Here is a 115,343-nt window from a genome sequence, read left to right on the forward strand (position 1 = left end):
CCATGGCGTCCAGCCTGGTCGACGGCGACCCCGGCAGCTATGCCCAGTTTCGGTCAATTTTGGTCGAGCCGGTGCGCGATGGCCGCCCGCGACCGGACGCCGAGCTTGCGCATCGACGTCGTGATGTGGCGGGCGACGGTGTTGACCGAGAGGTACAGCTCGGCGGCGATCTCCTTGTTCGTCCGGCCCTTGGCGGCCAGCTCGGCCACCTCCCGTTCCCGCGGCGAGAGCTGTGACCCGTAGCCGCGCCGGCCGCCGCGGTGGCGGGCGGGGACGGGCAGGCCGTGCCGTCGCGCGGTCGCCGTCGCGCGGCCGGCGTCCCATTCGGCGCCCAGCTCGCGGTAGGCGGCGAGGGCGGCGAGCAGCTCGGCGCCGGCGTCCGGCGCCGGCGGTGAGGAGGTGAGCCGTGCGGTCGCCGCGAGCTCGCGGGCCTGCGCCGCCTCGTACGGCGCCCGCAGCGGTGCGTAGAGCCGCGCTGCCGCCGCGAACCGGGCGGCCGCGGCGTCGGGATCCCCGGCGCCCAGACGGACGAAGCCGTCCGCGTGCGCGAGCACGGCCGGCGCCAGCGGTGCGTCCAGCCCGTCGAGGCGAGCGGCGAAGGAGCGCACCGTCTGCTCCGCGTCGTCGGGACGTCCCGCCGTGACCAGCGCCTCGGCGACGGCCGGCAGCGCCCGGACGGACGGGGCGAGGACGCCCTTCGGCTCGGCCGTGGCGAGCAGCCGGTCGGCGCGGCCGAGCACCGATTCGGCCTCGCCACGGGCGACCGCCAGCCGGAACAGCGCCGCGGCGGGGATCGGCAGCACGTCGAACCCGCTCAGCTCGTCGACCAGGCCGACAGCTGCCGTCAGGGCGGCGGCCGCGCCGTCGAGGTCGCCGCGGGCCAGCGCCAGGCATGCCGCGGCCGCCTCGCCGTCGACCCGGGCGCGGGGGTTGCCGGCCAGCTCGTCCATGAGGACGGCGGCGTCGTCGGCCAGTCCGTCCCACGATCCCTGGCAGTAGCGCAGCAGCACCAGGCCGGCGCGCAGGCTGCGCTCCATGCGCGTGTCGGCGCGGGTGCCGTCACCGCCCGCCGCGGCGGTCAATCCGGCGGTGAGCAGCCGCTCGGCCAGTGCGTGGTGCCCGGCGTAGGTCGCCTGCGTGCCGATGGACCAGTAGGCGTTGAGCTCGCGGCGGTGCCGCGGGTCGCCGCCGGTCTGGCGCTCGACCCGCTCCGCCGTCGCCCGCCACGCGGGGTCGCCGGTCGGCAGCTGGACCATGGCGATCTTGCCGAGCAGGAACGCCTGGAACATGCGGTCGGGGATCTCCGGCACCACTGTCAGGGCCCGCTGCAGCCAGGCGCGGTGCTCGGCGAGGTCGCCGTCGCCGGCCATCGGGATGCCGAGCACCACCATGGCCCACGCCTTGAGGTCGGGCCGGTGGTCCAGGTCGGCGACGGCGTCGGCGAACAGCCGGTGGGCGCGGAGCACGTCGGTGCCGGCGTGGTAGAGCAGCGCGCCGAGGCGGAACCGCAGCTCGCCGCGGACCGGCGCCGGTAGCTCCTCCGCAAGCACGGCGCCGAGCAGGTCGGCGGCGTCCAGCGCCCGGCCGGCCTCGACGGCGGCCTCGCCGAGCAGGACGGCCAGCCGGCCGCGCCGTTCCGGCGTCGCCGGACCGTGGCGCAGGACGTCCTCGAGGATGCGGACCGCCTCGGCGTCGTTGCTCAGCTCGAAGGCCTGCTCGGCGGCCCGTTCGGCGGCGGCCACCCACTCGTGCGGCCGATCGGCGTGGCGCAGGTGGTGGGCCAGCTGCCCGGCCGGCGCCCGCGCGGAGGCCGCGAGCACCGTCGCCGCGCGGTCGTGCAGCAGCAGCCGCCGCGGGCCGGCGAGGTTCTCGTACACGGCCTGTGCCGCGAGCGGATGCCGGAACCCGATGTCGTCGCCGTGCTCGGCCAGCACCCCGGAGTCGAGCGCCTCGCCGACCGCCGGCAGTGCGGCGGCGCGATCCAGCGGCGCCGTCGCGACCAGCAGCGAGAGCGGCACGGGCACCTGCAGGACGGCGGCGGCCTCGACCACCTGGCGTGCCGGGCCGCCGAGGCGCGCCACCCGTTCGAGCACGGAGTCGCGGATGCGGGTGGGCACGTCCAGCTCGTCCAGGGCGCGCCGTGCCCACCCGCCGCCGCGGCGCTGCACCAGCGTGCCGCGTTCCTGCAGCAGTGCCACCAGCTCCTCGACCGCGAACGGCAGCCCGGACGTGCGTTCGCTCAGGTAGGAGGCGAACTCCTCGGACACCGCGTCGACGCCGATGATCGAGGCCGCCAGCGCGCCGACCTCGGGCGGGCCGAGCGGCGTCAGCGCGACGTCGGCCAGCGCGGTGCCGGACGGCAGCCCGGCGGCGAGCGCCCGCACCCGCGGATCGGCCGACTCCGGCCGGTAGGTGACGACGACCGACAGCTCCGGCAGCGCCTCGGCCAGGAGGTACCCGGCGAAGTCGCCGGTCTGCGCCTCGGCCCAGTGCAGGTCCTCGAGGATCAGCACGGCCGGTCCGAGCGCGGCGAACACCTCGACGAAGCCGCGGAACACCCGGTGCCGTTCGGCGGCGCGGTCGCCGAGTGCGTCCGGCGCCGGCGGCAGCACGTGCGCCAGCTCGGGGAGGAACGGCCGCAGCGCGCCGGCCACCGGCGACAGCTCCAGCTCGCCGAGACTGTCACCGAGCCCGCGCACCGCCTCGATGACCGGGCCGAGCGGGAACGGCTCGCGCAGCGCGTGGCAGCGGCCCAGCAACGGCCGCCGCCCGGACCGGGCCGCGGCGGCGGCCAGCTCGCCGACCAGCCGGGTCTTGCCGATGCCGGCCTCGCCGGCGACGACCACCAGCGCCGGCGCGGCCGTGACGGCATCGACGGCCAGGCGCAGCTCGCCGTCGCGTCCGACGATGGCGGGCGCGACCAGCCGGTGCGGGGCGTCGCTCGGGTCAGCCATGCCGTCCAGGGCTCTCGGGTGGGGACTGCCGGGAGCATAGCGTGCCCGTTCCGGACGCGGCCGGGAGCCGCACCCCTGGGTGGGGCGCGGCTCCCGGCTGGTCAGGACGCTGGTCAGCTCCGGTCCGGTCCCCGGATCTCGCCCCGCGGGAACACCGTCACCGGCGCGGAGCAGGTCTCCGTCCCGGCCGCGCAGACCCGGTAGGTGAACGACTCGCCCTTCCGCGGCCGGCCGATCTGGTCGACGTGCGTCCCGGTGTTCGCGACGGTCGCGACGACCAGGCCGTCGCGCTCGACGTCGACCCGGTCGGCGTCGACGCCGGTCCACGTGAGCCGGCCGTACCAGATGCCGCGCTGGTCGGACGTCTCGACCGACAGGTCCGGCTCGCCCGCCTCGCCGACCGTGAGGCGCACCGGCACCGCCGTCACCGGCGCCGCCGGGTCGTCGCCGGCCACGCAGAGGTGGGTGGCGTGCTCGCCCGCGGTCAGGCCGGCCGAGTCGAGCGTGACCATCGCCGTCGCCTGCTCGCCCGGCGCGACGGTGCCCGACGCGGGGTCCACCGCCAGCCAGTCGGGCAGCGCGCACGAGACCGGCTCGCGCGGCGTCCCGTCGACGGCCATCACCAGGTGCGCGTCGGGGAACCCGAGGCTCTCCATGGTGACCGGGTCCGGCGCGCCGCAGTCGTCGGCGGAGATGTAGGACGGCCCGGTCTGGCCGGCCGTGTTGGCGCCCGGCACGACGGCGCCGACGCCCAGCAGGTCCGGCGCGGAGACCTCCAGCACCAGGGTCGCGCCGGCCGGGACCTGTGCGGACACCGGCACGCTGAGCACCGTCGCGGCGGCGTCCTCGACGCTGATCGTCTCGGACGCGAGCCGGGTGAGGTTCACGTACTCGAACGGACCGTCCAGCGTGTAGAGGTTCACCGTGAGGTCGGCCGACGGCGTCACGAGCTGCAGACCGAAGCTGACCTCGGAGACGTCGAACGCGCCGTCGATGCCGAAGTCGGTCAGCGTGAACGTGCGCAGGAACCGGTTCGCGCGGGTGGTGCCGGTCTGCGTGCTCGAGCACACCGGGACGGCGGTCTCGACGACGTCCATCGAGGCCGAGTGGGTGAGCCGGACGGCGTCGACGGCGGGCGCCTCGGCGTCCTGGGTCGCCGCGTCCGGCGCGGGGTCCGGCGCCGCGGTGGTCCAGGCGCCGTCCGCGTCGGCCGGTGCGGCGACGGCCGGGCCCGACTCGACGACAGTGCCGGTGCCGGCCGGGCGCAGCGGGCCGGACAGCGTGCTGGTGGTGTCGATGGCCCAGTTCAGGTCGCGGCCGCCGGCGTTGCCGATGCTCAGCTCGAGCTGCGCGGCGTCGCCGGGCGCCACGTCGGCGGCCAGCTCACCCGGCTCGACGGTGATCGACGGCGGCGCCGGTGCGTCCGCGCCCGGCACGAACACGTAGGCCGCTCCCTGGTCGGCGACGTCGCCGACGTGGGCGTTCGGCGCGCCCACCAGGACGTCGTCGCCCGACACGGCGACCGCGGTGCCCAGGTGGTCTCCCTGCGCGGTGTCGGACGCGAGCAGCGTGCGCTGCTGCGTCCACCCCCGGCCGTCGCGGACGAACACGACGGCGGCGCCCTTGTCGAGGTCGACGCCGGCGGTGTGGCCGCGGTACGGCGCGCCGGCCACGACGGTGTCGCCGTCGACGCCGACCGACCAGCCGAACCGGTCGTTGACGTGCGCGCCGGTCGAGGTCAGCTTGGCCTGCTCGGACCACGCGTCGTCGTGGCCCTCGTAGACGTAGACCGCGCCGTCGCTCGAGACAGAGTCCAGGTTCGGCCCGCCCGCACCGACCACCGCCGTGCCGCGGTCGACGTCCACCGAGGTGCCGAACGCCAGTTCCGGCGCGGCGTCGGACGGCAGCAGCGTCGCCCGCTGCGTCCAGCCGTCCGCGTCGCCGGTGAACACGTACGCCGCGCCTTGCCGGAAGACGCCGCGGGCGGACGTGTTCGGCGCGCCGGCCACCAGCGTGGCGCCGTCGAGGGCCACCGACGACCCGAAGTTGCCGAACGTCGTGACGTCCGAGCCGGCCAGCCGGTGCCCGGCCGACCACGTGTCGCCGTCGCGGTCGAAGACGTAGACCACGCCGGCCGCGTTGTTCTCACCCACGTGCTCGCCGGGCGCGCCGGCCGCGACGGTGTCGCCGTCGACGGCCACCGAGTAGCCCAGCTCGGCGCCCCAGCGGACGTCGGCCGTGCTGAGCCTGGCCTGCTGCGTCCAGCCGTCGCCGTCACGGACGAACACGTAGGCCGCTCCCGGCCGCGAGTCGCCCAGCCGTGCCCCGGTGGCGCCGACCACGATCGTGTCGCCGTCGACCGCCACGGACCGCCCGAACACCAGGCCCCAGTCGCGCTCGCCGTCCGGCAGCAGCGTCGCCGTCCGCTCCCACCCGTCGCCGGAGCGGGTGTAGACGTAGGCCGCGCCCGAGGCGCCGAACCCGTCGACCGTCGCCTGGGCGGCGCCCACCACGGCGGTGTCGCCGTCGATCGCGACGGCGTTGCCCAGCCGGTCGTCGGGCCCGCCGTCGGCGGTCAGCCGGGTCTGCTCGGCGTCGCCGGTCAGGCCGCTGTCGCCGACGACGGTGACCGCCAGCGGCACCGTGGTCAAGGTGTTGCGCGGGTCGTTGGTGCGCAGGCAGAGCAGCCCGCTCAGCTGGTCCGGCGCAAGGCCGGCGGTGTCGACGGTCAGCTCGATCCGGCCGGTCGCGTCCGGCGCGACGGTGCCCGCGGCCGGCGCGACGCCGAGCCAGGGCAGCTCGCCCGGCGCCGTGCAGGCCGGCGCCTCGGTGGTGCCGACGACGTTCAGCACGAGGTGCACGTACGGGAAGCCGAGCGTGGCGAGGTCGGCCGGTTCGGCGAGGTCGCAGCCGGGCGCCGTCAGGTAGGTCGGCGCGCTCTGGCCGGCCCGGTTGCTGCCCGGCCAGAAGCCGCCGACGCCGCTCAGGTCCGGCGCGGACACCTCCGCCACCAGCGTCGCGCCGGCCGGGATCGTCCCGGTGACCGGCACCGTCGCGAGCGTCTGCCGCTGCGGCTGCAGAGTCTGCGTCGCGCTGCCGACCGGGGTCAGGTTGGCCCGGGTCAGCGGCGCGGCCGGGTCGGTCAGCGTGTAGAGGGCGACGGTGAGGTCCTGCGCGACGGTCAGGCTCTCGACGCCGAACTCCACCTGGGTGACGTCGAACGCGTCGTCGACGCCGAAGTCGGCCAGCGTGAACGTGCGCAGGTACGAGTTCGCGCTCGTGGTGGCGCCGTCGTCGGCGGAGCACGCGATGGCGTTGCCGGCCACGATCGCCTGCGACGCCGAGTGCGTCAGCGTCTGGGTCACGGCGTCGTCCGGCTCGCGCTCGGGGACGACGGCCGCGGCGGTCGTCGCGGCGGGGCCGGACGTCGTCAGCCCGCCACCCGCGGTCGCCGGCGCCGTCTCGACCGGGGTCACCGGGCCGCGCGGCCGGCGCAGCTCCTCGTCCGCGTACACCTCCCACCGCAGGTCGGTGTTGCCACCGTTGCCGAGCGTGAGCGTGTGCGTGGCCGTCTCGTCCGGCCGCTGCGTCGCGGCGATGCTGCCCGGCGTGACGCTCAGCGACGGCGGGACCTCCTCGCGCGGCGTGACGACGACGGGGTAGTGCGACGGCGCGACGGCACGGCCGTTCGCGTGCGTCGCGTCGGTGGTGAACCGGACGTCGGCGAACGACGGGCGGCCCAGCGGAACCGCGGCGAGGTCGGCCGTGACGGTGACCTCGACCTGCTGGGTGGCGCCCGGCGCCAGGGCGAACTCGGCCGGCTCGACGGTGACGGCGAACCCGTCGGGCGCGGTCGTGCTCGCGGTGTAGGTGGCGGCGACGTCGGCGACGTTGCGCACGGTCCGGGTCCAGGAGCAGGTGCCCACACAGGTGCCGTCGACGAACGCCGGCAGGTTGAGCGTGGCGGGGTCGCCGCCGGCGGCGGGATCGGCGGCGCGGAAGTCCTCGTACGACTCGTCCATGACGAGGCCGGCCCGCCCGGCGGCGTCGAGGTCGATGCGGCCGGAACCGACGTCGAGCGGGTCGGCCGGCGTGGCGCCGTTCTCCTTCAGGATCGCGGTGTCCGCGGTCGCGGCCAGCGCGGAGCGGATCTCGGCCGGCGACCACTCGGGGTGCAGCGCGGTCAGCAGCGCGCCGGCGCCCGCGACGTGCGGCGAGGCCATCGAGGTGCCGCTGTTGACCATGTACTGGTCCGCGTCGCCGTCGCGTTCCGCGCCCGCGGCGAGGATGTCGACGCCCGGCGCGGCGAAGCTCGGCGCCAGCAGGTCGAGCCGGCTCGGCCCGCGGGAGCTGAACCCGGCGACCAGGTCCTGCCAGTCGTGGTTCTCGATCAGGGTGGTGGCGGCGTTGACGCGGGCGGTGAGCACGGTGCCGGCGGCGCGCAGTGCGGCGGCGGAGCGCTGCTCGACCATCAGCGCCGGGATCGTGGTGTCCTCCAGCGCGCCCATGGCGGTCGGCGGGCCCGCGACGTTGTTGGCGACCAGCACCGCGACGGCCCCCGCCGCGGCCGCGTTCGTGACCTTGACGGAGAAGTCGCAGTCGCCGCGGTCGACCAGCGCCAGCGCGCCGTCGAACGTCCCCGCCGCGAACGACGCGCAACCGGCCGCGTTGCCCGGCGCGACGACGGCGGCGTCGCGCAGTTCCGCCTCCAGGTCCGCCGCGGGCGCCGGGCCGCTGCCCGGAACGGCGGGCAGGCCGGTCAACCCGTCCGGGACCGGCGCCGGCCCGACGACGTCGACGGTGTTCGCGAACGCCCGGTAGGTGGTGGTCGCGGCGACGGCGGCGTTCCAGGGGCCGGTGTGCGCGACGGTGCTCTCGCCGGGGCCGTCGTTGCCGGCCGACGCCGCGACGAAGACGCCGGCGTTGAACGCCTCCAGGAACGCGAGGTCGACGATGTCGTTCCACGGGTCGTCGGACCCGCTGATGCTGTAGTTGAGCACGTCGACGCCGTCCGCGATGGCCTGCTCGACGGCGGCGACGCTGCTGGTGCCGGGGCACGACGGCGAACAGACGAGGTAGGAGATGACGTTCGCGTGCGGCGCGACGCCCTGCACCGTCCGCGTGAAGGTGCCGTTGCCGATGGTGGCGGTCGCCTCGTGCACGTTGCCGGCCGCGGTGCTCGCCGTGTGGCTGCCGTGACCGTCGTCGTCGCGGGCATCGGGCGCGCTGGGGTGGAAGTTCCAGGCGCCGACCAGCTTGTCGTTGCAGATGTCCTCGTGGTCGGGGTGCTCCGGCGCGCAGACGCCCACGTAGTTCCCCGTGCCGAACGGGTTGGCCGGCGCGTAGCCGTCGCCGCCCGTGGCCGCGAACGACGGGTGCCCGGGGTTGATGCCGCTGTCGATGACGCCGACCAGGACGCCCTCGCCGCGGGTGCCGGCGTCGCTGCCGGTCGCGCCGTCCCAGACGCTCGGGGTGTTGATGAGCTCGTGGCTGACGTCGGTGAGCGGCTCGCGCTCGACGTCGCGGTACACCGCCGCGACGCCGGGCAGCTCGGTCAGCCGCTCCGCCTCGTCGTCGTCGATGCGCACCGCCAGGCCGTTGACCACGGTGCGGTACTCGAACGCCACCTCGACCTCGCGGCCGAGCGCGTCGTCGATGCCGGCGCGCAGGTCGTCCTGGCGGTCCTCCAGGTGAGCGAGGTACGCACGGCTGGCCGGCGCGTCGACGTCCAGCCGCGGCGCGCCGGTGACCTGCGGGCTGGTCGGCGCCAGCCCGGTGGCGTCGCCGGTGTACGTCGCCAGCGACGGCTCGGCGAGCTCGACCACCCACAGCCCGGTCCCCTCGCCCTCGGTGGCGACGAGCGCGGCGGGCCGCTCCCCGGCCGTGGCGTCAGCGGGTGGCGGTCCGGCGGTCTGTGACTGGGCGGCAGCCGCCGCGGGCAGCAACGCTGCCACGGTGAACGCGCCGAGCAGGGCGGCCGTGACTCTGCGTGCGATCAACGGGGACTCCTCGCATCGGGAACCGGTTCAGGCAGCCTGCCGTCCGGCGAGTGTCGTCACCATTGCGAATTGTGGTGAATTTTGCTCGGCGACCGAGGTCGTTCGTGTCCGGGGTGCGGAGTAGCGTCGCGTCATGGCGGGCGCGCGGCTGCGGCGACGAACGGTGCTGGCGGGTGCGCCGGCGCTGCTGGTCGGGTGTTCGGACGGCGGCTCCGACCGGCCCGCCGCGGCCAGCTCGCAGCCGTCGCTGGACGAGCTCGACCTCACCGACTGGGAGGTCGTGCGCGCCCAGTTCGCGCTCGACCCCGAGCTGGCCCACTTCGCCGCGTACGTGCTGGCCAGCCATCCGGTGCCGGTGCGGGCCGCCGTCGAGCGGTGGCGCGACGCGTTCGAGGCCGACCCGGCGGCGGCCGTCGCGGGCGAGCTGGAGCACGACGACGAGGTGCGGGCGGCCGCCGCCGGGTACCTCGGGGTCGACGCCGCGGAGATCGCGCTGACCGGCAGTACGACGATGGGGCTCGGCCTCGTCTACCACGGGCTCGCGCTGCGCCCCGGCGACCACGTCCTCACCACCACCCACGACTTCTACTCCACGCACGAGGCGCTGCGGCTGGCGGCCGCCCGCGGCGGCGCCGAGGTCGAGCAGGTCGCGCTGTACGACGACCCCGCCACGGCGTCGGCCGACGAGGTGACCGGACGGCTGGCGGCGGCGATCCGGCCGGCGACCCGGGTCGTCGCGCTGACGTGGGTGCACTCCAACACCGGGGTGAAGCTGCCGGTGCGCGCCATGGCCGACGCCGTCGCCGCGGCCAACGCCGGGCGGGCCGACGCCGACCGCGCGATCCTGGTGCTCGACGCCGTCCACGGGCTGGGCGCCGACGCCGCGCGACCCCGCGACCTCGGCTGCGACGTGTTCGTGTCGGGCACGCACAAGTGGCTGTTCGGCCCGCGCGGCACCGGCCTGGTCTGGGCCGCGGCCGGCGCGGGCGTCGTGGTCGCGCCGACCATCCCGTCGTTCACCGCGCCCAGCTTCGTCAACTGGCTCACCGGCGACGACCAGCCCAGCCCGTTCGGCGTCGGCAACACCCCGGGCGGCTACCAGGCCTTCGAGCACCGCTGGGCCGCCACCGAGGCGTTCGCGTTCCACCAGGCCATCGGGCCCGACCGCGTCGCCGCGCGCACGCAGGAACTGGCGACCCGGCTCAAGGACGGCCTGGCCGACGTCGGCGGCGTGCGGCTGGTCACGCCGCGCGACCCCGGGCTGTCGGCCGGCCTGGTCTGCGTCGAGGTCGCCCGCGGCGACCCGTCCGAGCTGGTCCGGCAGCTGCGCGACGCCCGCATCGTCGCCTCCCTGACGCCGTACCGCGAGACCTACGTCCGGTTCGGCACCAGCATCGTCACGACCCCTGACCAGGTCGACGCCGCCGTCGAGGCGGTCGCCGAGCTCACCCGGTAGCCCGTCCGCGCGCCGCCGGACGACCGCGATGCGGCCGTTCCGGTTGACATGGCGCGCCCCTGGTCTGAGAATTCGAACCGACCGTTGCATCTGCTGAAACAGGGGACGAGTGGACGAGGGTCGGCTGGCCGGACGGGTGGCGCTGGTGACGGGCGCGTCCCGCGGCATCGGCGCGGCGGTGGCCCGAGCGTACGCCGCCGAGGGCGCGTCCGTAGCGCTGGGCTACGAGCCGCGCCCCGGCATGGCGGCGCGGGCCGAGGACCTCGCGGCCGAGCTGCGCGCGGCCGGTACGAAGGCGGTCGCGCTGGCGGCCGACCTCGCCGACCCCGGCGCCGTCCAGGACCTCGTCGACGGCGCCCGGGCCCACCTCGGCCCGCTCGACATCGTCGTCGCCAACGCCGCGCTGTCGGCGCAGTCGCCGTGGCGCGACATCAGCGTCGCCGACTGGGACCGCGTCTTCGCCGTCAACCTGCGCGGCAGCTGGCTGCTGGCCCGCGCCGCGTACCCCGACCTCGTCGCCGGCGGCCGCGGCTCGATCATCACCGTCAGCAGCGTCATGGCCCGCACCGGGCAGGCCGGCGCGCTGCACTACACCGCCAGCAAGGCCGGCATCATCGGGCTCACCCGGGCGCTGGCCCGCGAGGCCGGCCCCGACGGCGTCCGCGTCAACGCCGTCATGCCCGGCGCCATCCGCACCGAGCACGAGGAGGCGCTCGAGCCCGACCCCGACGCGGTGTTCGAGCAGATCACCGCCGTGCAGGCGCTGAAGCGACGGGGCACCGCGGCCGACCTCGCCGGCGCCTTCGTCTACCTCGCCGGCGACGAGAGCGCGTTCGTCACCGGCCAGGTCCTCACCGTCGACGGAGGCTGGGTGTTCGGCTGACGTAGGCTGGCTGGCCGTGTTCACACCGGACCAGCGCTCGGCGCTCCGCGACGCCCTCATCTCCGCGGCCCGCGCCGACGACCGCATCGACGGCGCCGCGCTCACCGGGTCGGCGGCGAGCGGCGCCGAGGACGACTGGTCCGACATCGACCTCGCGTTCGGCCTGGCCGACGGCGCCGACCAAGTCGCGGTGATGGCCGACTGGACCGCCGCCATGTACGAGCACCACGGCGCGGTCGCGCACCTCGACTCCCCGCGCGGCGGCACCATTTACCGGGTGTTCCTGCTGGCCAGCACGTTGCAGGTGGACATCGCCTTCGCGCCGGCCGCGGAGTTCGGCGCCATCGCCCCGACCTTCCGGCTGCTGTTCGGCGCCGCCCGCGACGTCCCGGCCGCGACGCCGCCGGAGCCCGGCGGGCTGGTCGGCATGGGCTGGCTGTACGCGCTGCACGCGCGGTCCAGCATCGAGCGGGGCCGGGCCTGGCAGGCGCTGTACATGATCAACGGCCTGCGCGATCAGGTCGTCGCGCTGGCCTGCCTGCGCCACGACCTCCCCGCCCATCAGGGGCGCGGCGTCGACGCCCTGCCCGAGTCCGTGACGGCGGCGCTGGCAGGCTCGCTCGTCGGCGCCCTCGACGACCCCACGCTGCGCCGCGCCTTCGCCGTCGCGACCGAGGCGCTGCTGGCCGAGGCTCGCCACGTCGACCCCGGCCTGGCCGACCGGCTGACGGTGCCGCTGCGGGCGCTGGCCCGCGGCTCAGTCGTGGCCGGCGACGAACCGCAGTAGCGCGGGGTCGGCCGACGTGAAGCGGTCGACCTCTTCGCCGCCGTCGCAGCGGCACAGAGCGACGGTGACGCCCGCCGCCGTGCGGGCGACGACGCGCCACTCGCCGCCCGCGTTCTCCCAGCGTGTCACCACACCGACCGGGTCGTCGCTCATGCCCTCATGTTAGGCGCGGACCCGCTCGAACAGGTTGATCAGGACGCCCTCGCCGACGGTGCGCGACTCGGTGAGCCGCCACCGCGTGCGGTCGGTGGTCTCGCCGAACAGCCGGCGGCCGCGGCCGAGCAGCACCGGGTACGTCATGAGGTGCAGCTCGTCGACGAGGTCGTGCTCGAACAGCTCCTGCGCCAGCCGGATGCTGCCGGCCACCTGCAGCTCGCCGTCGACCTCGTCCTTGAGCTTCGCCACCTCGGTGGCGATGTCGCCCCTGATGACCTGCGTGTTGTTCCACGTCGGGTCGGTCAGCGTCGACGAGACGACGTACTTGCGCATGCCGTTGTACTTGTCGGCGAGCTCGCCCTCCTCCTGCGGCCAGGCGGCGGCGAATCCGTCGTAGGTGACGCGGCCGAGCAGCAGCGCCTCGGCGCCGAGCGCCTCGTCGACCTTGAACTGCTCGCCCTCCTCGCCGCTGTCGAAGTCGAAGCTCCATGCCTCGTACTCGAAGCCCTCGCCGCCGCCCGGCGACTGCACGACGCCGTCGAGGCTGCTGAACTCCGTCACGACGATGCGTCCCATGTCAGGCCCCCTCGACGAACGCGCGCATGGCCGGCGCCAGCACCTCGGGGGTGGTGGCGTGGTTCTCGCCCGGCACCGGCTGCAGCGTGGCAGTCGGCAGCAGCTCGGCCAGGGCCCGCGGGCCGGGGATCAGTGCCGGCCAGGTGTCGATGCCGTGCATGACCAGCACGGGGACGTCGATGGACGCCCACCGGTCCACCGGCAGCGGGTTGCCGGACATCGTCGTGCCCATGATGCGGCCGTCGTAGGCGATGGTCGGCGCGATGCCCAGCATGACCGGCCAGAAGTCGCTGTGCCGCATGCCCTCGACGGCCTCGGGCGGCATGCCGGCGGCGGCCGTCATGAACAGCGCGACGGCGTCGCCCGGGCGCCCCTCCGCGTTGGCGGCGTCCAGCTGCTCGACGTAGTCCGACGGCAGCGGCGGGCGGACGTCGTCGACGACGAACGGCGGCTCGAACGTGACGACGTGGCTGACCGGGACCAGCCCGGACGCGGCGGCGTCGAGCGCCAGCACACCCCCGGACGACCAGCCGAACAGCACGGCCGGGCCGCCGCCGGCGGCGTCGACCAGCGCGGCGAGGTCCTCGATCTCGCGCTCGATGGCGTACGGGGCGGTGTCGGTGCTGTTGCCGCGGCCGCGGCGGTCGTAGGCGACGGTGCGGAACCCGTCGGCCAGCAGCGTGCCCGTCTCGGCGTTCAGCGGGTTGATCGCGGGGTAGCCGGTGGCGCCGTCGATCATGATCAGCGTCCGGCCCTCGCCGTAGGTGTCGAACGCGATGGTGGTGCCGTCCTTGGAGGTGACCGTGCTCATGTCGTGCTCCCGAATCTCGGTGGTGGCTTGGAACTAGACGGTACAGTACTCACGGGAGTACGGAACTGTCTAGTACTCTCTGATGCGGGAGTGAGGAGAAGGCATGGTTCTCGAGGACGTTGAGGAAGGCCGCACGGCGCGCAAGCGGCGGGCCATCGTCGAGGCGGCCACGGAGGTGTTCCTCCAGCACGGCTACATCGGCGCCAGCATGGACCAGGTGGCGGCGAAGGCCGCGGTCTCCAAGCAGACCGTCTACAAGCAGTTCGCCGACAAAGAGCACCTGTTCGCCGAGATCATCGCCGGGCGCACCGACACCCTCGGTGACCGGCTGGCCGTCGTGTACGCGACGCTCGACGACGCCACCGATGTGCGTGCCGCCGTGCGCGACGTCGGGCGGCAGCTGCTGCAGAGCCTGAGCCGGCCCGAGGTGCTGCAGCTGCGCCGGCTGGTCATCGCCGAGGCCGACCGCTTTCCCGACGTCTCCGGCTTGTGGTGGGAGCGCGCCTTCCATCCGTCGCTGGTGCTGCTCGGCGAGGCGCTGGAGCGCATGGCCGAGCGCGGCCTGCTGCGCGAGCTGGACGATCCCACGCTGGCGGCGTACCACCTCGCCGGGCTGGTCATGTACAAGCCGATGAACCGGATGATGTTCGCCGGCACCGCCGCCGTGTCGCCGCCCGACGAGCTGGACGTGCTGGCCGAGCGCGCGGCCGACGTGTTCGTCGCCGCGTACGGACGGTGACGCCGCGGCTGGTCGTGCTCAACGGCCCGCCGGCCGTCGGCAAGTCGACGCTGGCCCAGCGCTACGCCGCCGACCACGCTTTGACCCTGAACCTCGACGTCGACCGGGTCCGCGACCTCATCGGCGGCTGGCGCGACGACCCCGGCGCCGCGGGGCTGCTGGCCCGCGCGGTCGCCGTCGCCGCGGCGCGCGCCCACCTGCGCGCCGGCCACGACGTCGTCGTGCCACAGCTGGTGGCCCGGCCCGGGTTCCTGGAGGAGCTCGAGGCGGTGGCGGCGCAGGCCGGTGCGGCGTTCCACGAACTGGTGCTGACCGACGACCGGCCGGCTGTACTACGACGGTTCGCCGACCGTGCTGGCACGGTTCCAGGCGCGCCACAGGCCGGGCCGGACGAGGTCGCGGCGCTGTACGACCGGCTGGCGGCCTACGTGGAGCGGCGGCCCCGCGCCGTCGCCGTCCCGGCTCCCGCGGGCGCCGTCGACGAGACGTACCGCCGGGTGCTCGCCCAACTCGGCGCCGAGGCGTGACCAGGTGCGCCGGCCCGGGCTGCGGTCCCGGGCCGGCGCACCTCGCTGCGGACGGGCTGGTCGGCCCGCGGCGGGCGGCGTCAGCCGGCCCGCAGGTCCTTCTGCGCCTGAGCGGCGGCGAGGAGGACGTTCTGGCGCTCGCGGCGGGTGAACCGGCCGGCCGCCTGCCACTCGGACGCGACCTGCTCGACGCGGGCGACGAACGCGCCGTGGCCCTGGAACGGCGCGGCCGCCCACACCTTGTCGAGGAAGCTGTCGCCGTCGTCGTCGCGAGCCTCGTTCGAGACGCCGGAGTCGATGGAGCCGAACACCACCTTCGGCTCCACCCGCTTGTAGTACACGTGGTGCGCGTCGTTGATGCCGACGTACAGCGGGCGCAGCGTGTGCTCGTGCGTGGCGAAGAAGTTCGGCTCGTCCAGCGCCTCGACGGCCGCCGCGAGGTCGCCGTCGAGCTTGAGCGACGGGTAGAAGGTGAACTGCCGCCAGTCCCGCGACCGGTTCAGCGCCGGCAGCACCAGCGGACCGTGGAAGAGGCTCTCGACCTCCGGGTCGTCCAGCGCGCGCTCGGTGCGCAGATCGAACGGCATCGCGACGTCGATGCGGTCGCCCGGCGCCCACGTCCGGTCCAGCGTCAGGTACGTCCCCGGCTCGGCCGCGGCGTCGACGGCGGCGCCGTTGACCGTCACCGTGAAGCCGCGCCGGGCCCAGTACGGCACCCGCAGCTTGACGGCGAGCGGGCCGGCGCCGTCGACCGTGATCGAGGTGGACTCCTGCCGCGGGAAGTCCGTCACCTGCGTGACGGTGAACCCCTTCTCCGCCCAGTCCAGCGTCGAGGCGATGTACAGGTTCACGTACAGCGTCGAGCCGTCGGCGGACTGCGCGTAGATCGTCTCCTGGTACTTCGTGTGGTTCTCCATGCCGGTGCCGCCGCAGCAGGTGCCGTTGTTGCCGAAGCCGCGGGTGGCGCCCGGGTGGGCCGGCAGGAAGTACGTCACCTGCGGATCGCTGGCGCTGTCGTTGTCGCGACGCGAGCCGAGGATGTGGTTCGTCAGGCCGCGCTCGTAGTAGTCCATGTACGCCGGGTCGGGGTTGTGGAAGTACAGGTTCCGGGTCAGCTTCAGCAGGTTGTACGACGAGCACGTCTCGCCACCGCCGCTGCTCGTCCCCGAGGTCGCGGCCTGGTAGTGCAGCGACTCGGAGATGTCGCCGCGCGGCTGGAACAGCTCCGGGTTGGTGTTCTCCGGCCGCCCCGGCGCCGCGCCGTACTGGCCGCCGGCCGAGCCGTGGCTGAACATCCGGTGCGGGATGATCATGTGCCAGAAGTTGTCCGCCGCGGTGAAGTACTCGGCGTTGGCCTCAGTGTCCTGCTCGTAGATGCGCAGGTAGCCGGTGAACTGCGGCACGTGCTGGTTGACGTGGATGCCGGTGAGCACGTCGCGGTCCTCGACGGCCGCCGGGAACACCGTCCGCCGGTTGTCGAACGCCTTCGCCGCGGCCAGGTGGTTGGCGCTGCGCTCCGGGTCGGTGTCGATGGCGGCCAGGTGGGCGAGGTTCTCGTTCGAGCCGCCGAACTCGCCGGCGATGTGCAGCGACCACATGCGGTTGAGGTTCTCGCGCGGCACCCGCGACAGGCGGCTGTGCACCCAGTCGCCCATCTTCGTGACGATCTCCAGCGCCCGCTCGCTGCCGGCCAGGTGGTACGCGTCGATGAGCCCGCGCATGATCTTGTGCAGTGTGTAGTACGGCGCCCAGATGCCGGTGCCGCTGTAGGTGGTGAACTCCTCGAGCCTGATGAACTGCGCCTCGGTGTACGCCGACAGGAAGCCCGGGTGCCGCCGTCCGTCCGTCGCGCCGAGGAACTCGCCGTGGCGGCCATGTCCGGACGAGTCGGTGATCACCGGGCCGGGCGACTCGTCGAAGCGGTACCAGGCGACGTCGGCGCTCGCCGACGCCGGGTCGGCGGCGACGGCGGCCACCTCGGCGGCGTCGAGGCCGCGGCCGAAGATCTGGAACTCGTCCATGAGGCCGTTCAGGAACTTGATGTTGACCTGCGGGAACTGGGCACGCCCGAGCCAGTTGGCCGGTGTGCTGCCCAGGTCGGACGGCGACAGCGTCAGCTCGCCGCTGCCCGCCGCGACCCCGTTGACGTAGATGGTGCCGGTGCTGCCGGACTTGACGATCGCGACGTGCGCCCACTGGCCGGCCGTCAGCGCCGTCGTCGCCTGGACGCGCTGCTCCGCCGCCGCGCCGCCGGTGGTGATGGCGAACCGCGGGCCGGTCTCGTTGTGCACCGTCAGGTACATCCGCGACAGCGAGTCCGACGCGGCGTCGCCCGGGTGGCCGAAGTCGAACACGCGCGCGTTGTCGTCGCGCACGGCCGGGTTCACCCACGCGGCGACGGTGAAGTCCGTCAGGCCGCTGACGATCCCCTCCGGCAGCCGGATGACGTCGGCGTCGCCGGTGATGTGGCCGTTCGGGGTGCCGGTGAACCGGATCGCCGTCCCGTGCCGCCCCTCGACCCTGGGCGTGGGCCGGGCGGCCTGCGCCGCGAGCGCGTCCTGGCACTCGCCCAGCGCCTCGACCATGTAGTCGAGCTTGTCCTTGAAGATCTGCTCACCCGTCGACGCCCACGACTGCGCCAGCAGCGTCAGGAAGTGCCCGCTGAAGTGGCCGCGCAGGTTGCCGTCGGGCGACTCCCAGCTGCCGATCGGGTTCACGCCCTTGTGGTCCAGCCCGGCCGTGACCCGGAAGCTGCGCAGCATGCGGTCCGGCCCCCGCTGGTCGTCGCGCACGCCGTTGACGACGCTCGGGCCGTACTCGCGGGCGTAGTGGAGCAGCCGGTTCCGCTTCTCCTTGAAGACGCTGTCGCCGAGGGTCACCTGGCTCAGCGTGAACGGGCGCACCTGCCAGCTGTCCGCGATCGGGAGGTTCGGCTGACTGGCCGCCGCTCTGGCGGTGGCCGCCGCGGAGGCGCTGCCGGGCGCGGCGCCGGCGCTGCCGGCCGCCATGGTGCCGACGGCCGGTGCCGCGGCCGCCAGGGCCCCCAGGCGGAGGACGGTGCGCCGGGAGAGGTCCTTCTTCATGTGGTTCTCCTTGTCCGGGGAGATGCGGAGTCCGACGGGGTTCGGAGTCATGCCGTGCGTGCGTGGCGTCACGCTGTTAGCGGTAACAGCGAGGAAAGATGTGACATGGTACTGACGGACGAAACGGGCGTCAAGGGTGGCCGACGAGGGCGCGGCCGTGGGGATTTCGGGCGCGGGTGGCGCGCCGGCGGACGGGGCGGGATGCCGGCCGGGGCCGCTGCGGTGGGCAGTGAGCGGCGGCGCGGCGCGGGTGGCCGCCCGCGAGGCGGTGGCGGCGGGCGGCGCGAGGTGGCGCGCGCGGGTGGCGCGCCGGACGCAGCGCGAGGCCTGAGCCGCGGCCGAAGGGGGAGTCGTCCGGTGGCTCGAGGCCTCGTGCTCCGGGAGGGCCCGGGCTCCGGCGGGTTCGTCGGCACCGCCGGTGCGGCAGCGAGCCTCTCGCCGCTGTCTGAGCTGCCGATGAGCCCTGGATGAGAGCCCTCTCATCCAGGCCCGCGGCCGCGAAGCAGGCGCTAGCCCTCGCGGCCCGCCCACTCGCGCCGGATGTGGCCGATGTGGGTGCGCATGAGCTCCTGCAACTGCTCCGCCTCACCGGCCTCGATGAGGTCGCACATCTGCAGGTGCTCGCGCGCGCTCGCCACCAGCCGCCCGGAGGAGGCGAGCGACGACAGGCCGTAGAGGCGGGTCTGGGCGCGCAGCTCCTGCACGATGCGGACGAGGCGCTGGTTGCCGCTGGCGGAGAGCAGCCGGACGTGGAACTCGACGTCGGCGCCGATGTAGCTGATGAGGTCGCCCGCGGCGGCGGCGTCGACGATGGCCGAGGCGAGGTTGCGCAGGTGCGCCAGCTCTTGCGCGGAGATCGCCGAGACGGCCTGGGCGGCGATGGGGGGCTCGAGCAGCTCGCGGATCTGGGTGATCTGGTCGAGGTCGGTCTCCGACATGTCGGTGACCTTGAACCCCTTGTTGCGCACGACCTCGACGAGGCCCTGCTTGACGAGGTCGAGCATCGCCTCGCGGACGGGGGTGGCGGAGATGCCGAAGCGCTCGGCGAGTCCGGGGGCGGAGTACAGCTCGCCGGGCTTCATCTCCCCGGACACGATGGCGCCACGCAAGGCGTCGGCGACCTCTTCCCTGACACTCATCCGCCGTGCGAAGGACGGCAGAGCCAACTGCCGCAGTTCAGCCATCTGTGGTCCCTCCGGTGTTGCACGGCGGCCGAATGTCACCGCGACGTCGCGTTGTAGCGAGATATCCCACCTCTTCAACCCTAAAGGAGAAAGCCCTCGGGAAAGGGATCTGCCGGGTCGAGGAAGTATTGTGCCGTTCCAGTCAGCCAAGCGCGCCCGGTGACTGTAGGTATCACCGCGGGAAGGTTCCCGACGCTCGACTCGCCGACGAGACGGCCGACGAATCGGCTGCCGATCAAGGATTCGTTGACGAAGTCGGTGTCGAGCGGCAGTTCACCGCGGGTGAAGAGCTGGGCCATACGCGCCGACGTGCCGGTGCCGCAGGGTGAGCGGTCGAACCAGCCGGGGTGGATCGCCATGGCGTGCCGGGAGTGGCGGGCGTCCGAGCCGGGGTCGACCAGCTGGACGTGGTGGCAGACGTTGATCTCCGGGTTCTCCGGGTGCACGGGGGCGTCGGCGGCGTTGATGGCGTCCATGACGGCCAGCCCGGCGGCGAGCAGCTGGTCCTTCTGGGCGACGTCGACGCGCAGGCCGAGCTGGCCGGCGTCGAGGATGGCGTAGAAGTTGCCGCCGTAGGCGAGGTCGTAGGTGACCGCGCCCCAGCCGGGGACGTCGACCTTCGCGTCGAGGCGGTCGGTGTAGGCCGGGACGTTGCGGATGGTGACGGCCTCGGCGGCGCCGTCGCGGACGGCGACCTCGCAGATCACGAGCCCGGCCGGGGTGTCCAGCCGGATCGTCGTGACGGGCTCGGTCACCTCGACCATGCCGGTCTCGACCAGCACGGTGGCGACACCGATGGTGCCGTGCCCGCACATCGGCAGGCACCCGGACACCTCGATGTAGACGACTCCCCAGTCGGCGTCGGGGCGGATGGGGGGCTGGAGGATCGCGCCGCTCATGGCGGAGTGCCCGCGCGGTTCGAACATCAGCAGCCGCCGCAGGTGGTCGGAGTGCGCGATGAACCACTGGCGCCGCTCCTCCATGGTGGCGCCCGGGAAGGTGCCGACGCCGCCCGTCACGACGCGCGTCGGCATTCCCTCGGTATGCGATTCCACGGTGTGGAAGATGCGCTTGGATCGCATCGGCGAGCTCCCTCGACCGTCAGGAGTACTTCTCGGCGGCCTTGGCTGTCAGCTCGCGCACGGTCGCCGCGTCCTCGGCCAGCATAGGCTGGCGCGGGGGCCGCACCGGACCGCCGTTGCGGCCGATGACGTCCATCGACAGCTTGATCGCCTGGATGAACTCGGTGTTGAAGTCCCAGCGCAGCAGGGCGTGCAGGTCGCGGTACATCGGCAGCGCGGTGTCGAGGTCGTGCGCCAGCACCGCGTGGTAGATCTGGGCGCAGGCGCGCGGGAAGACGCTCGGGTAGCCCGAGATCCAGCCCTTGGCGCCGGCCAGGCCGACCTCGACGATGGAGTCGTCGGTACCGATGAGGATGTCGAGGCCGGGTGCCAGTTCGGCGATCTGGTACGAACGACGCGACTCGCCCGTGAACTCCTTGACACCGACGATGAGACCCTCGTTGTACAACTCGGCCAGGATCGCCGGCTTCAGGTCGATCTTGGTGTCGATGGGATTGTTGTACGCCGACACCGGAATGCCGACCTTCGCGATCTCGCGGAAATGATCGATGACCGAACGGTCGTCGCCACGGTAGGCATTCGGCGGCAGCGCCATGACCACCTGGGCGCCGGCCTCGGCGGCCTGCTCGGCCCAGCCCCGTGCCTCACGGGAGCCGTAGGCGCCGACGCCGGGCATCACCGTGAAGCCCTCGGGCGCGTTCTCGATGGCGACCTTCACCATGGTGGCCCGCTCTTCCGGGGTCAGCACCTGGTACTCGCCGAGCGAGCCGTTCGGGCACACACCGTCGATGCCGTTCTCGGCCAGCCAGCGGACGTGCTCGGCGTAGCGGTCGAAGTCGACCGAAAGGTCGTCACGGAAGAACGTGGGGGTGGCAACCAGAACGCCGTGCCAAGGCTTTTCACGACCGTTCATGTGAGGCTCCATTTCTATACTATATAACATTTCACTCATGTGTGGAGAACGGGACGAACGGGACTGAGCGCGAATTTCTAGGTCTGCAGAATGCCGTCCACTCGCCGCGGAATGCCCGGACCGGCCTCGCGGAGCTCCTCGGGCAGCACGTGCTCGGGCGCGTTCTGGTACGAGATCGGACGCAGCCACCGGCGGATCGACGTGGGGCCGACGGAGGTGTGCGTGCTGAGGCTGGCCGACGGGTACGGCCCGCCGTGCTGCATGGCCCACGTGACGGCGACGCCGGTCGGGAAGCCGCCGAACAGCAGCCGGCCGGCCCGTTGCCGCAGTGCGGTGTGCAGCTGGCCGACCAGCGCGGTCTCGCCGTCGCCGGCGTGGATGGTCGCGGTCAGCTGGCCCTCGAGGCGGTCCAGCGCGGCCAGCAGCTCGTCGGTGTCGCGGTACTCGATGACCAGCGCGGTCGGGCCGAAGCACTCCTCGAGCAGCTCGGCGTCGAGGTCGGCGGCGGCGACGGAGAACAGCGCCGGACGGCCGAGCGCGGGGTCGTCGCCCTGGCCGTCGCCGAGCGTGCGCAGCCGGTCGTCGGCGCGCCGCCGCTCGGTCTCGGCCCGGTAGGCGTCGCGGATGGAGTCGTTGAGCATGCGCCCGGCCGGCACCTCGGCCAGCTTCGCGCCCAGCGCGGCCCGCAGTTCGTCGGCGCCCGCGGGCGCGAACAGCAGCCCTGGCTTGGTGCAGAACTGGCCGACGCCCATGGTGATCGAGCCGACGTACCCGGCGGCGAACTCCTGTGCCTGGCCTTGTGCCACCTCGGGCGTGACGACCAGCGGGTTCAGGCTGCCGAGCTCGCCGTAGAACGGGATCGGCTGCGGCCGCGCGGCGGCGAGGTCGGCCAGCGCCCGGCCGCCCCGGGTGGAACCGGTGAAGCCGACGGCGCGGACGTCGGGGTGCTGGACCAGAGCGGTGCCGGCCTCCAGGCCCTCGACCAGGCCGAGCGTGCCCTCGGGCAGTTTGGCCTCGGCCAGCCCGGCCCGCATGGCGGCGAAGGTGCGCCGGCTGGTCTCGGGGTGCGACGGGTGTGCCTTGACGACGACGGGGCAGCCGGCCGCGAGCGCGGACGCGGTGTCGCCGCCGGGCACGCTGAACGCGAGCGGGAAGTTGGACGCGCCGAAGACGCCCACGACGCCGACCGGCACGAGCATGCGCCGCAGGTCGGGCTTCGGGCCCATCGGGGTGTCGCCGGCGTGGTCGATGGTGGCCTCGACGTACGAGCCCTCGCGCAGCACCTCGCCGAACAGCCGCAGCTGGTACGTGGTGCGGGTGAGCTCGCCGTTCAGGCGGGTGGCGCCCAATCCGGTCTCGGTGTCGGCGGTGGAGACGATGGCGTCGCGGTCGTCCTCGAGCGCGGCGGCGACGGCGTCGAGAGCGTCGGCCCGGCGGACGCGGCCGGCCTGCTCGAACGGCGCTGCGGCCTCGGCCGCGGCGCCGACGGCGTGATCGACGTCAGACATGCATGAGCCTTCCAGGTTCGGTGCGGGGTGGGTCGTCGACGAGCGGTCCGCCGGGCGCCGGACGCCGTCGTCGTGTGCTTCCTGCAGAATATCTTAGTGACATGTGAAATGTCACTGTTGTCCAGTGTGACCGGCATCGCCCGCCGGAGGCGTTCATCCGACGCCCCCGAGCCGGTCGAGCGAGATCGGAACGGCGATCGGCCGTTCGCTCACCCCCTGTAGGTCGAGCGCCGACACGGTGTCTGAACCAGCGGCCGACGCGGTGAGGCAGGTGGTGGCGTACCCACACACCCGTCCCTGACACCATCCCATGCCGGCCCGGCTCAGCAGTTTCGCGGTCCGCGGATCGGTCGCGCCGAGGTCGTCGACCGCGGCGCGCACCTCGCCCGCGGTCACCTCCTCGCACCGGCAGACCAGCGTGTCGTCGTCGAGCCAGCACTGCCAGCCGTCGCGCACCGGGTGGACGGCGTGCATGGCGGCGGCGAACCGGCGCAGCGCCCGCCGCCGGCGGCGCAGCCGGGACGGCACGGGGGCCACGCCGGACCCGGTCGCGGCCGCGACGGCCGCCGTCCCGGCGATCTCGCCCTCGACGACGGCCAGCGGCGCCCCGCCGACGCCGCAGGCCTCGCCGGCGACGTAGACGCCGGGCACCGACGTGCGCTGGTGCTCGTCGACCTCGACGACGAGCGAGCCGTCGGCGTCGACGCGGGTGGCGACGCCCAGAGCGAGCGGCAGCTCCAGCTGCGGCGTGAACCCCCAACCGACCGCGACGGCGTCGCACTCGACGACCCGCTCCGAGCCGGGCACGATGCGCCACTCGCGGTCCAGCTTCGCGACGGTGACGGCCTCGACGACGTCGGCGCCGTGCGCCGCGACGACGGCCCGGCGCGCGTGGAACGGCACCCGGCGCCGGGCCAGCGCTGCGGCGTACCCCGCGCCCTCCGTCAGTTTGGCCGCGACCGGCAGCACCGCGCCGGTGTGCCGGGTCCAGCCGGCCGGGCCGTTGGCCTCGTACACGCCGACGACCCGTGCGCCGCGGGCGGCCAGCCCGGCCGCCACCGGCAGCAGGAACGGCCCGGTGCCGCCGACGACGACGCGCCGTCCGACGAGCACCTCGTTGCCCTTGAGCAGGGCCTGGGCGCCCCCGGCGGTGTAGACGCCCGGCAGGTCCCAGCTGCGGAACGGGACCTGCCGGTCGTACGCGCCGGGGGCGAGCACCAGGCTCCTGGCGGCCAGCTCGTGCTCGGCGTCGCCGGCCAGTGACCGGACGACGAACCCGTCGGCGGCCGAGCCGGACACCGTCCACACCTGGTGGCCGAAATGGCGGACGGCGCCGGACGCGCCGGCGACCAGCCCGCGGAACGTGCCCAGGTCGTGGTGGAGGTCGGCGACCGCCCCCAGGTCGCCGGGCCGGTGCCGCCAGTACTGGCCGCCGGGCTGCCGACCGGCGTCGATCAGCGCGACGCGGGCACCGCCCGCGAGCGCCGCCACGGCGGCGGCCAGCCCGGCCGGGCCGGCCCCCACGACCGCGACGTCATACGGCGAGGTGGCCACGGCCGTCTCCCTCCTGGCTGCGGACGATCGAGCCCGCGGCCGCCGGCGTCAGGCAGGCCCGCTGGTTGGGGACGTCGTCGACGGTCACCAGGCAGTCGAAGCAGACGCCGATGCCGCAGAACAGGCCGCGCGGGCGGCCCTCGCGCCGGGTCGTCCGCCAGGACCGCACCCCGGCGTCGATCAGCGCTGCGCCGACGGTCTGCCCCTCGGTGAACGCGATGGCGCGCCCGTCGAACTCGAACTCAGTCATCGGCGCCTCCTCGGCTCTGCGGTGAGGATGCGGGGACTTTGCAATGAGCACCGATACGCATCACCTGCGGCTCGTGATGGATGAGGGTGTGGTGGCGCTCTGGCGCCACCACACCCTCACCCATCGAGGCGTGCGTATCGGTGCTCATTGCAAAGCGGCGCCACACCGTGCGGCGACGTGGGGCGGACGGCATGGTCACGCGGCCTCCGCAGGGTCGAACCGCTCCGGGCGGAACGGCGTCATGTCGAGGTCGGGCCGGTCGCCGCCGACGAGCTGGGCGATCAGCCGCCCGGTGGCGGCGGCGAGGCCGATGCCCGCGCCCTCGTGCCCGCACGCGTGGAAGAGGCCGGGTGCGCGCGGGTCCGGGCCGATCACCGGCAGGTGGTCGGGGCAGTACGGGCGGAAGCCGCGGTAGGTGCGGATGACCTGCACGCCGGCCAGCACGGGGAACAGCGCGACCGCCTGCGCGGCCAGCGCCCGCAGCACGCGCACGGACAGCGTGCGGTCGTAGCCGACCCGCTCGCGGCTGGCGCCGATGAGGATGGTCCCGGCCTCGGTGCCCTCGACGACGGGCGACGTCTGGAGGTCGGCGTCGTCGCTGGCGACGTCGGCGACGTACTCGGCCGCGTAGACCTTGTGCCGGACGAGGCGCGGCAGCGGCTCGGTGACCAGGATGAAACCGCGCCGCGGCAGCACCGGCACGTCGACGCCGGCCAGCGAGGCGATGTCGCCGCCCCACGTCCCGGCGGCGTTGACGACGGCGCCCGCGGGCAGGTCGCCGGCCGTCGTCCGCACACCGGTCACGCGGTCGCCGGAGCGCAGGAACCCCGTCACCTCGACGCCGGTGCGCACCGTCGCGCCCTTGGCCCGGGCCGCGCGCAGCAGCCGGGCGGCCGCCAGCATCGGCTGCACCTGCGCGTCGCCCGGGTACAGCACGCCACCGGCCAGCGACGGCGTCAGGTGCGGCTCGTGCTCGGCCAGCTCGCCGGACGGCACCACGACCGTCTCGACCCCGGCGTCGGCCTGGGCGGAAGCCAGCGCCACCAGCGCGTCGAACCCGGCCGGCGTCGACGCGACCACCAGGCCGCCCTTGCTGTCGTACTCGAACCCGCCGACCTCGACGGCCAGCTCCCGCCACAGCCCGGACGACAGCAGCGCGAGGTCCAGCTCGGCGCCCGGCGGCTTGTCCGAGACCAGGATGTTGCCCTCGCCGGCGCCGGTGGTGCCGCCGGCCACCGAGCCGCGGTCGACGACGGTGACGGAGCGCCCGGACCGCGCCGCGTACCAGGCGGTGGCCGCGCCGACGACGCCGGCGCCGATCACCAGGACGTCGGCGGCGTCAGTGGGCACCGGGCGGTCCTCCGGGGGTGAGCCCGCCGGCGACGTGCGCCCCAGTAGCGTCGACGGCGGTCTCGGTTCCGCTGGTGTCGTCGGCGGCGGGTGTCAGCGCGACGTCCTCGGGCTTCACCTCGTGCGGCGCGAGCTTCCCGGACAGGATGTCCTCGGCGTAGTGGCAGGCCACCTTGTGCCCGGGCGCCACCAGCGGCAGCTCGCGCAGCGCCGGACGCTCGGTGTCGCACTTCGCCGCCTGCTTCCACGGGCACCGGGTGTGGAACCGGCAGCCGGCCGGCGGGTTCGCCGGCGACGGCAGGTCGCCCTGCAGCAGGATGCGGTTGCGCGATTCCTCGACGTTCGGGTCGGGCACCGGCACCGCGCTCATCAGCGCCCGCGTGTACGGGTGCAGCGGCTGGCGGTAGAGGTCGGCGGCCGGCGCCTGCTCGACGATGCCGCCCAGGTACATGACGGCGACCGTCTTGCTGATGTGCCGGACGACGGCGAGGTCGTGCGCGATGACGACGTAGGTGAGCGAGAACCGCTCCTGCAACTCCTTGAGCAGGTTGATCACCTGCGCCTGGATCGACACGTCCAGCGCGGACACCGGCTCGTCGGCGATGATCAGCGACGGGTTCAGGGCCAGCGCGCGGGCGATGCCGAGGCGCTGGCGCTGCCCGCCGGAGAACTCGTGCGGGTACCGGTTCACCACCGACTCGGGCAGCCCGACGACGTCGAGCAGCTCGCGGACGCGCTTGGCGTGCGCGGCCGAGCCGCCGGGGAACTTGTGCGCCCGCAGCGGCTCGGTGAGCATCGACTCCACGCTCTGCCGCGGGTCGAGGCTGGCCATCGGGTCCTGGAAGACCATCTGGAACTGGCGGCGAACGGCGCGCATCTTCCGCTCGCTGAGCGCCAGGATGTCCTGGCCGTCCAGCGTGACGGAGCCCTTCGTCGGCTCGGTCAGCCGCATGATCGCGCGGCCGAGCGTCGACTTGCCGCAGCCGGACTCGCCGACCAGCCCGAACGTCGTGCCGGCCTCGATGTCGAGGTCGACGCCGTCGACGGCCTTGACGGCGCCGACGGTGCGCTGGAACAGCGTCCCCGCCTTGATCGGGAAGTGGACCTCGAGGTCACGGACTTGGAGCAGGCTCACCGGGCCACGTTCCCTTCGTGCAGGCTCACGTCCTGGCCGACCGGCCGCACGCAGCGGACCGGGTGCGGCACGATCGGCGTGCCGAGCTCGGCCACCGGCGGCGGACCGGACAGGCACTCGGCCACCGCCCGCTCGCAGCGCGGCTGGAAGGCACACCCACGCTCCCATGCGACGGTGTCGCGGGCGGAACCGGGGATGGTGTGCAGCAGGTCGGCCGGATCGTCGTCGTCGATGCGCGGGATCGACTGCAGCAGGCCGTCGGTGTACGGGTGCGACGGCCGTGCGAACAGGTCCTTCGTCCCCGCCGACTCCACGATGCGGCCGGAGTACATGACGTGGACGTCGTCGCACAGGCCGGCGACGACGCCGAGGTCATGCGTGATCATGATCATCCCGCAGCCGCTCTCGGCCACCAGCGTGCGCAGCAGGTCGAGGATCTGCGCCTGGATGGTGACGTCGAGCGCCGTCGTCGGCTCGTCCGCGATCAGCAGCTTCGGCCGGCAGGCGATCGCGATGGCGATCATCACCCGCTGACGCATGCCGCCGGAGAGCTGGTGCGGGTACTCGCCGAGGCGGCGCACCGGGTCGGGGATGCCGACGCGGCGCAGCAACTGCTCCGCCTCGGCCTTCGCCTCGCCCTTGGTCAGCCCGGCGTGCCGGGTGAGCACCTCGACCAGCTGCTTGCCATTGGTGACCACCGGGTTCAGCGACGTCATCGGGTCCTGGAAGATCATCGCGACGTCGCGGCCGCGGACGTCGCGCAGGGCGCGCTGGTCCATGTCCGTCAGCTCGTTGCCGTCGAGGGTGACGGTGCCGCCCACCTCGACGCCGCGCGACGGCAGCAGCCCCATGACGGCCAGCGACGTCACCGACTTCCCGGACCCGGACTCGCCGACGATGCCGACGGACTGGCCCGCGGCGACGTCGAACGTGACGCCGTCGACGGCGCGCACCGGATCGCTGCCGGACCGGGTGAACGTGACGGACAGGTCGCGCACTTCGAGCAGGCTCATGCCGTCACCGCCGGAACTTCGGGTCGAGGGCCTCGCGCAACGACTCGCCCACCAGGGTGAAGCCGAGCGCGGCGAGGACGATGGCCAGGCCGGGGTAGATCGCCAGCATCGGCGCCGACGTCAGCGTCTCCTGCGCGTCGGTGAGCATGCGGCCCCACTCGGGCGCCGACGGGTCGCTGCCGGACAGCCCGAGGAAGGCCAGCCCGGCCGCCTCGACGATGGCCAGCGCCAGCGTCAGCGTGCCCTGCACGATGACCGGGGTGAACGAGTTCGGCAGCACGTGCCGGAACACGATCGCCGAGCGCGAGATGCCCAGCGACCGCGCCGCCAGCACGTAGTCGGCGCCGCGCTGCCCGAGCATCTCGCCGCGCAACAGCCTGGCGAAGATCGGCACGTTCACCACGGCGATCGCGATCATCACCGAGGTGAGGCTCTGGCCGAGCATCGCGGCGACGGCGATGGCGAAGAGCAGGCCGGGCACCGACAGCATGATGTCGACGAAGCGCATGACGACGGTGTCGACCCAGCCACCGAACGCGCCGGCCAGCACGCCCAGCGCGATGCCGGCGACGGCGCCCAGCGCCAGCGCGACGACGCCGATCAGCAGCGACTGCCGGGCGCCGTAGATGATCCGGGAGAACACGTCGCGGCCGAGCGGGTCGATGCCCAGCCAGTGCTCGGCGGACGGGCCCGGGTACTGGCCCGGGCGGACCTGGTCCAGCCAGGAGTTGTCCGTGGGGGAGTACGGCGCGATCAGCGGCGCGAAGATCGCGACCAGGACGAAGACGGCGATGAGCGCCATGCCCACGACCGCCATCGGGTTGCGCACCAGCCGGCGCAGGGCCTCGCGGCCCAGGCTGGACGGCGGCCGCGCGGCCGCCTCCGTCGGGGCCGGGGCCGGTCCGCCCGGCTCGCCGGCGACCACCTCGTTGACGCTCATGAGACCCTCACCCGCGGATCGAGCAACCCGTAGACCAGGTCGACGATCATGTTGATGACGACGTACACGACGGCGATGACCAGGATGAACCCCTGAATGGTCGGGAAGTCGCGTTGCACGATCGCGTCGGCCATGAACTTGCCGACGCCGGCGAACGCGAACACGGTCTCGGTGAGCACCGCACCGGCCAGCAGGACGCCGAGCTGCAGGCCGATGACCGTCGTCACCGGCAGCATCGCGTTCTTCAGCACGTGCCGCCGGGTGATCGTGCCCGGCAGCAGGCCCTTGGCCTCGGCGGTGCGCACGTAGTCCTCGTTGACGACGTTGAGGACCGACGCCCTCGTGATGCGGACGATCACCGCGAGCGGGATCGACGCCAGCGCCAGCGCCGGCAGGATCAGGTGCTGGATGGCGTCCCAGCTGGCGTCCAGATTGCCGGTGACGATGCCGTCGAGGACGTAGAACCCGGTGGGATGCTCCGCCCGGGCTCTCGCGTCGGCCCGGCCGGCGGTGGGCAGCCAGCCGAGCTCGACCGAGAAGACGTACTTGAGGATGTACGCCAGGAAGAAGATCGGGATCGTCACGCCGAGCAGCGACCCCGTCACCGCGAGGCTGTCGATCCAGGTGCCGTAGCGCCGGGCCGCCAGGTACCCCAGCGGGATCCCGACGGCGACGGCGATCAGCAGCGCCGCGAGCGCCAGCTCGATGGTGGCCGGGAACCGGCGCACCATCTCGTCGATGACCGGCTGCCCGGTCTGCAGCGACGCGCCGAAGTCGAGCCGGACGGCCCGCCCCAGGAACTGGAGGTACTGCTCCCAGAGCGGGCGGTCCAGGCCCAGCTGCGATTCGATCGCCGCGACGGCCTCCGGCGTGGCCCGTTCTCCCAGCAGTGCTTGTGCCGGACCGCCGGGAAGGGCGCGGACCCATGCGAACAGCAGGACCGACAGACCCAGCAGGATCGGGACGAGCAGGAGAAGGCGCCGGACGATGAATCTCAGCACGTGTCGATCAGCCCTCGATGTCGACCAGCTTGAAGTACTCGAGGCTGACCGGCGACGGGGTGTAGCCCGTGATGTCGCCGGCGAGCGCGAGCAGCGGCTGGTTGTGGACGAACGGAACGCCAGGGATGTACTCGTACAGCAGCTGGTTGATCTCCTGGTACAGCGTCTCGCGCTCGGCCTGGTCGGTCATGCCGAGGGCCTCGTTCAGCTTGCCCTGGATGGTCGGGTCGGTGAAGCCGAACTCCGGCCGGTCCTGGCGGAAGAACGTGCCGACGAAGTTGTCCGGGTCGGCGTAGTCGCCGGTCCAGCCGAGCAGGTGCAGCTGGCCGAGGCCGTCGCCCTGGATGTTCTGCAGGTAGTCGGGCGTCCACGGCACCGTCTTCGGGACGATGGTGAAGCCGACGGCCTGCAGGTCGGCGGCGAACGACTCGTACACGGCCTGCGGGTCCGGCATGTACGGCCGCGACACGTCGGACGGGTACCAGAACTCCAGCGTCAGGTTGGTCTCGCCGGACTCCTGGATCAGCTGGCGGGCGAGGTCCGGGTCGTACTCGTAGCCCTCGACGCTGTCGTTGTAGCCCCACTGGTCCGGCGGGAGGAACTGGTTGGCGACGACGGCGCCCTCCGGGTACGCGGCGTCGAGCAGCCCCTGCCGGTTCAGCGCGTGCGCGATGGCCTGGCGGATCTTCTCGTTCTGGAAGATCGGCAGCTTGTTGTTGAAGCCGACGTAGCCGACGTTGAACGCCGGGCGCTCGACGACCTGGTCGCCGTTGCCCTCGATGGCGCCGATGTCGGCGGCGTTGACGCCCTCGTAGGCGTCGATCTCACCGGCCTGCAGCGCCTGGAGGCGGGCGGTCGGGTCGGCGATCGGCCGGAAGATGATCTCGTCCAGCGCGGGCGCCTCGCCCCAGTAGTCCTCGTTGCGCTCGAGGACCAGGCTCTCGCCGCGGTCCCAGCTGACGAACTGGAACGGGCCGGTGCCGGCTACGACCTCGGAGCCGAAGCCGCCGCTGTAGGTGAACGAGTCGCCGGACGCGACGATGTCGGTGCCGCCCTCCTCGATGGCCTTCGGGCTGGCGATCGAGAACGCCGGGAGCACCAGGCCGGCCAGCAGCGCCGACGACGGCTCCGTCAGCGTCAGCGTGGCGGTGAGCTCGTCGGTGGCCGCGCAGGACTGGTAGCGGCTGGTGTCGGGCGCGGAGTCGACCTCCTTGGTGGCGAAGCCACCGAACACCGTCTGCCAGTAGTAGGTGACGTCGCCGCTCTGCGCGGGGCCGGTGAAGTTGTACCAGCGGTCGAAGTTGTAGCAGACCGCCTCGGCGTCGAACGGCTCGCCGTCGTGGAACGTGACGCCCTCGCGCAGGTGGAACGTGTAGGTGAGGCCGTCGTCGCTGACCTCCCACTCCTCGGCCAGGCCGGGCACGACCTCGGTGGTGCCGGGCTCGAGCTGGACGAGGGTCTCGTACACCTGGAAGATCACGCGGAACGACTCGCCGTCGGAGACGTAGGCGGCGTCGAGCGTCTTCGGGTCCTCGGACGCGCCGAAGATGAAGGTCTTCGGGTCGCCGCCGTTGTCACTGCCGGAGCCGGAATCACCCGAACCGCCGGAGTCGTCGCCGCCACAGGCTGCGACCAGCAGCCCGACGGCGGCGGTGAGGGCGAGGACTCGCCCTGCCTTGCGGTGCACACGCATTGGTCCTCCTTGGTTCGACATGCGACAGAGCCGAGGGGGCGGCCGGCTCGCGGATCTGGCGTCGGGACGCTCAGTACGCTTGTGGCACCTCGGAACCCACGACCGGCACGGGCGTTCCGCGGCACCACAGAGCACAGATCTACCATCAGAGCGGACACAGTGCGATGTGCTATTGCACTACTGTGTCCTAATCGTAACGCGGGTGAATGAGCGGGTTTGTCCCGGTCTGGCGGCGTGCTAGAGGGGATCCGATACCGCTGGTGCGCGCGACCGTGGCGAGCTGCTCGGCACTCACCGGCGCCGGGAGTGCGGCGAACGCCAGGCCACTGGCCGGGGCCTGCGTCAGCCGCTCGCCCGTCCGGAACCGGAACGCGCCGTCGAGGGCGAACCGCAGCTCGTCGTCGCGGGTGTGCGTGTGCAGCGCCGGCCCACTCTTCGGCTCGACCAGGAACTCCAGCCACCCGTCATCGCGGCGTCTGCCCAGGGGGTGTCTCTGGTCGGCGACTCGAGTGCGTGGCCGGCGGGAGTCGACGTGGGGCACCTCGCGGCGGACGCGCCTGGCTCGCCCTTCGAGGGGTGATGCCGGTGACGCCGCCGCGCCAGTCCTGCACACTTGTTCTACGTGACCGGTGACAGTACAATATTACTCTCGTTTCGCCCATGCCGGCACAGAATCACCGCATCTCGGCGTCGCCGTCCGGTGCCGCCTTCCCCGCACCTCTTGGCCGAGGAGGATCTGTGTCCCCGACAGACCGACCGCGAGGTCTGATGTCATCGCGACGCGTCCGCCGGGCGCGGACGCTGCTGATCGCCGTGGCCGCGTCCGCGCTGCTGTTCCCGCAGCTCGCGAGCGCCGAGAGCGCCGGCCCGTCGCAAGCTCCGCCGCTCGTCCCGATCGACCCGCAGGATTGGGACAACCAGTACGACCTCACCTGGGACGACTTCGTCCCGGTGCCGGGCGTCGACTGGACCGACCCGGACAACGTGCCCACCAAGGACACCTGGCGGGCGGCGCTCGTGCTGGTCGACTACCCGAACATGGACTTCCAGATCAGCCAGCCGGAGGGCTCCACGATCTTCGGCACCCCGATCGGCGTCGGCGACGTCCCGCGCGACGACGTCCCGGAGTTCTACGCCGACCTGCTCAACACGCCGAGCGACCTCAACCACAGGCAGACGCTGAACTCGTACTGGATGGAGGACTCCTACGGCCAGTACGGCGTCGAGGTCGACTCCTTCGGGCCGTTCCGGATGCCCCGCAACCACTTCGAGTACGGCAACTCGCCGTACGGCAACACCGCCAGCTGCCCGCCCGGCTTCACCTGCAACGGCAACTACACCCGCGACGCCCGCGCGCTGTACGAGGCGAACGTGCCGGCCGAGGTGCGCAGCCAGTACGACCTGATCTTCTTCATGGGCGCCGGCCTGGACGAGTCGACCGCCTGGCAGGTGTTCGGCGAGATGATGTTCGACTCGCCCGAGGACGTGCCGGACGAGTTCGGCCCGCCGGCCGAGTTCGACCCCGACGGCGTCATGACGAACTGGATGCCGACCCGCTACATCCCGTGGACCTCGTGGGCGGCCGGCTCGTTCACCTGGGCCAGCGCCGGCGGCGGCAGCGGCAACATGTCGGAGTCGTCGGGCACCGCCGGGTTCGCCCACGAGTTCACCCACATCCTGGGCCTCGGCGACAACTACAACGGCGCCTTCGCGGTGCCGGCCCAGCGGACCTTCACCGGCCAGTGGGACATGATGAGCCAGGGCTCCTGGAACGGCCCGACCGGCATGCACACCCGCTGGAAGGTCCCGGCCGACGGCGGCTCGACCGTCGGGCCGCACCACAGCATCCGCAACAAGCTCGAACTGGGCCTCATCGACACCGGCGACATCGTCGACCTCAGCCGGGACGGGCTGGCGTCCTCCGGCGTCGTGGTCGCGAAGGTGCGGGCGCGGGCGGCCGGCCCGGACGAGGACGACCTGCTGGGCGTGCGCGTCCGGCTCGACGGCGTCGCGCCGGTGGACCGCACGCCGTCGTGCCACCCGTCGACCGCCGGCCCGGAGTGCATGGGCCAAGCCGACTACACGAACTACACCCTCGAGGTGGTGCAGCAGCTCGGCGTCGACTCGTACACGCCCGGCAACGGCGTGCTGCTCTACAAGAACAAGGACCGGGGCAGCAACTGCGGCACGGCCACCTGCTTCTCGTGGCTGATCGACCCCAACCCCGACGACATCGGGATGGTCGACTTCTACCAGCCCGACGGCACGCCGCGGATGGTCGTCACCGGCGACCCGCGCCAGGTCAACGACGCCACGTTCAACGCCGGCACGCACTCGGGCACGTCCTACGAGTGGGTCGACGAGGACAACCGGCTGCACTTCTACGTCATCGACGTCGAGGAGGACGCCGACGGCGTGCGCACCTACACCGTCGCCGTCCGCTCGCTCGACGGCGACGGGCCGCAGCGGCGCGGCGTCGCGCTGGACGACGGCGTGCCCGCCCGGCACACCCCCGGCAAGGCGGCCACCTGCACGTTCCCGCTGGAGAACACCGGCGAGACGGCGCCGGTCGACGCGGCGGCGCACCCGAGCGACGTCACGGACGAGACGGCGGCCGACGTGTACCGGCTGTCGGTGACGTCGTCCGGCGCCGGCTGGGACGCCGAGCTGTACAACGAGCTGGCCGCGAGCCCGTTCGGCGGCGCCGTCGAGGTGCCGGTGTACGTCACCCGCGACCCGGGGGCGGTCCGGTCGACCACCGTCACGCTGACCGCGACCTCGGAGAGCGACCCGGCCGCGACGGCGACGGCCACCTGCGTGGTCGACGTCGCCGCCACCACGGTGCGGCGCTGAGCCGCCGTCCCGCCGTCGCCGCGTGCACCGCCCGGGCACGCGGCGCGGCGGGGATCCGGTCCGCCCGGACGCTCCTCCGCAGCGCGCCCGGTCGTCCGGACGTGCCGGTCATCTCCCCAGCTCCAGGGGGAGTGACGAGGAAATGTGCAATGTCGTATTTTATCCATCATCCGGGCAGGACGTGAGGAGAGCGCATGCGTATGAGGCTCAGCAGGACGAGCGTCGCGAGGCGGTGGCGGCTGGGACTCGCCGCGGCCGCGGTCACGACGCTCGTCGTCGGTGTGGCGAGCGCGGGCCAGGCGGCTCCGCCGGACTTCGAGGTCCAGCCGATCGATCCGCAGAACTGGCAGAACCAGTACGACATGACCTGGGACGACTGGACGGACATCCCGGGCACCCAGTGGAACGACCCGGACGCGAAGCCGAGTGAGCGCGGCCTGCGCATCGCGCTGGTGGCGGTGGACTTCCCGGACCAGCCGTTCGTCATGACGCAGGAGAAGCAGAGCGACCTGTTCGGCAACCCGCAGATCGACCCGATCTCGCGGGACGAGGTGCCGCAGTTCTACCACGACTTCTACATGGTCCCGAACGAGTACAACCACGGCCGCACCATCCAGGAGTACTGGATGGAGCAGAGCCGCGGGAAGCTCGGCGTCGAGGAGATGGACGTCTTCGGCGCGTACCAGGTGCCGCGCAACCTGTTCGAGTACGGCCTGAACGAGTGGGGCCAGCAGTCCGCCTGTCCCGAGGGCTTCACCTGCAACGGGAACCTCGACCGCGACGTCGACACGGTCTGGAAGGCCGACCTCGCCGAGAAGGGCGTCCCGTGCCCGGACAGCCGCTGCGGCTACGACGTCATCCTGCGGGTCTACGCCGGCTACGACGAGACCAGCATCTGGCAGGAGTACGGCGAGATGATGTTCGACACCAAGGAGGACATCCCCGATGAGTGGGGCCCGCCGGCGTCGGTCGACCCCGACAACGAGATGCCGAACTGGGCGCCGACCCGATACGTCGAGTGGACCTCGTGGCGGGCCGCGGCCCAGCAGTGGGGGCTCTCGTCCATCCGCCAGGCGGAGAGCTCGGGCACCATCACGCACGAGATGGGGCACTTCTTCTTCCGCATCGGCGACAACAACAACAACCCGTTCTCGGACCGCGCCAACCCGCCGCAGCCGTTCCACCGGGTCGGCTCGGCGCCGTGGGACATGATGGACCGCGGCTCGTTCAACGGCCCCGGCGGTCACCACATGCGCTGGGTCGTGCCGCCGAACATGGGTGGCTGGTCGCCGTCGGGCCTCATGGTCCGCAACAAGATCCACGCGGGCATCCTGCCGGCGGAGAACCTGCTCGACATCAGCCGTGAGGCGCTGGCCGACTCCGGCGTCGTCGTCGGCGAGGTGACGGCGCGCGCCGTCGACCCGGGCGCCGAGGGCACGTCCGGCGTGAAGATCCGGCTCGACGGTGAGGGCCGTCCGGACCGCACCCCGGCCTGTGACATCAACACCGACCCGTTCTGCCACGGCAACACCGGCTGGGACCACTACACGCTGGAGGTCGTCGACCGGATGGGGTTCGACTCGTTCAACCCCGACAGCGGCGTGATCATCTCCAAGAACAAGACCAACGAGGACCGCAACAGCACCTGCGGCTACGGCTGCTTCAACTGGGTCATCGACGCCAACCCCGACGACATCGGGCTGGTCGACTTCTACAAGCCCGACGGCACGCCCGTCATGGCGTCGATCGCCGACCACCGCCAGCTCAACGACGCCGCGTTCCACGCCGGGCTGAACTCCGGCTCGGAGTACGAGTACGTCGACGAGGCCAACCGGCTGCACTTCTACGTCATCGACCTCGAGCGGGACGAGGACGGCGTGCTGTCGTACACGCTGGCCGTGCGGTCGCTGGACGGCGACGGCTCGCAGGAGCGTGGCGTGGAGCTGGGCGACGGCGAGGTGTCCGGGATCCGGGCCAGCCAGGCCGCCCAGTGCACGTTCCCGCTGACCAACACCGGCGAGGAGGCCACGAACACGGCCGGCCACGTCAGCGACGTCAGCGGCAAGGCCGACAACGACGTGTACCGCCTCTCGGTGGAGTCCAGCGGCAAGGGCTGGACGGCCGAGCTCGACAACGCCCTCACCACGGCCCGCGCCGGTGAGACCGTCGAGGTCCCGGTCTACGTCACCCGCGAGACGCCGGCCGCGCGCAACACCACGGTCACCCTCACGGCGACCTCGGAGAGCGACCCGTCGGCCACGCAGCAGATCAGCTGCACCGTGGCCGTGAAGGACACCAACCCCCGGCGGTGACGCCGGTCGTCCGATCCCCATGACGGCCGGCCCGGGCCCGTCCACGTGACGGGCCCGGGCCGGCCGCGAAGGAGAACGCTCATGAGACTCATGCACCGACCCCGCCGAACGCTTCGCGCCGCAGGTCTCACGTTCACCGCCGCAGCCCTCGTGCTCGGGATGTCCGCAGCGGCCGTCCAGGCCGATCCGCCGGACTTCGCCGTCGAGCCGATCGACCCGCAGAACTGGATCAACCAGTACGACATGACCTGGGACGACTGGACCGACATCCCGGGCACCGAGTGGAACGACCCCGACGTCAAGCCGAGCGAGCGCGGCCTGCGCATCGCCCTCGTCGCGGTCGACTTCAAGGACATCCCGTTCGTCATCACGCAGCCGAAGGGGTCGGACCCGTTCGGCAACCCGCAGATCGACCCGATCGAGCGCGAGGACGTCCCGGACTTCTACCGCGACTACTACATGGAGCCGAACGAGTACAACCACGGCCGCACCATCCACGAGTACTGGATGGAGCAGAGCCGCGGCCGCCTCGGCGTGAACGAGATGGACACGTTCGGCCCGTACACGCTCCCGCGCAACCAGTTCGAGTACGGCCTCAACGAGAGCTGGATCCGCAACGCCCCGGGCGAGCACTGTCCCGAGGGCTACACCTGCAACGGCAACGTCGAGGGCGACACCGACACCCTCTGGCGGGCCGACCTCGCCGAGCAGGGCACGCCCTGCGTGGGCAGCCGGTGCGGCTACGACGTCGTGCTGCGCGTCTACGCCGGCTACGACCAGACCTCGGTCTGGCAGGAGTTCGGCGAGATGATGTTCGACTCCAAGGAGGACGTCCCCGACGAGTGGGGTCCGCCGGAGTGGCTCGACCCCGACGACTCGATGCCCAACTGGGCGCCGACGCGCTACGTCGAGTGGACCTCGTGGCTGGCGTCGTCGCAGCGCTGGGGCAGCGCCTCGATCCGTCAGGCGGAGAGCTCGGGCACCATCACGCACGAGATGGGGCACTTCTTCTTCAGCATCGGCGACAACAACAACAATCCGTTCTCGGACCGGCAGAGCCCGCCGTCACCGTTCCACCGCGTGGGATCCGCGCCCTGGGACATGATGGACCGCGGCTCGTTCAACGGCCCCGGTGGCCACCACATGCGCTGGGTGGTGCCGCCGAACATGGGCGGGTGGTCGCCGGCCGGCCTGATGGTGCGCAACAAGATGCTGGCCGGCATCGCCGACAACCTGGTGGAGCTCAGCCGCGAGAACCTGGCGAACACCGGCGTCTACGTCGACCGGGTCACGGCGCGCGCCGTCGACGCGGGCGAGGACGGCACATCCGGCGTCCGCGTCAGGCTGGACGGTGAGGGCATCCCGGACCGCACGCCCGACTGCGACGCCGACACCGACCCGTTCTGCCACACCGAGCGGCTGGCCAACGGCACGACGGGCTGGGACGACTACACCGTCGAGGTCGTCGACCGGATGGGCTTCGACTCGTTCACGCCGGACAGCGGTGTGATGATCGCGAAGAACAAGCCGCGCGGCTCGAACACCTGCGGCTACAGCTGCTTCAACTGGACCATCGACGCCAACCCCGAGGACATCGGGCTGGTCGACTTCTACCGGCCCGACGGCACTCCCGTCATGGCGTCGATCGCCGACCACCGCCAGCTCAACGACGCCCTCTTCCACGCCGGCACCAACTCCGGCTCGGAGTACGAGTACGTCGACGAGCACAACCGGCTGCACTTCTACGTCATCGACATGCAGCGCGACGACGACGGCGTGCTGTCGTACGATCTCGCGGTGCGGTCGCTCGACGGCGACGGCACGCAGGACCGCGGGGTGGAGCTCGGCGAGGGCGACGTCGAGGGCCTGCGGACCAGCCAGGCGGCTCAGTGCACGTTCCCGCTGACGAACACCGGCTCGGCCGCGACGACCACCGCGGGCCACCCGACCGACGTCGCGTCGAAGCTGGACAACGACGTGTACCGGCTGTCGGTGGCGTCCAGCGGCCAGGGCTGGACGGCGCAGCTGGACAACGCGCTCGCCACCGCGCGGGCCGGCGACACCGTCGAGGTGCCGGTGTACGTCACCCGTGAGACGCCGGCGGCGCGCGAGACCACGGTCACGCTCACCGCGACCTCGGAGAGCGACCCGGCCGCCAGCACGTCCGTCACCTGTACGGTTGCGGTCAAGGACACCAACCCGCGCCGTTGATCTCGAGTGGGCACCCGGGCGGCGGCGCGTGCCGCGCTGCCGCCCGGCGTGCCGGGGAAGGAAACCCGTGCAACGTTTGCGTGGCCGTGCGGCGCTGGCCGTCGCCGCGGTGATCCCGGTGCTGCTGGCCGGGTGCTCCGGTTCGTCCGACGACACGGAGGCGTCCGGTTCCGGCTCCGAGGCCGGTGTCGTGCGGGTGCTCATCCCCGACGGCAACCTGCGCCGGCTCGGCGAGCCGTGCAACGGGGCGGGCGCGTTCCGCTCCGTCCACGCCGAGGCGAGCTTCACCGTCCAGGACGGCGACGGCGTCGAGGTGGCGCGCGGCGAGCTTCCGGGCGGCACCGCGGAGCAGCTGATGGACGTCAGCTTCCGCGAGGGCATGCGGCAGCCGACGATGTGCGTCATGACCGTCGACGTCGAGGGGCTGACCTCGCCGGACGGCCTCGAGTTCGTCGTCGGCGACGGCTTCGCCGTGCCCATCGAGCCGAGCGACGACGCGGAACTGATCGGAGAGGTGTTGATCTCGTGAGGCGGGTTCTGACCGGTGTGGTCGTGGCGGTGCTGGCGCTGGCCGGGTGCTCGGGGTCGGACGACCCCGCCGCGGTCTCGTTCGAGCTGCCCGGCGACGTGCCGGCCGACGTGACGTTCATCGACGCTCCGGCGACCGCGCCGCCGGCGCCGTCGTTCGAGCTGGAGCTGCTCGACGGCAGCACCCTCGACCTCGCGGAGCAGTGGGAGCAGCGGCCGGTCGTGCTGGTGTTCTTCGAGTCGTTCTGCGAGCTGTGCGCGCAGCAGCAGGCCGACATCACCGCGCTGAGCGAGGAGTACCGCGACTCCGTCCTTTTCGTCGGCGTCGGCAGCGCGACCAGCGAGGACGACGCCGCCGAGTACCTGCGCGAGCACGACATCGCCTACCCGGTCGGTCTCGATCCCGACGGCGAGGTGTTCCGGCGCTACGGCGTCGACGAGCCGCCGCTGGTGGCGTTGATCGCGCGCGGCGGGCAGCTGGTGCGCGGCTGGCCGGGCGGCGTGGACGATCTCGGCAGCCAGCTGACGGAGTTCGTCGTCGCCGGATGACGGATTCGTCCGGTTCATTCCGGTAGCATGTGATATGGTACTGCGGGCGGAGGTGACCATGGAACTCTCGATGCAGCAGATCCTGGAGAGCCTGGCGCAGCGGGTGGCGCGGCCTGCCGTGCTCGAAGACCGGTACATGCGGCTGCTCGCGTTCAGCTCGCACGAGCGGCCGATCGACGACGTGCGGGAAGACTCCATCCTGCGCCGGCACGCCTCGTCCGAGGTGCGCGGCTGGCTGAAGCGGTTCGGCCTGCCGAACCTGCGCCGGCCGCTGCGGCTGCCGGCCAACCCCGAGCTGCACATGCTGCCGCGGGTCTGCGTCCCCGTCGTCTACCGCGGCAAGCTGCTCGGCCACCTCTGGTTCGTGGACGCCGACGGCAGCATGAGCGACGCCGACCTCGACGCCTGCGTGCAGGGCGCGGCCGAGCTGGGCGAGTGGCTGCACCGCGAGAGCGTGGCCAGCCTGTTCTCGTCGGCCCGGCTGGCCGACACCATGCACATGCTGCTGAGCAGCTCGCCGATGAGCGCCCAGGCCGCCCGCAGCCTCATCGACGCCGGCTACATGCCCGAGCGCGACGGCGTCGTCGCCGTGGTGCTGCAGGGCGTGCCGCGCCGTTCGTCCGCCGTCGACATCGAGGACGCCCTCGCCCAGGCCGTCGCCGACTTCCGCCGCGTGGTCCGGCGCGGCCAGGCGCTGGACCTGATCAGCCGCGACCACGCCGTGCTGCTGCTGTCCTGCGCCGGCGACCACGACATCTACGTCGACGAACGGGTCGAGGGGCTGGTCGAGCTGACCCGGTCCGCGCTGGGCGGCGCCGGGTCCGACGCCGCCCTCGTCGTCGGCGTCGGCAGCCGCCGCGACGCGCTCGAGCACGCCTACGCGTCCTTCCGCGAGGCCCGCATGTCCGCCGACGCCGCCCGCCTGCTCCCCGGCCTCGGCGACGTCGTGCACTGGTCCCGGCTCGGCATCCACCAGATCGTCGTCAAGCTGGCGTCGCTCGGCGAGGAGGTGCCGACCGTCCATCCCGGCCTCGGCCACCTGCTCGACGACCCCGACGCGCTGCCGCTGCTGGAGACCCTCGAGACCTACCTCGACGTCGCCGGCAACGCCCAGCTCACCGCCGAACGCCTCAACCTGCACCGGACGTCGCTGTACTACCGGCTGCAGCGGCTGGAGCAGCTCGCCCACACCAACCTCAAGAGCGGAGCCGAGCGGCTGGCCCTGCACCTGTCGCTCAAGGTGGCCCGCATGACCGGCCAGTACGCGCCCCGCCAGGCCGGCCCGGCCGACGCCGCCGTCCCCGCCGACGCCACCGGCACCGACAACGTCACGCCCTTCCCTGCGGTCGCCTCCCGCTGACACCGGGGCCGGCCGGTCCGCGGATCGATGTCATGATCGGGGCATGGACCGCGTCACGGCCGCCGCGGCGACGGCGGGGCTCGGCGAGCGTCGTCGCTCCGACCGCGTGAACGCCGACGCCGAAGGCGGCCGGCTGGTGCTCGGCTGCTCGGCGCTCGCCGGAGCCCTGCTGTGGCTCGTCCTGCCGCTCTGGCTGCTGAACGAGGGCGAGCGGAGCGCCCTCGACGTCGTCCCGTTCGTGCTGCTCCTGTCCATCGGCGCCTGGCTGGTCGCGACCGCGCTGTGGAAGGGCCGCGGCGGACGCTGGCTGGTGCACTGCTTCGAGCACGGCGTCGTCATGGAGCGCACCCGGGGCCGGGTCGTCGCCGCCCGCTACGACGACGTCCGGGCGGAGCTACTCAGCTTCCGGACCTCCGGCGACTCCGACACCGGGCCCGTCGACCACCTGCTGCTGCGCCTCGACCTCCCCGGCGCAGCCAGCGTCGCCATGGACGAGCCCGAGTACGCCTCGACCGCGGTGCTGCGCGAGCTCGCGAGGCACTTCGGCGTCGACGACGCGCGGCCGGTCGACGAGCAGGCCGCGGCCGAGCTGCTGAGCGGCTCGGCCTGGCGCTGAGCAAAGGAACCGGCCACCGGGGCCGCCGCTGCGGTCGGCGGTACCCGGTGGCCGGTGGGTGGTGGAGCGCGGCGGTCAGTCCGTCGGCAGCTCCGCCGCCAGCGACACGAGGGCGGCGCTGACCAGGGTGCGCGCACCCGTGCCGGCGACGTCCTCGGACATCGTCGCGAACCGCTCGAGAGCGCGCTCCGCGCCGCGGCCGCTGGCCCGGTCGGCGATGTCCAGCTGGGCCTTCAGCCGCTGGTGCTCGCCCTGAGTCAGGAACCCGCCGGCCCGGTAGTCCGCGAGCAGCCCGCGGGCGTTGTCGTAGGCGACGTCCACCGAAGCGGACTTCAGCTCGACCTCGACGGTGACGGTCGCGTCCGGGTCGGTCTCGCTGGTCGCCGTGACGGTCAGCGTCGCCGTCTCCGAAGCGTCCGCACCGGCCGTGGCGTACGCCCAGACCGGCACCGTCGCGCCGGCCTCGGCCGCCGTGATCTCGTACGGCAGGGTCACGTCCCAGCCCTCGCCGTCGACCGTCGAGGAGATCCGGTACACGTCCGAGCCGTAGATGCCCTCGCCGGCCTGGCCGGTGTTCGTCAGCGGCAGGTTCACCAGGGCGGTCGAGTCGCCGACGGCGTACGTGGCGGCATCGCCCAGCGCGGCGCCGCGCTCGTACGGTCCCGCCGCGTCGGTGTTGCGCACCGCCACGTCGTAGAACAGCTCGCCCTCGTCGTCCCGGTAGGTGTCCAGGACGTAGAAGTGCAGCTTGTTCGGCGCGTCGAGGTACTCGTACTCGCTGCCCGACCCGGTGCCGGCGTGGAACGTCGCGTCGTCCAGCTGACGCGGGTCGCCCTTGACGACGGGGACCGGCTCGCCGCCCTCCTCGGTGGCGTTGCCCGGCCGGTAGAAGTCGATCCGGCCGATGTCGTTCGGGTTCGCGTCGACCAGCCACGCCCGCGGCGAGCCGCTGTTGCGGGACTGCCCGATCAGCACGCCGTGCCCGGCGATGAAGGAGTCGTTGCCGACCCGCTCGACCACCTCGAGGTTGAACTGGTTCCAGGCGGTGCTGCTGGGCGTGCAGAAGAACGGGTCGTTCGTGCGCGCCTGGCAGGTGCCCGGGACGAACGGGCTGTCGAGCGACACGCTGAGGCCGACCATGTCGCCGTCCGGGATGTACTCCCGGCCCTTGAGCGCCGTGACGGCGACACCGTCCTGGGCGAGGCCGGCCCGGGTGAGGCTGACGAACTCCTCGGCCTTGACGACGCCGAGACGGCCCTGGCCGGTGGTCTTGAAGTACAGCGTGTGGTGCGGGCCGAGCGCCGAACCGCCCGCGTTCGGGACCTGCCAGCGGTTGTGCGTGCCGCCGGGTCCGTTGAACGAGCCGCGGCTCATCATCTCCCAGTAGCCGGTGCCGGCCCGGCCGGTGCCGGGGTCGAACGGGTTGTTGTAGTTGTCCGGCAGGCCGCGCAGGTGGCTGAACTCGTGCGCGAACACGCTGAGGCCGGAGTTCTCCGCCTGGGTGGACGTGCCGCCGCCGGCGTTCGGCCAGTGGTTGGCCGCCGACTGCCACGAGGTCCACGGGACGTAGCGGGTGGGCACGGCGTTGGGGATCGGGTTGCCGGCCGCGTTGAGGACCGGGCCCTCGGTGGCGCCGGGCGGACCGAACTCCGGCGTGACGTCCGCGGGGGTGCGGAACATCATCTCGCCGAACTCCTGCCAGGTCGACGTCTCGTCGTGGCCGGCGGTCACGTAGAAGCCGTTGTCGAAGCCGCAGAGGCCCGACTCACAGCCGATGTCGGCGTGCCAGAGGTTGGCACCGTCGGCGCGGACGTTCTTGTTGCAGCTGTCGCCGGCCGGGCAGATCGAGTTCGGTCCGGTGACCGGGGCGTTGGACTGCGCGCCGTACTCGTGCAGCTTGCCCGGCAGCTGGTACGGGCCGAACACCTCGACGGTGACGCCGATGCGGCCGTGGCTGGTCTCCATCCAGTAGCCGTGCAGCGTCTGGCCCTGGTTGAACTCGTTCGGGACCGCGTAGTAGTCGTAGAACCACTGGTTCAGCTCGCTCTGCGGCACCGGCTTCCACGGCGGCAGCGGGTTGCCGAACGCGTGCGACTCCGGCTCCTGGCTGATCAGGAACGGCTGGTCGGTGTACTCCAGCAGGATCACCGCGGTGCGGTACTGGCTCTCCGAGCCCTGACTGGTGGTGTCCTGGTTCCACGCGTCCGGGCGGACCTGCTGGTAGTCGTCCCAGGTCATCTCGGCCTGGTCCTCCCAGACCTGTTCGTCGACGGGGACGATGGGGCCGGTGCCGGCGTCGTCGGCCGCACCGTCCTCGGCGTTGGCCGTCACCACACCGGCCGACGCCGAGAGCGCCAGCGCCGCCACGCCGACGATCGCTCTGGCCCGCCAAGCCCGCCCGTGTCTCGCGGGCCGCCGTTCTGTACTCGCCGTCACTGCGCCCTCCCATGGGTAGACGCCGGTCCGCGGGGGTCTGCGGACCGGTCCGGCGACCGTAGGCCGGGGTGTGGCCCACGGTCACCGGACAGGTGCAGGGAGATCGGCCGCGTCAGTCGGTCATCTGTCGGGTCAGTCGCCGCGGCCCCGGTTGTCGACGGTGATCGACCGGGTCGGCTCGGTGTTGTCGTTGCGGTCGTTGGAGCGATACTCGATGGTGTGCACGCCCGGCTCACGGAACCGGAACGGCTCGGTGTAGGTGTGCCAGGGGCCGGTGCCGTCGATCCGGTACATGACCCGGTCGACGCCCGAACCCCAGGAGTCGTCGGCGGTCAGCGTGATCGTCGGGTTGGTGTACCGGCCGTCGCGGTCCGGCCGCTGGTTCAGCGTCAGCATCGTCGTCGGCGCGTCGACCTCGATGGAGCGCAGCGCCGCCCGCAGGTCCGGCCGCGGCCCGATGTTCTGGTGCGCGTTCGTGGTCTGCGGTGCGCCGGTCGCCCGCAGCAGGTCGTTGATCTGCGCGGTCGTCCACGGGCCGAGACCGACGGACGTGACGTAGGACTGCACGGCGACGACGGCGTTGGTGACGATCGGGCCGGCGCCGGACGTGCCGCTGAACGAGCGCGAGTAGGCCCGGTTGTGGTCGTTGCCCAGCTCGGCGCAGAGCACGTTGCAGTAGCCGGTCGTGTAGATGTCCTGGCCCCACGCCTGCAGGTCGAAGCGCTGGCCGTAGTTCGAGAAGCTCAGCCGCGCCCGCGCCGGGTCGTTGGCGCGCAGGCCGCTGCCGCCGGCGCCGGCGAAGATCGCGCCGGAGTGCTGGACCGCCGGGTCGAACCACTTGATCCCGTTGAGGGTGTACATCGGGTCGTCGGTGTCGGTGTTGCCGTTACCGCCGGTGAGCACGACGTTCGCGCCCATCGCCGTCAGCACCTCGTTGGCCTCGAAGACCGCCGGGATCCACTCCAGCGGCGCGTACCGGCTGCCGCCGAGCGGGCTGCCGGTCTGCTGCTCCAGGATCAGCGCGTCGCCGGGACGGACGAACGGCTGGCCGGCCTCGTCGCGCAGTGTCGCGACGAACGCCAGCGCCGGGCCGGGCCGCCACGACGTCCGGCCGTTGCCGAGGTCCTCGACCGGCGAGATGCCGTAGATGTCGACGTCCGGCACGCCGCCGGTGACGCCGTAGCCGTTGTCCTTCGCCGCGATCTCGCCGAACACCGCGGTGCCGTGGTCGTCGCCGAAGGTGTCGATGCGGACGAACCGGCCCTGGCCGATGTCGCTGGACCAGTCCAGCTGCAGGTCCTCGTGGAAGGGGTTCCAGTTGTACTCGAGGTCGATCACCCGGATGCCGGCGCCGCGGACTCGCGGGTCGCTGCGGACCAGCTCGGCGTCGATGCCGTTGTGGGTGTCCGACGGGCGCAGGTAGCCCTGCAGCGGGGTGAGGTCCGGCGTCGGCTCGGCCGGCGGCGGGGCCGGTTCCGGCGACGGGTAGGCGTAGACGACCTCGGGCAGCGCCGTCAGCTCGGCCAGGACGGCGTCGACGTCGGCGCCGGCCGGCAGCAGCGCCGTGTACCAGGACGCGAGGTCGGGCAGCGGCTCTGCCGAGCGGGCCTGGGCCTGGCTGGTGACGGTGGCGAGCGCGGCCGTCTGAGCCGGCTCGACAAACGGAATGAGAGCGCTCACATCGTGCCGGTCGAGGACGTTCTCGACGGCGTCCAGGCTCCGGCCCGCGCTGCTGCGCAGCGTGGCCTCGCTGCCGCCGCGGACCACGTAGTCCTCGGCGAACTTGAGCTCCAGGCTGACCTCGGGCTCGACGGCCGCCGCGCCGCCCACCCGCGCGCCGTCGCCGGTGCTGGCGCTCACCCGCAGTGCGCCCGTCTCCGGCGTCAGCTCGCCCGCTGCGGCCAGCTGCTGCTTGTCGACGTGCACGACGAGGTCGTCGGCGCCGTCGCCGTCGACGTCGTTGACGGAGCTGATGACGGCGCCGGACTCGGACCGGGCCGCGGCGACGTCACCGACGGCGACGGTGTCGAGGTCGATGTCCGTGACGTCCACGGCCGCTGAGCCGTGCACCGTCACCGGGATCAGGCCGGCGCCGGCGAGGTTGACGTGGCCGGACAGCCCGGCCGAGACGTCGGCCTCGACACCTGGGTGGTCGGACGGCCCGGCCTGCGCGGACGGGGCGAGGAGGGCGTAGCCCGTCACCGCGATGGTGCCGAGCGCCACGCCCGCTCGGAAGCGTCGTGTCATGGGGGTCTCCTTGTCGCCGGGGGACGGGATTGCGCCCGAACATAGGGAAACCCGGATGAATGGTCACCACGCATGTGTCTGAAACCCCGCCGCGCCCGGCCGACATCTGTCCTAGCCGGCGGCATGAGAGCTGTCTCACCTCCGCCTCACGTTGCTCCCGAGAGTGCTTCGAGACGCTCGACGCAGAGAGCCGGCGCCCCCGCCGGCCGCGGCGAAGGGACAGACCCATGAAGCGCACCGCACTCGTGATCGCGGCAGCCCTGTGTGCCACGCTGCTCGGCGCGGTTCCCGCCCAGGCCGAGGAACGCACCTGCCGCGGCACCATCGGCGCCGTCACCGTCGACAACCTGCGCGTTCCCAGCAACGCGACCTGCACGCTGAAGGGCACCCGCGTCAAGGGCACCATCAAGGTGGAGAGCAACGCGCGGCTCTACGCCACCAGCGTCCGGGTGGTCGGCAACGTGCAGGCCGAGAACCACCGGCACGTGTCGTTGACGTCGTCGACGGTCGGCGGCAGCTTCCAGCTGAAGCAGGGCAAGACCGCCACCGTCACGTCCAACCGCGTCACCGGCGACGTCCAGTCGTTCACCAACCGCGGCAAGCAGACGATCTCGTCCAACCGGATCAACGGCAACCTGCAGTGCAAGGAGAACTCCCCGGCGCCGACCGGCAGCCGCAACGTCGTCCAGGGCAACAAGGAGGACCAGTGCCGGCGGCTCTGACACCCTAGACGCGGACGTCGCGGGCGTAGGGGTCGGCGGCGCCGGTCTCGATGCCCCAGCTGAGGACGCGGCGGGCGCGGATGCGCAGCCAGGCCGGCGCGAACGGCATGACGCCGGTGATGCGGGCGCCGAGCGCCTCGCCGCCCTCGGCGAACGTCTCGGCCGTGCCGCGGACCTCGAGGCCGCGGGGTGTCCACGGGTCTGTGCTCGCGAGGTCGTCGACGACGTAGGCGACGTCGGGGTGGGCCAGGGCGTCGCGGAACTTGCGGCTGGCGCCGAAGTCGGTGCCGGCGTGCCCGGCGACGACGATCGCGTCGGCCTCGGGGTCGTAGAAGACGCCGACCGGCGCGACGTGCGGGCGGCCGCCCGGCCCGACCGTGGCCAGCCGGCCCAGCGGCTGGCTCTCCAGGTAGGCGAGCTCGGCGTCGGTGAAGGTGTTCGACATGGTCACGATGCTGGCGCCGGTGCCGGCGCGGAGGGGAGGCCGCCGCGAGGCTGGCACCGTCAGGGCCACCCTCGCGCGGTCGTTGCGGTGGCCGGTCCGGGCGGCGGCGGTAGCCTGGGGACCGTGAGCGACAACGAGCTCGGCGCGTTCCTGCGCTCGCGGCGCGATGCCATCACCCCGGCCCAGGTGGGGTTGCCCGCCGGTCCGCGGCGGCGCGCGCCCGGGCTGCGCCGGGCCGAGCTGGCGATCCTCGCCGGCGTCAGCGTCGACTACCTCACCCGGCTCGAGCAGGGCCGCGACCGTCACCCGTCCGCGCAGGTGCTGGGCGCGCTGGCCGAGGCGCTGCAGCTGTCGGCGGCCGAGCGGGTGTTGCTGCGCAATCTCGCCAAGACCACCAGCGGCGACTTCTACTGCCCGTCCATCGAGGCGCCGCCGGCGCCGGCGTCGGCTGTCCGGCCGACGGTGCGGGCGCTGCTGGCGCGGCTGGAGCCGGCGCCCGCGGTGCTGGTCAACCGCCTCGGCGACGTGCTCGCGTGGACCACGGGGTACGAGCTGCTGGCCGAGCCGATGGGGCTGCTGGCCGGCGACGCGCCGAACCTCGTCCGCTACCACTTCACCGACCCGCGGGCCAGGGCCACTTACCCCGACTGGAACGCCGTCGCCGACGCGCTGGTCGCCAACCTCAAGCTCGATTCCGGCCCCGGCGACGACCACCTGACCGCCCTCGCCGACGAGCTGACGGTGCTGGCCGGCGGCGCGTTCGCGTCCCGCTGGACGGCGCCCGCGGCGCCGGGCTCGCGCGCCGGCGTCGACCGCGTCGTGCACCCTGAGGCGGGGGAGCTGCGGCTGGCGTACGAGACGCTCGACCTCGCCGACGGCGAGCACCAGCGCATCGTCGTCTACCTTCCCGGCGACGAGCCGACGTCCGGCGCGCTGGACCGGCTGACCGGGCTGCGCCCCGGCTCGCTGCACGCCGTGGCAGGCTAGCGGCGCTCGTTGCCGTGCTTGTAGTTGCCGGTGGCCTTGGCCAGCAGCAACTGCCGCTCGCGCTCGTCGGCGGCGCGCTCGAGGGCGTCGGCCAGCCGGTCGGCAGCGCGGCCCCCGACGGTGACGACGACGCGGCCGCCGCGGCTGACGCGGATGGGCCCGGCCTTCGTGACCTGGTAGTCGTACGGGTCCTCGTCCAGAGCGTCGGTCATCGCGCCATTGTGTCGTCGCCGGCGAGCGGTTTCACCCGGTTTACGGGCTCACGCGCCGAGGCCGTCGGGGCTCCAGTCGAACGTGGGCGGCAGCACGCCCTCGAGCGTGAGCAGCCAGCGCTTCACCTCGAGCCCGTTGCCGCCGGACCCGCCGCTGTAGCCGCCCAGCCCGTCGCTGGCCAGCACGCGGTGGCAGGGGACGACGATGGGCAGCGGGTTGGCGCCCATGATGCCGCCGATGGCGCGGGCCGGCACCCCGGTGCCGCTGCGCTCGGCCAGCCCGCCGTAGGTGACGGACGTGCCGTAGCCGACGGTCTGGTGCAGCGTGCGCAGCACCACGGCCGACGCCGAGCCGGGGACGTGGCGCCAGTCGATGGCGACGTCGAAGGAGCGCCGCTGCCCGGCGAAGTACTCGCCCAGCTGGGTGAGGACGGGCGCCAGCCGGGCGGGGTCGTCGGCCACCGGGAGCCGTCCGGACCCCGGGCGGCGACCCCAGCCGACCGCGGCGAGACCGTCGCGGGTGACGGCCACGCTGATGTGGCCGACCGGGGTGTCGAGCCCGCCGACCGCCACGTCATCGCTCACACCGTCCATTCTGGCCGCACCCACCGACAGGGTCGCGGTTGTGGAGGCCCACCAACCCGGAGCCGCGGGGCTGGTGCGAATTGCCGACTATGTGCCGGGGCGGGTCGTCGGCCAGAGTGGAGGGACACCGCCGCGGGTCCCCGCGGCGTACGCACGTCGGAGGAGCACTCGATGGCAGGAAGGTCGCGGCTGCCGGCCGCCGATCTCGCACGGATCGCCGCGTTCGCCGCGCTGACCGCCGTCCTCGGGCTGCCGGGGTCGTTCCACCTGTTCGGCAACGCCGTCCCGGTCACCCTGCAGTCGATGGGGCCGCTGCTGGCCGGCGCGATCCTCGGCGCGAAACGGGGCGCGCTGTCGCAGCTGCTGCTGCTCGCGCTGGTCGCGGCCGGACTGCCGCTGCTGGCGGGCGGACGCGGCGGGCTGGGCGTGTTCGCCGGGCCGTCGGTGGGCTACCTCGCCGGGTTCGTGGTGTCGGCGTTCGTGGTCGGCCTGATCGTGGAGCGGTCCGGGCGCCGTCCGGGGATGCACTGGGTGCTGGTCGCCACCCTGCTGGGTGCGGCGACGACGCTGGCCATCGGCATCCCGGTCCAGTCGGCGGTCACGGGGGTGCCGCTGACGGAGACGTTCCAGCTGTCGCTGGCGTTCGTCCCGGGCGACGCCGCCAAGGCGGTGTTCGCGGCGCTGGTCGCGTCGGGGGCGCAGCGGGCCTACCCGGACGCCGCGCCGGCCGCCCGCCGCGAGCGGGTCGAGGGCCGCGCCGGGGGCGACGACACCGGCTCCGGCCGGGCCTGAGACGCTGCGTCGATGCCGGTCTTCCGCGAGGTCTTGGCACACGCAGCCGCCACACCGCACCGCGCCGCCGTCCGCTACGGCGACACGACGCGCAGTTACGCCCAGCTGGCGAGGGACGCCGAGCGGGCCCGCCCCGACGTCAAGCCGGGCACGCTGGTCCCGCTGCCGGACGGCGACCCGGTCGCGCAGCTCACCGCGCTGCTGGCGGCCGACGCCGCCGGTGCGGTGCCGCTGGCCTGCGACCCGTCCTGGCGGCCCGAGCACCGGAGGGCGTTGCTCGAGCCGCTGCCGGACGTCGTCGACGAGGCGGGCGCGCACGAGCTCGCCTGGGCCGGGTTCACGTCCGGCAGCACGGGACGGCCGCGGGTGGTCGTCCGGTCACGGTCGTCGTGGACCGGGTCGTTCGCCGCGACCGACCGGCTCACCGGGGTCAGCGCCGACGACACCGTGCTGGTGCCGGGCGCGCTGTCGTGGTCGCTGACGGCGTTCGCGGCGGCGCACGCGCTGGCGGCCGGCGCGACCGTGCGGCTGACGGGAGACTGGTTGGAGCCGTCACTGCGGGCGGCGCTGCCCGACGCCGACGTCGTGCACCTGGTGCCGCACCGGCTGGCGGCGGTGCTCGACGCGCGGCCGGAGCGGCTGCGGACGGCGGTCGTGGGCGGCGCCGCGCTGGGCACGGCGCTGCGTGGCCGCGCGGCGGACGCGGGCGTCGGCGTCGTCTCGTACTACGGCGCCACCGAGCTGTCCTTCGTCGCCGTCGACCCGGACGGCGCCGGGCTGCGGCCGTTCGACCGGGTCGAGATCGAGCTGCGGGCGGGCGAGGTGTGGGTGCGTTCGCCCTGGCTGGCGCACGGTTACCTGGGCGACGGCGGTCCGCTGCGCCGCGACGGCGACGGCTGGGCGACGGTCGGCGACCTCGCGCAGCCGGGCGAGCCGCTCGTGCTGCGCGGACGCGGCGACGGCGCGATCCTCACCGGCGGCGCGACCGTCGTCCCCGAGGACGTCGAGGCGGTGCTGGCCGCCGTCCCGGGGGTGGCCGGCGTCGTCGTTCTCGGCGTGCCGCACCCGGGGCTGGGCCAAGTGGTCGCGGCCGTCGTGCAGGGCGACGGGGTGCGGCGGGCCACGCTGGAGGCGGCCGCGCGCGCCGGACTGGCGCCGAGCCAGCGGCCGCGGCGCTGGTCGGCCGTCGACGAGCTGCCCCGGACGTCGTCCGGCAAGCCGGCCCGCGCGCTGGTCGCCGCCCTGCCCACCCGGCCGCTGCGGTGAGCGCGCCGGTCGTCGTCGCGGCGCGGCGCACGCCCATCGGGACCGCCGGGAAGGCGTTGCGCGACGTGACCGTCGACCGGCTGGCCGCGCCGGTGCTGTCGGCGGTCGTCGACGACGTGTGGCCGCTCACCGCGATGCGTCCGGTCGACGACGTCGTGCTCGGCAACTGCATGGGCCCGGGCGGGAACGTCGCGCGGGTCGCGGCGCTGGCCGCCGGTTTCGACGTCGCCGTGCCGGGCGTCACCGTCGACCGGCAGTGCGGCAGCGGGCTGGCCGCGATCCTGCAGGCCGGGCAGGCGATCCGGTCCGGCGAGGCGCGGCTGCTGCTGGCCGGCGGGGCCGAGAGCGCGTCGACGGCGCCGCAGCGGATCGGTGCGGCGGGGCCGTACGACCGCGCCCCGTTCACCCCGCCCGAGCACGGCGACCCGGACATGGGCCCCGCCGCCGACGACCTCGCCCGCCGCCGCGGCGTCACCCGGGGCCGGCAGGACGCCTACGCCGCCGCCAGCCACCGCAAGGCGCTGCGCGCCCGCGACGACGGCCGGTTCGACGCCGAGTTCGTGCCGGTCGGCGAGCTGGAGCGCGACGACCGGCCTCGGCCGCTCGACCCTGCCGTCCTGGCCCGGATGCCGCCCGCCTTCGTCCCGCGCGGCACCGTCACCGCCGGCAACTCCTGCGCCAACAGCGACGGCGCCGCCGTCGTCGCCCTGACCGGCGACGATCTGCGGGCCGGACGGCCGGGGCTGCGGCTGGTGGCCGGCGCCGTCGTCGGCTGCGACCCGCGGCTGCCCGGCTGGGGGCCGGTGCCGGCGGTGCAGCGCGTGCTGGCGTCCGCGCGGGTGGCGCTGGGCGACGTCGCCGCCGTCGAGATCGTCGAGGCGTTCGCCGGTCAGGTGCTCGCGGTCACCGACGCGCTCGGGCTGGACCCGCTGGGACGCGACGCCGGCCTCGTCTGCGCCGACGGTGGCGCGCTGGCGCTGGGCCACCCGTGGGGCGCGTCCGGCGCCGTCGTCGTCGTGCGGCTGTTCGCGCGGCTGGTCCGGGGCGGCGCGCCGGCCGGGACGCTGGGCCTCGCGACCGCGGCGATCGGCGGCGGGATGGGCGTGGCCGGGCTGTTCGAGGTGGTCCGGTGACGCTGCTGACCGGTGCGTACGTCGCCGGGACGTCGCCGGTGCACCGGGCGCCGGCCGGGCTGAAGCTGGCGCTGCTGGCGGTGGGCTGTACGGCGCTGGTGTTCGCGCGGTCGCTGCCGCTCGTCGGCGCCTCGACGGTGGCCGTGGTCGCGCTGTACGCGCTGGCCGGGATCGGCGTCCGGGCCGCGTGGGGGCAGCTGCGGCCGCTGCGCTGGCTGGTGGTCGTGCTGCTGGTGGTGCAGGTGCTGATCGCGGACCTGCCGACGGCGGTCGCACTGACCGGCCGGCTGGTGCTCGCTGTCGCGCTGGCCGCGTTGGTGACGTTGACGACCCGGACGACCGCCCTGATGGCCGCGCTGGAACGAGGGCTGCGGCCGCTGCGCCGGTTCGGCGTCGACCCGGCCCGCGTGTCGCTGCTGATGTCGCTCGCGCTGCGCAGCGTCCCGGTCGTCGCCGGGATCGCCGGGCGGATCCGGGAGGCGCGCTGGGCCCGTGGCCGCGAGCGCAGCGTCCGCGCGTTCGCCGTCCCTCTCGTCGTCGGCGTGCTGCGGCACGCCGACGCGATGGGCGAGGCGCTGCAGGCCCGCGGCCTGGACGACTAGTCGAGTGAGTCCTATGGGTGGCCAGCACGCTGCCGCCCGGCCGCACGTCCCACCTGTGTTCGCCCTCGTTCGGGGGAACCTCCGGGAGCACTGCTCTGGCGCGGTGACACCAGCGCCAACTGCTGGCACGAGTGTCACCCCGCCGCGACGTCACCCGCTAGGACTCAGCACCTAGGCGGAGACCTCGGCGATGCCCGGCACACCGGCCTCGACCGTGACGCTGGCCCGGGTGCCGACCGGCGCGCCCGGCTGCCGGACGTACGGGACGACCCGGTAGTCGGTGCGCCAGGCGTCCGGCGTCAGCGTGCAGGTGGCGTAGCCGCGCTGGACGTTGTGGAACTTCATGTGCGGGTTCTCGGCCAGCCAGACGGCGCCGAGCGCGTCCTGGTCGACGCCGTCGCCGCCGGCGCTGATCGACGTCGCGAGGAACTCGGCGCCGACGGTGGCCGAGCCGGGGTCGTCGAAGTTCGCCTTCAGGTCGGCGGCCACGCTGCGGTGCGCGTCGCCGGTGATCACGACGAAGTTGTCCACGTCGCGCTCGCGTACGCCGTCGAGCAGCCGCGTGCGAGCCGCCGCGTAGCCGTCCCAGGTGTCCATGCCGAACGCCTGCACCGGACCGGCCTCGTGGTCGGCCTGCATCATGAAGATCTGGTTCGCCATCACCTTCCACGTCGCCGGCGAGCCCGCCAGCCCGTCCAGCAGCCACGCCTCCTGCGCGTCGCCGAGCATCGTGCGGGCCGGGTCCAGGCGGTCGGCGCAGTCGATCTGCCGGCCGTCGCCGCAGGCCTGGTCGTCGCGGTACTGGCGGGTGTCGACGACGTTGAAGTCGGCCAGCGTGCCGTAGCGCAGCCGCCGGTACAGCTGGATGTCAGGTCCTGCCGGCATCGACGCGCGGCGCAGCGGCATGTTCTCGTAGTACGCCTTCAGCGCGGCGATGCGGCGGGCCCGGAAGACCTCGCCGCCCACGCCGCCGCCGTCGACGTCGTCGGCCCAGTTGTTGTCGATCTCGTGGTCGTCGAGGACCACCACCCACGGCGCGGCGGCGTGCGCGGCCTGCAGGTCCGGGTCGCTCTTGTACTGGCCGTAGCGGATGCGGTAGTCGCTGAGCGACTGGCACTCGACGGCGGGCAGATGGGCGCGGCCGATGGAGCCGGCGCCGCCGGTCTCGTAGATGTAGTCGCCCAGCTGCACCACGAGGTCGACGTCCTCGTCGGCGAGGTGGCGGTACGCGGTGAAGTAGCCGTCGGCGTAGTTCTGGCAGCTGGCGTAGGCGAAGCGGACCTGGTCCGGGCTCGCGTCGGCGGCCGGGGCCGTGCGGGTGCGTCCGACGGGGCTCAGCTCGCTGCCGGCGCGGAACCGGTACCAGTAGTCGCGGCCCGGCTCCAGCCCGCCGGGCTCCGCGTGCACCGAGTGCCCCAGCTCGGGCGTCGCCCGGACCGTGCCGGACCGCTCGACCTGGCGGAACTCGGGGTCGCGGGCGAGCTGCCACTGCACCGGGACCGCCCGCTGCGCCATGCCGCCGCTGCCGTCGGCCGCCAGCGGGTCGGGCGCCAGCCGCGTCCACAGCACGACGCCGTCGGGCAGCGGGTCGCCGGAGGCCACGCCCAGCGTGAAGGGGTGCTGCCGGAAGATCGGGTCGGCGCGCACCGGCGCGGCGGAGAACCCGGCCAGCGCGGCGGCGAACGTCAGCGCGCCGCCGCCGGTCAGGGCGAGAAACCGGCGGCGGTCGAGGGTGGTGGACGGCATGGGGACCTCCGGGAGGGTGGGATGTCCGATCCCATCACTTCCGGTCAAGGCCGCAATGAACTCCGGGCGTCGGCTCGGTGAAGGCCCGGCTCACTCCGGGTCGAGCCACCAGGGGCTGGAGTAGGCGACCCCGAAGTCGTTGCAGGGGTGGCCGTCCGGACCGGGGGTGGCGTTGGGCCGGGACGGGTCGGAGACCCGCAGGACGACCCAGTCGCCGTCGTCGGCGTTCAGTGGGACGGTGAAGCGGGTGACGCGGCCGGCGGCGGCCTCGACGACGTCGGCGACTCGAGGTACGCCGTCGCCGGGGCGGAGGACCTGGACGTCGAGCCGGCGGCCGGACCAGTCGGCGCCGCGGTCGAGGTCGACGGCGAACTGGACGTCGCCGCGGGCGCGCCGGATCGAGCCGCCCATCGGCACGCCGTCGGCCGTGGCGTCGAGTCGCAGGCCGGAGACGCAGGTGGCGAAGAACCGCCGCTGCGTCATCGCCTGGAACACCGCCTCGCGGGTGTTCTCGGTGACCCACATGCCGGTGCGGCCCTTGCCCTCCGGGTAGCCCCAGTCGGTGCCGTGCTCGTCGGTGACGCCGGACAGCCCTGGCCGCCAGCCGGCGTTCAAGCAGGTCACCAGCGGTGAGCTGACGCCCTTGGCCCAGCCCTCGAAGAGGTAGTCGTCGTAGCGGTTGAACATCTCGAGGCTGACCAGCTGGTCGTGCGCCGCCGGCTCGTACCGGAAGTCGTTGAACCGGCCCGGCTCGCGGCCCGGGTGGTTGAACCCGGCCAGCCCGTCGGCGCCGCCGTCACCGAAGCCGAGGAAGCCGTCCTCGCGGGTCAGCCAGCGGTAGAGCCGCCCATCAGCGTGGCGTCGAGCACGTCGGTGTACGCGTCGGTGAACCACACGTTGACGTGGCCGAGCAGCGGGTTGGTCCACTCGAAGCCGCGGATCGCGGTGAACACGCCCGGCTCGTCGGCGGCGTCGGCGAGCTCGCGGGTCCGGCGCCAGCCGCCGCGGCTCAGCCCGGTGATGCGGTTGACGCCGTCGGGCAGCAGCGAGTCGAGGATGCTCAGCACGCCGTCGGACAGCGTCGCGTGGTCGGTGAGCGCCGCGACGTCGAGGCCGGCCGAGCGCATCGACTCGTACGCCAGCGCGGGGTCGCCGGCGCCGTCGGAGAGCATGGTGTGGTTGTGGAGGTCGGCGTGGACGAGCGTGCGGCCACGGGTGAGCCGCGACGCGCGGGCGGCGCCCGGCTGGCCGGTCGCGGTGCGCGTGACGGCGCTGTCGGCCGTGCCGGCTGAGCCGCCGGCCAGGATCAGCCCGCCGGCCCCGGCGACGGCGGAGCGGGGACCCGGCGCCGTCGCGTGGTGGTGCTCGTGCTCCGAGTCGCTCATGGCTGCGTTCCCAACCCTCCGTCGTCACCAGCAGGGAAGCCGAGGTGTGCGGCGTCGGAACACCGGCTCGCACCGTCACCCTAGCCGAGCGGTTAGCCTCCTCTCGTGCTGGTGTTGGCGGTCGCGGCGTTCGCCGTCGCATGGTGGCTGGGGCTGTACCTCGCCGGTCGCGACCCCGCCGACCCCGCCATGCGCCGCGCCGGGCTGGGCCTGGTGTCGTATGCGCTCGCCCTGGCGATGACGCCGTTCGACGGCTCCGTCGTCGGCGCGCTCGGGTACGTGTTCGCCGGTCTGCCGGCGCTGATCTGGACCGGCGTGCTGCTCGCGCTGCTGCCCGACGGCGCGCCGTGGCGGGCGCCGGCCGAGCGGGCGTGGCGGTTCGCCGTGCTGCCGCTGGGTCTGGCCGAGCTGGTGGCGGCCGCGGTCGCCGGCGGCGGATGGGAGCCGGTGACGGCGGTGCTGGTGCTGCTGCCGCTGGCGGCGGCGCTCTGGCTGGTGCTGCGCGCGCGGACCGGGCCGCTGGAGCTGCGTCAGGGCGTCGTCGTGCTGGCGACGCTGCTGTTCGGGCTCGGCGCCGTGGCCGTGCTCGTGCCGATGGGCGGGCTGCCCGACTGGCTGGTGCTCGCGGCGGTCGGGGTGGACCTCGTCGTGCTCGGCGTCGTCGTCGCGGTGACGAACGCGCTGGAGTCGGGCGAGGCGCTCGGCGCGGACCTGCGGCGATCCGCCGTCGGGGCGCTGCTCGCGGCCACGGTGTTCGGCGGGCAGGTCGGGCTGGTGACGCTGGCGTCGGGCGACGGGCCGGGCGGGACGGGCGACGCGGACGACGCGCTGCGGGCGCTCGCCTTCGGCGTCGTCGGCGCCGCGATCGCCGTCGTGACGCTGGCCAGCGCCGTCCAGGCGGCCGTCGACCGGCTGGCGTTCGCGGGGACGCCGGCGCTGCGGGCGTCCCGGACCGAGCTGCGCGACGCCTCCGACGCGCTGCCCCGCCGCGACGCGCGCCACCACCTCGACGACCTCGACGACGACGCGTTCGTCCGGCTGGTCCGCGACGCGCTGCGCAACTACGGCGATCTCGGCAAGCTGGTGTCCAGCCCGCTGCTCGCCCTCCCCGCCGTCGACGCCCGCCTGGGTGACCGCGACGCGCACGCCCTGGACCGCGCGACCGAGCTGAAGGCGCTGCTGCTGGAGAGCATCGAGCGGCTGCGCCCCCGCGACGCCGAGTTCGGCACCAGCGAGGAGTGGCGGTACTTCAACGCGCTCTACTTCCCGTACGTCGCCGGCATCCGTCCGTACCGCCGCCAGCCCGACCTCAGCGGCCTCGACGACACCTCGCGGCGCGCGTTCGACTGGCTGCGCCGCTACGTCCCCGAGCGGACGCTCTACAACTGGCAGAACGCCGCCGCCCGCGTCGTCGCGCACGATCTGCGCACCCGGACCGGCTGAACTGGCAGTACTTGGCAGTGCCTGGTCTGTGCTTGGCAGTGCCCTCCGGGCGACGGTCGTGGTGTCCGAACGACATCACGAAGGAGCTGGTCACCATGGCCGCAGACGCCGCCACCCGCACCCCCGCCCTCGCCCGCATCCGGGAGACGCCGCTGCTGCGCTGGGCCCTGGAGCTGGACGGCATCACCATCGCGCTGAACGGCCTGGTGTACCTGCTCGCGGCCGGGTGGGTGGGCGACAAACTGGGGCTGCCGACGGGGCTGCTCTACGCGGCGGGCGCGTTCCTCATCGTCATGAGCCCGATCGTGTTCGCCGTGTCGATGCGGCGGGAGGCGCCGGTCCTCTGGGTGGGCGCGATCATCGTCCTCAACGCGGTCTGGGCGATCGACAGCGTCATCGTGGTCGCGGCCGGCTGGTTCGATCTGACCACCGCCGGGACGGTGTGGATCCTGCTGCAGGCGGCCGTCGTCGTCGTCTTCGCCGAGCTGGAGTGGATGGGCCTGAAACGGGCCCGCCGCTGACGCCGTCACCCTCGAGGCCCCCGGCCCCGGCGCGTGTGAGCCCGCGCCGGGGCCGGTCCACGCCCGCGGTTAAGGCCACGCTCAGGGAACGCCGCTACGCTCGAACGGTGGTGACCCAGGACCTGCCCGCGGCGGGCGTCGAGACGACGTCCAGGCGGCGGCTGACCGCGGAGATCTGGATCGTGCTCGGGTTGTCGCTCGGGCAGTCCGCCGTCTACGCCGTCGTCAGCCTGATCGCGCGGTTGACCCGGCCGGAGCGGCTGAGCGAGCAGACCGCCACCCTGAACGCGTCCCGCAGCGTGCGCGAGTACCTCGACCTCACCTACCAGGTGCTGTCCATCGGGTTCGCGCTGGTGCCGGTGGCGCTGGCGCTGTACCTGTTGTCCGGACCGGGCCGGTCGGCGCTGAAGCGCATCGGCTTCGACCTCGCGCAGCCGCGGCGAGACCTGCTGTTCGGCGCCGGTCTGTCGGCCGTCATCGGGCTGCCGGGGCTGGGCATCTACTTCCTCGGGCACGCCCTGGACCTGAACGTCTCGATCCAGGCGAGCACCCTGAACGCGTACTGGTGGACGGTGCCGGTGCTGGTCCTCTCGGCGCTGCAGAACGCGGTGGTCGAGGAGGTCATCGTCGTCGGGTTCCTGATGACGCGGCTCAAGCAGCTGGGCTGGGAGCTGCCGGCGATCATCGCGACCAGCGCGGTGCTGCGCGGCTCGTACCACCTGTACCAGGGGTACGGCATGGCCATCGGGAACATGCTGATGGGCGTCGTGTTCGGGTACTTCTACCACCGGACCGGACGGGTGATGCCGCTGGTGGTGGCGCACTCGATCCTCGACATCGTCTCGTTCGTGGGCTACGACCTGTTCGCCGACGAGCTGGGGCTGCCGTGACGACGGGGTACTCGGGCACGCCGCTGGTGCGCAAGCTCGGCATCGCGCCGGAGCACCGCGTCCTCTTCGACGGCGCGCCCGACGGGTTCGCGCTCGACTGCGTCCGGCCCGACCACCAAGCGGGGCCCGGCCCGTACGACGTCGTGCTCACGTTCGTCCGCGACCGCGCCACGCTCGAACGCGACCTCCCCGTCCACCAGGATCGCATCGAGCGCGCCGGCGTGGTGTGGGTGGCCTGGCCGAAGCGGGCCAGCAAGGTCCCGACCGACGTCACGGAGGACGTCGTGCGCGAAGTGGCGCTGCCGCGCGGCCTCGTCGACGTGAAGGTGTGCGCCATCGACGCGGTGTGGTCCGGCCTGAAGCTGGTGATCCGCAAAGAGAACCGCTGACCCCTGCGCGGCATCCAGCACGGCGGCGACAGCCAGTGCCTCGGCGTGACGGTCGAGGTGACGCGGGCTGCGCTGACCCGCCGGCGGTGGCAGACTCCGTGGATGGACGTCGTCGCGGATGAGAGACCTCTCATCGGTGTCTCATCGTGCTCTCGCCGGGCATGCCGACCATGCTGAGCATGAAGTCGGCGGCCGCGCTCACCATCTCCGCCCTGGCGGTCGTGACCGCCGGGATCTTCGGCGTGGGCGCCATGCTGGCCACGCCGTCGACCGGTGACGACTTCGGCGGGCCGGTCGAGGTGGGCCCGTCCGGCACCGACGGACACGAGCCCACGCGCGCCCCGACCGCGCCGACTCCCACCCCCACCCCCACCACCCCGACGCCGACCGTCACCACCCCGCCGCCCGACGACGGCGGCGGCCAGCCGGTCGAGCCGCCGCCGCCGGTGCGACCCGGCGACGACGACGGCGACGACGATGACGACCTGGACGACGACGGCGACGACGACGGGGATGATGACGACTGAGCCAGGCACGAGATGACTCGGCCGGCGCAGTGCGGGTCCGGGTCGCCGTACGAACACGGGTGCTGGCCGCCGTCCTGGGGGTGGCGGCCATCGGCATGCTGGTGGCCGGCGTGACGTCCTTCCTCGTCCAGCGCGAACGGGTCGACGCGCGCATCGACGAGAACATCGCCCAGGAGGTCGAGGAGTTCCGCGAGTTCGCCGTCGACGGCATCGACCCGGTCACCGGAACCGCGTTCACCACCGTCGACCGCTTCCTCGAGGTCGTCCTGCAGCGCAACGTCCCCGACCGCGACGAGGGCCTGCTCGCGCTCGTCGACGGCGAGGTCGCCTGGGAACCAGCCAGCGGCGTCAGCGTCCGGCTGGAGGACGACCCCGGGTTCGTCCGGCTGGTCGCCGGCCAGGGCGGCACTCCGCGGGTGCGGCCGCACTCCGTCGAGACCGAGACGCTCGGGCAGCTGCGGTACGTGACGGTGCCGGTCACCGTGCGCGGCGACCCCGCGCAGGGCCTCTATGTCATCGCCTACGCCCGCGAGATGGAGCAGGCCGAGGTCGTCGACGCGTACCAGACGTTCGCGATCGTCGCCCTGGCGTCGCTGGCCATGGTCGGCGCCGTCGGCTGGCTGGTGGCGGGCCGGCTGCTGCGGCCGATCCGGCTGCTGCGCGACACCGCCCAGCAGATCAGCGACACCGACCTGTCCAGGCGCATCCCCGTCACCGGGACCGACGACATCTCCGCGTTGGCCCGCACGTTCAACGACATGCTGGACCGGCTGGAACTGGCCTTCGCCGGCCAGCGGGACGCCCTCGACGACGCCGGGCACGAGCTGCGCACGCCCATCACGATCATCCGCGGCCACCTCGAGCTGATGGACTCCGCCGACGCCGCCGACGTCGAGGAGGTCCGCATCCTCGTCCTGGACGAGTTGGACCGCATGCGCCGCATGGTCGACGACCTCGTCATGCTGGCGAAGTCGACGCGGCCCGACTTCGTCCACCCGCGCCCCGTCGAGCTGGACCGGCTGGTCGACGAGGTCCTCGACAAGGCCCGCGCCCTCGCCGACCGGCAGTGGCGGGTCGACGCCCGGGTCACGGCGACGGCGACGCTGGACCCGCAGCGCATCACCCAGGCGCTGCTGCAGCTGATCTCGAACGCCGTGAAGTACACCGCACCCGGCGACGTCATCGCCGTCGGCAGCGCGCTCACCGGCGCCGAGGTGCGGCTGTGGGTGCGCGACACCGGCGCCGGCATCGCCGCCGCCGACCTCGACCGCATCTTCGACCGGTTCGCCCGTGCCGACGTCGGCCGCGGCGTCGAGGGCTCCGGCCTCGGACTGGCCATCGTCCGCGCGATCGCCGAGGCGCATCGCGGCACCGTCACCGTCGACAGCCGGCCCGGCGACGGCGCGATCTTCACCATCGCGCTGCCGCTCTTCGGCGCCGCGGCGGCCGACGACCTCGTGGAGGAGGAAGCGTAGATGAGCAGGATCCTGATCGCCGAGGACGAACCGCGCATCGCGGCGTTCATCGAGAAGGGGTTGCGTGCCGCCGGCATGACCCCCACCGTCGTCGGCGACGGCCGCGGCGCCTACGACTACGCCATGACCGGCGGCTTCGACCTCGTCATCCTCGACATCGGGCTGCCCGTCATCGACGGGTTCGCGGTGCTGCGGCAGCTGCGCGAGGCCCGCAACGAGCTGCCCGTCATCATCCTGACCGCCCGCGACTCCATCACCGACACCGTCGCCGGCCTCGAGGGCGGCGCCGACGACTACATGGCCAAGCCGTTCCGGTTCGAGGAGCTGCTGGCCCGCATCCGGCTGCGGCTGCGCGAGGACCGCGCCCCCGAGGCGATGGTCCTGCACCACGGCGGGCTGTCGCTGGATCTGCGCACCCGGCGGGCGACGGTGGACGGGCGGACGGTGGAGCTGTCGGCGCGCGAGTTCGCGCTGGCCGAGACGTTCCTGCGGCACCCGGGCCAGGTGCTCAGCCGCGAGCAGCTGCTCAGCCGGGTCTGGGGCTACGACTTCGACCCCGGCTCCAACGTCGTCGACGTGTACGTCCGGTACCTGCGGCGCAAGCTCGGCAGCGAGCGGTTCGTCACGGTGCGGGGCATCGGCTACCGCCTTGTCAGCCCCGACGACGAGGAATCCGCCGCGCCGCCGCCCGCCCCCTGACGTCCGTCTCTGCCCATCCGGGGCCTTGGCACGCTGGTGCGCTCCACAAAAGAGGGCGAATCGGGTGCGCGAGGTCATCGTCGGCGTGCCAAGGGTGCGCGCCGACGTGCCAAGGGGCATGCGATGAGCGGCGGGGCGGCAGGGCGGGCTGCCCGATGCCTGCCACCGGCCTCTGGATGGCCTTGGCACGCTGGTGCGCTCCACAAAAGAGGGCGAATCGGGTGCGCGAGGTCATCGTCGGCGTGCCAAGGGTGCGCGCCGACGTGCCAAGGGGCATGCTCGCGGGGGATGGGGCGGTTCAGCCTGCGGACGAGGCGCTGTCCGGCGTGGACGGGCTGGCGGCCGTCGCGGCGGAGGCGGGGTCGGCGGGGGAGTTCGCGGAGTTCGCCGAGGCGGCGGTGTTCGCGCTGGCCGGGTCGGCCGGGGAGTTCGCCGAGTCCGCCGTGCTTGCCGACGCGGGGTCGGCGGGGCTGTTCGCCGACGCGGGGTCGGCCGGGGAGTTCGCCGAGGTGGCGGACGCGGGGTCGGCCGGGGAGTTCGCCGAGACCGCCGAGTTCGCCGACGACGGCGCCGAGGAACCCGACGACACGTCGGCCACGTCGGCGGCCGGCGTCTGCGCCCCGTTGAGGATGGGTGCGGCGACCGCGCTGCCGGCGCCGAGACCGAGCGCCGCCATCGTGCCGACCGCGAGCCACGTCTTCTTCTGGAGCTTCATCGTGTGTCCTCCTGTGCTGGGACGCCGGAGCGTCTTGTTCTGACATCTACGAGCATCGTCGCCCTGCATGAAGGCTTCAGGAGAGCCGCATGAGAGCGTTCTCAGCCGCGCCCGGTCCCTCCGCCGACGCCGCGTCGAGCCAGCGCGCGGCGAGGTCCAGCCGGTCGGCGGTGGCGCGCTCCCAGTCCGGGTCCTGGGCCCGGTACGGTCCGGTGGCCAGCGACAACGTCACCCCGGCGGCACGCAGCCGGAGCTCGGCCGGGTCGACCTGGCGCGACAGCACGGGCAGCCACTCGGTCAACGCCGCCCGCGCGCCCGCCGCGGCGTCGAACGGGCCGGAAGCGAGGACGGCGAGGTGCGCGAGCAGGCAGCCGAGGTCGTCGGCGCGGCGGCCCGGGCCGATGGTGTCGATGTCGAGCAGCCCGCTGACCCCGCCGTGCTCGACGAAGAGCTGGGCGTCGTAGAAGTCGCCGTGCGTCGGCTCGTCGCCGTCCGGGAACGCGGCCAGGCCGTCCGTCACCGCGGCGGCCAGCGAGCGCGCCCGCGCCCCCAGCGACGGCGCCGCGGCCGCGACGACCCCGGCGTAGTGCGAAGCGTGCGCCGACCACGGCGCCCGCCGCGGCAGGCTCGTGACCTCGGCCGGCAGCCGGTCCAGCAGCGCGACCAGCTCGGCGGGGTCGCGCAGCGTCGTCGCGCCGGACTCCAGGGCGGTGCGCAGCGGTGTCCCGCGCAGCGGCGCCAGCACGATGATGCCGTCGTCGCTCCAGCCGAGGCTGCGCGGCACCGGCACGCCGGCCTCCGTCAGCACCCGGTGCCGGCTGTCGACGTCGCGTACCTGGGCCGGGCGCAGCACCTTGACGAACAGCCGGTGCCGCTCGGTCACGACCTCGATGACGGCGCGCTTGCGCGGCCGGTAGGCGACCACCCGCAGCTGGACGCCGTCCGGCGCCAGCCCGAGGCCCCTCAGCAACTCACCGACGGACGACGGGAAGCAGGCGGCCGCGAGCCCCGGCAGCTCCGGGTCGTACGGGAACCGCCACACCTGGACGTACCGGTCGCCGTCGGTGACGACGAGTCCGCCCGGCGGCCGCACGCCCGACACCGAGGCGGCGAACGTCTCGTCCCGTTCGCCGTCCGCCCACGACGCGCGGACGACGTACGAGGCGGTCGTGCGGTCGCCGGGCCGGTGGTCGACGTCGCGCAGGGTCCAGTCGAGCAGCGACGCCCCGGCCGGCGTGAGGGCCGCGTCGAGGATGTCGGGGACGGACGGGCCGGTCAGCAGCGCGAGGCCGGGGTCGGTGGACGGTCCGGGCACGACCGCCAGCCTGACGGCCGCCGATGAGCCGGACATGAGCCGGAGATGAGACGGTTCTCATCCGCCGCGGCGCCGCTGTCGCGCATCGGCCCGAACCCGCCGCTAAGCTGTTGCGGTCACATCACATCGGGGGTTCGCGCGTTCGGCGCGCCCCCTCTCGAAGGGAGCTGTGTCCGCCGTGCCGACGGACGCGTCAAGTCGCATACGTTCATCACGCCACCGTGATACCGGGCCGGGTGCCCGATGACCGCCGCGGTAGCGATTCTCGCGGTCTTCGTCCTCACATTCGGGACCGCCTACTTCGTGGCGCAGGAGTTCGCCTACGTCTCGGCCGACCGGGTCGAGCTCGCCCGCCAGGCCGACGCCGGCGACAAGCGGGCCGCCTCGGCGATCCGCGTCATGGAGCGCCTGTCCTTCATGCTGTCGGCCGCCCAGGTCGGCATCACCGTCACCGGCCTCATCGTCGGTCTCATCGCCGAACCGGCGTTCGCGCAGGTCGTCCGGCCGCTACTGGAGTCCCTCGGGCTGCCGGACAGCGCCGTGCCGGGCGTCTCGGTCGCGGTCGGGTTCGCCGTCGCGACCATCATCCAGATGGTGCTCGGTGAGCTGTTCCCGAAGAACCTCGCACTGGCCACGCCGGAACGCCTGGCCAAGGTGCTGGCGTCGTCGACGCACGTCTACCTGGCCGTCAGCGGCCCGGTGGTGCGGCTGTTCGACAACTCCGCCGCGTGGCTGCTGCGCAAGGCCGGCATCGAGCCGGTCGAGGAGCTGCACCACGGCGCCACGCTGGAGGAGCTGGGCCACGTCATCGGCGAGTCCGAGGCGGGCGGCTCGCTGTCGTCGCAGCTGTCGGGCATCCTCGGCCGGGCGCTGTACTTCTCCGAGCACACCGCCGGTGAGGCCATGGTGCCGCGGCCCGACGTGCGCGCCGTCCGCTCCGACGCCACGGCGGCCGCCGTCGTCGAGCTGGTCTCCACCCACGGCCACTCCAACTACCCGGTCCGGGGCGAGGAGACCGACGAGGTGGTCGGCGTCATCGGCGTGCGCGAGCTGATGTACGTCGCGCCCGGCGACGTCGCCACCACGCTGGTCCGCGACATCGCCCGGCCGCCGCTGCTGGTGCCCGACAGCCTGCCGCTGCCGGCGCTGGTCGAGCGCATGCAGGACGCCGGCGACGAGTTCGCCTGCGTCGTCGACGAGTACGGCGGCCTGGCCGGCATCGTCACGCTCGAGGACGTCTCCGAGGAGCTGTTCGGCGACATCACCGACGAGACCGACCAGCAGGCCGTCCCGGTGACGCAGGACGGCGACTGGTGGCAGCTCGACGCCGGCCTGCGGGTCGACGAAGCCGCCGCGCGGACCGGCCTGCCGCTGCACGAGTCCGACGACTACGACACCGTCGCCGGCCTCATCGTCGCCGAGCTGGGCCGGTTCGCCGAGCCCGGCGACCGCCTCACCGTGGGCGAGGACGACGGCCGCGACCGCGTCGAGATCGAGGTCGTGACGGTCGCGCGGCACGTGCCCGAGCTGGTGCGGCTGCGGCGCCTCGGCCTCGTGCACACCGACGGCAACGCGGAGGCGGCCCAGTGAGCCCGGTCAGTGCGGTCCTCGTCACCGTCGCGCTGCTGATCGCCAGCGCGTTCTTCGTCGCCGCCGAGTTCGCCCTGGTCGGCGCCCGGCGGCACCGCATCGAGCGGGCCGTCGCGGCCGGAAAACGCGGCGCCAAGGCGGCGCTGTCGGGCATCCGCGAGCTGTCGCTGATGCTGGCCGGCGCCCAGCTCGGCATCACCATGGTCGTGGTCGGGCTGGGCATGGTGGCCGAGCCCGCGTTCCACCACATCCTGGAGCGGCCGCTGCACGCCGTCGGCCTGCCCGACGGCACCGCCGACATCCTCGCGCTGGTCATCGCGCTGACCGGCATCACGTTCCTGCACGTCGTGGTCGGCGAGATGGCGCCGAAGTCGTGGGCCATCGCGCATCCGGAGCGATCGGCGATGATCCTCGCGCCGGCCTTCCGCGCGTACGCATTCGGAGTCCGCTGGCTGCTGGTGCTGCTCAACGGCGTCACCAACGTGCTGCTGCGGCTGGTCCGGGTCACGCCGCGGGACGAGATCGTGACCATCCGCAACCGCGAGCAGCTGCACCAGCTGGTCCGCGAGTCCAACCGGCTCGGCCTGATCGGCGCCGACGACTACGGCCTGCTGACCCGCGCGCTGATCGCGCCGGAGCAGCAGGTGCGGACGGTCATGGTGCCGGCCGAGCGCATCGTGTCGGTCCCGGCCGGGGCCGGCCCGCAGGACGTCATCGACGTCGGGCGCAGCAGCGAGCGCACCCGGCTGGTGGTCCGCGACGACGACGGCGCCCTGGTGGGCGCGGTGCACGTGCGCGGCGCACTGAGCGCCCGGGCGGCCGGGGCCGCGTGGACGGCGGGCGCGTCGGCGCTGCCCGTCCCGCTCATCGCCGACGGCGCCGACCTCGCCCAGGCCGCCGACGTGCTCCGCGACGCGCGGTCGCAGTTGGGCATCGTCGTCGACGGCACCGGCGCCGAGGTCGGACTGGTGGCCATGGACGACGTCGTGACGGCGGTGCTGGTGAACACATGACGGCGACATGGGTCGCGTTCCTGACCGACTACGGGCTGGCCGACGGCTACGTCGCCGCCTGCCACGGCGTGATCGCCCGCATCGCGCCGTCGGCCCGGGTCATCGACGTGACCCACGAGGTGCCGGCGCAGGACGTGCGGCACGGCGCCGTCGTCCTGGCCGACACCCTGCCGTACCTGCCGCCGTCGGTCGTGCTGGCCGTCGTCGACCCCGGGGTGGGCACCCGGCGCCGCGCGGTCGCCGTCGCCGCCGGTGAGCACGTGCTGGTCGGGCCCGACAACGGGCTGCTGGCGTGGGCCGCCGACGCCGCGGGCGGCGCCGTCCGCGCGGTGGAGCTGGAGCACCGCCTCGACACCGGCGCGACGACGTTCGACGGGCGGGACGTGTTCGCGCCCGCCGCCGCGCGGCTGGCCGCGGGCGCCGCTCTGCCGGCGCTGGGCCCGGAGCTCGACGTCGCGACGCTGGTCCGGCTGCCTGACCCGTGGCTGCGGGTCGGCCCGGGCGTCGTCGAGGCCGAGGTGCACGTCGTCGACCGGTTCGGCAACGTCTCGCTGGCCGCCGGCGCCGCGGACCTGGCGGCGGCGGGGCTGGCCGGACGCGCCCGGCTGCGGGCGAGCGCCGGCGAGTGGTCGGCGGACCTCCCGCTGGCCCCGTCGTTCGCGGCCGCGCCCGAGGGCGAGCCGGTGCTGCTGGTCGACTCCGCCGGACGGCTCGCGCTGGCGGTGAACCGCGGCAGCGCGGCGGCGTCGCTGGGGCTGCGTCCGGGCGATCGCGTGACGATCAGCTCGTAGCGTTCCACGGCCGCCGCCGGCCCCACACGTCGGCCCGCCAGGTGCGCGCGTGCACCAGCCCGACCGCGAGCAGTCCGAGCGCGGCCGCCGTCCAGCCCGGCCACGGATGCGCCGGCACGTCGGCGAAGTGCCAGGCCAGCGCCCCGATGACGAGCAGCACCCAGCCGCTGACGACGTTGACGACGGCACCGTCGCCGAACGGGCCGGGGTTGACGGTGCGGCCCGTGCTGCCCTCGACGAAGTAGGGCAGGCCGTTGCCGATGAAGAAGCCCGCGACGAACGCGAGCAGGACGGTGAGGGTCATGGCGTCGCTCCGTGGAGGAGGGGGAGGATGACGGCGTCGGCCAGCCGGTCGAGGAACGCGTCGTCGAGCGGCTCGCCGGTGACGAACAGCCGGGAGAACAGCAGCGCCGAGGCCACCTCGGCGATCAGCCCGTGTTCGGGCTCGCCCGCGATCTCGCCGCGGCCGGCCGCGCGGCGCAGCGCCGGGGCGAACGCGTCGCGCTTCACTCCGATCAGCCGGGCCCGTACCGCCGCCGCGAGCGTGGCGTCGTCGCGCATCGCCGTCAGCAGGCCCAGGACGAGCGCGGCGCTCTCGTCGGTGAGGCGGTCGCGCATCGGCCGCAGCAGCCCGAGCAGGTCGCCGCGCAGCGTGCCGGTGTCGGGCGCCGGGTGGTCGGCGGCCGCGGTGTGCCGCTCGATCGCGGCGGTGACCAGCTGCGCCTTGCCGGACCAGCGCCGGTAGATGGTCGCCTTCGACGCCTTGGCCCGCGCGGCGACGGCGTCCATCGTCAGCGAGCCGTAGCCGATCTCGGCCAGCAGCTCCAGCGTCGCCCGCAGGACGGCGTCCTCGCGCTGTTCGCCTCGGGGCGGGTTCATTCAGGCTCCTAGTGAACGAAACGGTTCCGTACACTTTAGATCGACGCCGGTCCGATGTCGAATCCGGGGCGGCGGCTCCGACGTCCCTTCGAGAGCACACCCAGGAGGCGACGCCGATGAAGTACCTCATCCTCATTTACCGCGACCCACCCACCGCCGGGCGGAGCACGGACGCCGCTCACGCGGCGCTGGTCCGTGAGCTCGCCGGCGGCGGCGAGCTGATCGCCGCCGAGGCGCTGGCCGACCCGTCGCAGACCCGGCGGCCGCACGCCGGCGCGGCCGGCCCATTGGCCGGCGAGCCGCAGCTGACCGCGTTCTACCTGGTCGAATGCGAGACCGTGGAGTGTGCGCTCGAGCACGCGGCCCGGGCGCCGGAGGCCGCGGCCGGCCGGGTCGAGGTCCGCCCGGTGCTCTGCCGCGGCGGCCTGGAGATGTGACGTCAGGCCAGCTCGATCACCCGCTTGCCGCGGGCGTGCCCGGTCTCGGCGGCGTGGTGAGCGGCGGCGATGCGCTCCAGCGGGTACCGCCGCTCGACGACGGGGCGCAGCGTGCCGTCGTCGACGTGGCGGGCGAGGGTGGCGAGGTCGTCGCGCCGGGCCTTCACCTGGACGACGCGGACGCGCGGGCCTCGCAGCACCGTGCTGGCCAGGGCGAACGGGACGCCCCGGGTCGCGGTCGTCGCCATCCGGCCGTCGCGGCGCAGCAGGCGGCGGTAGTCGCGCACGCGCGCGCCGTGCAGGTCCGCGACGGCGTCGAAGCCGCAGCCGGCGGGCTCGGGCAGCGCCGTGTGGTCCCAGACGTCCGCCGCGCCGAGGTCGCGGCAGAGATCGGCATTGCCCGGCCCGGCCACAGCCACCACGGTCGCGCCCATCGCCGCGGCCAGCTGCACCGCGGCCGACCCGACTCCGCCGGACGCGCCCACGATCAGCACCCGGTCGCCCGGGCGCACCCGCAGCGCGTCGCGCAGCACCTGCAGCGCCGTCAGGCCGACGGTGGGCAGCGCGGCGGCGGCCACCAGATCCACCGCGGCCGGCGCCGGGGCGCAGCGGCCGGCCGTCATGACCGCGTACTCCGCCATGGTGCCCAGCCGCTTCGGCAGTCCGCCGCGGTAGCCCCAGACCCGATCGCCGACGGTGAGGTCGTCGACGCCCTCGCCCACCGCCGCCACCTCGCCGGCGAGGTCGAGGCCGGTGCCACGCGGGAGCCGGGCGCCGAACCGCAGCCGGCCGGACCGGAACAGCGCGTCGCTGGGGTTCACGCTGGCGCCGTGCACCCGGACCAGCACCTCCCGCGGGCCCGGCCGCGGCACGTCGACGGTGTCGACCTGGAGCACGTCCGGGTCGCCATAGCGGTGGTGGCGGGCGGCCAGCATCGTCGCCGGGATCACGACGCCACCTCGGCCGCCGGTGCGGCCGCGGCCCGCCGTGCCGCCCGCCGGACGCCCAGGGTGAACAGCGCGACGCCGCCGGCCAGCCAGCAGGCCAGCACCAGCAGCGGCCCGGCCGCGCCGGCGCCGTCGAAGTAGGCGACCGAGCGCAGCAGGCTCCCCGCCGCGCCCGGCGGCAGCAGCTGGCCGAGCGTGCCCCACCCGGCGGGCAGCAGCTCGGGCGCGCTGGTCAGCCCGGACAGCGGGTTGCCGAGCAGGATCAGCGCGACCGCGCCCACCGCCAGCCCGGCGTTCCCGAGCGCCGTCCGCAGCCCGAGGATCGCCCACGCCGTCGCCGAGATGCCCAGCGCCGCCGCGGCCGCCGTCGCCCAGTACGCACCGTCGAACGTGCCGAACCCGAACCGCAGCAGCGCGGTCAGCGCCAGCCCGGCGACGACGGCGAAGGCGGCGGCCCCGGCGGCCTGCCGGGCCGGGCCGCGCACCGTCATGAGCAGCACGACCGCCGCGATCCAGCCGCCCAGCGCCAGCGGCAGCGCGCCGGCGGACAGTCCGGCGCCGGTGGGGTCGTCGGCCGGGAACGGGCGGACGTCGGTGACGGCCGGCACGCCCAGCTCCGCGCCGAGCGCCCGCAGCTGGGTCGCGACGGCGTTGCTCGCCGCGGACGCGACCAGCAGCTCGTCCGGGCGGCCGGTCGGGCCGAGCACGAACGCGCCGTAGACCTCGCGGTCGAGGATCAGTGTGCGGGCCGCGTCGGCGTCGTCGACGGGCGTGACGGCGAACGCGCCGGGTGCGCCGGCGTCCAGCTCCGCGGTGAGGTCGCCGCCGGCGACCGCGATCGGCACGTCGTGCTGGCCGGAGTGCAGCGGCGGCAGCGCGAACGCCGACAGCAGCGCGATCAGCAGCGCCGTCAGCGCCGCGACCACCACGGCGAGCTGCCGCCAGGCCGGTGGCGGGCTCGGGGTCGGCTCAGACATCTCGTCCTCCAAATAAGAAACGCTTCGTATCTTATGAGACGGGACTGTAGGCTACCCGCGATAAGAAACGCAACGTTCCCTGGAGGATCGATGGCGGAGACCCGCCGGCGCGGCGAGGCGCTCGAGGCGGCCATCGTCGAGGCCGTCTGGGCCGAGCTGGCCGAGTCCGGGTACGCCGGGCTGACCGTGGGCGCCGTCGCCGAACGCGCCCGCACCAGCAAGGCCGTCCTCTATCGGCGCTGGCCGGGCCGGGCGGCGCTGGTGATCGCCGCGCTGGCGCAGCACGCGCCGTCGGTCGACGACGTGCCCGACACCGGCAACCTCCGCGACGACCTGCTCGCGCTGCTGCGCACCGTCGTCGCCGGGGTCTCCGCCCGCAGCATCGACGCGCTCTGGGGGCTGCTCGCCGAGACCGCCCGCGACCCCGAGCTGGCCGCGCTGGTCCGCGCGAAACTGGACGAGCTGCAGCGCGCCGGCCCGGCCGCCGCCGTCATCGAGCGGGCCGTGCGCCGTGGCGAGGTCGACGCCGCCCGCGTCACGCCCCGGCTGCTGCGGCTGGCGCCCGACCTCCTGCGCAGCGAGTTGTTGCTCTACGGCGAGGTCACCGACGCCGCCATCGTCGAGATCGTCGACGACGTCGTCCTGCCGCTCGCCGGAGTGTGAGCCGCGTCGCGTTCCGCCGGACGTTGTCACACCCGGCGGGCGGCGCGGGTCTCGTGTGCGGACATCCAGACGCACGTGAGACGGAGACACGATGGCGAGGAGACTGGCGGAGTTCGTGACGCGCCGGCGGCGGGCGGTGCTGATCGTGGCGGTGCTGCTCGCCCTGCTCGGCGGGGCGACCAGCACGTCGCTGTTCGGCAAGCTGTCGGCCGGCGGCTTCGACGACCCGGGTGCGGAGTCCGGGCAGGCGGCCGACCTGCTCGAGGACACCTTCGGGCAGTCGCCCCCGAACCTGGCGCTGCTGGTGACGGCCGCCGACGGCGTCGACGGCGCCGCCGCGGCCGAGGCGGGGACCCGGCTGACGGAGTCGCTCGCCGCCGAGGACGGCGTGCGCGACGTCGTGTCGTACTGGTCGTCCGGGCAGCCGCAGCTGCGCAGCGCTGACGGCGACCGCGCGCTCGTCCTCGCGACCATCGTCGGCGACGACACCGAGGTGAACGACCGGGTCGGCTCGCTCGCCGACGCCTACGGCGGGGACGCCGACGGCCTGACCGTCGAGGTCGGCGGGTACGCCGCGTTCTCGCACGAGCTGTCCGAGCAGAGCGAGAGCGACGTCGTGACCGGGGAGATGATCGTGTTCCCGGTGACGCTGATCGCGCTGGTCCTGGTGTTCGGCGGCATCGTCGCGGCGCTGCTGCCGCTGGCCGTCGCCGCCGCGACGTCGCTGCTCGGCATGGGGCTGTTGTGGGCGCTGGCCGAGGTCACGTCGCTGTCGGTGTTCGCGGCGAACGTGGTGACGCTGGCCGGGCTGGGGCTGGCGATCGACTACAGCCTGCTGATGGTGAACCGGTACCGCGAGGAGCTGGCCGGCGAGCGGACGGTGCCGGAGGCGATCCGGGCGACGCTGGGCTCGGCCGGGCGGACCATCGTGTTCGCGTCGCTGACGGTGTGCATCGCGCTGGCGACGCTGATCCTGGTGCCGTTGCCGGCGATCCGGTCCATCGGGTACGCGGGGGTGCTGACCGCCCTGCTCGCGGCCGCGTCGTCGCTGGTCGTGCTGCCGGCGCTGTTCGCGGTGCTCGGGAGGCGGGTCGGGACGCCACGGCTGCGGCGTCGTCGAACGTCCGCCGGTGACGGGTTCTGGCACCGGCTGGCGATGGTCGTGATGCGCCGGCCGCTGCCGATCGCGACCGTCGTGACGGCCGCCCTCCTGCTGCTCGGCGCGCCGTTCCTCGGCATGAAGCTCGGCTACCTGGACGAGCGGGTCATGCCGGAGTCGTCCGAGGCGCGGCACGTCGCGACGGTGATCCGCTCGGACTTCGCGACGGGGGAGCAGGACGCGCTGCAGGTGGTGGCGCCGTCAGGGATGGCGGAGCCGGGCGAGTACGCCGAGCGGATCTCGCTGCTCGGCCACGTCGCCCGCGTCGACACCGTCACCGGCAGCTACGCCGACGGCGCCTCGGTGGCGCCGCCCGGCCCGGCGCACGCCCGGTTCGCCGCCGGCGACGCCGTCTACCTGTCCGTCGTGCCCGAGCCCGGCACCGTCGAGCAGACCCGCGAGCTGGTCGGCGCCGTCCGCGCCGTCGACGCCCCGGCCGAGACCCTCGTCGGCGGCGTCGCCGCGGTGGCCGAGGACGCCGACCGGTCGCTGCTGGACATGCTGCCGTGGGCGCTCGGCGCGGTCGGGCTGGCGATGGTCGTGCTGCTGTTCCTGCTCACCGGCAGCGTGCTGCTGCCGTTCCTCGCGCTGGTGCTGAGCACCCTGAGTCTGTCGGCCACGTTCGGCGCGATGGTGTGGATCTTCCAGGACGGGCACCTGTCCGGCCTGTTCGACTTCACCGTCACCGGCACGACCATCTCGACGGTGCCGGTGATGCTGTTCGCGCTGGCGTTCGGCCTCGCGATGGACTACCAGGTGTTCATGCTGTCGCGGATCAGGGAGGAGTACGACCGCGGCGCCTCCCCGACGGCGGCCGTCGCGCTCGGCCTGGAGAAGGTCGGCCGCATCGTCACCGCCGCGGCCGTCCTCATCTCCATCGTCTTCCTCGCCTTCCTCGTCTCCGACATCACGCTGATGAAGGCGTTCGGGGTGGGGCTGCCGCTGGCCGTGCTGATCGACGCCACCCTGATCCGCGGCGCCCTGCTGCCGGCCACCATGCGGCTGCTCGGCGGCGCCACCTGGTGGGCGCCGGCCTGGGCCCGGCGCCTGCACGCCCGCGTCGGCCTGCGCGAGTCGGCCGACGATCAGGTGCCGGAGTGGAGTGCGGTGTAGACGCGGTCGCGCAGGACGTTGACCTCCTCGCTGGTGAGGGTCCGGTCGACCGGGCGGAGAACGAGCCGGAGCAGCACGTTCTCCTGCCCGGGCCGGATGCCCAGCCGCTCCCGCGCCGCCGCCGGCAGGTCCGCGTACGGCGTCGTCGAGAGAACGGCGACCTCCTCGACGAGGTCGGCGTCGGGGCCGAGGGCCTCGCGGACGTGGTCGCCGAGCAGCTCGGCGTCCGAGCCGGCGGCGACGGCGACGGAGAGGTCGCGGCGGGCCGGCGGGAGGTCGGACACCGGCTGGTACGGCGTGAGGTCCAGCAGCTGCCCGGCCACCCGCGGGTCGGCGGAGCGCAGCAGCCGGATGTCCGGGATGCCCTTGCGCAGCATGAGCACGCGGTCCAGCCCCATGCCGAGGGCCAGTCCGCTCCACTGCGACGGCGACAGGCCGGCGGCGCTCAGCACCTCCGGCGCGGCCAGCCCGCACTCGGCGATCTCGACCGGGTGGCCGTCGTGGATGGCCTCGACCTCGCGGCCGCCGGACGTGTACGGGTGCGACGTCGCCGTCCAGCGCCAGTGCGCGCCCGGCAGCAGGGAGTCGACGAGGGTGGTGACCAGCGCGTGCAGGTCGTCGTGGTCGAGCCGGCGGCCGCCGCGGCGCAGCAGCCAGAGGTCCAGCTGGTGCGGCGTGCCGGTGTGCAGGCGGTCGATGGAGTCGCGGCGGTGGCAGATGCCGGGCAGCACCAGCAGCACGTCGTCGTCCGGCGGGAGGGGTGACGACGCCAGTGCGCGCAGCGCCGGCGGCACCCCGGCCGACGTGTGGCTGCGCAGCATGGTGGTGTCGCTGACGTAGCGGGTGTACCGGACGTCGCGCGAGACGGCGTCGCGCTGGTAGCCGAGGCGGTCGTAGTTGTCCTCGACGGCGACGACGGGGCGCGAGCGCAGCAGCCGGACGTCGGCGTCCCACTGCTCCCCGAGGGCGCCGGCGGCGGACGAGACGAGCTGCTGCAGGGCGTGCGGCCCGTCAGCGGGGTCGGTGAGGTCGCGCAGTGAGAGCGCGTCGACCAGAGCGGGCAACGACAGCGGCTGCGGCCGGCTGCCGGAGACGAGCATGGATGCGGTCATGACCAGGCCTTTCGCGGTAAGTGCGTGGGAAGCGGTGGAGGCTCCCCCGGCCGGTCGTCCGCGGAGGGTCAGGCGTGCGCACCCTCCGGGCGGCGGACGTTCGCCGACCGGGGGCCGCTAAACCAGCGCTGACCTGGCATGTGAACGAGGTTAACCGATCGCGAGCTGATCGGCCAGGCGCGAGAGGCTGTCGTGCCAGCCCTTGAGGTGGTCGTCGCGCTGCTCCTCGGTGGGGTTGTGGCTGTGCGTCACGACGACCTCGGTGCCGCCCTGCTCCGACGGAGCCAGGCGGACGGCGACCCGGCTGGCGGGCGCGTTGTCGCCGTCCCACGACCAGATGAACGTCACCAGGCGGGGCCGCCGGATCTCGCCGAAGATGCCGCGGACCGCGACGTTGTGTCCCTTGGACAGCCCGGTGGTACGGAAGCTGAACCGGCCGCCGGCCCTGGGGTCGGTCTCGTAGATCGCGGCGAACGCCGGTGGCCAGTACCAGCCGGCCAGCCGTCGTGGCTCGGTGAACATCGGGAAGACGTCGTCGGGGTCGGCGTCGACCACCACGGAGACGACGGCGGTGGTGGCATCGGGGGTGGATGACTCGACCATGGTTGCGCACTTTAGGGCATTTTCATACATCCTGACGAGAGGGGGACCACGGCTCGTCGCCGACTTCCCGGCGCAGCCGCTCCAGCTCGGCCGTGAGGTCGCGCCGCACCCCGGCATAGCCCGGATCGTCGTACCGGCTGGTCAGCTCGGCGGGGTCGCGGACGAGGTCGAACAGCTCCCACTCGGGCGCGGTCCGCACCGGCGACGCGCCGGGCACGCCGAGCCCGTCGCCCGGGTAGTGGATCAGCTTGTGCGTCGCCGTCCGTACCCCGACGTGCGCGGGCACGTGGTGGCTGCCGTCCAGGTGCTCCCAGTAGCGGTAGTACATCGACGTGCGCCAGTCGTCCGGCCGCTCGCCGCGCAGCAGCGGGCGCAGGCTGCGGCCCTGCATGCGCGGGTGGGCTGGTACCCCGGCGAGGTCGAGGAAGGTGGGCGCGAAGTCGACGTTCAGCGCCATCGCGGTGGTGGACGTGCCGGGCGCGACCTCGCGCGGGTAACGCACCAGGAGCGGCATCCGCAGCGACTCCTCGTACATGAACCGCTTGTCGTACCAGCCGTGGTCGCCGAGGAAGAACCCCTGGTCCGACGAGTAGGCGACGACGGTGTCGGCGGCCAGCCCGTGCTCGTCCAGCGCGTCGAGCAGCCGGCCGGTGTTGTCGTCGATCGACGCGACGCAGCGCAGGTAGTCCTTGAGGTAGCTCTGGTACGCCCAGCGGGTGCGCTCGTCGCCGGGCAGGCCGCGCGGCCACGGCGACTTGAGGTCGCGCTCGTTCAGGTCGCGGCCGACGCGCATGCGGGCCTCGCGCGCGCCGCGGCCGTGGCCGGCGTGGTCGTCGAACAGCGTCGGCGGCTCCGGCAGGTCGACGCCGTCGAACAGGCCTCGGTGTGCGACGTCGGGGTCCCAGCTGCGGTGCGGCGCCTTGTGCCAGAGCAACAGGCAGAACGGGCGGTCCGGGTCGCGCTCGGCGATGCGCTCGAGCGCGAGGTCGGTGAGAACGGTCGTCGTGTAGCCGTTGACCGTCCGGCGTCCACCGGGGCCGAGCAGTTCGGGGTTCCAGTACTCGCCCTGGTCCTCCAGGACCTCCCAGCTGTCGAAGCCGTGCGGGTCGTGCTCGCCGCCGTGCCCGAGGTGCCACTTGCCGACCAGCCAGGTCTGGTAGCCGGCCGCGCGCAGCAGCGCGGGGAACGCCGGCTGCCGCGCGTCGATGGGCGTGCTGAGGGTGCGGACGCCGTTGACGTGGCTGTAGGTGCCGGTGAGGATCGACGCCCGGCTCGGCGCGCAGAGGGCGTTCGTGCAGAACGTCGCGTCGAACCGCATGCCCTCGGCGGCGATGCGGTCCAGCTGCGGCGTCGGCATCAGCTCGCCGCCGTACGCCGAGATCGCGTGCGCCGCGTGGTCGTCGGTCAGGACGAGGACGAGGTTGGGCCGCTTCACGCGGTCTCCACCGTCAGCGGCGCGGACGTGCTCACGTCGGCCCGTCCCTCGGCGTCGACGGCGACGGTGAGCGGGTGGCCGGCGACCCGCAGGCCCTCGACCCTCAGCGGGAACCAGCCGGCGAACGCCGGGTCCGGCGCCACCCGCAGCCGGCCGCCCGGCACGTCCGCCGTCAGCCCGAGCGCCGCCTGCAGCAGCGCGAGGACCGTCGCCGCCGACCACGCCTGTGGCCGGCACGCCGCCGGGTAGGCCAGCACCGGCTCGCCGGCCCGGGCATCGGTGCCGGCGAACAGCTCCGGCAGCCGGTAGGCGAAGTCGGGCGCGACCCGCAGCAGCCCGTCGGCCAGCGACGCCGCGACGCCGGGGAAGCCGTCGGCGGCCAGCCCGCGCACCGCGATGGCGGTGTCATGCGGCCAGATGCTGCCCGCGTGGTAGCCGAGCGGGTTGAACCCGGTCGCGTCGGCGCTCATCGTCCGCAGCCCGTACCCGGTGTCGAGGTCCGGCCGGCCCAGCCGGTCCGCGACGACGGCGGCCTCGTCCGGGCCGAGCAGGCCGGTGCCGAGCAGGTGGCCGAGGTTCGACGTGACGGTGCCGACCGGCCGCTTGGCGCCGTCGAGCGCGATGGCGGGGAACCGGCCCTTCTCGTCGGACACCCAGAACGCGGCGGCGAAGCGTTCGCGCAGCGCCGCCGCCCAGTCGCGGAACCGGTCGCCGCCCTCGCGCCGGTGCGCGTCGAGCAGGCTCGCCCCGGCGAGGGCCGCCTCGTGGGCGTACGCCTGGGCCTCGCTGAGCGCGATCGGCGGCTCGGCGATGGCGCCGTCGGGGTACTGGATGGAGTCGCCGGAGTCCTTCCAGCCCTGGTTCGCCAGGCCGCGGCCGCTGCTGTCGACGTACTCCAGGAAGCCGTCGCCATCGGGGTCGGCCTCCTCGGTCAGCCAGCGCAGCGCGGCCTCGAGCGGATCGAGCAGGTCGCCGGCGTCGAGCCCCCACCGCCACGCGTCGTGCAGGAGGCAGACCCACAGCGCGGTGGCGTCGACGGTGCCGAAGTAGACCGGCGGCAGCCGGCTCCCGGCGGTGGGGATGCGGACCTCGTGCAGGATCTTGCCCGGCGCCTCCGCGGTGTCCGGGTCGTGCGTCGTCCCCTGGCGGCGGGCCAGCGTGCGCAGCGTCCCGCGGGCGAGGCCGGTGCCCAGCGGCAGGGTGAAGCGGGCGGCCCAGAGCGAGTCGCGGCCGAACAGGGTGAAGAACCACGGGCTGCCGGCGGCCAGGAACGCGTCGCCCGGCGCCAGGGGGTCGGCCAGTGCGAGTGCCTCGAGGTCGTCGACGCTGCGTGCGGCGAGGCGGGCGAGGTCGGCCCGGCCGGTCACGGTGACGGCGTCCCAGCCGGCAGCGTCGGCGGGCGCGAAGGCGTTGGGCGGCGGGCCGTCGGCGAACGCGGCGGTGACGGTGACGTCGGCGGTCCAGGACGAGCGCGGCGCGAGCTCGACCGCCCAGGAGAGGACGGCGCCGGTCGCGTGCGTCTCGACGGTGGCGCCGGCAGCGGTGAGCGTGGTGCGCAGCTCGCCGCCGTCCCACTCGACCCGGCCCGGCGCCGGGACCGTCGGCGCCAGCCCGCCGCCCTGGGCGCCGTCGCGTTTGATGGCGTCGGCGGGGGCGAAGTCGGCGGCGGCGTGCAGATGCACGGTCGCCGCCAGGGAGACGCGGGCGTTGTTGACCAGCTCCAGCCGCTCGGTGACGCCGTCGGCCCGCGCGAAGCGCTGCCGCTCGAGCCGCACGGTCGGGTCGGCGCCCGCGTCGCCGAGGTGGCGGACGATGCCGGTGAAGCGGGCGTGCCCGGCGCCGCGCAGGCCGTGTCCGGCCGGCTCGGGCTCGTGCCCGTCGACGTCGACGCGGAGCTCGGAGAGGACCCGCCGGTCGTGGCTGAGCACACCCTGGGCGCCGGCCGCCCGCAGCTGCCCGTCGGCGCCGGACAGCGCCACCGTCGGTGCCTTGACGCAGCTGACGAGGTCGTGCAGGAACGGCTGCGGCACCGGGCCGGAGACGGGTGGAGCGGTCACCACGGTGATCCTTCCGTGACTTGACAGAACGGTTGACGCGTTCTTAACTCTGAACCAGATCCCATCTTTGAACGATCAAACGCACGGTATCAACCCGGTTTTGATCGTTCAACACGTCAAGGAGGACGTCCGATGGCGACACCGGAGAGTGGTGCCACGCTCGAGAGCGTCGCGTCGGCGGCCGGGGTGTCGCGGCAGACGGTCTCCAACGTCCTGAACGCGCCCGAGCGGGTGGCGCCGGAGACCCGGCAGCGGGTCGAAGAGGCCATCCAGACGCTGCGCTACCGTCCCAACCGGTCCGCCCGGTCGCTGCGCACCCGCATGAGCAACCTCATCGGCTACTGCGTCCAGCCCGCCGCGGCCGGCAACCTCAACCCCGTCCTCGACCGGTTCGTGCACGCCGTCACCGAGTCCGCGGCCGGCCACGGCTTCCACGTCCTGCTGTTCACCGCGCCCGCGGGCGACGCCGGGCTGGACCGGTACGCGGAACTGCTCGCCCAGCGCGCGGTCGACGGGTTCGTGCTGGCCGACACCGTGGTCGCCGACCCGCGGCCGGGCTGGCTCACCGAGCAGGGCGTCCCGTTCGCGGCGTTCGGCCGCAGCTGGTCCGGCCCCGACATCGGCCGCTGGGTCGATGTCGACGGCGCGGCCGGCATGACGGAGGCGGTCGAGCACCTGCACGCGCTCGGCCACCGCCGCATCGCGTTCATCGGCTGGCCGGAGGGCTCCGGCGTCGGCGACGACCGCGTCGCCGGCTACACCGCGGCCTGCCTGCGCCTCGGCCTGGACCCGCGGGTCGTCCGCGCCGAGGGCGGCGCCGGCACCGGCCGGGCCCTCGCCACCACCCTGCTCGACGGCGACGACGCGCCCACCGCGCTGGTCTGCGTCAGCGACGACTCCGCGTACGGCGCGCTGCGGGCGCTCGCCGACCGCGGCCTGCGTCCGGGCGAGGACGTCGCCGTCGTCGGGTTCGACGACACCCCCGCCGCCCGGCTGCCCGGCGTCGACCTCACCAGCCTGTCCCAGCCGATCGAGCAGATCGGCCGCGAAGTCGTCCAGATGTTGCTCGGCCTGCTCGGTGTCGTGGTCACCCCGCCCGGCCCCGAGCACCGCCTGCTGCGCCCGTCGCTGGTCGTCCGGGCCAGCTCTCGCCCCGCCGGACCCGGTCCGGCCGCCCCCACGGAGGCTTGACATGCAGTTCCCCCGAACCCCATGGGCGGTGGCCACAGCCGTGGCCGCCGCGACCGTGCTGGCCGCCTGCGGCAGCGGCTTCGACGACGATGACGACGCCGCCGGCGACGACGCGGCCACCGGCGGCACAGAGGGCGGCGCCTCGCTCACCGTCATGATCGGCTCGTCCGGCGAGGCCGAGACGGTCGCCGTGCAGGACGCGACGGCGCGGTGGGCCGAGGAGACCGGCAACGAGGTCGAGGTGATCCCGGCCCAGGACCTCGTGCAGCAGTTGCAGCAGGGCCTCGCCGGCGGCAACCCGCCGGACGTCTTCTACGTCAGCCCGGACCGCTTCCGCATGCTCGCCGAGGGCGGCTCGCTGTACCCGTACGGCGACCAGATCGACGACGCCGACGACATCTACCAGTCGCTGCGCGACGCGTTCACCTACGAGGACGAGCTGTACTGCGCGCCCAAGGACGGCGGCGTGCACGCACTGGTCATCGACACCGAGGCGTGGGCCGCGGCCGGGCTGGCCGAGGGCGACTACCCGCAGGACTGGGACGGTCTCGCCACCGCCGCGCAGGCGCTCACCGCCGACGGCAGGGTCGGCCTCGCGTTCACCGGCGACTACAACCCCGTCGGGACGTTCATGTTGGCCGGCGGCGGGTTCTTCGTGAACGACGACCAGACCGAGGTCACCGCCGACACCCCGGAGAACCTCGCGACGCTGCAGTACCTCAAGGACAACATGGACGCGGGTTCGTTCGCGTTCGCGCCCACCATCGACGCGGCGTGGGGCGGCGAGGCGCTCGGCAGCGGCAAGTCCGCGATGACGATCGAGGGTGCCTGGATCGTCGGCGCGCTGCAGAACGACTTCCCGGAGCGCCAGTGGACCGCCGTCCCGATGCCGGCCGGCCCCGGCGGGCCCGCGGCGACGGCGTTCACCAACTGCTGGGGCATCGCCGCCGACAGCGAGAACCAGGCCGCCGCCGTCGACCTCGTCAACTCGCTCGTGAGCCCCGAGCAGCAGCAGACGTTCGCCGAGACGTTTGGCCCGATCCCGTCGCGCGCCAGTCTCGCCGGCTGGAACGCCGAGACCTTCCCGGAGAAGGCCGCGTTCGCGGAGGGCATGGAGACCGCCCGCAGCCAGGTCGCGGTGCCGGGCTTCGAGTCCGTCCTCGCCGACTTCAACACCCAGCTCGAGGGCATGGCGGCCGGCACCGTCACCCCGGAGCAGGCGCTGCAGGCGCTGCAGACCAACGGCGAAGCCCTCCTCTCGCAGGAGTGACGTGACCGCGACGGTCACCCGGGAGACGTCGGCGGGCCGGACCCGGCCGGTCCAACGGCGCGTCACCTCCGGGCACCTGCGTCAGGAACGCCGGGCCGGCTGGCTGTTCGTCGCGCCGGCCGTGATCGTGCTGGTGGTGTTCCTGTTCGCGCCGATCCTCATGGCGGCGTGGGTCAGCCTGCTGGACTGGAACGGGCAGTCCAGCCCGTTCTCCGGCGACGCCGAGTTCGTCGGGCTGGCCAACTACCAGAGCCTGCTGGCCGACGCCGGGCTGCTGCGCAACGACTTCATGCTGAGCGTGCGCAACACGATCTACTACGTGCTGTTCAACGTGACGGGCGTCGTGGTGGTGTCGTTCGCACTGGCGATGGCCGTGAACTCGTACGTGCTGCGCGGCCGCTCGTTCTTCCGCACCATCTTCTACTTCCCGGCCATCACGTCGTCGGTGGCGATCAGCGTCCTGTTCCTCTTCCTGTTCCAGGGCTCCGGCGTCGTCAACGTCGTGCTGTCGTGGGTGGGCGTCGACGGGCCGTCGTGGTTCACCGACCCACGCGGCGTGCTGCACATCGTGCTGGGGTGGTTCGGTGTGTCGGAGGCGCCGTCTGGGCTGGCCGACACCACGCTGGGCGGGCTGAGCCTGTGGAACTGGCTGTCCGGCCCGTCGGTGGCGATGTGCGCGCTGATCACGCTCACCATCTGGGCGTCGTCGGGCACGTTCATGCTGTTCTTCCTGGTCGGGCTGCAGGACATCCCGGTCGAGCTGGAGGAGGCGACGGCGATCGACGGCGCCGGCGGGTGGCAGCGGTTCCGGCACCTGACGCTGCCGTTGATGCGCCGCAGCATCGTGCTCGTCGTCACGCTGGCGCTGATCAGCAGCTGGCAGGTGTTCGACCAGGTGTTCATCCTGTCGCAGGGCGCGCCGGCCAAGACGACGCTGACGCCGGCCTACATCTCCTACGTGCGCAGCTTCGGCGACGGCCAGTTCGGCGTCGGCGCGGCGGTGGCGTTCGTGCTGTTCGCGATCATCATCGTGCTCACGCTGGTGCAGCGGTGGGTGGGAAGGGAGCGGCGGACGTGAGCGGGCTGCTGGTACGACGCCGTGCGTCCCGGCCCGCCCGGCGGGACGCGGTCCCCGTCGTGCTGACCGACCGGTACTCGCCGTTGCCGCGCAAGGTGGCGGTGCGGGTGATCGGGTACGGGCTGCTGGCGCTCGGGACGCTGCTCTATCTCGGGCCGTTCCTCGTCCAGGTGGCGACGTCGTTCAAGACCGACGCCGACGCCGTCGGCAACCCGGTGTCGCTGATCCCGTCGCCGGTGACGATGGCCGCCTGGGAGGTGGTGGCCGGGTCGAACCCGGCGTACTCGGTGCCGGTGTTCCGCTGGCTGGGCAACTCCTTCGCCGTCACCATCTCCGTGACGCTGGGCCGGCTGATCATCGACAGCCTGGCCGGCTACGCGCTGGCGCGGCTGCGGTTCCGCGGCCGCACGGTCGTCTTCGCCGGCGTCGTCGCCGTGCTCGCCGTTCCCGGCGTCGTGCTGCTGATCCCGAAGTTCCTGGTGCTCAACGAACTCGGCATGTTCAACAGTTACGCGGGGATGATCCTCCCGCTGTTCTGCGACGCCGTCGGGATCCTGCTGATGAAGACGGCGTTCGAGGCGGTGCCGACCGAGCTGGACGAGGCGGCGCGCATCGACGGCGCCGGCGTGTTCCGGACGTTCTGGAGCGTGATCCTGCCGCTGGTGCGCCCGGCGCTGGTGACCGTGACGATCCTGTCCTTCCAGGGCTCGTGGAACGAGTTCACCCACTTCCTCGTCGCGACGTCGGACCCCGACCTCGCCACGATGAACCTCGGCATCGCCCGGCTGACCGCCGGCGATCTACAGGGGTCGCAGCAGTTTCCGCTGAAGCTGGCGCTGGCCACCTTGTCGACGATCCCCATCGCCATCGTCTACGTGTTCTTCTCGCGCTACTTCATGCGGTCCGGCAACGCGACGGGCCTCAAGTGAAGTCGGCCGTTCGCCGTTGGGCGCCAGTTCGCGGCTGTCCGCCAGGTCGCCGCTTTGCGGCAGTTGGCCGTCCCCCTGATGCCCATTCTCTTGGCCGCGGCACCGCGCCTCAAGCGGAGCCAACAGCGCTTCGCGCGGGCGTGGCACCGCTTGACCCGCGGCACCGCGGCCTAAGAACGGGCACCTATCAGGGGGACGGGGAAGAACCGGGCACAGCCCGCCTGGTGCACCGTTCGCCGCCAGCCGCCAGCCGCCAGCCGCCAGCCGCCAGCCGCCAGCCGCCAGCCGCCAGCCCCTGACTGTCTAGTGCTCGGAGCGCCGTCGCCGGGTCGTGCCGGCGGCGGGTTGCCCGTCTTCGATAGCGGGCGTTGCGTTTTGGGCGCTGTTGCGGGCCGATCGCGTGGGTTCTGGCTATCGAAGTCGGGTGCGGGGCGGTGGCGTTGGCTTCACTCGTCTCGTGGATAGGTCGCTCGCAGATGGGCGTCGTCGGCGGCGACTCGGGTGGGGGATCGCGGAAATCCTGGTGACGGGCGGGCGCTCGCCCTGGCAGAGTGGCCGCTCGTGTCCAGCGTCTACCTGATCACCGGCATCATGGCGGCCGGCAAGTCCACCGTCGCGCAGGCGCTGGCCGAGCGGCTGCCGAAGGCGGCGCACGTGCGCGGCGACACGTTCCGCAAGGCCATCGTGTCCGGCCGCGCCGACCCGGTGCCGGGCGATGCCGAGGGGATGGGGCAGCTGAGGTTGCGGTACCGCATCGCCGCCGGGGCCGCCGACGAGTACGCGGCCGCCGGGTTCACCGCGGTGGTGCAGGACGTGGTGATCGGGCCGGTGCTGGCGGAGTACGTCGAGCTGATCCGCACCCGCCCGCTGCACGTCGTCGTGCTGGCACCGGCGCCGGACACCGTCGCCGAGCGGGAAGCGGGTCGCGGCAAGACCGGCTACGGCGCCTGGACCGTCGACGACCTCGACACGTCGTTGCGCACCGAGACGCCGCGGCTCGGGCTGTGGCTGGACACCTCCGAGCTGACGCCGGAGCAGACGGTCGACGCGATCCTCGCCCGGCGTGACGAGGCCAGCGTCTGACCAGCGGGGCGCGGCCGCAGCGGCCCAGGCGTCAGCCGGCGTCGGCGAGCAGGCCGCGCTGGTGCGCGATCGACACCGCCTCGGTGCGGCTGGCCGCGCCGAGCTTCGTCATGACCCGCGACAGGTGCACGCTGACCGTCTTCTCACTGATGAACAGCTCTTCGCCGACCTTGCGGTTGGTGTAGCCGCGGGCCACCAGCTCGAGCACGCCCAGCTCGCGCGGAGTCAGCAGGCCGGCGCTCGGCAGCACCGTGCCGGGCAGCGCGACGCGGGCCCGCCGGGCGAGGTCGCGGACAGCGGCGGCGAGTGGCTGCGCGCCCAGCCGCTCGGCGGCCTCGTGGGCGGCGGCCAGCTCGACGGCGGCGGCGTCGCGGTCGCCGGTGGTGACGAGCGCCTCGGCCAGCCGCCAGCGGCCCAGCGCGACGTGGAACGGCTCGCCGTAGCCGAACGCCTCGACGACCGCGCGCCACGCCTCGGTGTCGGCGGCGCCGGTGAGCCGGGACTCCTCGGCGCGCAGCCGGGCCAGCCACGCCAGGCCCTCGGCGCCGAGGCGGTCGGCGCGCGGGATGCCGCGCTCGGCGGTGGTGCGGGCGTGCTCGACGAACCTCCGCCCCTCGGCGACGGCGGCGGCCTCGGCCGCGTCGTCGTGGTCGAGCCGGGCCTGTGCCGCGACGTCGGCCAGCGAGCCGAGCGCCAACGTGGCCAGCCGGATGCCGCCGAGCGGCCAGTAGTCGTCGTCGCCCTTGCGCATGGACGCGATGGCGTCGTCGGCGATCCGCGCGGCGTCGTGGTGGCGGCCCTGCCAGCCGGCCATCTCGATGCCCGCGATGCCGGCCAGCTGGGCGATCTGGCCGTCGCGGTGCCACTCGGGCCGGATGCGGTCGAGGTCGCGCTGCGCTTCGTCGAACCGGCCGCGGCTCACCTCGATGATCGCCGCCGACGCCGCGAGCAGCGCCGAGATGGTGTCGGAGACCTGCTCGCCGGGCGGGCTGGCGGCCGCGAGCGCTTCGTCCCAGCTGCCGCGGGCGTAATGGACCATGGCGCCCATCCAGCGTAGCTCGAGGCCGTAGGCGCTCCAGGTCAGGCCCAGCTCGGCGGCGCGGGCGCCGGCGGCGTCGGCGATGGCGCCGGCTTCGTCGAGCCGCCCCTGCTCGTACCGGGTGGTGACGAGGTTGAACGACGCCCGCAGTTCGACGTTGGCCGCGCCGACCCGGACGGCGTTCTGCCGCGCCTGTTCGAACAGCGCGCAGGCGTCTTCGACGGCGCCGGCGCGGAGGTCGTTGAAGGCGAGCGTGATGAGCGCGTCGGACTCGGCGCTGACGCTGCCACTGGCCCGTGCGTCGGCGATGGCCTGCTCGGCGAACTGGCGGGAGAGCTCGTTCTCCCTGGCCAGGCGGGTGCGCGCCCGCAGCGCCAGCACCCAGGCGCGGGTGCGGCTGGCCGGCTCGGCCTCGACCAGCGCCCAGGCGTCCTCGATGACCTGCTCGGCCTCGTGCCACCGGATGCTGGCCAGCAGGGTCTCGGTGAACTGACGGCGGACGTCGGCGCGGGTGACGGTGTCGGCGTCGCGGTCGGCGAGCTCGAGCGCGGCCTGCGCGTAGGCGACGGCCCGCTCGGGGTGCCCGGCCGCGCTGGCGACGTAGGCGGCCTTGCGGGTGAGCGCCAGCTCGTCGACGCCGGACCGCGCCGTGGGGTCGTCGACCCCCGGCCACAGCTCCAGCGCCTGCTCGACGTAGCGCAGCTCGGCCGCGAGCGCGCCGACGCGCATGGCGTCGTCGGCCGCCTTCACCGACGCGGCCAGCGCCGTGGGGAGGTCGTTGCTGCGCAGGCTGTGGTAGGCGAGCGCGCCGGCGAGTTCGTCCTGCTGCAGCTCGACGATGCGGCGCGCGTAGGCGGCGTGCAGCCGGACCCGCTCGCCCGGCAGGAGGTCGGCGTAGACGGCCTCGCGCAGCAGCGCGTGCCGGAACGTGTAGCCGCCGTGGTCGTCGGTGACGAGGATGTGGTGCTGCAGCGCCTCGCGCAGCGCGGTGTCGAGGTCGCCGTCGGGGAGGTCGATGACGGAGCGCAGCGCGGCGTGCCCGACGTGGCGGCGTCCGGTGACGGAGATGGCGCCGACGACGCGCTGGGCGGCCTGGCTCAGGGTCTCGACCCGCGACAGCAGGACGTCGGCCAGTGCGGTGGGGATGCCGCCGGCCGGGCCCGTGGCGCTGGCCGCCACCAGCTCCTCGGCGAAGAACGCGTTGCCCTCGGACCGCGCCGCGACGTCGGCCAGCCACTCGGGGTCGATGCCGCCGTCGGCCAGCGCCTCGACGAACGCCAGCGCGTCGGCCGGTCCGAACGGCGCGAGGTCGAGCCGCTCGACGACCGGCAGCCGGACCAGCTCGGCCAGCAGCGGCCGCAGCGGGTGCTGCCGGTGGAGGTCGTCGGACCGGTACGTGGCGACCACCAGCAACCGCTGCGCCGCCAGCCGCGACACCAGGAACGACAGGAGGTCGCGGCTGGAGGCGTCGCTCCAGTGCAGGTCCTCGACGGCGAGCACGACCGGCGCGTCGTCGCTCAGCTCGGCCAGGACGGTGACCATGGCGTCGAACAGCTGCAGCTGACCGAGGTCGGTCTCTTCGCCGGACCGCGTGGTGGTGGCCGCGGCGCGGCCGATGAGCCCGGCCAGCGCCGGCCGGGCGTCGACGAGGTCGGGACGGAGCCGCCGCAGCTGCTCGACGACCTCCTTGAACGGCAGGTACGGCAGCCCGGCCTCGCCGACGCTGACGCAGCGGCCCAGCAGCACGTGCGCGCCGGCGGCCTCGGCCTCGGCGAGGAACTCCGTGAGCAGCCGGCTCTTCCCGACCCCGGCGTCGCCCGAGAGCAGCACCGCGCCGCCGGTGCCGCCGCGGGCGCGCTGGAGCGCCGCGCGCAGCTGGGCGGACTCGCCGCTGCGCGCGGTGAACGGGACACCGGTTCCGAGCCTTGGCACGACACCGATGCTCGCATACCCCTCCGACAAGGTGGCGGGCATTTTTCCGCCGGTCAGCGAACCGGCTGTGGCCGGCGCGCCGTGGGGCGGACGGCCTGCGGTGCGGGCACGACGTCACGGCGCGGCCCGCGGCGGGTGGTGACGGCGTCGCGGCGGACGCGTTCCTGGCGGTAACTGAGCTCGGCACGGATGCTGTCGATCATGGTCTGCCTCCCCGGTCCTGGCCTCGTACCGTCGAGACTCGTGCTGAGGGCGGGCCCGCGGCATCGGGCGACCACGCACACCCCGCGCGGCGGCGACCCCTTACCCGCCACGACCGGGGGAGTAAGGGGATCTCGCGGGTGCCGGATCAACTACGGTGGACCTGCTCACCTCTCGGCAAGAAGGGTCACCGTGGTCAGCGTTCCGAGCGTCTCCTACTCGATCACCGTCCGGCTCGAGGTGCCCGCGGGCGGCTCGTCCGTCGGACAGCTCACCGCCGCCGTCGAGAAGGCGGGCGGGCTCGTCACCGCACTCGACGTCACCGCATCGGGCGCCGACCGCATCCAGGTCGACGTCACCTGCGCCGCTACGTCGTCGGCGCACGCGGGCGAGCTGGTCATGGCGCTTCGCTCGGTGCCCGGCGTCGCCATCGGCAAGGTCAGCGACCGGACCTTCCTCGTGCACCTCGGCGGCAAGATCGAGGTCGTGTCGAAGGTCCCGATCCGCAACCGCGACGACCTCTCGCTCATCTACACCCCCGGCGTGGCCCGGGTGTCGCAGGCGCTCGTCGACAACCCCGACGACGCCCGCCGGCTGACCATCAAGCGCAACACCGTCGCCGTCGTCACCGACGGGTCGGCCGTGCTCGGGCTGGGCAACATCGGCGCCACGGCGGCGCTGCCGGTCATGGAGGGCAAGGCGGCGCTGTTCAAGCGGTTCGGCGGCATCGACGCGTTCCCGATCTGCCTCGACACCCAGGACGTCGACGAGATCATCCGCACCGTCCAGAACATCGCGCCGGTCTTCGCCGGCATCAACCTCGAGGACATCTCCGCGCCGCGCTGCTTCGAGGTCGAGGCGCGGCTGCGCGAGCTGCTCGACATCCCCGTCTTCCACGACGACCAGCACGGCACCGCCATCGTGGTGCTCGCGGCGCTGCACAACGCGCTCAAGGTGGTCGGCAAGGAGATCGGCTCCATCCGCGTCGCGATGTCGGGCGCCGGCGCGGCCGGCCACGCCATCGCGCAGCTGCTGGTGGCGGCCGGCGTCACCGACATCGTCGCCGCTGACATCAACGGCGTCATCCACCCCGGCCGGGCCGACCTCACCGGCGTACCCAGCTGGTACCTCGAGCAGTGCAACCCGCGCGGCGTCACCGGCGACCTCCGCGACGCCGTGCGCGACGCCGACCTGTTCGTCGGGGTGTCGGCGCCGAACGTGCTCACCGCCGCCGACGTCGCCACCATGGCGCCCAACGCCATCGTGTTCGCGCTGGCCAACCCCGAGCCCGAGATCGACCCGCGGGCCGCCGGCGAGTACGCCGCGGTCGTCGCCACCGGGCGGTCGGACTACCCGAACCAGATCAACAACGTGCTCGCGTTCCCCGGCGTCTTCCGCGGCCTGCTCGACGCGCGCAGCCGGTCGGTGACGACGGAGATGATGCTGGCCGCCGCCGCGGCGCTGGCCGCCACCGTCAAGGACGAAGAGCTCAACCCGTCGTACATCGTCCCCAGCGTGTTCCACTCCGGCGTCGCCGACGCGGTGGCCGAGGCGGTGCGGGGCAGCGTCGAGACCATCAGGCGCGTGGCCGAGGAGACCGGCGACTTCCCGGCCATCCCCGTGTGATGGACGCCGATCCCGTGGGCGCCGGGAAGCTGACCGGGAAGCTGCTCGTGGCGGCGCCGTCGCTGCGCGGCTCGACGTTCGACCGGGCGGTCATCCTCATGCTCTCGCACGACGGCGACGGCGCCCTCGGCGTCATGGTCAACAAGCCGACCGAGGTGCTGGTCGGTGACGTGCTGCCGCGGTGGATCTCGGTGGTCTCCGAGCCCGGCGTGGTGTTCCAGGGCGGCCCCGTCAGCCTCGACAGCGCGCTCGGGCTGGTGGCCGTCGGCGGCAACGACGAGCCGCTGGGCATCCGCCGGGTGCGCGGCCGGCTCGGCGTCGTGGACCTCGACACCCCGGCCGAGATCATCGAGCCCGCGGTGACGGCGATGCGGGTGTTCGCCGGGTACGCCGGCTGGGCGCCTGACCAGCTGGAGGGAGAGATCGACGAGGGGTCGTGGTACGTCGTCGACTCCGAGCCGGGCGACGCGTTCCGCACCGACGCGCAGGACCTGTGGCCGGTGGTGCTGCGCCGTCAGGGCGGCCAGCTGGCCCTCATCGCGACCTTCCCCGCCGACCCGTCGATGAACTGACGTCCCGGCGCGATCGCCCGGCGGATCGGGACAGAATGCCGTAGTGGCCGGGACGGCGCCCCCGGCACGCTCTCCTCGTCAACGCACCGACGAGGGGGAGAACGATGAGTACCAGCCTGGCAACGGGCACCACCCAGGAGACCACGACGGCGGTGTCGCGCGTCTGGGCCTACACCGGCGTGCTGGCCGGGCTGGCCGGCGTCGCCGGCATCCAGGCGTCGATGAGCGTCTCCGCGGTCTACGACGAGGAGACCCAGGGCGACGCGGCCGCGATCCTGGCGGGTCTGCGCGACTTCGTCCCGAACATCGTGGTGTTCCACGTCACGATGATGCTGGCCACCGTCCTGCTGGTGGTCTTCGCGGCCGGGCTGCGCCGCCGCCTCAGGGCGCAGGCGCCGGCCGACAGCGTCCTGCCGGACGTCGCCGCCTTCGGGTTGCTGCTGACGTCCGTCGCCGGGCTCATCGGCACCGGGCTCAACACCGAGTTCGCGTTCGCGCTGGCTGACGACGAAGCGGCGCTCGTGCCCGAGGCGGCGGTGGTGTTCGGCCACTGGATCGGCACGCTGCCGTGGCTCTGGGTCGGCGCCGGGATCACCGGGACCGCGCTGGCCGTCGCCGCCCTGCGGCACGCCGCGGCGCCCCGCTGGATCGGCTGGGTCGCGGCGGTCCTGGGCGGACTCACGCTGCTGCTCGGCATCTCGCCGCTGCAGTACATGGCCGGCATGACGGGGCCGGTCCTGGTGCTCGTCGTCGCGGCCGGCTTCGTCTGGGGGGACCGGAGCCGGACGTGACGACGCCTGCGCACCGCGGTCGCGGCGCATGCTGTGGGACCCTTCCGTCAGCGGGCCGTACGCCGGGGGGCCGGCCCGAGAGGGGGAGTGCCGAGCACATGCCCGACACGTTGCGCAGGACCCGAGCCTGGGTGGCCACGGCGATCGCCGTGGCCGCCTGGGCGCTGGCCGTTCTGTCCACCGTCCTGCTGGTCCTCGCCCGGCCGCCGCTGGACGCGAACCTCTGGTTCTTCGTCGTCGACGTCACGGTGGCCGGCGTCTACGGGACCGTCGCCGCGATCACGTTGCGGCGGCGGCTGCATCCGGTGCCGATCCTGCTGGCGGTCGCGGCGGTCGGTGGCGGCCTGGCGGGGTTCGGCTACGCCTTCGCCTGGTGGTCGGAACGGCCAGGCGGCCCGGATCCGATCGCCGCCATCGCCGATCTGCAGGGCATCGCCTGGGTCCCGGGCACCATGGCGCTCTTCCTCGTCGTGCCCTGGCTGGTCCGCGACCACCCGCTCGGCCTCGCCTGGGCCGGCGTCGTCGCGGGCGCCGTGGTCGCGGCCGCGCTGAGCGTCGTGAACGTCGTCGCGCCGGACTGGCCGGCCACCGAGCTGTTCGCGGCCTCCGTCGTGCTCGGGCTGGTCACGGCCGCGGAGACGGAGTGGCGGCACCGGCGCGGGCCGGAGGACGAGCGCAACGGCCTGGGCTGGCTGGCGCTGGGCACGGCGATCCTGGCGGTGTCGTTCGTGCCGCTGCTCTTCGACTGGGACATCCCGTACTGGTCGACGCCGGTGCTGCACCTGCTCTCGCAGGCGGTGTTCCCGGCCGCGGTGCTGGTGGCCGTGCTGCGCAACCAGCTGTGGGGGCTGGGCCTGGCCGTGCGCCGCACCGTGCTGGCGGGCCTGCTCACCAGCGGGCTGCTCGCCCTGTACCTCGTCGTCGCGCTGCTGGTCGGCCGCGTCGTGCCGGGGCAAGGGGTGGCCCAGCTGGTCGCGGCCGGGTCGGTGGCCGTCGCGGTGCAGCCGTTGCGGATGTGGCTGGCCACCCGCGTGCACCGGCTGGTGCACGGTCCGGCCGCCGACCCGGCTCAGGTGGTCCGGCTCGGCTCCCACCTCGGCGACGCGGGCTCGGTCGAGGACCTGCTCCGGGGGCTGGCCGAGGACATCGGCCGGTCGATGCGGCTGGAGTCGGTCCGGATCGAGGTCGACGGCGACACCGCGATCGGCTGGGGCCGGCCGACGACCGCCGTCGAGACCGTCACGCTGGTCCATCGCGGCGAGGAGGTCGGCCGGCTGGAGCTGACCGTCCCGCCGGGCGAGGCGCTGGACGGCCGCGCGCAGTCGACGTTGCGCGACCTCGCGGCGGTCGTGGCGACCGCCGTCGCCGTCGCCCGGGCCGCCGCCTCGGTCGACCAGCTGCGCGACCGCGTGGCCACGGCGCGGCTGGAGGAGCGCCGCGTCATCCGGCGCGAGATCCACGACGGCCTGGGCCCGTCGCTGGCCGGCCTGCGGCTCGGGCTCCAGGGTGCGCGCAACCTGCTCGACACCGACGTCGCGGCCGGGAAACGGCTGCTCGGCGCGCTGCAGGCCGAGCTGGACCAGCGGGTCGACGCGGTGCGGACGCTCTCGCACCACCTGCTGCCTCCGGTGCTCGACGAGCTCGGCCTCGCCCCGGCGCTGGAGGAGCTCGTGACGAGGTACGCCGAGGATGGGATCGACCTGTCGGTGTGCACGCAGCAGGTGGAGACGCTGTCGGCCACGCAGGCGGCCGCCGCGTACGGCATCGTCAGCGAGGCGCTGGCCAACGTCAGCCGGCACGCCAACGCGCGTCGCGCCTGGGTGGAGGCGTGCCCGCACGACGGCGGCATCAGGCTGACCATCGCCGACGACGGCGCCGGGGTGGCGCCGGACGCGGTGCCCGGCGTGGGCAGCCGGTCGATGCGCGAGCGGGCCGCCGAGCAAAGCGGCTACGTCGAGGTCGGCGCCCGCGACGGCGGCGGCACGGTGGTGCTGGCGTGGTTCCCGAGCAAGGAGGTGGCCTCATGATCAGGGTCGCGGTCGTCGACGACCATCCGGTGTTCCGGCTCGGCATGGTCGCCCTGCTCGACAGCCTCGACGGCATCGAGGTGGTGGCGCAGGCGGCGTCGGCGCAGGAGGCGCACGAGGCCGTCGGCGAGTCGGTGGACGTGGTGCTGATGGACCTGCACCTCGGCGACGACTCCGGCGTGGAGGTGACCCGCGACCTGGTGCGGCGGCTGCCGCGGCTGCGGGTGCTCGTCATCACGATGCGCGAGGACGACGAGTCGGTGGTCGCGTCGGTGCGGGCCGGAGCCAGCGGCTACCTGCTCAAGGGCGCGTCGCCCGACGAGGTGGAGCGCGGCGTGCGGGCGGTCGCGAACGGGGAGATGATCCTCGGCCCGAAGGTGGCCGCGCGGGCCATGGCGACGCTGACCGCCGGGCGGACCGCGGTGCGGCTGCCGTTCCCGGAGCTGTCGGACCGGGAACGCGAGGTGCTCGATCTGGTGGCCCGGGGGTTCGACAACACGCAGATCTCCCGGCGGCTGGTGCTGAGCCCCAAGACGGTGCGCAACCACGTGTCGAACGTGCTGACCAAGCTCGCCCTCCCGGACCGCGCCGCCGCGATCATCAGGGCGCGCGACGAGGGCCTGGGCCGAGACCCGGGAGACACACCCTAGCCGTCGATGCTGACCAGGACGGCGACGACGTGGTCGCCGGCGCTGCCGGGCGGTGCGTCGGGCGCGAGCCGGGGCGGCGGGCTGGTGCGGACGACCCGCCAGCGCACCCCGCCGGCCGTGAGCACGTGGCCGGGCGCGTACCAGGCGGTGGTGCGGCGGCCACCGGGCTCGTCGACGCCGAGGCAGACCCGCGGGGCGTCGACCCCGACGACGGTGACGGCGGCCGCGCCGGCCGCGGCGGGGTAGCCGAGCCGCACGCGGACCCGGGTGGGCGGCTCGCCGGAGTCAGCCGTCGTCATCGGCCTCACACCAGTCGATGCGGGTGAACAGCCGGCAGAAGACGTCGAGCGGCACCGGCCGCGGATGCCGCAGCCCCCACGGGTTGTGCAGCAGGACGCGGCGGTCGGCGTCGAGGCCCAGGACGGCGTAGGCGTGTGCGACCGGCGCGAGGCGGTAGCGCAGGGCGGCCGCCGCGCCGGCGTCGTCGCCGTGGCCGAACGGGCGGCTGCAGGCGACCGCCGGCTGAGCGGACTCGACCAGCGCCGCCACGATGTCGTCGCCGGCCTTCGGCACCCGCAGCAGGTAGCTGGGCCGGCCGGTGAGCCAGTGCAGCGCCTCGGCGGGCAGGCCGCCGCGGGCCAGCGCGGGGTAGCCGCCGCCGTAGACGGCGAACGCCTTCTCGACGTACGGCACCAGCGTGGAGCCGTCGGGGGAGCGGGCGTAGGCGAGCCCGCCGCCGGTGTCGTCGACCGGCAGCGTGGGACGCAGCCGGTAACGCCGCCCCGGCACGTCGACCAGCACGGCGTCGCCGGCCGCGGTGACGGCCGGCAGCAGCCACGGCGCCCGCCCGGCCACCGTGCACAGGGCGGCGACGAGGTGGCAGTCGCTGATGGCGCCCTGGCGGGCGAACCCGGCGCCGACGGCGGCGGGGAGGGTGAGCGGGTGGGCGGCGTACCGGACGCCGCCGGTGAGCGGGGGTTCCGGCGACCGGCCGGGCGTGGCGGACGGCTCGCCCGCCGCCGCGGCGGACGGGGCGTGGTGCAGCAGCGCGAGCAGCGCCGCCACCTCGGCGTCGAGGGTGTGGCGGACGGCTCCGGCGGCGTCGTCGACGACGGCGGCCAGCGGGCGGGCCAGCTCCGTCGCCGGCTCCCCGGCCGGGCGGACGCCGGCGATGCCCGCGGCCCGCGCCACACCCTCCGCCCGCCCGACCACAGCCGCGCGCACGGCGTCGAACTCCGCGCCCACCTCGGCGCGGAGCGTCGTCAGGGCCTGGACGGCCGCACGGAGGGGCCGCTCAGCCACGGCCGGACCCGGACGCCGTCGTCGTTGTCGCTCTCACACCTCCTATGGGTGCTTCGGGCGACCCGAATGTGACACGACGGTCAGGATTTGTCGCCGCCGCCGGGCTTCATGGACTCCCAGATCTCCTTGCACTGCGGGCAGACCGGGTACTTCTGGGGGTCGCGGCTGGGCACCCACACCTTGCCGCAGAGGGCGATGACGGGAGTGCCGTTGATCATGGCCTCGGTGAGCTTGTCCTTGGGCACGTAGTGCGAGAACCGCTCGTGGTCGCCGTCGCCGCTGGTGGGCTGGGTACGGCGGTCCTCGATGGTGTCGCTGCCGGGGGTCAACTGGGTGCTCACCCCGCCCAGTCTACGGATTGGGCGCACAACCGCACATGTCGGCAGCGTCGCTATGATTCGCTCGTGACAGAGCGGTCGGGTGACGAGGTGGCGCAGGGCATCCTCGGCCCGGCGTATCGGCGGCTGTCGGTCGGCATCGTGTCGACGGTCGTGTTCATCGCGTTCGAGTCGATGGCGGTCGCCACGGCCATGCCCACGGCGGTGCCCGAGCTCGACGGCATGGCGCTCTACGCGTTCGCGTTCTCGGCGTTCTTCACGACCAGCCTGTTCGGCATGGTCGTGTCCGGCGAGCTGAGCGACCGCACGGGGCCGCGGCTGCCGCTGATCCTGGGGACGTCCGCGTTCACGGTGGGGCTGCTGCTGTCCGGGTCGGCGCAGTCGATGTGGCCGTTCCTGGCCGGACGGGCGACGCAGGGGCTGGGCGGCGGGCTGGTCATCGTCGCGTTGTACGTGGTGGTCGGGCGGGCGTACCCGGAGCGGCTGCGGCCGAAGATCTTCGCCGGCATGGCCGCCGCGTGGGTCGTCCCGTCCATCGTCGGGCCGCTGGTGGCGGGGCTGCTGACGGACGAGGTGTCGTGGCGGTGGGTGTTCCTGGGCATCGCGCCGCTGGTGCTGATCCCGGTGTTCCTGGCGCTGCCGTCGGCGAAGGCGGTCGACGGGCCGCCGCCGGGCGGTGCGGCGCGGCGGGCGGGGAAGAAGCGGTTCGCGCTGGCGGCGGCGGTCGGGGTCGGCCTGCTGCAGTACGCGGGCTCGCGCGCGGACCTCGTCGCGCTGGCGTTCGCCGCCGCCGGACTGGTGCTGCTGGTGCCGAGCGTGCCGAAGCTGCTGCCGCCGGGCACCATCTGGCTGCGCAGGGGTCTGCCCACGGTGGTCGCCCTGCGCGGCATCTACGCGGGCGCGTTCTTCGGCACCGAGACGTTCCTGCCGCTGCTGCTGGTCTCCGAGCGGGGCATGTCGTCGACGCTGGCCGGGCTGTCGCTGACGGGCGGCGCGCTGGGCTGGGCGACCGGCTCGTGGTACCAGGGCCGCACGCGCACCGTCGCGCCGCGCTACCTGCTGGTGCGGGCCGGCGGGATGTTCGTCGCGCTGGCCATCAGCAGTGTGTCACTGGCGCTGATCGAGGCGGTCCCGCCGTTCGTCGTCATGATCGGCTGGGCGGTCGGCGCGTTCGGCATGGGCATCGCGACGGCCAGCATGAGCGTGCTGCTGTTCCAGCTGTCGCCGGTCGCGGACCACGGGGCGAACTCGGCGGCGCTGCAGGTCAGCGACGCCCTGTTCACAGCGACGTTCGTCGGGCTGGCGGGCACGATCTTCGGCTCGGCGCACGCCGAGTCGATCGCCCAGACCACCGTCGACAACTGGGTGTACCTGGTGATCATCGGGGTCATGGCCGCGCTGGCGCTGTTCGGCGCGTGGGCCGCCGGCCGCGTGCGCACGGCGTCCGAGGCGGCGCCGACCGGCCTGACGGCCGACCCGCCCCAGCCGGCCGGGCCCGCCGCGGAGCCGGCCGGGTGAGTCTGCGCGCGTCCGGTCACGGGCTGTCGGTCCCGGCCGTTAGGCTCGACGAGGTGCCCGGGCCGACGCCCGGTGTCGGCAACGCCGCCGATGCGCCGCGCCATGACACGACGTCGACGTCACGGGAGATGTGTGAGCACTTCGGCCGCTGAGCACCTGCCTCCTGCCTATCCCGATCGTGCCCCGTGGGGAACCGCGGGGCGCCTGCGCGCTTGGCAGGCGGCGGCGCTCGAGGACTACCTCACCCGCGAGCCGCGCGACTACCTCGCCGTCGCCACACCCGGCGCCGGCAAGACGACGTTCGCGCTGCGTATCGCCGCGGAGCTGCTGGCCCGCAAGGTCATCCACCAGCTCACCATCGTCGCGCCGACGGAGCACCTGAAGCGGCAATGGGCCGAGGCCGCCGACAAGGTCGGCATCACCGTCGACCCCGCCTTCAGCGGCCGCACGGCCCGCACCAGCCGCGACTTCACCGGCGTCGCCGTCACCTACGCCGGCGTGGCCGCGCACCCCATGCTGCACCGCGCGCGCTGCGAGAACCGCCGCACGCTGGTCATCCTCGACGAAGTGCACCACGCCGGCGACTCCATGTCGTGGGGCGAGGCCACCCGCGAGGCGTTCGACCCCGCCGCCCGCCGGCTGGCGCTCACGGGCACGCCGTTCCGCTCCGACATCAACCCCATCCCGTTCGTCACCTACGCGCCCGACGTCCAGGGCATCCCGCGCAGCGTCGCCGACCACTCCTACGGCTACGCCGAGGCGCTCAAGGACGGCGTCGTGCGGCCGGTGCTGTTCCTCGCCTACTCCGGCGAGATGCGCTGGCGCACGCGGGCCGGCGACGAAGTGGCGGCGCGGCTGGGCGACCCCCTCACCAAGGACATCACCGCGCAGGCCTGGCGCACGGCGCTCGACCCGCACGGCGACTGGATCCCGTCCGTCCTGCAGGCGGCCGACACCCGGCTGACCGAGGTGCGCCGCCACGTGCCCGACGCCGGCGGGCTGGTCATCGCCACCGACCAGGAGTCGGCCCGGGCCTACGCGGCGCTGCTCAAGCGGGTCTGCGGCGAGTCGCCCACGGTCGTGCTGTCCGACGAGCCGAAGGCGTCGAAGAAGATCGCCGACTTCAGCGACGGCGACAGCCGCTGGATGGTCGCCGTCCGCATGGTCTCCGAGGGCGTCGACGTCCCCCGGCTGGCGGTCGGCGTCTACGCCACGGCCACCCAGACGCCGCTGTTCTTCGCCCAGGCGATCGGCCGTTTCGTCCGGGTGCGCAAGCGCGGCGAGACCGCGTCGATCTTCCTGCCGACGGTGCCCACGCTGCTGTCGTACGCGGGCGAGATGGAGGTCTCGCGCGACCACGTCCTCGGCAAGCCGCCGGGCGCCGACGACGACCCGATGGCGGCCGAAGAGGCGCTCATGGAGGCCGCCCAGCGCGAAGACCCTGCCGACGGCGAGGAGCTCATGCCGTTCGAGGCGCTCGGCTCCGACGCCTCGTTCGACCGCGTCCTGTACGACGGCGGCGAGTTCGGCACCCAGGCCCGCGCCGGCTCGGCCGAGGAGGCCGACTACCTCGGCATCCCGGGCCTGCTCGAGCCCGACCAGGTGGCCGTGCTGCTGCGCCGGCGCCAGGCCGAGCAACAGGCCGCCCGCGAGGCGGCGCCCGCCGGCTCCGACGACCCCCAGAGCGACGGCGGCCGCGACCCCGCGGTGTTCGAGCAGATCTCCATGCTGCGGCGCGAGCTCAACGGCCTGGTCGGCGCCTGGCACCACCGCACCGGCAAGCCGCACGGCGTCATCCACACCGAACTGCGCAAGAGCTGCGGCGGCCCGCCGGCCGCCCTGGCCACGGCCGCGGAGATCCAGGAGCGCATCGACACCATCCGCGCCTGGGCCATCGCCCGCGGCTAGGGCGGCATCACGGCCTTTGACGGACTGCTGCTGCGGCCCGCCGCCCGGTCGTCGACGGGGGCGGCTGGAGCTGGCCGAGCAGGACTCTGCCGCCGTCGAGGCGTGCGGTGGCGCGGGTGCACCAGAACCGGGTCGCGCTGGAAGCCGAGGCTGACCGCCAACGGGCTCAGCTCGACGACCGCGTCGGTGATCACGGTCAGCGAACCACCGGCGATCCGCGGTAGACCTCGACCAGCTGCAGCGGGTCGGGACAGTCCAGCGTCGGCCCTCAGAACGGCGCGGTCACCCGGCGTCGGGACGGACGTATGTCAGCGCGAGATTGCCGCGCGGGAAGGACTTCACGTCGACCAGCTTCAGCCTGGTGAACGTGGTGAACAGCGGACCACCGGCGCCGTACGCGACCGGCCCGACCATCAGGTGATACTCGTCGACGAGGTCGGCCGCGACCACCGACTGGGCGAACCGGACCCCGCCATGCACCATGATCGGCCCGACACCCCGCTCCTTCAGATCGCCGATCTCGGTGGCCAGGTCACCGGAGCAGACGGTCGTGGTGTCCCACGGGGTCTCGATCGGCCGGCGGGAGAAGACGACCTTCGGGATCCGGTTCATCGCGTCCGCCTCGGGCCCGGTCCGGTACGGCCAGTAGCCCGCCATGTCCCCGTACGTCTTCGAGCCCATCGCGTGCACCCCGGCCCGGCCGAGCAGGTCGCCCATGTAGGCGATGAATTCCTCGTCCTCGTCGTACTCGACGAGGACGTCCTCTGGTACGCCGGGCGCCACCGCGCCGTAGCCGTCGAGGGACAGACTGTGCCGGAGAACCACTGGGTTGGCATCCATACCTGTGAGACCGGCGTCGGCGGCGGAACTGATCGCTGCGGCGGGGGATGACAGCAGTGATCCGGCCGCCGGCCCAGCTCGCTGCGGATCACGCCGGTGGAGTAGGCACGATCAGATCGCCAACGGCCGGCCCTTGCCATCGACAGCACGATGGATCTTCGTGGTCAGCCCACCACATGAGCGACCAACGCCGTGACCTGCGGGTTCACAGTGCTCGAACGGCAGATTCTCTGCAGTTCGATGAAGCCCCCTGTGTCCTGATCGGGACGCCGGGTGTTCGTCGCGTGCTGGTGCGCCCGCGCGATCGTCGCATCGACCGACACCGTCCACTCGACCTTTCCGACCGCATCGGCCTCGGCCAGCATCTGGGCGAGCACCCGGTCCCAGGTGCCGTCGGCGGCATAGCGGCGGTGCCGCTTCCACACGGTCTGCCAGGGCCCGTACCGACCCCCGGGCAGATCGCGCCACGGGATCCCAGTTCGGTAGCGGTGGACGATGCCCTCGACCACCCTGCGGTTGTCCCCGAAGGGATGGCCCTTGCGGCCCACATTCGACGGAAGCAACGGCTCGATCCGTGCCCACTCCTCATCGCTGAACGCCCTGAACCGGGAACCCCGGGTCGTCGACGATCACGGTGGGTGGCCGGGCTCGTGGCGGTACCGCCCGAGCATCCGCACCAGCAGCGCCGCCGTCACCAGACAGCCTGGCTTGGTCAGCGGCCTCGGCGATCGCGGCGCGGTCATGGCGGCGATCCTGCCAGGTTTCCGATGCGCGTCGTTCTCCGGTCATTCATCCCGATCTACGCATCGGGTCATCCCGTCTCCCTAGCGTGTGAGGCCGCATCCCCGGCGAGGAAGGCCTCACGTTGAGAACGCTCACCCTGCGGTGCTCCGCAGCGCTGGCCCTGATGGCGTCCGTGCTGGTCCCGCTCGGCAGCGCCGCGGCAGCGGCGCCGGAGGCACCGGACGGCCTGGAAGGCAGCGGCACCGCGGCCGACCCGTACCTCATCGGCACCGAGGAGGAGCTGGTCCGCTGGGCCGAGCTGCTCAACGCCGCCGACGCCGCCTACACGGGGACGAAGACCTTCCGGCTCACCGACGACATCGCGCTGACCGGCGCGAACACCGTCCCGATGGTCCGCGACTTCGACGGCACGCTGGACGGCGCCGGCCACACCATCAGCGGCTACACGCTGGAGGTCGCGCTGCCGGAGACGAACCCGAACGGCTTCCGGGCCGGGTTCATCGTGCGCAACGACGGCACCATCCGGAACCTCACGCTCGACGACCTCGAGGTCACCTGCACCGGCGACAACGGGACGGCGACCGGCCCGACCTGTGCCGGCCTGGTCGCGGAGAACTACGGCGCCATCGTGGCCAGCGCGGTCGAGGGCACCGTGACGGCGCCGGGCATGGAGAAGGTGGCCGGCATCGCGGGCGCCAGCTTCGGCGGCACCATCCGCGACGTCGCGTTCACCGGCGCGGTGACGGGCAGCTTCATGCCCGCCGGCGTCGTCTCGTACGGCAACAACGCCGCGACGATCGAGCGCGCCGTCGTCGACGCCGACCTGGTCGCCACCTCGACGAAGCCGGCGGCCGGCCGGACGACTCAGCAGGGCAACGACGCCGGCCTCGTCATCGCCTACCCGAACAACGTGACGATCCGCAGCAGCGTCGTCACCGGCGGCTCGATCAGCTACGCCTATCCGGGCGGCACGCCGGGCTTCTACGGCCGCATCTCCGGCTACGACGGGTTCAGCCGCACCCTGAGCGGCAACCACGCGTACGCCGACGTGCTGATCAACGGCGTCGCGGTGACCGGCACGGCGACGGACCAGCAGGGCCAGGACACCGACGCCGCGACGCTGCGCGACCCCGGCTTCTACGCCTCGCTCGGCTTCGACCTGGAGACGGTCTGGCAGCTGGACGAGACCACCGGAGTGCCCGTGCTGCGAGACCCGGTCGAGACCGAGCCGGTCCCGCCGCTGTCCGGCGCGGGCACCGCCGCCGACCCGTATCTCATCGGCACCGAGGACGAGTTCCACCACTGGTCCGCGCTGGTCAACGACCGGGCGAACCTCGAGCACTCCGGCGCCCGCTACTACCGCATCACCGCGGACATCGCCCTGACCCGGCCGTTCACCATGGTCAACCAGTTCCGCGGCAACCTCGACGGGACCGGGCACACGGTCAGCGGGCTGGTCGTCACCGGGGACCTGTCCACCCGCAACGTCGTCGCGATGATCGCGGAGAACTCCGGCGTCGTCGAGAACCTGGTGCTCGACGGCGTCGATGTCACCATGACCGGCGACCGCGGGCCGATCACCGGCCCGACCGCCGCCGGCCTCGTCGGCCGCAACCTCAGCGGCGGCCTGGTCCAGTCGGTCGCCGTCACCGGCAGCGTCGAGGCACGGGGCGCGGAGAAGGCGGCCGGGCTGGTCGGCGAGAACCTCGGCGGCGTGATCCGCGACTGCTCGTTCGAGGGCGACGTCACCGCCAACCTCATGGCCGCGGGCGTCGCGGGCTACAACAACGGCAACGGCTCGGTGCAGCGCTGCCTCGTCGACGCCGACGTCACGACGGTGTCGACGCAGCCCGTCCAGGGCCGCGACGAGCAGCGCGGCAACGACGCGGGCCTGCTGCTGGCCTACCCGAACACCGGCTCGGTGCAGGCCAGCGTCGCCTACGGCGGCTCGATCAGCTACGCCTACCCGGGCGTCACGCCGGGCTTCTACGGCCGCATCTCCGGCTACGACGGGTACAGCCGGCTGCTGCGCGACAATCTCGCCAACACCGCCGTCACGATCAACGGCGCGACGGTGTCGGGCCAGGCCGGCGACCAGAACGGCGCCGACCGCAGCGCCGAGCAGCTGGCCGACCGTGCGACATACGAGGCGCTGGGCTGGGACTTCGGCTACACGTGGGGCTGGGACGCGGACCGGTCGCGGCCGGTGCTCAGCTACGCCGACACCTCGATGCGGCCGGACCGCGTCACCGTGACGTTCCACGGCGACGCGCGGACCCGCCGCGGGTTCACCTGGTACACCAGCGCCGAGGCGGCCGAGCCGGTCGTGCGGCTGAGCACGTCACCCGACCTCACCGACGCCGTCGAGATCGCCGCCGAGCCATTGGCCCGCGCCGGCGCCGTCCGGCACCAGGCGGTCGCTGACGGCCTGACGCCGGGCACGACCTACTACTACCGGGTCGGCGACGCCGCCTCGGGCAACTTCAGCCCCACCGGCACGTTCCGGACCGCGGGCGACGGCGACGACGCGTTCTCGTTCGTCGCGCTGACCGACACCCAGTCGCAGAGCGAGGCCGAGGCGCAGCTGTCCGCCGAGACGATGGCGAAGTCGCTGGCCGCCGTCCCGGACGCCGCGTTCATGCTGCACAGCGGCGACGTCGTCGAGCGGGGCACCGACGAGTCGATGTGGCAGGACCTGCTGAACCAGGCCGGCGGCAGTCTGATGGCGACGACGATCGCGCCGGCCGCGGGCAACCACGACACCGGCGGCGAGGCGTTCGTCGACCACTTCAACGTCGAGCGCAACGGCGACACGACCGACGGCAGCTACTACTCCTACGACTACGGCAGCGCGCACTTCGCCGTCCTCAACACCAACGAGGACGCCGCGCAGGCGGTCTCGCCGGAGCAGCTGGACTGGCTGCGCGCCGATGTCACGGCGGCCCGCGCGGCCGGCGCGGAGTGGGTGATCGTCAACCTGCACAAGGGCCCGTACACCACCGCCGTGCACGTCGACGATCCCGAGGTCGTGCGGCTGCGCGAGACGCTGGTGCCGCTGATGGACGAGCTCGACGTCGACCTCGTCTTCCAGGGCCACGACCACATCTACGCACGCACGCGGCAGCTGGACCACGACCCCGAGGGCGTCGCGAACGCGACCGTCGTCGAGACCACCCGCTACACCGAGCTGGTCGGAGGCAAGCGGATCGAGTACACGCTCGACACCGAGGGCATCCGCTACCTGCTGCCCAACACGGCCGGTGCGAAGCACTACGACCAGAACACCAACCCGGACGGCCTGGACATGGGCGCCTACCTCGGCCTGTTCGACCGCTCCGACCAGGGTCGCACGTCGGCCGCCGACGAGCGCGACGCGCAGTACTTCGCCGAGGTGAGCATCGACGGCGGCATGCTCGACGTCGTCATGTACCAGATCAAGGACCGCGCGCAGCCGTTCGCGCTGGAGGGCTTCGGCATCGACCGTGAGGTCCAGCCGGTGATCGACCAGATCGCGGCGCTGCCGGAGCCGGGCCGGGCCACCGACGCCGACCGGCCCGCCGTCGCCGCGGCCCGGACCGCGTACGACGCGCTCACCCGCGGCCAGCGATCGGCCGTCGCCGACGCCGGCCGGCTGGCCGAGCTGGAGCGCGAGCTGGCCACCTCCGGCGGCGCCGTGCCGTGGCACGTGGACGGCGCAGACGGCCGGCAGAGCGTCGCCGTCCGCAACACCACCGACGCCGACGTCACGGACCAGCCGGTGCTGCTGCGCCTCGACGCGGTGCCGGCCGGCACCGCGCCGGGCGCGCTGCGACTGCTCGATGCCGCCGGGCACCCCGTCCCGTTCGAGGTCGAGCACTGGGACCCGGCCGGCAGGACGACGGTCTGGGCGCGCGTCGCGCGGATCGGCGCGGGCGCGGCCGCACACCTGTGGGCCTACTACGGCGTCGCGCCCGAGGCGAACGACCCGGCCGACGTCTGGCGCGGCGACCACCTGCTGGTCGAGCACTTCGCCCGCTCGGCCGAGCCGGGCGCCGTCCTGACCGACTCGACCGGGCGCAGCACCGGCACCGTCGAGGGCGCCGGCCTGGTCGCCTCGACCGGCCCGCGCGGCACCCGGACGGCCGACTTCGCCGGCACCAAGATCTCCTACGACGACGTCGGCGCCGGGCTGGACCGGATCACCGTCAGCGCCGTCGTCACCGTCGCGGGCGAGCAGTCCCAGGACCTCGCCGCGATCATCGCCAAGGACCTGCTCGGCGACGGCGCGGGCGACACGTTCCGGCTGAGCCTGGACGCGTCGGACCGGCGGCTGCTGGCCGCGCACGTCGGCACCTGGTACCAGTCCAGCGCCACGACCCGGCGCGCCTCGGAGGGCGGGACCGAGCTCCCGGCCGACGGCGAGCCGCACCTGGTGACGCTGACCTACGACGGCATGACCTTCGCCGCCTACCTCGACGGCGAGCTGATCCACCAGAACTTCGCCGAGTACCGCACCACGCTGTCCGACCCGGACACGCCGACCAGCATCGGCGCGTTCTCCGACCCGGGCATCGTCCGCGGCGCCTTCACCGGCACGCTCGACGAGGTCCAGCTCACCGGCGCCAGCACCAGCCCGGCGCTGGAGGAGTTCCGGTACGCCGCCTGGTTCGGCGACGCGGTCGGCTACGGCGACGTCGAGCCGCGCGACGGCAGCGTCGGTCTGACGGTGTCGTACCCGCAGGACGGTGCCGCCGTCGAGGCCGGGCCGGTCACCGTCAGCGGCGTCGTCACGCAGGACGTGACGCTCACCGCGACCGTCGGCGGGCAGCGGCACGAGCTCGGCGACGTCCCGGCCGGCGAGTTCCGGGTCGACGTGCCGGTGTACGTGCCGGGCGAGCAGGAGGTCGAGCTGACCGCGTCGGCCGAGGACGGCGACGCGACCGCGACGCTCCCGCTGGAGGTCACCGACACCGCGGCGCCGGCCCGGCCGGAGCTGGACGACACCGCCGTCGACGGGATCGTCGCCATCGGACACGACCCGGCCGAGCTCAGCGCCGAGGTCGAGGCGGGCACGGCCGAGGCGACGTCGGTGCGGTTCATGCGCAGCCAGTCGATCGAGCTGGACGCGAAGCAGGTGACGATGCGCTCGGGCACCACCGAGGCCTCGCTGCCCGACGACCTGCTGCCGGCCGACGGCACGGAGTCGGCCGAGCCGTTCGCCGCCACGTCGGGCGAGGGCGTCACCCCGTACCAGATCTTCGACGTCGCGCTGACCCCGCAGCAGGCCCGGGCGGAGTCGTACCGGTTCACCTGGACCGGGTCGGCCGAGCGCGAGGTCACCGGGTACTACTGGGATCACGCCGCCGGCGCCTGGGTGAAGGCGGGCACGGCGTACGGGCCGGACGGCGCGGAGGCGTCGATGGACCTCGTCGTGCCGCGGTCCGCGGCGAACGGGCGGACGGTGACCGTGCTGCTCTGGCGCGGGCTCGGCACGCCGGTCGCGGGCCGGTCCAGCTACGTCCCGAGCGCCGGGCAGTTCGACTTCTCCTACGCGCTGATCCCGGACACCCAGCTCTACACGCAGAGCACGCCGGAGATCTTCCGGCGGCAGACCGAGCACATCGCCGAGCAGGCCGAGGAGAACAAGACGGTGATGGCGCTGCACCTGGGTGACGTGGTGAACCGGCCGTGGCTGTCCGAGGAGTACCAGTGGGAGGCCGCCGACGCCGCGATGGACGTGCTCGACGAGGCGGACGTGCCGTACGCGATCACGTGGGGCAACCACGACTACGACAACGGCACCAACAGCCGCGTCCTCTACGATCGCTGGTTCTCCGCCGAGCGGCTGCGCGAGAGCGCCGGTGAGCTGTGGGGCGACTCGCGCGGTATCGACGACGCGTACTACCTGATGGAGCAGGACGGCGCCGAGATCATGGTGCTCTCCGTGGGCTTCTGGGCGAGCGACGCCGACCTGGCCTGGGCGGCGGACGCGATCGAGGCGCACCCGGACCACTCCGTGATCCTGCTGACGCACTCCTACACCGGCTCGCCCGGCGGGCTCTCCGGCGAGGGCGGGCGGATCCGCGACGCTCTGGTCGCGCCGTACGAGAACGTCAAGCTGATCCTGAGCGGCCACGTGTCCGGCGTCGGCCTGCACTACGAGTCGATCGACGGGCGGCCGGTGTACGGCGTGCTGCAGGACTACCAGGGCATGCCGTTCGGCGGGTTCGGGTTCCTGCGGCACATGAAGGTGGACGTCGAGAACGACCTGATCTACTTCAACACCTACTCGCCGTACACGGGCGAGACGACGTCGCCGTACGGGAACCGGCAGATGACCGTGCCCGGGACGTACTACCAGACCGACGCGGACAACTTCGCCATCCCGGTGGACCTCGGCGGCACGTCGCAGCGGACGCTGACGACGTCGTCGCTGCTGCTGGCGACGGCGGAGGACGTGGCGCTGGGCGAGCCGGTCGAGCTGACCGGCGCGGGGACCGCGACGCTGGACCTGGAGTCGGTGCTCGACCTCAGGCCGCGGACGACGGTGCGGTGGTACGCGGTCCTGACCGACGCGGCCGGCAACCGCACGGTCAGCGATCAGCGCTCGTTCGCCGTCGAGCGGTACCGGCCGGGGCTCCCGCGGCCCTGACCTCGGCACGGAACGAAAAGGGGCGGCCGGCCCCGCGACCGTCAGGGGGGATCGGGTCGCGGGAACCGGCCGCCCGGGGGCGCCGGGGAACCCCGTCTCGGGTGGGTCAGCGGGAGATGCGGACGGCGTCGGCCTCGATGGAGCCGGCGGTCGACGTCCAGCGGCTGACGCCGACGACCGGGCGGTTGCCGGCGGCCAGCGCGAACGTGCCGATGGAGACCCACCGGCCGCCGTTGCTGCGCTGGTCGACGTAGACCGTCTGGTTGCCGCTCGTGGTGGCGACGAGGTACGGCGTGCGGGAGTTGTTGGCGGGGTCCTGCGGGTACCAGACCTCGACCCGGTAGTTCGCGGCCGCCGGGATGTTCGCGCTGAACCAGGCGGCGTCGCTGGAGAGCACCGGCTGGGCGTGCCGATGGTTGCTGCCGTACTGGCCGGGCGCCGACGCCGCGACCCAGTTGGCGCTGGCGGTGAACGCGCCGCCGTTGTCGACGATGACGCTCCACGACGGCTCGCCGCCGCCGTTGACGTAGCCCATGTACCGGTTCCAGTCCCAGTTCGGGCCGGGGTCGGTGTGCGTGGCGCCGGGCGCCTCGCTGTGCGCGATGACGTGCGTGCGGTCGCGCGGGATGCCGTAGCGGTCGCAGACGTGCCGGGTCAGAGCGGCCGATGAGCGGTACATGGCCTCGGTGTACCAGGCGGGGTCGTTGACCCAGCCCTCGTGCTCGATGCCGATGGACCGGTTGTTGGTGTTGCCGACGTGCCAGGCGACATCCTTGTTGCGCACCATCTGCGTGATCTCGCCGTCGGACGAGCGGACGACGTAATGGGCCGACACGTTCGCGCTCGGGTTCTGGAACCACGAGATGCACCCGGCGTACGACCCCTGGACGGTGTGGATGACAACGCGATCGATGGCGTAGTCATTCGGCCGGTTGGCGACGCGGTAGTTGCCGGAGTTGGCGGCCACCCAGCGGGCCGGGCCGTAGTCGTCGGTCTTGACGGAGAACCGCTGGTCGAGCGTGGGGACGGTGGCGAACGAGCCGTAGTCGGGGGCGACGGCCCGGGCGGCGACGGTGTACGTCTCGCCGTGCGCCCGCAGCGCCAGGCCGCGCTCCAGCGTCTCGTAGACGGTGTCGGCCTCGAGCCGGGCGACGGAGGGGTCGGCGTAGCCGGAGTAGCGGGCGACCGGCTCGTACCAGGCGTCGACGCGGCGGCGGTCGGCCGCGCCCAGGCCGGCGTCGTCGGCCAGCGAGCGCAGCAGTGCGGCGGCGCCGTCGACGTTGGCCGCGACATCGGTCCTGAGTGCGTCCAGGCCGTGGCCGGTGAGCGCGGCGGCCGTGCCCAGCGTGTCGGTGGACGGGTTGCTGATGAGGTGCATGACGCCGTAGCCGCCGGCCTGGCTGGGCCGGCCGGCGTGGTCGTCGATGCGGGTGACGGTGTAGGAGAGCGCGACCAGCAGGTCGCGCGGGACGCTGTGCCGGCGGGCGGCCGCGGCGAACGCGGCGCTGAGCCGGGTGACCGGCCGGACGGGGTCGCCGGCGGCGTTGGCGGCGGTCGTGACCACGGGCGTCACGACGATGGCGGCGCCGAGCGCGAGGACGGCGCGTCGGCTGGGTTGACTCGTCACTGCGGATCCCCTCTGTCGCCCGGAGCCGGTGGATCGCACCGGCCGAGTAACAGCAGAACCTACCGACAGTTTGTGGGTCTGTCACCAGGTTCCGGACGAATGTCCGGTTAATCGGTTGCGGCTCCGGAGTGTCGTTCCAGGAAGGTGTAGACGTCGGTGTCGTCGACCCCTGGAAACGTGCCTGGCGGCAATGCTGCCAGGAGGTGGGAGTGGACCCGTGCACTGGGCCAGGCCCGGCTCGCCCAGCGGCCGGCCAGCGCGGCCGGTGGACGGCGGCAGCAGGACGGATCGGGGCAGGTCGACGTGGCCCTGACGGTGGTCTCGCGGCCCTGGAACCACTTCGAATGGGCGTACGGGACGCCGACGTCGATGGCGAAGTCGCCCTCGGGTGTGCTCTCGACGTGCGTGGTGCACCAGTAGGTGCCGCGGCCCATGTCGGTGTACTGGTGGTGGGTGGCGTAGCGGTCGGGCGCCGAGAACACCGCCCGCGACGCCCAGAACCGGCACACCAGCTGGCCCTCGATGGCGCCGGTGACGTCGGCGGGGAACGTGACGTCGTCGTTCTCGTACGCCTTGTAGATGATGCCGTCCTCGCCGACGCGCATGAAGTGCACCGGCAGCCCGAGGTGGTGGGTGGCGAGGTTGGTGAACCGGTGCGCCGCGGTCTCGTAGGAGACGGCGAACACGTCGCGGAGGTCGTCGATGGCCAGCTCGCGCCGGGCCTTGGCGCGCTGCAGGAAGCCGACCGCCGCGGTCTCGGGCATCAGCAGCGCCGCGGCGAAGTAGTTGGTCTCGACCCGCTGGCGCAGGAAGTCGGCGTAGTCGGCCGGCTCGCGGTGGCCCAGCGCGAAGTGCCCGAGCGTCTGCAGCACGATGGTCCGGGGGTCGTGCCCGCCGCGGCCGGCCGACGGCAGGTAGATGCGGCGGTCCTCGAGGTCGGTGACGGAGCGCGTGGCCCGCGGGAGGTCGGCGACGCGGTGCAGCGTGAAGCCGAGGTGGGTGGTCAGCTCGCCGACGCCGCGCTCGGTGAGCGGCCCGCCGTCGTGCCCGACGGCGCGCGAGATGCCGGCCGCGACCTGCTCGATCTCGGCGAAGTAGTTGCCGCGGTCGCGCATCTGCCGGCGCAGCCCGGCGTTCGCCCGGCGCGCCTCCTCGGGAGTGGCGGCCTGCTCGGTGGCCCGGCGGCGCAGCTCGCCGTGCAGCCCGACCAGCGACTCGAGCACGTCCGTCGACACGGTGCTGCCCGCCGTGACGTGCGGCAGGCCGAGCGACGAGTACAGCGGGTCGGCCTGCGCGTGCTCGAGCGCGATCTCCAGCGCCGCCCGGTGCGACGGCGGCTCCGGCTTCATCAGGTCGGCGACGTCGACGCCCAGCGCCGTCGCGATGGCCTGCAGCAGCGTCAGCCGCGGCTCGCGCCGTCCGTTCTCGATCTGCGAGAGCAGTGACGGCGCGCGGTCGACGGCGGCCGCGAGCGCGCCGAGCGTGAGCCCGGCGGCCTTGCGGGCGTGCCGGATGCGGCGGCCCAGAGTAACGAGGTCGAGATCGGCCATTACTGCTCTTCCAGTGAATTGTCCTCAGAGTGAAATTCGGCGAATCTTCACCCATGCTAGTCGTGGATCAGCTCGCTGAGCGACCGACACAGTGGAAGACGTCAGCAATTCACCGAACCGGGAGTGAGCATGACGACGACAGCCGACCCCGACCTCATGACCGGCGCCGCGCCGGCGGACCGTCAGGCCGCCGAGGCCGCCGCCCTCGCCGAGCAGTGGGCGACCGACCCGCGCTGGTCCGGCGTGCGCCGCACCTACACCGCCGAGGACGTCGTGCGACTGCGCGGCACCGTCCGCGAGGAGCACACGCTGGCCCGCCGCGGCGCCGAGCGGCTGTGGGAGCTGCTGCACCAGCCGGAGCACGTGGCCGCGCTGGGCGCGATCACCGGCAACCAGGCGGTGCAGATGGTGCGGGCCGGGCTCAAGGCGATCTACCTGTCCGGCTGGCAGGTCGCGGCCGATGGCAACACGTCCGGCAACACCTACCCGGACCAGAGCCTCTACCCGGTCAACTCGGTGCCGACGGTGGTCCGCCGCATCAACAACGCGCTGCTGCGCGCCGACGAGATCACCTACGCCGAGGGCGCCGACCCCGGGTTCGACTGGCTGGCCCCGATCGTCGCCGACGCCGAGGCCGGGTTCGGCGGGCCGCTGAACGCGTACGAGCTGGCCAAGGCGCTGATCGCGGCCGGCGCGGCGGGCGTGCACTACGAGGACCAGTTGGCGTCGGAGAAGAAGTGCGGTCACCTCGGCGGGAAGGTGCTGGTGCCGACGGCGCAGCACATCCGCACGCTCAACGCGGCGCGGCTGGCGGCCGACGTCGCGGGCGTCCCGGCGATCGTCGTGGCCCGCACCGACGCCCTGGCCGCCGAGCTGATCACCAGCGACGTCGACCCGACCGACCAGCCGTTCCTCACCGGCGAGCGGACCGCCGAGGGGTTCTACCGGACCCGCTCCGGCGTCGAGCCCGTCCTGGCCCGCGCGCTGGCCTACGCGCCGTACGCCGACCTGCTGTGGGTCGAGACCGGCACGCCGGACCTCGCGCTGGCCCGCAAGGTCGCCGAGACGGTGCGCGAGCAGTACCCGGACAAGATGCTGGCGTACAACTGCTCGCCGTCGTTCAACTGGAAGGCGCACCTCGACGACGCCGAGATCGAGACCTTCCAGCGCGACCTCGCCGACCTCGGCTACCGCTTCCAGTTCATCACGCTGGCCGGGTTCCACCAGCTCAACTACGGCATGTTCGACCTCGCCCGCCGCTACGCCGAGAGCGCCATGACGGCGTACGTCGACCTGCAGCAGCGCGAGTTCGCCGCCGAGCGGCTGGGCTACACCGCGACGAAGCACCAGCGCGAGGTCGGGACCGGCTACTTCGACCTGGTGTCGACGGCGCTGAACCCGGACAGCGACACGCTCGCCCTCAAGGGGTCCACGGAGGAGGAGCAGTTCTGACGGCCCTGGCTGCGGGCGGATCACCGGGTTCCTGGGACCCGCCGGTGATCCGCCCGCCGTCCGACGGGCGTCAGAACTCGCTCTGCGACCGGGCGGCCGCGACGAGAATGGCCTGACGCTGCTGGCGGTTGTGCCGGCCGGCCTCGAACCACTCCGCCGAGACGGCCTCGACTCGGCGGACGAGGTCGCCGTGGGCGGCGAACGGCGCGGCGTCCCAGACGCGGTCGAGGAACGTCTCGCCGTCCTGGTCGCGGATCGCGTCGTTCGGCACGCCCGTGGTCTGCGACCGGAAGACCACCTCGGGCTCCACCCGTTTGACGTACGGGTGGAACGCGTTGAACTGCCCGGGCACCGGGTCGGCGACGTAGTACGGCGCCAGCAGGTACCCGTGCGTCGTGAAGTGCATCGACGCGTCGCTGGGCTGGATCGACGCCGCGAGGTCGCCGTCCAGCCCGAGCTGCGCGAAGAAGCTGAACTCGCGGTAGCTCGGGGTGGCGTCGCGCACGACCATCAACGTCGGGCCGTACATGATGGACTGTATTGATCGATCATTGATCGCCTTGTCCACCCAGAAGCTCAACGGCATGGTGATGTCGACGACGTCGCCGGCCTGCCAGCTGCGGCTGACGGTGACGTACGACGACGGCGTCGCGGCGACCTTCTGGTCCCTGCCGTTCACGGCGACCGTGTAGCCGTGCCGGGCCCAGCCCGGCACCCGGAGCTTCAGGTCCAGTGGGCCACTGCCGCTGACGAAGCGCAGGCGGGTCGACCCGGCCGCCGGGAACGCCGTCTCCTGCGCGATGACGAAGCCGCGCTCCGGCCAGGTCAGCGTCGCCGGGATGAACAGGTTCAGGTAGAGCGCCGACCCGTCGGCGGAGCGGAAGAACACCGTCTCCTGGTACTTCGTGTGGCTCTCGACGCCGGTGCCGTTGCAGCAGCTGCCGTTGCCGCCGTACCGGCTGTACTCGACGGTGTTGCCGATGCGGCGCGACCGGCCCGGCCACATGTTCTGGTGGTACGTCACCTCGGTGGCGGTGACGCTGTCGACGTCGCGGCGCGAGCTGAGGATCTGGTTGTGCAGCGCCTTTTCGTAGAAGTCCATCAGCGCCGGCTCGGGCTCGTGGAAGAACAGGTTCCGGGTGAGCCGGAGCATGTTGTACGCGCAGCACGTCTCGGCGTGCCGCGGGTCGCTGCCCGACGTGAAGCCGGACGTGATGTCGCCGCGGGCGCGGAAGTGCTCGCTGCGGCCGGCGCCGCCGTTGCTGAACGTGCGGTGCGGCACCACCATGCCCCAGAAGTTGCGCGCCGCCGTGTGGAAGTCCTCCTCGCCGGTGTGCTCGAAGATGCGCAGGTAGCCGATGTTCGGCGCCATGTACTGGTTCGCGTGCCGCCCGTTCAGCTGGTCGCTGTTCTCGATGCTGGCGGTGAACAGCGTGCTGAACGTGAACATCTTGGCGGTCTCGAGGAACCTGGCCCGCTGCCCGGCGTCGGTCGTGTGGCTGGCGAGCTCGGCCATGACCTCGTTCATCGACCCGGCCTCGCCGGCGCTGTAGGTGTTCCACATGCGGTCCCGGCCCTCGGGCGAGATGCGGCTCAGGCGGCTGTGCACCCACTCACCCATGCGCAGCAGGATCGGCAGCGCGTCCTCGTTGCCGGTGAGGTCGTACGCGTTGAGCAGGCCGCGCATGATCTTGTGGTGGGTGTACCAGACCGCCCAGACGGCGTTCGGGCCGCTGTTCGGCTGCACCATCGGCGGCTCGATGCGGATGAACTGGCCTTCCGGGAACGCGGCCAGGTAGCCCGGGTAGCCCGTGCCGACGATGGTGGCGTGCCGGCCGTTCCCGGACGCGTCCGGCGCGGTCTCACCCTCGTCGTCGAAGGTCCAGCGGGCCCGAAGGGCGCCGGCGTCCGGTCCGGTGGCGCCGGCGGCCAGTTGCTGGATCTCCGTGGCGCTGAGCGCGCGGCCGTGCAGCTGGACCTCGTCGACGGCGGCGTTGAGCAGGGCGTGGTCGTTGCTGGTGGAGCGGCCGATCCAGTTGCTGACGGTGTCACCCAGGGCCGCCGGCGTGATCGTCATGGCCGGGTTGACGCCCGCCTCGACGCCGTTGACGTACAGACGTCCGGTGCCGCCCTGGATCGTGACGGCGACGTGGTTCCAGGCGTTCGTCGTGAGCTGCGTGGTGGCGTCGATGCGCTGCTCGGCGTTGGCGCCGTCGGTGGTGATCGCGAACCGCGGGCCGACGTCGTTCGAGACCCGCGCGGTGAGCGCCAGGTAGGCGCGGGTGCTGGTCGCGAGCGTGAGGATGCGCGCGTTCGTCTGGCTGCTGCCCGGGTTCACCCACGCGCTGAACGTCGCGTCGGTGAGGCCCGGGGTGAGGCCGGACGGGAGCGTGACGAACTGGTTCGGGTGCGGGTCGCTGAGCCTGACCGCCTTGCCGAACCGGCCCGCGACCCGGCCGAAATCGCGCCCGTCGAGCGCGTCCTGGACCTTCGCCAGCTCCTCGACGATGTAGTCCAGCTTCGTCAGGAAGATCTCCTCGCCGGTGGCCGCCCAGCACTGCGCCAGCATCGTCATCCAGTGGCCGGAGAAGTGGCCGCGGAGCAGGTGGTTCGGGGTGTCCCAGCCGCCCGGCCAGGTGCCCGGCGCGGGGAGCCCGGCGTTCGCGCGGAACAGGTGCAGCATGCGGTCCGGCCCGTCCAGCGGGTCGCTCGTGCCGGGGTAGTGGCGGGCGTAGTCGATCATCCGGTCGCGCTTCGCCTTGTAGATGCCGTCGCCCAGGCTGACCTGGTTCAACGCGAACGGCGCCACCTCCCATACGGGGGACGTCCAGCCCGGGCGCGGCGCGCCGCCGGGAATGGCCGACGCGGCTGGCGGTGCGGCGGCCGTGGCCGGTGCGGCCGCCGTGGCCGCCGCCGATGCCGCCGCCGGTGCGGCCGCCGCCATCGCGCCGAACCGCAGCGCGTCCCGCCGGGAGAATCTCTTGCTCATGTCTGGCCCTCCTCGTTCCGGCCCTCGTCGGCCGTGCGATGTGAGCGTTAACAACGTGGTGGAGAGTCCGCTATGGACGGATGTGACCTGTGATGTGTGAAATAGTGCCCGCTGTCGCAGGCCGGGTCAAGGGTGATCGTCAGTCAGCGCCCAGGGTCCGCCGATCGGTCCGCTGCCCTGGGGTCCGCCCAGCGGCCGTCCTGGGGTTCGTCGAGCGGTCGGCCTCCGCGGGGCGTGCCGACCCGGGCTCGCCGGACGTCGGCCGCCCCGGGCTCGCCGGGTGGGCCGCCGGGTGGGCCGCCGGGTGGGCCGCCGTCCCGGGCCGACTGCCCCGGGCCGACTGCCCCGGGCCGACTGCCCCGGGCCGACTGCCCCGGGCCGACTGCCCCGGGCCGACTGCCCCGAGCCTCCCCCGGGCGGTCCGCCGCTCTGGGTCCGCCGGGCGGCCTGGCACTCTGGGTCCGCCGGGCGGCCTGGCACTCTTGTCCCCGCCGCCTCGGCCCCCGCGACGGCCTGCCGTCCCCGGGCGCGTCGAGCGGCCTCCATCCTCGCCGAATTGCAGACGTGTGCGGATCACGCCAGCCACACGAATCCCACGAGTCTGCCAGCCACGACACGCCCGTTGATCACGGAGGAATCGGGGTTCCAGTCGCCCGGAGCCCCGATGACTCCATGCTCGACTCGAGCGAGGCGGGTCGCCCGTCAGAGTTTGCGCATCGACCAG

Annotated in this window: 91 protein-coding genes and 1 pseudogene (1 of these 92 running past the window's edge); 46 read left to right on the forward strand and 46 right to left on the reverse strand. The window is 73.5% G+C overall.

Annotated elements, in window-relative coordinates:
* Positions 1-53: 53 nt before the first annotated feature.
* On the reverse strand, positions 54-2,954 hold the full coding sequence (locus BLU82_RS02805) for a LuxR family transcriptional regulator (RefSeq protein WP_092615322.1): 2,901 nt from the start codon (positions 2,952-2,954) through the stop codon (positions 54-56).
* 113 nt (positions 2,955-3,067) lie between these two features.
* Positions 3,068-8,953: a S8 family serine peptidase gene (locus BLU82_RS02810; protein WP_092615325.1), complete on the reverse strand. Its 5,886-nt coding sequence runs from the start codon at positions 8,951-8,953 to the stop codon at positions 3,068-3,070.
* A 133-nt stretch (positions 8,954-9,086) separates the two neighbouring features.
* Here BLU82_RS02810 and BLU82_RS02815 point away from each other — a divergent pair, with 133 nt between their 5' ends.
* The 3 genes from BLU82_RS02815 to BLU82_RS02825 all read left to right on the forward strand — a co-directional run bounded on the left by BLU82_RS02815 (position 9,087) and on the right by BLU82_RS02825 (position 12,079).
* Positions 9,087-10,409, forward strand: coding sequence for an aminotransferase class V-fold PLP-dependent enzyme (locus BLU82_RS02815; RefSeq protein ID WP_092615328.1), 1,323 nt, complete (start codon positions 9,087-9,089; stop codon positions 10,407-10,409).
* A gap of 109 nt (positions 10,410-10,518) precedes the next feature.
* On the forward strand, positions 10,519-11,292 hold the full coding sequence (locus tag BLU82_RS02820) for an SDR family NAD(P)-dependent oxidoreductase (RefSeq protein ID WP_092615331.1): 774 nt from the start codon (positions 10,519-10,521) through the stop codon (positions 11,290-11,292).
* Between the two features lie 16 nt (positions 11,293-11,308).
* Positions 11,309-12,079, forward strand: a complete 771-nt coding sequence (locus BLU82_RS02825; protein ID WP_092615334.1) for a hypothetical protein — start codon at positions 11,309-11,311, stop codon at positions 12,077-12,079.
* Here the strand turns inward: BLU82_RS02825 and BLU82_RS02830 are convergent.
* The 3 genes from BLU82_RS02830 to BLU82_RS02840 are packed head-to-tail and all read right to left on the reverse strand — an operon-like array spanning position 12,050 to position 13,622.
* Positions 12,050-12,232, reverse strand: coding sequence for a hypothetical protein (locus BLU82_RS02830; RefSeq protein WP_092615339.1), 183 nt, complete (start codon positions 12,230-12,232; stop codon positions 12,050-12,052). The two genes, BLU82_RS02825 and BLU82_RS02830, sit on opposite strands and share 30 nt — an antisense overlap.
* A gap of 9 nt (positions 12,233-12,241) precedes the next feature.
* Positions 12,242-12,811 (reverse strand): dihydrofolate reductase family protein, encoded by a 570-nt coding sequence (locus BLU82_RS02835; RefSeq protein WP_092615342.1) that lies wholly within the window; start codon positions 12,809-12,811, stop codon positions 12,242-12,244.
* A 1-nt stretch (position 12,812) separates the two neighbouring features.
* Positions 12,813-13,622 carry an alpha/beta fold hydrolase gene (locus tag BLU82_RS02840; protein WP_092615345.1) on the reverse strand — a complete coding sequence of 270 codons (810 nt, stop codon included), beginning with the start codon at positions 13,620-13,622 and terminating at the stop codon, positions 12,813-12,815.
* 103 nt (positions 13,623-13,725) lie between these two features.
* On the opposite strand from BLU82_RS02840, the gene BLU82_RS02845 reads away from it, so the two are divergent.
* Positions 13,726-14,361, forward strand: coding sequence for a TetR/AcrR family transcriptional regulator (locus BLU82_RS02845; RefSeq protein ID WP_092615348.1), 636 nt, complete (start codon positions 13,726-13,728; stop codon positions 14,359-14,361).
* Positions 14,358-14,888 (forward strand): AAA family ATPase, encoded by a 531-nt coding sequence (locus tag BLU82_RS02850; protein ID WP_092615353.1) that lies wholly within the window; start codon positions 14,358-14,360, stop codon positions 14,886-14,888. Before BLU82_RS02845 ends, BLU82_RS02850 begins: the two co-directional genes overlap by 4 nt.
* A gap of 80 nt (positions 14,889-14,968) precedes the next feature.
* On the opposite strand, the gene BLU82_RS02855 is transcribed toward BLU82_RS02850, so the two are convergent.
* From BLU82_RS02855 to BLU82_RS02915, 13 genes are all read right to left on the reverse strand, one after another.
* A complete protein-coding gene (locus BLU82_RS02855) occupies positions 14,969-18,043 on the reverse strand; it encodes a beta-L-arabinofuranosidase domain-containing protein (protein ID WP_157740500.1) in 3,075 nt (1,024 codons plus the stop codon).
* A gap of 437 nt (positions 18,044-18,480) precedes the next feature.
* Positions 18,481-19,110 carry a GntR family transcriptional regulator gene (locus tag BLU82_RS02860; protein WP_197682694.1) on the reverse strand — a complete coding sequence of 210 codons (630 nt, stop codon included), beginning with the start codon at positions 19,108-19,110 and terminating at the stop codon, positions 18,481-18,483.
* 125 nt (positions 19,111-19,235) lie between these two features.
* The gene (locus BLU82_RS02865; protein WP_092615363.1) at positions 19,236-20,237 is read right to left on the reverse strand and encodes a proline racemase family protein; all 1,002 of its coding nucleotides are present in this window, start codon (positions 20,235-20,237) and stop codon (positions 19,236-19,238) included.
* A gap of 19 nt (positions 20,238-20,256) precedes the next feature.
* On the reverse strand, positions 20,257-21,150 hold the full coding sequence (locus BLU82_RS02870; protein WP_092615366.1) for a dihydrodipicolinate synthase family protein: 894 nt from the start codon (positions 21,148-21,150) through the stop codon (positions 20,257-20,259).
* 77 nt (positions 21,151-21,227) lie between these two features.
* Complete coding sequence (locus BLU82_RS02875; protein ID WP_092615370.1) at positions 21,228-22,658, reverse strand: aldehyde dehydrogenase (NADP(+)); 1,431 nt, start codon at positions 22,656-22,658, stop codon at positions 21,228-21,230.
* Positions 22,659-22,811: 153 nt separating this feature from the next.
* Positions 22,812-24,212, reverse strand: coding sequence for an NAD(P)/FAD-dependent oxidoreductase (locus BLU82_RS02880; protein WP_092615373.1), 1,401 nt, complete (start codon positions 24,210-24,212; stop codon positions 22,812-22,814).
* Positions 24,193-24,462, reverse strand: a complete 270-nt coding sequence (locus tag BLU82_RS02885; protein ID WP_092615376.1) for a (2Fe-2S)-binding protein — start codon at positions 24,460-24,462, stop codon at positions 24,193-24,195. The genes BLU82_RS02880 and BLU82_RS02885 overlap by 20 nt, the downstream gene beginning before the upstream one ends.
* A gap of 195 nt (positions 24,463-24,657) precedes the next feature.
* Positions 24,658-25,812 (reverse strand): FAD-binding oxidoreductase, encoded by a 1,155-nt coding sequence (locus BLU82_RS02890; protein WP_092615379.1) that lies wholly within the window; start codon positions 25,810-25,812, stop codon positions 24,658-24,660.
* Positions 25,802-26,947 (reverse strand): ABC transporter ATP-binding protein, encoded by a 1,146-nt coding sequence (locus BLU82_RS02895; RefSeq protein ID WP_157740502.1) that lies wholly within the window; start codon positions 26,945-26,947, stop codon positions 25,802-25,804. Before BLU82_RS02895 ends, BLU82_RS02890 begins: the two co-directional genes overlap by 11 nt.
* The gene (locus BLU82_RS02900; protein WP_092615382.1) at positions 26,944-27,960 is read right to left on the reverse strand and encodes an ABC transporter ATP-binding protein; all 1,017 of its coding nucleotides are present in this window, start codon (positions 27,958-27,960) and stop codon (positions 26,944-26,946) included. The genes BLU82_RS02895 and BLU82_RS02900 overlap by 4 nt, the downstream gene beginning before the upstream one ends.
* Positions 27,961-27,964: 4 nt before the next feature.
* Entirely contained in the window at positions 27,965-28,900 is a 936-nt protein-coding gene (locus BLU82_RS02905; RefSeq protein ID WP_092615385.1) for an ABC transporter permease, read from the reverse strand.
* Complete coding sequence (locus BLU82_RS02910) at positions 28,897-29,901, reverse strand: ABC transporter permease (RefSeq protein ID WP_092615388.1); 1,005 nt, start codon at positions 29,899-29,901, stop codon at positions 28,897-28,899. The genes BLU82_RS02905 and BLU82_RS02910 overlap by 4 nt, the downstream gene beginning before the upstream one ends.
* Positions 29,902-29,908: 7 nt before the next feature.
* Positions 29,909-31,594 (reverse strand): ABC transporter substrate-binding protein, encoded by a 1,686-nt coding sequence (locus tag BLU82_RS02915; RefSeq protein ID WP_197682697.1) that lies wholly within the window; start codon positions 31,592-31,594, stop codon positions 29,909-29,911.
* A gap of 768 nt (positions 31,595-32,362) precedes the next feature.
* Between BLU82_RS02915 and BLU82_RS02925 the strand changes: the two genes are divergently transcribed.
* The 7 genes from BLU82_RS02925 to BLU82_RS02950 all read left to right on the forward strand — a co-directional run bounded on the left by BLU82_RS02925 (position 32,363) and on the right by BLU82_RS02950 (position 42,023).
* Complete coding sequence (locus BLU82_RS02925) at positions 32,363-34,447, forward strand: M6 family metalloprotease domain-containing protein (protein WP_092615394.1); 2,085 nt, start codon at positions 32,363-32,365, stop codon at positions 34,445-34,447.
* Between the two features lie 200 nt (positions 34,448-34,647).
* Positions 34,648-36,759 (forward strand): hypothetical protein, encoded by a 2,112-nt coding sequence (locus BLU82_RS02930; protein ID WP_092615397.1) that lies wholly within the window; start codon positions 34,648-34,650, stop codon positions 36,757-36,759.
* A gap of 81 nt (positions 36,760-36,840) precedes the next feature.
* Positions 36,841-38,970 carry a peptidase M6 gene (locus BLU82_RS02935; protein ID WP_197682698.1) on the forward strand — a complete coding sequence of 710 codons (2,130 nt, stop codon included), beginning with the start codon at positions 36,841-36,843 and terminating at the stop codon, positions 38,968-38,970.
* A gap of 67 nt (positions 38,971-39,037) precedes the next feature.
* Positions 39,038-39,499, forward strand: coding sequence for a hypothetical protein (locus tag BLU82_RS33960; RefSeq protein WP_157740504.1), 462 nt, complete (start codon positions 39,038-39,040; stop codon positions 39,497-39,499).
* On the forward strand, positions 39,496-40,047 hold the full coding sequence (locus BLU82_RS33965) for a TlpA disulfide reductase family protein (protein WP_157740506.1): 552 nt from the start codon (positions 39,496-39,498) through the stop codon (positions 40,045-40,047). Before BLU82_RS33960 ends, BLU82_RS33965 begins: the two co-directional genes overlap by 4 nt.
* A gap of 58 nt (positions 40,048-40,105) precedes the next feature.
* Positions 40,106-41,407 (forward strand): CdaR family transcriptional regulator, encoded by a 1,302-nt coding sequence (locus tag BLU82_RS02945; RefSeq protein WP_157740510.1) that lies wholly within the window; start codon positions 40,106-40,108, stop codon positions 41,405-41,407.
* Positions 41,408-41,450: 43 nt separating this feature from the next.
* Positions 41,451-42,023 carry a hypothetical protein gene (locus BLU82_RS02950; protein ID WP_092615409.1) on the forward strand — a complete coding sequence of 191 codons (573 nt, stop codon included), beginning with the start codon at positions 41,451-41,453 and terminating at the stop codon, positions 42,021-42,023.
* Between the two features lie 75 nt (positions 42,024-42,098).
* Here the strand turns inward: BLU82_RS02950 and BLU82_RS02955 are convergent, their stop codons facing one another.
* Both BLU82_RS02955 and BLU82_RS02960 read right to left on the reverse strand, forming a co-directional pair.
* Positions 42,099-44,390: a M6 family metalloprotease domain-containing protein gene (locus BLU82_RS02955; protein ID WP_092615412.1), complete on the reverse strand. Its 2,292-nt coding sequence runs from the start codon at positions 44,388-44,390 to the stop codon at positions 42,099-42,101.
* A gap of 201 nt (positions 44,391-44,591) precedes the next feature.
* Positions 44,592-46,706: a S8 family serine peptidase gene (locus BLU82_RS02960; RefSeq protein WP_092615415.1), complete on the reverse strand. Its 2,115-nt coding sequence runs from the start codon at positions 46,704-46,706 to the stop codon at positions 44,592-44,594.
* Positions 46,707-46,933: 227 nt separating this feature from the next.
* Between BLU82_RS02960 and BLU82_RS02965 the strand changes: the two genes are divergently transcribed.
* Positions 46,934-47,428, forward strand: coding sequence for a hypothetical protein (locus BLU82_RS02965; RefSeq protein WP_092615418.1), 495 nt, complete (start codon positions 46,934-46,936; stop codon positions 47,426-47,428).
* 4 nt (positions 47,429-47,432) lie between these two features.
* Here the strand turns inward: BLU82_RS02965 and BLU82_RS02970 are convergent, their stop codons facing one another.
* Positions 47,433-47,873 carry a PPOX class F420-dependent oxidoreductase gene (locus BLU82_RS02970; RefSeq protein ID WP_092625347.1) on the reverse strand — a complete coding sequence of 147 codons (441 nt, stop codon included), beginning with the start codon at positions 47,871-47,873 and terminating at the stop codon, positions 47,433-47,435.
* A gap of 123 nt (positions 47,874-47,996) precedes the next feature.
* Here BLU82_RS02970 and BLU82_RS02975 point away from each other — a divergent pair, with 123 nt between their 5' ends.
* Positions 47,997-48,860, forward strand: a complete 864-nt coding sequence (locus BLU82_RS02975; protein WP_092625349.1) for a helix-turn-helix domain-containing protein — start codon at positions 47,997-47,999, stop codon at positions 48,858-48,860.
* Here BLU82_RS02975 and BLU82_RS02980 read toward each other — a convergent pair.
* Together BLU82_RS02980 and BLU82_RS02985 are read right to left on the reverse strand one after the other, a co-directional pair.
* Positions 48,857-49,072 (reverse strand): hypothetical protein, encoded by a 216-nt coding sequence (locus BLU82_RS02980; RefSeq protein ID WP_092615421.1) that lies wholly within the window; start codon positions 49,070-49,072, stop codon positions 48,857-48,859. The genes BLU82_RS02975 and BLU82_RS02980 overlap by 4 nt on opposite strands.
* Before the next feature lie 48 nt (positions 49,073-49,120).
* Entirely contained in the window at positions 49,121-49,666 is a 546-nt protein-coding gene (locus BLU82_RS02985) for a methylated-DNA--[protein]-cysteine S-methyltransferase (RefSeq protein ID WP_092615424.1), read from the reverse strand.
* 162 nt (positions 49,667-49,828) lie between these two features.
* Here BLU82_RS02985 and BLU82_RS02990 point away from each other — a divergent pair, with 162 nt between their 5' ends.
* Genes BLU82_RS02990 through BLU82_RS03005 form a run of 4 tightly spaced genes read left to right on the forward strand, consistent with a single transcriptional unit; the run spans position 49,829 to position 53,450 of the window.
* On the forward strand, positions 49,829-50,449 hold the full coding sequence (locus BLU82_RS02990; RefSeq protein WP_092615427.1) for a biotin transporter BioY: 621 nt from the start codon (positions 49,829-49,831) through the stop codon (positions 50,447-50,449).
* A 12-nt stretch (positions 50,450-50,461) separates the two neighbouring features.
* Entirely contained in the window at positions 50,462-51,715 is a 1,254-nt protein-coding gene (locus tag BLU82_RS02995; RefSeq protein WP_092615430.1) for an AMP-binding protein, read from the forward strand.
* Positions 51,712-52,848 carry a thiolase family protein gene (locus BLU82_RS03000; protein WP_092615433.1) on the forward strand — a complete coding sequence of 379 codons (1,137 nt, stop codon included), beginning with the start codon at positions 51,712-51,714 and terminating at the stop codon, positions 52,846-52,848. The genes BLU82_RS02995 and BLU82_RS03000 overlap by 4 nt, the downstream gene beginning before the upstream one ends.
* Positions 52,845-53,450, forward strand: a complete 606-nt coding sequence (locus BLU82_RS03005; RefSeq protein WP_092615436.1) for an energy-coupling factor transporter transmembrane protein EcfT — start codon at positions 52,845-52,847, stop codon at positions 53,448-53,450. The genes BLU82_RS03000 and BLU82_RS03005 overlap by 4 nt, the downstream gene beginning before the upstream one ends.
* A 171-nt stretch (positions 53,451-53,621) precedes the next feature.
* Here BLU82_RS03005 and BLU82_RS03010 read toward each other — a convergent pair whose 3' ends face one another.
* The 3 genes from BLU82_RS03010 to BLU82_RS34935 all read right to left on the reverse strand — a co-directional run bounded on the left by BLU82_RS03010 (position 53,622) and on the right by BLU82_RS34935 (position 56,581).
* Positions 53,622-55,196 (reverse strand): alkaline phosphatase, encoded by a 1,575-nt coding sequence (locus BLU82_RS03010; protein ID WP_092615439.1) that lies wholly within the window; start codon positions 55,194-55,196, stop codon positions 53,622-53,624.
* Between the two features lie 90 nt (positions 55,197-55,286).
* Complete coding sequence (locus BLU82_RS34930; RefSeq protein ID WP_197682700.1) at positions 55,287-56,090, reverse strand: DUF3604 domain-containing protein; 804 nt, start codon at positions 56,088-56,090, stop codon at positions 55,287-55,289.
* Positions 56,024-56,581 (reverse strand): PHP domain-containing protein, encoded by a 558-nt coding sequence (locus tag BLU82_RS34935; protein ID WP_197682701.1) that lies wholly within the window; start codon positions 56,579-56,581, stop codon positions 56,024-56,026. The genes BLU82_RS34930 and BLU82_RS34935 overlap by 67 nt, the downstream gene beginning before the upstream one ends.
* Positions 56,582-56,686: 105 nt before the next feature.
* Between BLU82_RS34935 and BLU82_RS03020 the strand changes: the two genes are divergently transcribed.
* The 8 genes from BLU82_RS03020 (at position 56,687) to BLU82_RS03055 (ending at position 63,283) form a co-directional block, all read left to right on the forward strand.
* Positions 56,687-58,024: a hypothetical protein gene (locus BLU82_RS03020; protein ID WP_092615442.1), complete on the forward strand. Its 1,338-nt coding sequence runs from the start codon at positions 56,687-56,689 to the stop codon at positions 58,022-58,024.
* 95 nt (positions 58,025-58,119) lie between these two features.
* Entirely contained in the window at positions 58,120-58,545 is a 426-nt protein-coding gene (locus tag BLU82_RS03025) for a hypothetical protein (protein ID WP_157740513.1), read from the forward strand.
* A gap of 110 nt (positions 58,546-58,655) precedes the next feature.
* Positions 58,656-59,435 carry a CPBP family intramembrane glutamic endopeptidase gene (locus BLU82_RS03030; RefSeq protein ID WP_370246304.1) on the forward strand — a complete coding sequence of 260 codons (780 nt, stop codon included), beginning with the start codon at positions 58,656-58,658 and terminating at the stop codon, positions 59,433-59,435.
* Entirely contained in the window at positions 59,432-59,824 is a 393-nt protein-coding gene (locus tag BLU82_RS03035) for a DUF3052 family protein (protein ID WP_092615448.1), read from the forward strand. The genes BLU82_RS03030 and BLU82_RS03035 overlap by 4 nt, the downstream gene beginning before the upstream one ends.
* A 179-nt stretch (positions 59,825-60,003) precedes the next feature.
* A complete protein-coding gene (locus tag BLU82_RS03040; RefSeq protein WP_157740516.1) occupies positions 60,004-60,351 on the forward strand; it encodes a hypothetical protein in 348 nt (115 codons plus the stop codon).
* 59 nt (positions 60,352-60,410) lie between these two features.
* On the forward strand, positions 60,411-61,826 hold the full coding sequence (locus BLU82_RS03045; RefSeq protein WP_197682702.1) for a cell wall metabolism sensor histidine kinase WalK: 1,416 nt from the start codon (positions 60,411-60,413) through the stop codon (positions 61,824-61,826).
* Positions 61,827-62,525: a response regulator transcription factor gene (locus BLU82_RS03050; protein ID WP_092615454.1), complete on the forward strand. Its 699-nt coding sequence runs from the start codon at positions 61,827-61,829 to the stop codon at positions 62,523-62,525.
* Positions 62,526-62,800: 275 nt separating this feature from the next.
* On the forward strand, positions 62,801-63,283 hold the full coding sequence (locus tag BLU82_RS03055; RefSeq protein ID WP_157740519.1) for a hypothetical protein: 483 nt from the start codon (positions 62,801-62,803) through the stop codon (positions 63,281-63,283).
* Between the two features lie 33 nt (positions 63,284-63,316).
* Here BLU82_RS03055 and BLU82_RS03060 read toward each other — a convergent pair whose 3' ends face one another.
* A complete protein-coding gene (locus BLU82_RS03060) occupies positions 63,317-64,555 on the reverse strand; it encodes a phosphotransferase (RefSeq protein WP_197682703.1) in 1,239 nt (412 codons plus the stop codon).
* Positions 64,556-64,798: 243 nt separating this feature from the next.
* Here BLU82_RS03060 and BLU82_RS03065 point away from each other — a divergent pair, with 243 nt between their 5' ends.
* The 3 genes from BLU82_RS03065 to BLU82_RS03075 are packed head-to-tail and all read left to right on the forward strand — an operon-like array spanning position 64,799 to position 67,949.
* Complete coding sequence (locus BLU82_RS03065; RefSeq protein WP_092615463.1) at positions 64,799-66,145, forward strand: hemolysin family protein; 1,347 nt, start codon at positions 64,799-64,801, stop codon at positions 66,143-66,145.
* On the forward strand, positions 66,142-67,158 hold the full coding sequence (locus BLU82_RS03070; RefSeq protein WP_092615466.1) for a CNNM domain-containing protein: 1,017 nt from the start codon (positions 66,142-66,144) through the stop codon (positions 67,156-67,158). Before BLU82_RS03065 ends, BLU82_RS03070 begins: the two co-directional genes overlap by 4 nt.
* Positions 67,155-67,949, forward strand: coding sequence for an S-adenosyl-l-methionine hydroxide adenosyltransferase family protein (locus tag BLU82_RS03075; RefSeq protein WP_092615469.1), 795 nt, complete (start codon positions 67,155-67,157; stop codon positions 67,947-67,949). The genes BLU82_RS03070 and BLU82_RS03075 overlap by 4 nt, the downstream gene beginning before the upstream one ends.
* Here BLU82_RS03075 and BLU82_RS03080 read toward each other — a convergent pair.
* Positions 67,939-68,253: a hypothetical protein gene (locus BLU82_RS03080; protein ID WP_092615472.1), complete on the reverse strand. Its 315-nt coding sequence runs from the start codon at positions 68,251-68,253 to the stop codon at positions 67,939-67,941. The genes BLU82_RS03075 and BLU82_RS03080 overlap by 11 nt on opposite strands.
* Positions 68,250-68,828, reverse strand: coding sequence for a TetR/AcrR family transcriptional regulator (locus tag BLU82_RS03085; protein WP_092615475.1), 579 nt, complete (start codon positions 68,826-68,828; stop codon positions 68,250-68,252). The genes BLU82_RS03080 and BLU82_RS03085 overlap by 4 nt, the downstream gene beginning before the upstream one ends.
* A gap of 116 nt (positions 68,829-68,944) precedes the next feature.
* Here BLU82_RS03085 and BLU82_RS03090 point away from each other — a divergent pair, with 116 nt between their 5' ends.
* Positions 68,945-69,265 carry a YciI family protein gene (locus BLU82_RS03090; protein WP_092615478.1) on the forward strand — a complete coding sequence of 107 codons (321 nt, stop codon included), beginning with the start codon at positions 68,945-68,947 and terminating at the stop codon, positions 69,263-69,265.
* A 2-nt stretch (positions 69,266-69,267) separates the two neighbouring features.
* Here BLU82_RS03090 and BLU82_RS03095 read toward each other — a convergent pair whose 3' ends face one another.
* Together BLU82_RS03095 and BLU82_RS03100 are read right to left on the reverse strand one after the other, a co-directional pair.
* Positions 69,268-70,215, reverse strand: a complete 948-nt coding sequence (locus BLU82_RS03095; protein WP_197682704.1) for an NAD(P)-dependent alcohol dehydrogenase — start codon at positions 70,213-70,215, stop codon at positions 69,268-69,270.
* Positions 70,212-71,189 (reverse strand): hypothetical protein, encoded by a 978-nt coding sequence (locus tag BLU82_RS03100; protein ID WP_092615481.1) that lies wholly within the window; start codon positions 71,187-71,189, stop codon positions 70,212-70,214. The genes BLU82_RS03095 and BLU82_RS03100 overlap by 4 nt, the downstream gene beginning before the upstream one ends.
* Before the next feature lie 90 nt (positions 71,190-71,279).
* Here BLU82_RS03100 and BLU82_RS03105 point away from each other — a divergent pair, with 90 nt between their 5' ends.
* A complete protein-coding gene (locus BLU82_RS03105) occupies positions 71,280-71,852 on the forward strand; it encodes a TetR/AcrR family transcriptional regulator (RefSeq protein ID WP_092615484.1) in 573 nt (190 codons plus the stop codon).
* A gap of 91 nt (positions 71,853-71,943) precedes the next feature.
* Positions 71,944-74,124: an MMPL family transporter gene (locus tag BLU82_RS03110; protein WP_092615487.1), complete on the forward strand. Its 2,181-nt coding sequence runs from the start codon at positions 71,944-71,946 to the stop codon at positions 74,122-74,124.
* Here BLU82_RS03110 and BLU82_RS03115 read toward each other — a convergent pair.
* The 4 genes from BLU82_RS03115 to BLU82_RS03130 form a co-directional block, all read right to left on the reverse strand.
* Positions 74,097-75,236 carry a hypothetical protein gene (locus BLU82_RS03115; RefSeq protein ID WP_197682705.1) on the reverse strand — a complete coding sequence of 380 codons (1,140 nt, stop codon included), beginning with the start codon at positions 75,234-75,236 and terminating at the stop codon, positions 74,097-74,099. The two genes, BLU82_RS03110 and BLU82_RS03115, sit on opposite strands and share 28 nt — an antisense overlap.
* A gap of 150 nt (positions 75,237-75,386) precedes the next feature.
* Positions 75,387-75,839 carry an SRPBCC domain-containing protein gene (locus BLU82_RS03120; RefSeq protein WP_157740521.1) on the reverse strand — a complete coding sequence of 151 codons (453 nt, stop codon included), beginning with the start codon at positions 75,837-75,839 and terminating at the stop codon, positions 75,387-75,389.
* Positions 75,840-75,861: 22 nt separating this feature from the next.
* Positions 75,862-77,274: a sulfatase gene (locus BLU82_RS03125; protein WP_197682706.1), complete on the reverse strand. Its 1,413-nt coding sequence runs from the start codon at positions 77,272-77,274 to the stop codon at positions 75,862-75,864.
* Complete coding sequence (locus BLU82_RS03130; RefSeq protein ID WP_092625357.1) at positions 77,271-79,331, reverse strand: glycogen debranching N-terminal domain-containing protein; 2,061 nt, start codon at positions 79,329-79,331, stop codon at positions 77,271-77,273. The genes BLU82_RS03125 and BLU82_RS03130 overlap by 4 nt, the downstream gene beginning before the upstream one ends.
* Before the next feature lie 132 nt (positions 79,332-79,463).
* On the opposite strand from BLU82_RS03130, the gene BLU82_RS03135 reads away from it, so the two are divergent.
* The 5 genes from BLU82_RS03135 to BLU82_RS03155 all read left to right on the forward strand — a co-directional run bounded on the left by BLU82_RS03135 (position 79,464) and on the right by BLU82_RS03155 (position 84,882).
* Entirely contained in the window at positions 79,464-80,522 is a 1,059-nt protein-coding gene (locus BLU82_RS03135; protein WP_092615496.1) for a LacI family DNA-binding transcriptional regulator, read from the forward strand.
* A gap of 1 nt (position 80,523) precedes the next feature.
* A complete protein-coding gene (locus BLU82_RS03140; RefSeq protein ID WP_092615499.1) occupies positions 80,524-81,792 on the forward strand; it encodes an extracellular solute-binding protein in 1,269 nt (422 codons plus the stop codon).
* 1 nt (position 81,793) lies between these two features.
* Positions 81,794-82,870: a carbohydrate ABC transporter permease gene (locus tag BLU82_RS03145; protein ID WP_197682707.1), complete on the forward strand. Its 1,077-nt coding sequence runs from the start codon at positions 81,794-81,796 to the stop codon at positions 82,868-82,870.
* Positions 82,867-83,799, forward strand: a complete 933-nt coding sequence (locus BLU82_RS03150) for a carbohydrate ABC transporter permease (RefSeq protein WP_197682708.1) — start codon at positions 82,867-82,869, stop codon at positions 83,797-83,799. The genes BLU82_RS03145 and BLU82_RS03150 overlap by 4 nt, the downstream gene beginning before the upstream one ends.
* Positions 83,800-84,360: 561 nt before the next feature.
* Entirely contained in the window at positions 84,361-84,882 is a 522-nt protein-coding gene (locus tag BLU82_RS03155) for an AAA family ATPase (RefSeq protein WP_092615502.1), read from the forward strand.
* Positions 84,883-84,913: 31 nt separating this feature from the next.
* Here the strand turns inward: BLU82_RS03155 and BLU82_RS03160 are convergent, their stop codons facing one another.
* Positions 84,914-87,853, reverse strand: coding sequence for a helix-turn-helix transcriptional regulator (locus BLU82_RS03160; RefSeq protein ID WP_197682709.1), 2,940 nt, complete (start codon positions 87,851-87,853; stop codon positions 84,914-84,916).
* Between the two features lie 53 nt (positions 87,854-87,906).
* The gene (locus tag BLU82_RS33970; protein ID WP_157740523.1) at positions 87,907-88,056 is read right to left on the reverse strand and encodes a hypothetical protein; all 150 of its coding nucleotides are present in this window, start codon (positions 88,054-88,056) and stop codon (positions 87,907-87,909) included.
* Positions 88,057-88,246: 190 nt separating this feature from the next.
* Between BLU82_RS33970 and BLU82_RS03165 the strand changes: the two genes are divergently transcribed.
* The 5 genes from BLU82_RS03165 (at position 88,247) to BLU82_RS03185 (ending at position 93,720) form a co-directional block, all read left to right on the forward strand.
* Positions 88,247-89,680: an NAD-dependent malic enzyme gene (locus BLU82_RS03165; RefSeq protein WP_092615505.1), complete on the forward strand. Its 1,434-nt coding sequence runs from the start codon at positions 88,247-88,249 to the stop codon at positions 89,678-89,680.
* The gene (locus tag BLU82_RS03170; protein WP_092615508.1) at positions 89,680-90,252 is read left to right on the forward strand and encodes a YqgE/AlgH family protein; all 573 of its coding nucleotides are present in this window, start codon (positions 89,680-89,682) and stop codon (positions 90,250-90,252) included. Before BLU82_RS03165 ends, BLU82_RS03170 begins: the two co-directional genes overlap by 1 nt.
* Positions 90,253-90,356: 104 nt before the next feature.
* Entirely contained in the window at positions 90,357-91,043 is a 687-nt protein-coding gene (locus BLU82_RS03175) for a hypothetical protein (RefSeq protein ID WP_092615511.1), read from the forward strand.
* A 98-nt stretch (positions 91,044-91,141) separates the two neighbouring features.
* On the forward strand, positions 91,142-93,070 hold the full coding sequence (locus BLU82_RS03180) for a histidine kinase (RefSeq protein WP_157740525.1): 1,929 nt from the start codon (positions 91,142-91,144) through the stop codon (positions 93,068-93,070).
* Positions 93,067-93,720, forward strand: a complete 654-nt coding sequence (locus tag BLU82_RS03185; protein WP_092615517.1) for a response regulator transcription factor — start codon at positions 93,067-93,069, stop codon at positions 93,718-93,720. The genes BLU82_RS03180 and BLU82_RS03185 overlap by 4 nt, the downstream gene beginning before the upstream one ends.
* Here the strand turns inward: BLU82_RS03185 and BLU82_RS03190 are convergent.
* The 3 genes from BLU82_RS03190 to BLU82_RS03200 form a co-directional block, all read right to left on the reverse strand.
* Positions 93,717-94,019, reverse strand: coding sequence for a hypothetical protein (locus BLU82_RS03190; RefSeq protein WP_092615521.1), 303 nt, complete (start codon positions 94,017-94,019; stop codon positions 93,717-93,719). The genes BLU82_RS03185 and BLU82_RS03190 overlap by 4 nt on opposite strands.
* A complete protein-coding gene (locus tag BLU82_RS03195) occupies positions 94,006-95,022 on the reverse strand; it encodes a C2 family cysteine protease (RefSeq protein ID WP_092615524.1) in 1,017 nt (338 codons plus the stop codon). Before BLU82_RS03195 ends, BLU82_RS03190 begins: the two co-directional genes overlap by 14 nt.
* 80 nt (positions 95,023-95,102) lie before the next feature.
* On the reverse strand, positions 95,103-95,363 hold the full coding sequence (locus BLU82_RS03200; RefSeq protein ID WP_069113033.1) for a DUF3039 domain-containing protein: 261 nt from the start codon (positions 95,361-95,363) through the stop codon (positions 95,103-95,105).
* 63 nt (positions 95,364-95,426) lie between these two features.
* On the opposite strand from BLU82_RS03200, the gene BLU82_RS03205 reads away from it, so the two are divergent.
* Positions 95,427-96,878 carry an MFS transporter gene (locus BLU82_RS03205; RefSeq protein WP_197682710.1) on the forward strand — a complete coding sequence of 484 codons (1,452 nt, stop codon included), beginning with the start codon at positions 95,427-95,429 and terminating at the stop codon, positions 96,876-96,878.
* Between the two features lie 132 nt (positions 96,879-97,010).
* Positions 97,011-98,786, forward strand: a complete 1,776-nt coding sequence (locus BLU82_RS03210) for a DEAD/DEAH box helicase (RefSeq protein WP_092615527.1) — start codon at positions 97,011-97,013, stop codon at positions 98,784-98,786.
* 282 nt (positions 98,787-99,068) lie between these two features.
* On the opposite strand, the gene BLU82_RS03215 is transcribed toward BLU82_RS03210, so the two are convergent.
* Both BLU82_RS03215 and BLU82_RS03220 read right to left on the reverse strand, forming a co-directional pair.
* Positions 99,069-99,611 (reverse strand): dihydrofolate reductase family protein, encoded by a 543-nt coding sequence (locus BLU82_RS03215; RefSeq protein WP_157740527.1) that lies wholly within the window; start codon positions 99,609-99,611, stop codon positions 99,069-99,071.
* A 129-nt stretch (positions 99,612-99,740) separates the two neighbouring features.
* Positions 99,741-100,198 (reverse strand): annotated as a pseudogene (locus BLU82_RS03220) (IS5 family transposase); the annotation flags it as partial.
* 293 nt (positions 100,199-100,491) lie between these two features.
* Between BLU82_RS03220 and BLU82_RS03225 the strand changes: the two are divergent.
* Positions 100,492-107,001 carry a metallophosphoesterase gene (locus BLU82_RS03225; protein ID WP_157740531.1) on the forward strand — a complete coding sequence of 2,170 codons (6,510 nt, stop codon included), beginning with the start codon at positions 100,492-100,494 and terminating at the stop codon, positions 106,999-107,001.
* Between the two features lie 106 nt (positions 107,002-107,107).
* Here BLU82_RS03225 and BLU82_RS03230 read toward each other — a convergent pair whose 3' ends face one another.
* Both BLU82_RS03230 and BLU82_RS03235 read right to left on the reverse strand, forming a co-directional pair.
* Positions 107,108-108,628, reverse strand: coding sequence for an N-acetylmuramoyl-L-alanine amidase (locus BLU82_RS03230; protein ID WP_092615540.1), 1,521 nt, complete (start codon positions 108,626-108,628; stop codon positions 107,108-107,110).
* A gap of 107 nt (positions 108,629-108,735) precedes the next feature.
* A complete protein-coding gene (locus BLU82_RS03235) occupies positions 108,736-110,178 on the reverse strand; it encodes a helix-turn-helix transcriptional regulator (protein WP_092615543.1) in 1,443 nt (480 codons plus the stop codon).
* A 156-nt stretch (positions 110,179-110,334) separates the two neighbouring features.
* Between BLU82_RS03235 and aceA the strand changes: the two genes are divergently transcribed.
* Entirely contained in the window at positions 110,335-111,630 is a 1,296-nt protein-coding gene (aceA, locus tag BLU82_RS03240; RefSeq protein WP_092625367.1) for an isocitrate lyase, read from the forward strand.
* A gap of 70 nt (positions 111,631-111,700) precedes the next feature.
* On the opposite strand, the gene BLU82_RS03245 is transcribed toward aceA, so the two are convergent.
* Positions 111,701-114,619: a beta-L-arabinofuranosidase domain-containing protein gene (locus BLU82_RS03245; RefSeq protein WP_092615546.1), complete on the reverse strand. Its 2,919-nt coding sequence runs from the start codon at positions 114,617-114,619 to the stop codon at positions 111,701-111,703.
* Positions 114,620-115,321: 702 nt separating this feature from the next.
* Positions 115,322-115,343: the final stretch of a dihydroxyacetone kinase phosphoryl donor subunit DhaM gene (gene dhaM / locus BLU82_RS03250; RefSeq protein ID WP_092615550.1), read on the reverse strand. The gene runs 377 nt beyond the window's last position; only the last 22 of its 399 coding nucleotides appear in the window; the start codon falls outside the window, past its right edge — the gene reads right to left on this strand; its stop codon occupies positions 115,322-115,324.

This window comes from Jiangella sp. DSM 45060 (genome assembly GCF_900105175.1).
Classification (GTDB): domain Bacteria; phylum Actinomycetota; class Actinomycetes; order Jiangellales; family Jiangellaceae; genus Jiangella.

Coding starts and splice junctions, on each gene's coding strand:
- BLU82_RS02805 (WP_092615322.1), bottom strand. CDS start 2,954: ATGGCTGACCCGAGCGACGCCCCGCACCGGCTGGTCGCGCCCGCCATC.
- BLU82_RS02815 (WP_092615328.1), top strand. CDS start 9,087: ATGGCGGGCGCGCGGCTGCGGCGACGAACGGTGCTGGCGGGTGCGCCG.
- BLU82_RS02830 (WP_092615339.1), bottom strand. CDS start 12,232: ATGAGCGACGACCCGGTCGGTGTGGTGACACGCTGGGAGAACGCGGGC.
- BLU82_RS02835 (WP_092615342.1), bottom strand. CDS start 12,811: ATGGGACGCATCGTCGTGACGGAGTTCAGCAGCCTCGACGGCGTCGTG.
- BLU82_RS02840 (WP_092615345.1), bottom strand. CDS start 13,622: ATGAGCACGGTCACCTCCAAGGACGGCACCACCATCGCGTTCGACACC.
- BLU82_RS02845 (WP_092615348.1), top strand. CDS start 13,726: ATGGTTCTCGAGGACGTTGAGGAAGGCCGCACGGCGCGCAAGCGGCGG.
- BLU82_RS02860 (WP_197682694.1), bottom strand. CDS start 19,110: ATGAGTGTCAGGGAAGAGGTCGCCGACGCCTTGCGTGGCGCCATCGTG.
- BLU82_RS02865 (WP_092615363.1), bottom strand. CDS start 20,237: ATGCGATCCAAGCGCATCTTCCACACCGTGGAATCGCATACCGAGGGA.
- BLU82_RS02870 (WP_092615366.1), bottom strand. CDS start 21,150: ATGAACGGTCGTGAAAAGCCTTGGCACGGCGTTCTGGTTGCCACCCCC.
- BLU82_RS02875 (WP_092615370.1), bottom strand. CDS start 22,658: ATGTCTGACGTCGATCACGCCGTCGGCGCCGCGGCCGAGGCCGCAGCG.
- BLU82_RS02885 (WP_092615376.1), bottom strand. CDS start 24,462: ATGACTGAGTTCGAGTTCGACGGGCGCGCCATCGCGTTCACCGAGGGG.
- BLU82_RS02900 (WP_092615382.1), bottom strand. CDS start 27,960: ATGAGCCTGCTCGAAGTGCGCGACCTGTCCGTCACGTTCACCCGGTCC.
- BLU82_RS02905 (WP_092615385.1), bottom strand. CDS start 28,900: ATGAGCGTCAACGAGGTGGTCGCCGGCGAGCCGGGCGGACCGGCCCCG.
- BLU82_RS02915 (WP_197682697.1), bottom strand. CDS start 31,594: ATGCGTGTGCACCGCAAGGCAGGGCGAGTCCTCGCCCTCACCGCCGCC.
- BLU82_RS02925 (WP_092615394.1), top strand. CDS start 32,363: ATGTCATCGCGACGCGTCCGCCGGGCGCGGACGCTGCTGATCGCCGTG.
- BLU82_RS02930 (WP_092615397.1), top strand. CDS start 34,648: ATGAGGCTCAGCAGGACGAGCGTCGCGAGGCGGTGGCGGCTGGGACTC.
- BLU82_RS02935 (WP_197682698.1), top strand. CDS start 36,841: ATGAGACTCATGCACCGACCCCGCCGAACGCTTCGCGCCGCAGGTCTC.
- BLU82_RS02945 (WP_157740510.1), top strand. CDS start 40,106: ATGGAACTCTCGATGCAGCAGATCCTGGAGAGCCTGGCGCAGCGGGTG.
- BLU82_RS02950 (WP_092615409.1), top strand. CDS start 41,451: ATGGACCGCGTCACGGCCGCCGCGGCGACGGCGGGGCTCGGCGAGCGT.
- BLU82_RS02960 (WP_092615415.1), bottom strand. CDS start 46,706: ATGACACGACGCTTCCGAGCGGGCGTGGCGCTCGGCACCATCGCGGTG.
- BLU82_RS02965 (WP_092615418.1), top strand. CDS start 46,934: ATGAAGCGCACCGCACTCGTGATCGCGGCAGCCCTGTGTGCCACGCTG.
- BLU82_RS02970 (WP_092625347.1), bottom strand. CDS start 47,873: ATGTCGAACACCTTCACCGACGCCGAGCTCGCCTACCTGGAGAGCCAG.
- BLU82_RS02980 (WP_092615421.1), bottom strand. CDS start 49,072: ATGACCGACGCTCTGGACGAGGACCCGTACGACTACCAGGTCACGAAG.
- BLU82_RS02985 (WP_092615424.1), bottom strand. CDS start 49,666: ATGGACGGTGTGAGCGATGACGTGGCGGTCGGCGGGCTCGACACCCCG.
- BLU82_RS02990 (WP_092615427.1), top strand. CDS start 49,829: ATGGCAGGAAGGTCGCGGCTGCCGGCCGCCGATCTCGCACGGATCGCC.
- BLU82_RS02995 (WP_092615430.1), top strand. CDS start 50,462: ATGCCGGTCTTCCGCGAGGTCTTGGCACACGCAGCCGCCACACCGCAC.
- BLU82_RS03010 (WP_092615439.1), bottom strand. CDS start 55,196: ATGCCGTCCACCACCCTCGACCGCCGCCGGTTTCTCGCCCTGACCGGC.
- BLU82_RS34935 (WP_197682701.1), bottom strand. CDS start 56,581: ATGAGCGACTCGGAGCACGAGCACCACCACGCGACGGCGCCGGGTCCC.
- BLU82_RS03025 (WP_157740513.1), top strand. CDS start 58,120: ATGGCCGCAGACGCCGCCACCCGCACCCCCGCCCTCGCCCGCATCCGG.
- BLU82_RS03040 (WP_157740516.1), top strand. CDS start 60,004: ATGAAGTCGGCGGCCGCGCTCACCATCTCCGCCCTGGCGGTCGTGACC.
- BLU82_RS03050 (WP_092615454.1), top strand. CDS start 61,827: ATGAGCAGGATCCTGATCGCCGAGGACGAACCGCGCATCGCGGCGTTC.
- BLU82_RS03055 (WP_157740519.1), top strand. CDS start 62,801: ATGCTCGCGGGGGATGGGGCGGTTCAGCCTGCGGACGAGGCGCTGTCC.
- BLU82_RS03065 (WP_092615463.1), top strand. CDS start 64,799: ATGACCGCCGCGGTAGCGATTCTCGCGGTCTTCGTCCTCACATTCGGG.
- BLU82_RS03075 (WP_092615469.1), top strand. CDS start 67,155: ATGACGGCGACATGGGTCGCGTTCCTGACCGACTACGGGCTGGCCGAC.
- BLU82_RS03080 (WP_092615472.1), bottom strand. CDS start 68,253: ATGACCCTCACCGTCCTGCTCGCGTTCGTCGCGGGCTTCTTCATCGGC.
- BLU82_RS03085 (WP_092615475.1), bottom strand. CDS start 68,828: ATGAACCCGCCCCGAGGCGAACAGCGCGAGGACGCCGTCCTGCGGGCG.
- BLU82_RS03090 (WP_092615478.1), top strand. CDS start 68,945: ATGAAGTACCTCATCCTCATTTACCGCGACCCACCCACCGCCGGGCGG.
- BLU82_RS03100 (WP_092615481.1), bottom strand. CDS start 71,189: ATGTCTGAGCCGACCCCGAGCCCGCCACCGGCCTGGCGGCAGCTCGCC.
- BLU82_RS03105 (WP_092615484.1), top strand. CDS start 71,280: ATGGCGGAGACCCGCCGGCGCGGCGAGGCGCTCGAGGCGGCCATCGTC.
- BLU82_RS03110 (WP_092615487.1), top strand. CDS start 71,944: ATGGCGAGGAGACTGGCGGAGTTCGTGACGCGCCGGCGGCGGGCGGTG.
- BLU82_RS03115 (WP_197682705.1), bottom strand. CDS start 75,236: ATGACCGCATCCATGCTCGTCTCCGGCAGCCGGCCGCAGCCGCTGTCG.
- BLU82_RS03120 (WP_157740521.1), bottom strand. CDS start 75,839: ATGGTCGAGTCATCCACCCCCGATGCCACCACCGCCGTCGTCTCCGTG.
- BLU82_RS03135 (WP_092615496.1), top strand. CDS start 79,464: ATGGCGACACCGGAGAGTGGTGCCACGCTCGAGAGCGTCGCGTCGGCG.
- BLU82_RS03140 (WP_092615499.1), top strand. CDS start 80,524: ATGCAGTTCCCCCGAACCCCATGGGCGGTGGCCACAGCCGTGGCCGCC.
- BLU82_RS33970 (WP_157740523.1), bottom strand. CDS start 88,056: ATGATCGACAGCATCCGTGCCGAGCTCAGTTACCGCCAGGAACGCGTC.
- BLU82_RS03170 (WP_092615508.1), top strand. CDS start 89,680: ATGGACGCCGATCCCGTGGGCGCCGGGAAGCTGACCGGGAAGCTGCTC.
- BLU82_RS03175 (WP_092615511.1), top strand. CDS start 90,357: ATGAGTACCAGCCTGGCAACGGGCACCACCCAGGAGACCACGACGGCG.
- BLU82_RS03180 (WP_157740525.1), top strand. CDS start 91,142: ATGCCCGACACGTTGCGCAGGACCCGAGCCTGGGTGGCCACGGCGATC.
- BLU82_RS03185 (WP_092615517.1), top strand. CDS start 93,067: ATGATCAGGGTCGCGGTCGTCGACGACCATCCGGTGTTCCGGCTCGGC.
- BLU82_RS03190 (WP_092615521.1), bottom strand. CDS start 94,019: ATGACGACGGCTGACTCCGGCGAGCCGCCCACCCGGGTCCGCGTGCGG.
- BLU82_RS03235 (WP_092615543.1), bottom strand. CDS start 110,178: ATGGCCGATCTCGACCTCGTTACTCTGGGCCGCCGCATCCGGCACGCC.
- aceA (WP_092625367.1), top strand. CDS start 110,335: ATGACCGGCGCCGCGCCGGCGGACCGTCAGGCCGCCGAGGCCGCCGCC.
- BLU82_RS03245 (WP_092615546.1), bottom strand. CDS start 114,619: ATGAGCAAGAGATTCTCCCGGCGGGACGCGCTGCGGTTCGGCGCGATG.